Annotated in this window: 103 protein-coding genes, 1 tRNA gene and 1 pseudogene (2 of these 105 running past the window's edge); 38 read left to right on the top strand and 67 right to left on the bottom strand. The window is 64.6% G+C overall.

The features are described 5' to 3' along the window. The 3 genes from U5A67_RS03105 to U5A67_RS03095 form a co-directional block, all read left to right on the top strand. Positions 1 to 556, top strand: the 3' portion of a protein-coding gene (locus U5A67_RS03105) for a histidine phosphatase family protein (RefSeq protein ID WP_321814425.1). Its footprint begins 164 nt before the window's first position; the window shows 556 of its 720 coding nt (coding positions 165-720); its start codon lies off the left edge, out of view; it ends in the stop codon at positions 554 to 556. 33 nt (positions 557 to 589) lie between these two features. Further along, positions 590 to 1,747 carry a phosphotransferase gene (locus U5A67_RS03100; protein WP_321814424.1) on the top strand — a complete coding sequence of 386 codons (1,158 nt, stop codon included), beginning with the start codon at positions 590 to 592 and terminating at the stop codon, positions 1,745 to 1,747. Positions 1,748 to 1,828: 81 nt separating this feature from the next. Further along, positions 1,829 to 3,088: an acyl-CoA dehydrogenase family protein gene (locus tag U5A67_RS03095; RefSeq protein ID WP_205986229.1), complete on the top strand. Its 1,260-nt coding sequence runs from the start codon at positions 1,829 to 1,831 to the stop codon at positions 3,086 to 3,088. A 6-nt stretch (positions 3,089 to 3,094) separates the two neighbouring features. On the opposite strand, the gene U5A67_RS03090 is transcribed toward U5A67_RS03095, so the two are convergent. After that, on the bottom strand, positions 3,095 to 3,676 hold the full coding sequence (locus tag U5A67_RS03090; RefSeq protein WP_321814450.1) for a hypothetical protein: 582 nt from the start codon (positions 3,674 to 3,676) through the stop codon (positions 3,095 to 3,097). A 201-nt stretch (positions 3,677 to 3,877) separates the two neighbouring features. On the opposite strand from U5A67_RS03090, the gene U5A67_RS03085 reads away from it, so the two are divergent. Further along, entirely contained in the window at positions 3,878 to 4,594 is a 717-nt protein-coding gene (locus U5A67_RS03085; RefSeq protein ID WP_321814423.1) for a glutathione binding-like protein, read from the top strand. A gap of 74 nt (positions 4,595 to 4,668) precedes the next feature. Here the strand turns inward: U5A67_RS03085 and U5A67_RS03080 are convergent, their stop codons facing one another. The 28 genes from U5A67_RS03080 to U5A67_RS02945 form a co-directional block, all read right to left on the bottom strand. Further along, positions 4,669 to 5,142: a MaoC family dehydratase gene (locus tag U5A67_RS03080; protein WP_321814422.1), complete on the bottom strand. Its 474-nt coding sequence runs from the start codon at positions 5,140 to 5,142 to the stop codon at positions 4,669 to 4,671. A gap of 31 nt (positions 5,143 to 5,173) precedes the next feature. Beyond that, the gene (locus U5A67_RS03075) at positions 5,174 to 5,626 is read right to left on the bottom strand and encodes a MaoC family dehydratase (RefSeq protein WP_321814421.1); all 453 of its coding nucleotides are present in this window, start codon (positions 5,624 to 5,626) and stop codon (positions 5,174 to 5,176) included. Positions 5,627 to 5,669: 43 nt separating this feature from the next. After that, entirely contained in the window at positions 5,670 to 6,791 is a 1,122-nt protein-coding gene (locus U5A67_RS03070; RefSeq protein ID WP_321814420.1) for an acyl-CoA dehydrogenase, read from the bottom strand. An 11-nt stretch (positions 6,792 to 6,802) separates the two neighbouring features. Next, a complete protein-coding gene (locus tag U5A67_RS03065; RefSeq protein WP_205986224.1) occupies positions 6,803 to 7,999 on the bottom strand; it encodes an acyl-CoA dehydrogenase family protein in 1,197 nt (398 codons plus the stop codon). Between the two features lie 64 nt (positions 8,000 to 8,063). Next, positions 8,064 to 8,531, bottom strand: a complete 468-nt coding sequence (locus U5A67_RS03060; protein WP_321814419.1) for a DUF1178 family protein — start codon at positions 8,529 to 8,531, stop codon at positions 8,064 to 8,066. Positions 8,532 to 8,807: 276 nt separating this feature from the next. Further along, positions 8,808 to 9,395 (bottom strand): NUDIX domain-containing protein, encoded by a 588-nt coding sequence (locus U5A67_RS03055; protein WP_205986222.1) that lies wholly within the window; start codon positions 9,393 to 9,395, stop codon positions 8,808 to 8,810. Between the two features lie 113 nt (positions 9,396 to 9,508). After that, entirely contained in the window at positions 9,509 to 9,811 is a 303-nt protein-coding gene (locus tag U5A67_RS03050; protein ID WP_205986221.1) for a DUF2818 family protein, read from the bottom strand. A 1-nt stretch (position 9,812) separates the two neighbouring features. Beyond that, positions 9,813 to 11,288 (bottom strand): NADH-quinone oxidoreductase subunit NuoN, encoded by a 1,476-nt coding sequence (nuoN, locus tag U5A67_RS03045; RefSeq protein ID WP_241024356.1) that lies wholly within the window; start codon positions 11,286 to 11,288, stop codon positions 9,813 to 9,815. A 24-nt stretch (positions 11,289 to 11,312) separates the two neighbouring features. Beyond that, positions 11,313 to 12,812, bottom strand: a complete 1,500-nt coding sequence (locus U5A67_RS03040; RefSeq protein ID WP_205986220.1) for an NADH-quinone oxidoreductase subunit M — start codon at positions 12,810 to 12,812, stop codon at positions 11,313 to 11,315. Positions 12,813 to 12,825: 13 nt separating this feature from the next. Continuing rightward, entirely contained in the window at positions 12,826 to 14,874 is a 2,049-nt protein-coding gene (gene nuoL / locus U5A67_RS03035) for an NADH-quinone oxidoreductase subunit L (RefSeq protein ID WP_321814418.1), read from the bottom strand. A gap of 11 nt (positions 14,875 to 14,885) precedes the next feature. After that, a complete protein-coding gene (gene nuoK, locus U5A67_RS03030; protein WP_006052894.1) occupies positions 14,886 to 15,191 on the bottom strand; it encodes an NADH-quinone oxidoreductase subunit NuoK in 306 nt (101 codons plus the stop codon). Positions 15,192 to 15,211: 20 nt separating this feature from the next. Then, complete coding sequence (locus U5A67_RS03025; protein ID WP_205986218.1) at positions 15,212 to 15,919, bottom strand: NADH-quinone oxidoreductase subunit J; 708 nt, start codon at positions 15,917 to 15,919, stop codon at positions 15,212 to 15,214. 174 nt (positions 15,920 to 16,093) lie between these two features. Further along, the gene (gene nuoI / locus U5A67_RS03020) at positions 16,094 to 16,582 is read right to left on the bottom strand and encodes an NADH-quinone oxidoreductase subunit NuoI (RefSeq protein WP_144271534.1); all 489 of its coding nucleotides are present in this window, start codon (positions 16,580 to 16,582) and stop codon (positions 16,094 to 16,096) included. A 12-nt stretch (positions 16,583 to 16,594) separates the two neighbouring features. Next, the gene (gene nuoH / locus U5A67_RS03015; RefSeq protein WP_205986217.1) at positions 16,595 to 17,659 is read right to left on the bottom strand and encodes an NADH-quinone oxidoreductase subunit NuoH; all 1,065 of its coding nucleotides are present in this window, start codon (positions 17,657 to 17,659) and stop codon (positions 16,595 to 16,597) included. Then, on the bottom strand, positions 17,660 to 19,993 hold the full coding sequence (gene nuoG / locus U5A67_RS03010) for an NADH-quinone oxidoreductase subunit NuoG (RefSeq protein ID WP_321814417.1): 2,334 nt from the start codon (positions 19,991 to 19,993) through the stop codon (positions 17,660 to 17,662). Positions 19,994 to 20,085: 92 nt separating this feature from the next. Then, complete coding sequence (gene nuoF, locus U5A67_RS03005; RefSeq protein WP_321814416.1) at positions 20,086 to 21,414, bottom strand: NADH-quinone oxidoreductase subunit NuoF; 1,329 nt, start codon at positions 21,412 to 21,414, stop codon at positions 20,086 to 20,088. Then, entirely contained in the window at positions 21,411 to 21,896 is a 486-nt protein-coding gene (gene nuoE / locus U5A67_RS03000) for an NADH-quinone oxidoreductase subunit NuoE (protein ID WP_205986214.1), read from the bottom strand. Before nuoE ends, nuoF begins: the two co-directional genes overlap by 4 nt. A gap of 154 nt (positions 21,897 to 22,050) precedes the next feature. Beyond that, on the bottom strand, positions 22,051 to 23,304 hold the full coding sequence (locus U5A67_RS02995) for an NADH-quinone oxidoreductase subunit D (RefSeq protein WP_205986213.1): 1,254 nt from the start codon (positions 23,302 to 23,304) through the stop codon (positions 22,051 to 22,053). Positions 23,305 to 23,313: 9 nt separating this feature from the next. Further along, positions 23,314 to 23,919, bottom strand: a complete 606-nt coding sequence (locus U5A67_RS02990) for an NADH-quinone oxidoreductase subunit C (protein ID WP_205986212.1) — start codon at positions 23,917 to 23,919, stop codon at positions 23,314 to 23,316. A 22-nt stretch (positions 23,920 to 23,941) separates the two neighbouring features. Further along, complete coding sequence (locus U5A67_RS02985) at positions 23,942 to 24,421, bottom strand: NuoB/complex I 20 kDa subunit family protein (protein WP_027819582.1); 480 nt, start codon at positions 24,419 to 24,421, stop codon at positions 23,942 to 23,944. A gap of 72 nt (positions 24,422 to 24,493) precedes the next feature. Then, complete coding sequence (locus U5A67_RS02980) at positions 24,494 to 24,853, bottom strand: NADH-quinone oxidoreductase subunit A (RefSeq protein WP_205986210.1); 360 nt, start codon at positions 24,851 to 24,853, stop codon at positions 24,494 to 24,496. A 166-nt stretch (positions 24,854 to 25,019) separates the two neighbouring features. Beyond that, positions 25,020 to 25,104 (bottom strand) — tRNA-Leu (locus tag U5A67_RS02975). A 111-nt stretch (positions 25,105 to 25,215) separates the two neighbouring features. Beyond that, a complete protein-coding gene (gene secG, locus U5A67_RS02970) occupies positions 25,216 to 25,617 on the bottom strand; it encodes a preprotein translocase subunit SecG (protein WP_205986246.1) in 402 nt (133 codons plus the stop codon). Positions 25,618 to 25,711: 94 nt separating this feature from the next. Continuing rightward, the gene (gene tpiA, locus U5A67_RS02965) at positions 25,712 to 26,494 is read right to left on the bottom strand and encodes a triose-phosphate isomerase (protein WP_321814415.1); all 783 of its coding nucleotides are present in this window, start codon (positions 26,492 to 26,494) and stop codon (positions 25,712 to 25,714) included. A gap of 147 nt (positions 26,495 to 26,641) precedes the next feature. Next, positions 26,642 to 27,658, bottom strand: coding sequence for an NAD(P)H-quinone oxidoreductase (locus U5A67_RS02960; protein WP_205986208.1), 1,017 nt, complete (start codon positions 27,656 to 27,658; stop codon positions 26,642 to 26,644). Between the two features lie 128 nt (positions 27,659 to 27,786). After that, positions 27,787 to 29,925, bottom strand: a complete 2,139-nt coding sequence (gene pnp / locus U5A67_RS02955) for a polyribonucleotide nucleotidyltransferase (protein WP_205986207.1) — start codon at positions 29,923 to 29,925, stop codon at positions 27,787 to 27,789. Between the two features lie 349 nt (positions 29,926 to 30,274). Beyond that, positions 30,275 to 30,544: a 30S ribosomal protein S15 gene (gene rpsO / locus U5A67_RS02950; protein WP_027795476.1), complete on the bottom strand. Its 270-nt coding sequence runs from the start codon at positions 30,542 to 30,544 to the stop codon at positions 30,275 to 30,277. A 173-nt stretch (positions 30,545 to 30,717) separates the two neighbouring features. After that, a complete protein-coding gene (locus tag U5A67_RS02945; RefSeq protein WP_321814414.1) occupies positions 30,718 to 32,013 on the bottom strand; it encodes a branched-chain amino acid ABC transporter substrate-binding protein in 1,296 nt (431 codons plus the stop codon). A 217-nt stretch (positions 32,014 to 32,230) separates the two neighbouring features. Between U5A67_RS02945 and U5A67_RS02940 the strand changes: the two genes are divergently transcribed. Further along, positions 32,231 to 32,785 (top strand): hypothetical protein, encoded by a 555-nt coding sequence (locus U5A67_RS02940; RefSeq protein ID WP_415767661.1) that lies wholly within the window; start codon positions 32,231 to 32,233, stop codon positions 32,783 to 32,785. A gap of 112 nt (positions 32,786 to 32,897) precedes the next feature. Here U5A67_RS02940 and U5A67_RS02935 read toward each other — a convergent pair whose 3' ends face one another. The 6 genes from U5A67_RS02935 to U5A67_RS02910 form a co-directional block, all read right to left on the bottom strand. After that, the gene (locus U5A67_RS02935) at positions 32,898 to 34,445 is read right to left on the bottom strand and encodes a 2-isopropylmalate synthase (RefSeq protein ID WP_205986205.1); all 1,548 of its coding nucleotides are present in this window, start codon (positions 34,443 to 34,445) and stop codon (positions 32,898 to 32,900) included. Between the two features lie 311 nt (positions 34,446 to 34,756). Next, positions 34,757 to 35,632 (bottom strand): CDP-diacylglycerol--serine O-phosphatidyltransferase, encoded by an 876-nt coding sequence (gene pssA / locus U5A67_RS02930; RefSeq protein WP_205986204.1) that lies wholly within the window; start codon positions 35,630 to 35,632, stop codon positions 34,757 to 34,759. Between the two features lie 11 nt (positions 35,633 to 35,643). Next, positions 35,644 to 36,297: a phosphatidylserine decarboxylase gene (locus U5A67_RS02925; RefSeq protein ID WP_167069875.1), complete on the bottom strand. Its 654-nt coding sequence runs from the start codon at positions 36,295 to 36,297 to the stop codon at positions 35,644 to 35,646. Between the two features lie 146 nt (positions 36,298 to 36,443). Further along, a complete protein-coding gene (gene ilvC, locus U5A67_RS02920) occupies positions 36,444 to 37,460 on the bottom strand; it encodes a ketol-acid reductoisomerase (RefSeq protein WP_167069873.1) in 1,017 nt (338 codons plus the stop codon). Positions 37,461 to 37,578: 118 nt separating this feature from the next. Continuing rightward, entirely contained in the window at positions 37,579 to 38,070 is a 492-nt protein-coding gene (ilvN, locus tag U5A67_RS02915) for an acetolactate synthase small subunit (RefSeq protein ID WP_027795483.1), read from the bottom strand. Between the two features lie 115 nt (positions 38,071 to 38,185). After that, positions 38,186 to 39,961 carry an acetolactate synthase 3 catalytic subunit gene (locus tag U5A67_RS02910; protein WP_321814449.1) on the bottom strand — a complete coding sequence of 592 codons (1,776 nt, stop codon included), beginning with the start codon at positions 39,959 to 39,961 and terminating at the stop codon, positions 38,186 to 38,188. 556 nt (positions 39,962 to 40,517) lie between these two features. Here U5A67_RS02910 and U5A67_RS02905 point away from each other — a divergent pair. From U5A67_RS02905 to U5A67_RS02860, 10 genes are all read left to right on the top strand, one after another. After that, positions 40,518 to 41,081: an RNA polymerase sigma factor gene (locus U5A67_RS02905; protein ID WP_205986203.1), complete on the top strand. Its 564-nt coding sequence runs from the start codon at positions 40,518 to 40,520 to the stop codon at positions 41,079 to 41,081. Next, entirely contained in the window at positions 41,078 to 41,506 is a 429-nt protein-coding gene (locus U5A67_RS02900; RefSeq protein WP_205986202.1) for a DUF3619 family protein, read from the top strand. The genes U5A67_RS02905 and U5A67_RS02900 overlap by 4 nt, the downstream gene beginning before the upstream one ends. Positions 41,507 to 41,522: 16 nt before the next feature. Then, entirely contained in the window at positions 41,523 to 42,338 is an 816-nt protein-coding gene (locus U5A67_RS02895) for a DUF3106 domain-containing protein (RefSeq protein WP_321814413.1), read from the top strand. A 227-nt stretch (positions 42,339 to 42,565) separates the two neighbouring features. Continuing rightward, positions 42,566 to 43,039, top strand: coding sequence for an RDD family protein (locus U5A67_RS02890; RefSeq protein WP_321814448.1), 474 nt, complete (start codon positions 42,566 to 42,568; stop codon positions 43,037 to 43,039). A 235-nt stretch (positions 43,040 to 43,274) separates the two neighbouring features. Continuing rightward, the gene (locus tag U5A67_RS02885; protein ID WP_321814412.1) at positions 43,275 to 44,225 is read left to right on the top strand and encodes a UDP-2,3-diacylglucosamine diphosphatase; all 951 of its coding nucleotides are present in this window, start codon (positions 43,275 to 43,277) and stop codon (positions 44,223 to 44,225) included. 84 nt (positions 44,226 to 44,309) lie between these two features. Further along, positions 44,310 to 45,341: a glycosyltransferase family 1 protein gene (locus U5A67_RS02880; protein ID WP_321814411.1), complete on the top strand. Its 1,032-nt coding sequence runs from the start codon at positions 44,310 to 44,312 to the stop codon at positions 45,339 to 45,341. A gap of 34 nt (positions 45,342 to 45,375) precedes the next feature. Next, positions 45,376 to 46,212: a diacylglycerol kinase gene (locus tag U5A67_RS02875; protein ID WP_321814410.1), complete on the top strand. Its 837-nt coding sequence runs from the start codon at positions 45,376 to 45,378 to the stop codon at positions 46,210 to 46,212. Positions 46,213 to 46,459: 247 nt separating this feature from the next. Beyond that, positions 46,460 to 47,179 carry a TetR/AcrR family transcriptional regulator gene (locus tag U5A67_RS02870; protein WP_205986198.1) on the top strand — a complete coding sequence of 240 codons (720 nt, stop codon included), beginning with the start codon at positions 46,460 to 46,462 and terminating at the stop codon, positions 47,177 to 47,179. Positions 47,180 to 47,181: 2 nt separating this feature from the next. Continuing rightward, positions 47,182 to 47,766, top strand: coding sequence for a TIGR00730 family Rossman fold protein (locus U5A67_RS02865; protein WP_205986197.1), 585 nt, complete (start codon positions 47,182 to 47,184; stop codon positions 47,764 to 47,766). Between the two features lie 31 nt (positions 47,767 to 47,797). Next, positions 47,798 to 48,544: an SDR family oxidoreductase gene (locus tag U5A67_RS02860; protein ID WP_205986196.1), complete on the top strand. Its 747-nt coding sequence runs from the start codon at positions 47,798 to 47,800 to the stop codon at positions 48,542 to 48,544. A gap of 11 nt (positions 48,545 to 48,555) precedes the next feature. On the opposite strand, the gene U5A67_RS02855 is transcribed toward U5A67_RS02860, so the two are convergent. The 16 genes from U5A67_RS02855 to U5A67_RS02780 all read right to left on the bottom strand — a co-directional run bounded on the left by U5A67_RS02855 (position 48,556) and on the right by U5A67_RS02780 (position 65,608). Then, a complete protein-coding gene (locus U5A67_RS02855) occupies positions 48,556 to 49,149 on the bottom strand; it encodes a DUF924 family protein (protein ID WP_321814409.1) in 594 nt (197 codons plus the stop codon). After that, entirely contained in the window at positions 49,146 to 49,907 is a 762-nt protein-coding gene (locus U5A67_RS02850; protein ID WP_205986194.1) for an alanyl-tRNA editing protein, read from the bottom strand. The genes U5A67_RS02855 and U5A67_RS02850 overlap by 4 nt, the downstream gene beginning before the upstream one ends. A 159-nt stretch (positions 49,908 to 50,066) precedes the next feature. Next, positions 50,067 to 50,477, bottom strand: coding sequence for a group II truncated hemoglobin (locus tag U5A67_RS02845; protein ID WP_321814408.1), 411 nt, complete (start codon positions 50,475 to 50,477; stop codon positions 50,067 to 50,069). A 120-nt stretch (positions 50,478 to 50,597) separates the two neighbouring features. Continuing rightward, on the bottom strand, positions 50,598 to 53,135 hold the full coding sequence (locus tag U5A67_RS02840) for an ABC transporter permease (protein WP_321814447.1): 2,538 nt from the start codon (positions 53,133 to 53,135) through the stop codon (positions 50,598 to 50,600). A 104-nt stretch (positions 53,136 to 53,239) separates the two neighbouring features. After that, positions 53,240 to 53,854: a DUF4126 domain-containing protein gene (locus U5A67_RS02835; RefSeq protein WP_205986191.1), complete on the bottom strand. Its 615-nt coding sequence runs from the start codon at positions 53,852 to 53,854 to the stop codon at positions 53,240 to 53,242. A gap of 342 nt (positions 53,855 to 54,196) precedes the next feature. Beyond that, complete coding sequence (gene sugE, locus U5A67_RS02830; protein ID WP_205986190.1) at positions 54,197 to 54,517, bottom strand: quaternary ammonium compound efflux SMR transporter SugE; 321 nt, start codon at positions 54,515 to 54,517, stop codon at positions 54,197 to 54,199. Positions 54,518 to 54,638: 121 nt separating this feature from the next. After that, on the bottom strand, positions 54,639 to 55,337 hold the full coding sequence (gene kdpE, locus U5A67_RS02825; protein ID WP_205986189.1) for a two-component system response regulator KdpE: 699 nt from the start codon (positions 55,335 to 55,337) through the stop codon (positions 54,639 to 54,641). Then, positions 55,330 to 58,239 (bottom strand): sensor histidine kinase KdpD, encoded by a 2,910-nt coding sequence (locus U5A67_RS02820; RefSeq protein WP_321814407.1) that lies wholly within the window; start codon positions 58,237 to 58,239, stop codon positions 55,330 to 55,332. Before U5A67_RS02820 ends, kdpE begins: the two co-directional genes overlap by 8 nt. A gap of 141 nt (positions 58,240 to 58,380) precedes the next feature. After that, the gene (kdpC, locus tag U5A67_RS02815) at positions 58,381 to 58,959 is read right to left on the bottom strand and encodes a potassium-transporting ATPase subunit KdpC (protein ID WP_321814406.1); all 579 of its coding nucleotides are present in this window, start codon (positions 58,957 to 58,959) and stop codon (positions 58,381 to 58,383) included. Positions 58,960 to 58,990: 31 nt separating this feature from the next. Beyond that, positions 58,991 to 61,087, bottom strand: coding sequence for a potassium-transporting ATPase subunit KdpB (kdpB, locus tag U5A67_RS02810; protein ID WP_205986186.1), 2,097 nt, complete (start codon positions 61,085 to 61,087; stop codon positions 58,991 to 58,993). 16 nt (positions 61,088 to 61,103) lie between these two features. After that, a complete protein-coding gene (gene kdpA / locus U5A67_RS02805) occupies positions 61,104 to 62,909 on the bottom strand; it encodes a potassium-transporting ATPase subunit KdpA (protein ID WP_321814405.1) in 1,806 nt (601 codons plus the stop codon). Beyond that, a complete protein-coding gene (gene kdpF, locus U5A67_RS02800) occupies positions 62,906 to 62,998 on the bottom strand; it encodes a K(+)-transporting ATPase subunit F (protein WP_027819619.1) in 93 nt (30 codons plus the stop codon). The genes kdpA and kdpF overlap by 4 nt, the downstream gene beginning before the upstream one ends. Beyond that, positions 62,995 to 63,120: a potassium ABC transporter ATPase gene (locus tag U5A67_RS02795; protein WP_321814404.1), complete on the bottom strand. Its 126-nt coding sequence runs from the start codon at positions 63,118 to 63,120 to the stop codon at positions 62,995 to 62,997. The genes kdpF and U5A67_RS02795 overlap by 4 nt, the downstream gene beginning before the upstream one ends. A gap of 172 nt (positions 63,121 to 63,292) precedes the next feature. Continuing rightward, a complete protein-coding gene (locus U5A67_RS02790) occupies positions 63,293 to 64,267 on the bottom strand; it encodes a quinone oxidoreductase (RefSeq protein WP_321814403.1) in 975 nt (324 codons plus the stop codon). A gap of 50 nt (positions 64,268 to 64,317) precedes the next feature. Beyond that, a complete protein-coding gene (locus tag U5A67_RS02785; protein ID WP_205986182.1) occupies positions 64,318 to 64,707 on the bottom strand; it encodes a methylglyoxal synthase in 390 nt (129 codons plus the stop codon). 121 nt (positions 64,708 to 64,828) lie between these two features. Continuing rightward, entirely contained in the window at positions 64,829 to 65,608 is a 780-nt protein-coding gene (locus tag U5A67_RS02780) for an SDR family oxidoreductase (protein WP_321814402.1), read from the bottom strand. A 301-nt stretch (positions 65,609 to 65,909) separates the two neighbouring features. On the opposite strand from U5A67_RS02780, the gene upp reads away from it, so the two are divergent. The 9 genes from upp (at position 65,910) to rng (ending at position 74,474) form a co-directional block, all read left to right on the top strand. Further along, positions 65,910 to 66,560 carry a uracil phosphoribosyltransferase gene (upp, locus tag U5A67_RS02775; protein WP_205986180.1) on the top strand — a complete coding sequence of 217 codons (651 nt, stop codon included), beginning with the start codon at positions 65,910 to 65,912 and terminating at the stop codon, positions 66,558 to 66,560. 477 nt (positions 66,561 to 67,037) lie between these two features. Continuing rightward, a complete protein-coding gene (locus U5A67_RS02770; protein ID WP_205986179.1) occupies positions 67,038 to 67,763 on the top strand; it encodes a YebC/PmpR family DNA-binding transcriptional regulator in 726 nt (241 codons plus the stop codon). Between the two features lie 118 nt (positions 67,764 to 67,881). After that, a complete protein-coding gene (purD, locus tag U5A67_RS02765) occupies positions 67,882 to 69,156 on the top strand; it encodes a phosphoribosylamine--glycine ligase (RefSeq protein ID WP_205986178.1) in 1,275 nt (424 codons plus the stop codon). Between the two features lie 376 nt (positions 69,157 to 69,532). Next, the gene (hemF, locus tag U5A67_RS02760; protein WP_321814401.1) at positions 69,533 to 70,486 is read left to right on the top strand and encodes an oxygen-dependent coproporphyrinogen oxidase; all 954 of its coding nucleotides are present in this window, start codon (positions 69,533 to 69,535) and stop codon (positions 70,484 to 70,486) included. Positions 70,487 to 70,490: 4 nt separating this feature from the next. Then, entirely contained in the window at positions 70,491 to 71,225 is a 735-nt protein-coding gene (locus tag U5A67_RS02755) for a nicotinate-nucleotide adenylyltransferase (protein ID WP_321814400.1), read from the top strand. A gap of 2 nt (positions 71,226 to 71,227) precedes the next feature. Next, positions 71,228 to 71,695: a ribosome silencing factor gene (rsfS, locus tag U5A67_RS02750; RefSeq protein ID WP_205986175.1), complete on the top strand. Its 468-nt coding sequence runs from the start codon at positions 71,228 to 71,230 to the stop codon at positions 71,693 to 71,695. 30 nt (positions 71,696 to 71,725) lie between these two features. Next, complete coding sequence (gene rlmH, locus U5A67_RS02745) at positions 71,726 to 72,196, top strand: 23S rRNA (pseudouridine(1915)-N(3))-methyltransferase RlmH (protein WP_103701478.1); 471 nt, start codon at positions 71,726 to 71,728, stop codon at positions 72,194 to 72,196. 176 nt (positions 72,197 to 72,372) lie between these two features. Then, positions 72,373 to 72,996, top strand: a complete 624-nt coding sequence (locus U5A67_RS02740; protein ID WP_205986174.1) for a Maf family protein — start codon at positions 72,373 to 72,375, stop codon at positions 72,994 to 72,996. 8 nt (positions 72,997 to 73,004) lie between these two features. Further along, a complete protein-coding gene (gene rng / locus U5A67_RS02735; RefSeq protein ID WP_205986173.1) occupies positions 73,005 to 74,474 on the top strand; it encodes a ribonuclease G in 1,470 nt (489 codons plus the stop codon). 103 nt (positions 74,475 to 74,577) lie between these two features. On the opposite strand, the gene U5A67_RS02730 is transcribed toward rng, so the two are convergent. Next, positions 74,578 to 75,009: a hypothetical protein gene (locus tag U5A67_RS02730; protein WP_321814399.1), complete on the bottom strand. Its 432-nt coding sequence runs from the start codon at positions 75,007 to 75,009 to the stop codon at positions 74,578 to 74,580. Between the two features lie 17 nt (positions 75,010 to 75,026). Next, positions 75,027 to 76,004 (bottom strand): hypothetical protein, encoded by a 978-nt coding sequence (locus U5A67_RS02725; RefSeq protein WP_321814398.1) that lies wholly within the window; start codon positions 76,002 to 76,004, stop codon positions 75,027 to 75,029. 469 nt (positions 76,005 to 76,473) lie between these two features. On the opposite strand from U5A67_RS02725, the gene mnmH reads away from it, so the two are divergent. Beyond that, positions 76,474 to 77,550 (top strand): tRNA 2-selenouridine(34) synthase MnmH, encoded by a 1,077-nt coding sequence (gene mnmH / locus U5A67_RS02720; RefSeq protein WP_321814397.1) that lies wholly within the window; start codon positions 76,474 to 76,476, stop codon positions 77,548 to 77,550. Positions 77,551 to 77,801: 251 nt separating this feature from the next. Here the strand turns inward: mnmH and U5A67_RS02715 are convergent, their stop codons facing one another. Together U5A67_RS02715 and U5A67_RS02710 are read right to left on the bottom strand one after the other, a co-directional pair. Further along, positions 77,802 to 78,107, bottom strand: coding sequence for a DUF4148 domain-containing protein (locus U5A67_RS02715; RefSeq protein WP_205986171.1), 306 nt, complete (start codon positions 78,105 to 78,107; stop codon positions 77,802 to 77,804). A gap of 215 nt (positions 78,108 to 78,322) precedes the next feature. Then, positions 78,323 to 79,423 (bottom strand): glycosyltransferase family 4 protein, encoded by a 1,101-nt coding sequence (locus U5A67_RS02710; RefSeq protein WP_321814396.1) that lies wholly within the window; start codon positions 79,421 to 79,423, stop codon positions 78,323 to 78,325. Positions 79,424 to 79,688: 265 nt separating this feature from the next. Between U5A67_RS02710 and U5A67_RS02705 the strand changes: the two genes are divergently transcribed. Then, on the top strand, positions 79,689 to 80,954 hold the full coding sequence (locus U5A67_RS02705; protein WP_321814395.1) for an O-antigen ligase family protein: 1,266 nt from the start codon (positions 79,689 to 79,691) through the stop codon (positions 80,952 to 80,954). Positions 80,955 to 81,063: 109 nt separating this feature from the next. Here U5A67_RS02705 and msbA read toward each other — a convergent pair whose 3' ends face one another. Next, entirely contained in the window at positions 81,064 to 82,857 is a 1,794-nt protein-coding gene (msbA, locus tag U5A67_RS02700; RefSeq protein ID WP_321814394.1) for a lipid A export permease/ATP-binding protein MsbA, read from the bottom strand. A 380-nt stretch (positions 82,858 to 83,237) separates the two neighbouring features. Here msbA and U5A67_RS02695 point away from each other — a divergent pair, with 380 nt between their 5' ends. After that, positions 83,238 to 84,062 carry a glycosyltransferase family 2 protein gene (locus U5A67_RS02695; RefSeq protein ID WP_321814393.1) on the top strand — a complete coding sequence of 275 codons (825 nt, stop codon included), beginning with the start codon at positions 83,238 to 83,240 and terminating at the stop codon, positions 84,060 to 84,062. 74 nt (positions 84,063 to 84,136) lie between these two features. On the opposite strand, the gene dnaE is transcribed toward U5A67_RS02695, so the two are convergent. Then, positions 84,137 to 87,718, bottom strand: coding sequence for a DNA polymerase III subunit alpha (gene dnaE, locus U5A67_RS02690; RefSeq protein WP_205986166.1), 3,582 nt, complete (start codon positions 87,716 to 87,718; stop codon positions 84,137 to 84,139). Between the two features lie 252 nt (positions 87,719 to 87,970). On the opposite strand from dnaE, the gene U5A67_RS02685 reads away from it, so the two are divergent. Both U5A67_RS02685 and gluQRS read left to right on the top strand, forming a co-directional pair. Continuing rightward, positions 87,971 to 88,855 carry a sulfurtransferase gene (locus U5A67_RS02685; RefSeq protein WP_321814392.1) on the top strand — a complete coding sequence of 295 codons (885 nt, stop codon included), beginning with the start codon at positions 87,971 to 87,973 and terminating at the stop codon, positions 88,853 to 88,855. Between the two features lie 7 nt (positions 88,856 to 88,862). After that, positions 88,863 to 89,795, top strand: coding sequence for a tRNA glutamyl-Q(34) synthetase GluQRS (gene gluQRS, locus U5A67_RS02680; protein WP_321814391.1), 933 nt, complete (start codon positions 88,863 to 88,865; stop codon positions 89,793 to 89,795). Between the two features lie 69 nt (positions 89,796 to 89,864). Here the strand turns inward: gluQRS and U5A67_RS02675 are convergent, their stop codons facing one another. The 6 genes and pseudogenes from U5A67_RS02675 to purT form a co-directional block, all read right to left on the bottom strand. Beyond that, on the bottom strand, positions 89,865 to 91,376 hold the full coding sequence (locus U5A67_RS02675; protein ID WP_205986163.1) for a DEAD/DEAH box helicase: 1,512 nt from the start codon (positions 91,374 to 91,376) through the stop codon (positions 89,865 to 89,867). 537 nt (positions 91,377 to 91,913) lie between these two features. Further along, the gene (locus U5A67_RS02670; protein ID WP_205986162.1) at positions 91,914 to 93,350 is read right to left on the bottom strand and encodes an aldehyde dehydrogenase family protein; all 1,437 of its coding nucleotides are present in this window, start codon (positions 93,348 to 93,350) and stop codon (positions 91,914 to 91,916) included. A gap of 133 nt (positions 93,351 to 93,483) precedes the next feature. Next, a pseudogene (locus U5A67_RS02665) lies at positions 93,484 to 95,130 on the bottom strand (acetolactate synthase large subunit). Positions 95,131 to 95,263: 133 nt separating this feature from the next. Next, a complete protein-coding gene (locus U5A67_RS02660; protein ID WP_321814390.1) occupies positions 95,264 to 95,692 on the bottom strand; it encodes an MliC family protein in 429 nt (142 codons plus the stop codon). Between the two features lie 79 nt (positions 95,693 to 95,771). Then, complete coding sequence (locus U5A67_RS02655) at positions 95,772 to 95,945, bottom strand: DUF6726 family protein (RefSeq protein WP_321814446.1); 174 nt, start codon at positions 95,943 to 95,945, stop codon at positions 95,772 to 95,774. A 125-nt stretch (positions 95,946 to 96,070) separates the two neighbouring features. Beyond that, complete coding sequence (gene purT / locus U5A67_RS02650; protein WP_205986159.1) at positions 96,071 to 97,294, bottom strand: formate-dependent phosphoribosylglycinamide formyltransferase; 1,224 nt, start codon at positions 97,292 to 97,294, stop codon at positions 96,071 to 96,073. A 314-nt stretch (positions 97,295 to 97,608) separates the two neighbouring features. Between purT and U5A67_RS02645 the strand changes: the two genes are divergently transcribed. Together U5A67_RS02645 and U5A67_RS02640 are read left to right on the top strand one after the other, a co-directional pair. After that, entirely contained in the window at positions 97,609 to 98,223 is a 615-nt protein-coding gene (locus tag U5A67_RS02645) for an META domain-containing protein (protein ID WP_415767645.1), read from the top strand. 159 nt (positions 98,224 to 98,382) lie between these two features. Beyond that, on the top strand, positions 98,383 to 103,386 hold the full coding sequence (locus U5A67_RS02640; protein ID WP_321814389.1) for a DNA translocase FtsK: 5,004 nt from the start codon (positions 98,383 to 98,385) through the stop codon (positions 103,384 to 103,386). Between the two features lie 110 nt (positions 103,387 to 103,496). On the opposite strand, the gene U5A67_RS02635 is transcribed toward U5A67_RS02640, so the two are convergent. Continuing rightward, positions 103,497 to 104,666 (bottom strand): lactonase family protein, encoded by a 1,170-nt coding sequence (locus U5A67_RS02635; protein ID WP_321814444.1) that lies wholly within the window; start codon positions 104,664 to 104,666, stop codon positions 103,497 to 103,499. Positions 104,667 to 104,973: 307 nt separating this feature from the next. Between U5A67_RS02635 and U5A67_RS02630 the strand changes: the two genes are divergently transcribed. The 3 genes from U5A67_RS02630 (at position 104,974) to U5A67_RS02620 (ending at position 108,852) form a co-directional block, all read left to right on the top strand. After that, positions 104,974 to 105,123: a DUF3096 domain-containing protein gene (locus U5A67_RS02630; protein WP_103701522.1), complete on the top strand. Its 150-nt coding sequence runs from the start codon at positions 104,974 to 104,976 to the stop codon at positions 105,121 to 105,123. 241 nt (positions 105,124 to 105,364) lie between these two features. Further along, a complete protein-coding gene (locus U5A67_RS02625; RefSeq protein ID WP_321814388.1) occupies positions 105,365 to 107,227 on the top strand; it encodes a glycoside hydrolase family 15 protein in 1,863 nt (620 codons plus the stop codon). Between the two features lie 344 nt (positions 107,228 to 107,571). Further along, entirely contained in the window at positions 107,572 to 108,852 is a 1,281-nt protein-coding gene (locus U5A67_RS02620) for a polyhydroxyalkanoate depolymerase (protein WP_205987874.1), read from the top strand. Between the two features lie 146 nt (positions 108,853 to 108,998). Here the strand turns inward: U5A67_RS02620 and U5A67_RS02615 are convergent, their stop codons facing one another. Beyond that, on the bottom strand, positions 108,999 to 109,631 hold the full coding sequence (locus U5A67_RS02615) for a TetR family transcriptional regulator (RefSeq protein WP_205987873.1): 633 nt from the start codon (positions 109,629 to 109,631) through the stop codon (positions 108,999 to 109,001). A gap of 516 nt (positions 109,632 to 110,147) precedes the next feature. On the opposite strand from U5A67_RS02615, the gene rsxB reads away from it, so the two are divergent. The 3 genes from rsxB (at position 110,148) to U5A67_RS02600 (ending at position 112,235) form a co-directional block, all read left to right on the top strand. Further along, the gene (gene rsxB / locus U5A67_RS02610; protein ID WP_415767641.1) at positions 110,148 to 111,014 is read left to right on the top strand and encodes an electron transport complex subunit RsxB; all 867 of its coding nucleotides are present in this window, start codon (positions 110,148 to 110,150) and stop codon (positions 111,012 to 111,014) included. Positions 111,015 to 111,036: 22 nt separating this feature from the next. Next, positions 111,037 to 111,681, top strand: a complete 645-nt coding sequence (gene nth / locus U5A67_RS02605; RefSeq protein ID WP_205981086.1) for an endonuclease III — start codon at positions 111,037 to 111,039, stop codon at positions 111,679 to 111,681. A gap of 119 nt (positions 111,682 to 111,800) precedes the next feature. Beyond that, positions 111,801 to 112,235 (top strand): DUF1841 family protein, encoded by a 435-nt coding sequence (locus U5A67_RS02600; RefSeq protein ID WP_321814387.1) that lies wholly within the window; start codon positions 111,801 to 111,803, stop codon positions 112,233 to 112,235. A gap of 121 nt (positions 112,236 to 112,356) precedes the next feature. Here the strand turns inward: U5A67_RS02600 and U5A67_RS02595 are convergent, their stop codons facing one another. Both U5A67_RS02595 and U5A67_RS02590 read right to left on the bottom strand, forming a co-directional pair. Continuing rightward, the gene (locus tag U5A67_RS02595; RefSeq protein WP_205981087.1) at positions 112,357 to 112,779 is read right to left on the bottom strand and encodes a c-type cytochrome; all 423 of its coding nucleotides are present in this window, start codon (positions 112,777 to 112,779) and stop codon (positions 112,357 to 112,359) included. 22 nt (positions 112,780 to 112,801) lie between these two features. Continuing rightward, positions 112,802 to 113,167 (bottom strand): c-type cytochrome, encoded by a 366-nt coding sequence (locus U5A67_RS02590; protein ID WP_205981088.1) that lies wholly within the window; start codon positions 113,165 to 113,167, stop codon positions 112,802 to 112,804. Positions 113,168 to 113,624: 457 nt separating this feature from the next. Here U5A67_RS02590 and U5A67_RS02585 point away from each other — a divergent pair, with 457 nt between their 5' ends. Beyond that, a protein-coding gene (locus U5A67_RS02585; protein ID WP_205981089.1) for an AAA family ATPase crosses the window boundary here: on the top strand, positions 113,625 to 113,630 show its 5' portion. 846 nt of this gene lie beyond the right edge of the window; the window shows 6 of its 852 coding nt (coding positions 1-6); it begins with the start codon at positions 113,625 to 113,627; the stop codon falls past the right edge of the window.

Here is a 113,630-nt window from a genome sequence, read left to right as displayed (position 1 = left end):
AGGCGTGCGCTTCGACCGCGTGATCGTGAGTGGTCTGCGCCGCACGGTCGAAACCGCGCAGCGCGTGCTCGCCGCCACCGGTCAGGCCATCGCGCTGGAAGAACAGGCCGCGTGGCAGGAGATTCGCGGCGGCCGTCTGGCCGATCTCCCGCCCGCCGATGTCGAGAACGCATTTCTGCGCGCCTTCGACGGCGTGGTGCCTGAAGACACGCGCTTTCTCGGCGGCGAGAGTATCGGCGAACTGCTCGACCGCGTGCTGCCGGCCATCACCACGCTGCGCGCCGATACCGCGTGGGACACGGCCCTGCTGGTGCTGCACGGCGGCGTGAACCGCGCGATCCTCTCGCACGCGATTACGGCGGGCGGGCGCCAGTTCTTCGGCCATCTCGCGCAAACGACCGGCTGTATCAACGCGCTCGATGTCGGCAGCGCGCCGCAGGACTGGGTTGTGCGCACGCTCAACTACGCGCCGCCCACACCGCTGCATCGCGACACCCGCAACACGACGATGGAGATGCTGTACGCGCAATATCTGCGCTATCGCCCGCAGCGCTAGCACGGACCACCCATACTGGAGAGGGAGACAAAAATGGTGCAAGCCACCCCGGATGGAGACAAGCACGGCGAGAACAACGGCAATCAGCGCGACGCCGATCGATCGACGGATTTTTCCGCCTTCGAAGGCACGCGTCCGGTTGCCGAGCGTCAACGCTTCGACACCCAGGCGCTCGCAACGTGGCTTGCCGCGCATGTTGCGGGATTCGAAGGCCCGCTCACGGTCGAGCAGTTCGCAGGCGGTCAGTCGAATCCCACCTTCAAGCTGGTCACTCCCACGCGCAGCTATGTGATGCGCGCCAAGCCCGGCCCGAAGGCGAAGCTGCTGCCCTCGGCACACGCGATCGAGCGCGAATACCGCGTGATGGACGCGCTCGGCGCCACCGACGTGCCGGTCGCGAAGATGCTCGCGCTTTGCGAAGACGAAGCCGTGATCGGCCGCGCGTTCTACGTGATGGAGTTCGTCGAGGGCCGCGTGCTCTGGGATCAGTCGCTGCCGGGCATGACGCGCGAAGCGCGCAGCGCGATCTACGACGAAATGAACCGCGTGATTGCCGCGCTCCATAACGTCGATCCGAGCGCCATCGGCCTCGCCGATTACGGCAAGCCGGGCAATTACTTCGCACGCCAGATCGATCGCTGGAGCCGCCAGTATCAGGCATCGGAGACGGAATCGATTGAGGCGATGAACCGTCTGATCGAATGGCTGCCGCAGCATGTGCCGGACGAAAGCGGTGAAGGTCACACAGGCCAGGCACGCGTCTCGATCGTGCACGGCGACTTCCGTCTCGACAATCTGATCTTCCACCCCACCGAGCCGCGCGTGCTTGCCGTGCTCGACTGGGAACTGTCGACGCTCGGCAATCCGCTCGCGGATTTTTCGTATCACTGCATGGCGTGGCATGTGGAGCCGGGGCAGTTTCGCGGCATCGGCGGGCTGGACTGGGCGGCGCTCGGCATTCCCGGCGAGCAGGACTATGTGCGCCGCTATTGCGAACGCACGGGCCTGACAATACGCGGCGACTGGAACTTCTATCTCGCCTACAACATGTTCCGCATCGCGGCCATTCTGCAGGGAATCATGAAGCGCGTCGTCGATGGCACGGCCGCCAGCGCCCAGGCAGCCGACGCCGGCCGCCGCGCCAAACCGATGGCCGAACTCGCCTGGCAATACGCGCAGCGAGTCCGCTAAGCCTACGTCACCCGATACGTCTTCAATCCGCACTCGATAACGGCTCGGTGCTTTTTCAGTGCTCTATTTGCGAGGTCCTGGATGAATTTCGATTACACCCCGAAAGTGCAGGCGCTGCGCGAGAAGCTGCTCGCGTTCTTCGACGAACACATCTACCCGAACGAAGCCGTTTATCACGCGGAAATCGAGCGCAATCGCGCCAACGGCAATCCGTGGGTGGCCACTGAAATCGTCGAGCAATTGAAGGTGAAGGCGCGCGAAGCGGGCTTGTGGAATCTGTTCCTGCCGGAATCGCATCGCGGCGCGGGCCTCACCAATCTCGAGTACGCGCCGCTGTGCGAAATCATGGGCCGCGTGATCTGGGCGCCGGAAGTGTTCAACTGCAGCGCGCCCGACACCGGCAACATGGAAACCATCGAGCGCTACGGCAACGAGGAACACAAGCGCCAGTGGCTCGAACCGCTGCTGCAAGGCCAGATCCGCTCCGCTTTCCTGATGACGGAACCGGAAGTGGCATCGTCGGATGCGACCAATATCCAGACGCGCATCGTGCGTGACGGCGACGATTATGTGATCAACGGCACGAAGTGGTGGTCGTCGGGTGCGGGCGATCCGCGCTGTGCGATCTATATCGTGATGGGCAAGACCGACCCCGACGCGCCGCGCCACGCGCAACAGTCGATGATTCTCGTGCCCGCCGATGCCGCCGGCATCACGGTCAAGCGCCCGCTCACGGTGTTCGGCTACGACGACGCGCCGCATGGCCATATGGAGATCAAGCTCGAAAATGTGCGCGTGCCGGCGTCGAATATTCTGCTCGGCGAAGGGCGCGGCTTCGAAATCGCGCAAGGTCGTCTCGGACCGGGCCGCATTCACCACTGCATGCGCCTGATCGGCCTGGCTGAGCGTGCGCTCGAATTCATGTCGAAGCGCGCCCTTTCGCGCGTCGCTTTCGGCAAAACGATTGCGCAGCAGACCGTCACGCAGGAGCGTATCGCCGAAGCGCGCTGCATGATCGAGCAGGCGCGCCTGCTCACGCTCAAGACCGCCTACATGATGGATACCGTCGGCAACAAGGGCGCGCGCGGCGAGATCGCCATGATCAAGGTGGTTGCGCCGGGCATGGCCTGCCAGGTGCTGGACTGGGCGATCCAGGTCCACGGCGGCGGCGGCGTGAGCGGCGATTTCCCGCTTGCATACGCTTACGCGCAGGCGCGCACGCTGCGTTTCGCCGACGGCCCGGACGAAGTGCACCGCAACGCCATCGCCAAGCTCGAACTGTCGCGCTATATGGATGCAGGCGCCGCGTCGCGCGTGGAAATGCCGGTCACGCGCTCCTAAGCGTCATCATCGTTGCGCGGCCAGCGTGCGCGCGACGGCCGCGAGCGTGCGTCGGCGAATCCATCCGCTCGACGCACGAATGGCGAACCAGTACGGCGTCATCAGCGCGCGGGTGCCGAACGACGGGCAATCGACGAACGTTTCGGTGACCAGGCGCGCGTCTTCCTGCCCTTCGTCCGGCACGCGAAAGCGCAGCACCAGTTTCGCGATATCGGTGCGCGCCAGCGCGATGAAGGCAGCCGCATCGGCGACTTGCTCCAGCCCGAAATCGGGACGCCAGAACCGGCCCGCGAGTCCGAACGTCAGCTCGCGCTCGTCGCGATGCAAAGGCGTGAACGCCGACAAACCGAACGGCTCGCAGTGCTTGCCGCCCAGCCGCTGAACCAGTCGTTCCGGCCACTCGCGCACGCGCAGCAGCGCGTCGATCACGGGATCGTCGCGCATATCGAACGATGCGACCGCATCGATAATGCGCGGCGGCGGCGCGGTTCCCACCGCCGCTTCGTGGCGCTCGTAGAACGTATAAGCGGCAAGAAACGGTAACGGCGGCACGGGTGACGCGGTTGGAGCGGTCATCGCATCGGGCATCGCATCGGGCGGCGAAATCGCCTTCCGTGAATATTGCCCGACATGATGCCATCGCTCGCCGTGCAGCGATTTCCACGCTGGCATTGAGGTCACTCGCGCGGCTTCGGCGGTCCGCATCGAACTATGCTAACGTCCGCGAGATCCGGCGCGCGGCAACGAAGCGCCTCCCTGGTGCTGAGCAAAACACGATGAGGAGTCACGATGATCGACGTCTATAGCTGGGCCACGCCCAACGGCCACAAAGTCCACATCATGCTGGAGGAAACCGGTCTCGAGTACCGCGTGCATCCGGTCGATATCGGTGCGGGCGATCAGTTCACGCCCGAATTTCTCGCCATCAGCCCGAACAACAAGATCCCGGCGATCACCGATTCCGAAGGTCCGGTGCGCGCCGACGGCCAGCCTTTCTCGCTGTTCGAGTCGGGCGCGATCCTGATTTATCTGGCGGCGAAAACCGGCAAGTTCATGCCCGACGATCTGGCCGCGCGCTACGACGTGCTGCAATGGGTGATGTTCCAGATGGGCGGTCTGGGCCCGATGCTCGGTCAGGCGCACCACTTCCGCATCTACGCGCCGGAGAAGATCGAATACGCGGTGAACCGCTACACGAACGAAGCGAAGCGCCTCTACAACGTGATGGAAACGCAGCTCAGCAAGACCGAATATCTGGCGGGCAACGAGTACACCATCGCCGATATCGCTGCGTTCCCGTGGACCCGTTCGTGGCAGAACCAGGGTATCGATCTCGACTCGCTGCCCAACGTGAAGCGCTGGCACGAGACGATCGCGGCGCGTCCGGCTGTGAAACGCGGCGTCGAAGTGCTCGCCGATGCCCGCAAACCGCTGATGGACGACAAGGCAAAGGAAATGCTGTTCGGCGCGACGCAATACGCGAAGCACGATTCGAAAGCGGCGTAAGTTTTTAGCGTCGATAAAAAAGGGCGTCGGGTGAAAAACCCGACGCCCTTTTTGCTTTCAGCGCGTGTGCTCGATCAGAAGTAATGCCGCGAAATAAACTCGGCGATACACGCGGGCCGCTCGCTGCCCTCGCATTCGAGGCTCACGTTCCAGACCACCTGGGCGCCGCCGCCTTCGACATCGCTCACTTCCTTCACGCCAAAACGCCCGCGCAGCTTCGCGCCCACCGGCACCGGCGACGTGAAACGCACGCGATTGAGCCCGTAGTTCACGCCCATGCGCTGACGGATCGTGACGGTCGACGCCAGCAACACCGGCACGAGCGCAAGCGTGAGAAAGCCGTGCGCGATCGGCCCGCCGAACGGCGACTCGCGGCGCGCACGTTCCGCGTCGAGATGAATCCACTGATGATCGCCGGTGGCGTCGGCGAAACCTTGCACGGCCGGCTCGCTGACTTCGCGCCACGGACTCACGAACGACTCGCCGCCCGCCAGCGCATGCAGCGCGGCCAGATCGGCGATTTCCACTGTTGCAGCGACTGCGCTCATGCAGTGTCTCCCGTTATGTAGACGCCCGGATTCAGGCAGCCGGATGGCGCAGCCCGAACAGCCCCTTCGAGCTGACCGTCACGACCAGTTCGCCGTGCTGGTTGCGCCCTTCCCAACGCGTTTCGACGATGCCGCGATCGGGCTTGCTCTGCGACACGCGCTTGCTGACCACGATGTTGGTCATCGACAGCGTATCGCCCACGCGCACCGGCTTGATCCAGCGAATCTCGTCGATACCCGGCGAGCCCATCGAGGTCGAGTCCTTGAAGAAGTTGCGCACCAGCATGCCCATCATCGTCGAGCAGGTATGCCAGCCGCTCGCCACGAGCGCGCCGAACATCGACGCCTCGCCGCCCGCCTCGCTCAGGTGGAACGGCTGCGGATCGTACTTCTGCGCGAACTCCACGATCTCCTCGCGCCCGAACGTGTGCGAGCCGACTTCATAGGCCCGGCCCACTTCGAGATCTTCGTAACTCAAACCCATCGATGGTTCTCCGAATCGACCCGAATCAACTATGACGCCGCGCTTACGCCGCGGCCTGCGCGAAACCCGGCAGCGAGGCGAAACGTTCGAGGTGGTGATCGACGTCGCCCAGCGTGGTTTCGATGATCGCGAGGCGCTTGAACAGATGCGCCGCCGCGACTTCGTCGGTCACGCCCATGCCGCCGTGCAGCTGCACCGCCTGCTGGCCGACATAGCGCGCCGCCTGCCCCACGCGCACCTTCGCCGCCGAAATGGCGCGGCGACGCTCGTCGGGCGATGCGCTACTGTAGCGCGCCGCCGCGAGATACGTGAGCGAGCGGGCCTGTTCGCCGTGAATCAGCATTTCGGCCATACGGTGCTGCAGCGCCTGGAAACGCGCGATCGGCACGCCGAACTGCTGGCGCGTTTTGGTGTATTCGACGGTCGCGTGATTGAGCGCATCGATTGCGCCGACGGCTTCCGCGCACAGCAGGAAGGTGGCGTAATCGGCGATCTGTTCCCACATCTGCGCGCCCGCTTTGGCAAGACGGCGAGCCTGCGCGCCGTCGAACGTGATCGTGGCAGCGCGCTGGCCGTCGATGGTGCGATACTCGCTGACCGTTGCGCCCTTTGCATCGCGCGCGACGACGAACAGCGCGACTTCGCCCGCCAGACGCGCCGGCACGATCCAGTAATCGGCCTGCGCACCGTGCTGAACCACCGATTTCGCGCCGCTGAGCGCGAAGCCATCGCCGGTTTCCTTCGCGGTCGTTTCGAGCGAGAACAGGTCGTAGCGCGCACCGGCTTCGTGGAAGGCGGGGGCGAGCTTGATTTCGCCGGTAGCGACGCGTTCGAGCAGCGCGGCGTTTTCCGCGTTATCGGCGCCGGCAAGCTTGAGCGCTTCCACGCCCACGGCGCTCGCCCAGTACGGCTCGACCACCAGTGCGCGGCCCAGTTCCTGCATGACCACCAGCATGTCGAAGGTCGAACCGTCGAAGCCGCCCTGCTCCGCGGGCACCGGCAACGCCGTCAGGCCCAGTTCGACGAACGCGTTCCAGTGCGCCGCCGACACGCCCTCGGGCGTCTTGACGATCGCCCGGCGCGCTTCGAAGCCGTAGTTCTTGTCGAGATAGCGACGCAGCGCGTCGGCGAGTTGTTGCTGCTCTTCGGTGAAATTGAAGTCCATTGCGCCGCTCCTCAAATCCCCAGAATCATCTGCGCGATGATGTTCTTCTGGATTTCGTTCGATCCGCCGTAAATCGACGTCTTGCGGTAGTTGAAGTAGTAGGCCGCGAGCGGGGCCGCGTCGTCGTCGCCGGCCGCCGAATGCGCGTGCTCGCCTTCGAGGAACTCAGGATCGAACGGCGCGGCAAGCGGTCCGACCGCATCGACCATCAGTTCGGTCAGCGCCTGCTGGATCTCGGTGCCCTTGATCTTGAGCATCGACGCTTCAGGACCGGGGCCGCGACCGTTGCTGCTGCTCGCGATCACCCGCTCGGCGGTCACTTCGAGCGCCATCAGTTCGATTTCGACGGCAGCCACGCGCGACGCGAACACCGGGTCGTGCAGCAGCGGCTTGCCATTCTTCTTCTGGTTGAGCGCGACGTGCTTGAGAAAAGCGAGTTCGCGATTCGATGCGCCCACGCGCGCGATGCCGGTACGCTCGTGGCCGAGCAGATACTTCGCGTAAGTCCAGCCGCGATTCTCTTCGCCGACGAGATTCTCGAGCGGCACCTTCACGTCCTCGAAGAACACTTCGTTGACCTCATGGTCTTCGTCGAGCGTGATGATCGGGCGCACGGTGATGCCCGGCGTCTTCATGTCGATCAGCAGGAAGGAGATGCCCTCCTGCTTCTTCGCGGCGGGGTCGGTGCGCACGAGGCAGAACATCATGTCGGCGTGCTGGCCGAGCGTGGTCCAGGTTTTCTGGCCGTTGACGACGTAGTGGTCACCTTCGCGAACCGCCTTCGTGCGCAGCGAAGCGAGATCGGAACCCGAACCCGGCTCCGAATACCCCTGACACCACCAGTCTTCGCCCGAGAGAATACGCGGCAGATATTGGCGCTTTTGCGCCTCGTTGCCGTATTTCATGATCACGGGCGCGACCATCGACACGCCGAACGGCAGGACCGGCGGCGCGCCGATGCGGCCGCACTCGGCGTCCCAGATGTGGCGCTGGGCTTCGGTCCAGCCCGGGCCGCCCCATTCGGCAGGCCATGCGGGCGCCGACCAGCCTTTGGTGCCGAGCAGCTTGTGCCAGTTCGCGATGTCTTCGCGGCTCAGGCGTTGGTGATTGAGAACTTTGGCGCGCGCGTCCTGGGGCACATTGGCTTCAAGCCAGCTGCGGACTTCGGCGCGGAACGCGTCGTCGGTAGGGGTGTAGTCGAGATCCATGCGGTTTGTCTCCTGGCCGCGGCTGGTTGGGAGCGAACCCGAACCGCGGCGAAGACCCGCATGGCTATTGCAGCGGACCCTTCAGCGCGGCCGGCACCGGCAGCGGCATCACATCGATGCCTTCTTCGACGAGCGCTCGCGCATCCTCCGCGGAAGCGACGCCGCGAATATTGCGCGCGGGCGCTTCGTTGTAGTGCATGCGCCGGGCTTCCTCGGCGAAGCGGTCACCTACGTTCTCCGTTTTCTCCAGCACCTCGCGAATCGCGCGTAGCGCCTGAGCCGGCCACTGCGCAGCCTGCCCGGCGTTACCAGGCTGACCCGCCGCAGCGGAAGGTGCGGGCGCGGCGGAACGTTCCGCGCTCGCACCCGACAGATTCAGCCGGGGCGCGGACGGCACGCGGGCCACGTTGGTGGCGCCGCACATCGGGCATCCGACCAGCTTGCGCGAAAGCTGCGATTCGAAATCGTCAGCGGAAGCGAACCAGCCTTCAAACCGATGGCCTTCAGGGCACTGTAAATCGAGGACCTTCATGGGGAATCGAGGCTTGCGTTGGAGTGTATCGCAAAATGAAAATTTGTGAACGATCGTTCGTAAAATTTCCGGACGGGGAAAACACCGATGCCGTGCGGCGTTCAGGGCGGGCTCAGAAGCGGCTCGTCGATCGGTGGTCGATTGTAGCGCTGCGCGGAACGCCCCGCTTGGCCTTTGCTTAACGCCGATTTATGACGCTCATGTGAAGACGGCGGCCTTGCGGGCCGCCGTCTGTAAAACATTTGCACCGCTTCGAACGGCGCCTGCTGACGCAGCTTAAGCAGGCTGCCCGAGCGGCCAGCTACCCGAGAGCGCCTTTTCAAGCCAGAACGTGCCGATGATGGTTTTCACGTCCGTGATCTTGCCTTCGCGCACCCATTCGAGCAGTTCCGGCAGCGTCGCCGTAAAGGTCTCCAGGAATTCGCCTTCATCGAGCTTCGATTCGCCCGACGTGAGACCGCGCGCGAGATAGATATCGATGAACTCGGTCGAGTACGAAATCACCGGATGGATCTTGGTGAGATAGATGTACTCGCGCGCCGTATAGCCGGTCTCTTCCTTGAGTTCGCGCTTCGCGCAGGCGAGCGCGCCTTCCTGCGGATCGAGCTTGCCCGCCGGGAATTCGGTCATCACGCGCGCGAGCGGGTAACGGTACTGACGCTCCATCAGCACGCGGCCGTCGTCGAACAGCGGGATCACCATCACCGCGCCCGGATGCTGGACGTATTCGCGCGTGGCGTGCTTGCCGTCGGGCAAGGCCACGGTGTCGCACTTGAGCGTCAGGAATTTGCCCGCGTGGAGCGTCGTGCTTTCCACACACGTCTCGGCGAGCGCCGGGTCGTGTTTCTGATCTTCAGCAGCCATGGTTCAACCTCGGGAGGATCGGAAATAGGAACAGGTATCGAACGGCAAGGCGCGGAAAAACCGCGCTGCAATCGACAATGCGCGCGCCCCGCTCGTCGAGCGAGGCGCCTGCATCACGCCGGACGGCGTTTGACGAGATATTGCCAGGCGAAGCCGGGGAACGCGAACACGACAAAAAGACTGAACGTGATGGCGTAGAACTGCCAGCCCTGGTCGAAGCGGTTACCGGCGCGCGCTTCCAGCAGGAAGCCGAACGCACCGACCACGAAATACAGCACGATCAGCTCGGCGATGCGGACCCATGCGCTCTTCCTGGGCGCGCGCATCGGCACAAGGCCGAACAGACGCTGATTGAGAAACGGCAGGTTGGCGCCCGCGAGCGCCAACAATACGATAAACCACCCTGCTGCCGACATATTACAGAGGCAACGAGTGCGTAACGGCTTGCAGGCACAGCGACATCAGCGGGCCCGGAATGATGCCGAGCACGAGCACGGCGACGCCGTTGATCGTCAGCATGGCGCGGTTGCTGGCATGGCTCTGGATCGGCGAGCTGTCCTGCGGTGCATCGAAGTACATCAGCTTGACGATACGCAGGTAGTAGAACGCGCCGAACAGCGACGTCACCACGGCAAGGATCGCGAGCCACGTGAGGCCGGCGTTCATCGTCGCTTCGAGCACGGCGAGCTTCGCGTAGAAGCCGACCGTCGGCGGAATGCCGGCGAGCGAGAACATCACGAGCATCATGACGAAGGCGAGCATCGGGCTGCGATGGTTCAGGCCCTTGAAGTCGTCGAGCGTTTCCGCTTCGAAGTCGCGGCGCGCGAGCATCATCACCACACCGAATGCGCCGAGCGTCGTGATCAGGTAGACGATGCTGTAGAACATCGCCGAGCTATAGGCGCTGGCTGCGCCCGTTGCCTTGTTGTCGACGATGCCGGCGAGCAGACCGAGCAGCACGAAGCCCATGTTCGAGATCGCCGAGTACGCCAGCATGCGCTTGACGTTACGCTGGACGATACCCGTGATGTTGCCGACGATCATCGACAGCGCCGCGAGAATGATCAGCATTTCCTGCCAGTCCACCGCCAGCGGCAGCAGACCCATGACGAGGAAGCGCACGGCCCACGCGAATGCGGCCACCTTCGGGCCGCCGCCGGTGAGCAGCGTCATGGCCGTGGGAGCGCCTTGATAGACGTCCGGCACCCACATGTGGAACGGCACCGCGCCCATCTTGAACGCCACGCCGGCAACCACGAAGACCACGCCGAACAGCAGCACGATGTCGTTGATATGGCCCGAGGCGACCGCCTTGAACACGTCGCCCAGATCGAGCGAGCCGGTCGCGCCGTACAGCATCGAAATACCGTAGAGCAGGAAGCCCGATGCGAGCGCGCCCAGCACGTAGTACTTCATGGCCGCTTCGTTCGACTGCGAGGCGTCGCGGCGCAGCGCAATCAGCGCGTACAGCGACAGCGACATCAGTTCGAGACCGAGGTACAGCGTGAGGAAGTTGTTGCCCGAGATCATGACGATCTGGCCGAGCAGCGAGAACATGCCAAGCAGGAAAAACTCGCCCCGGAACAGGTCACGGTCTTCGAGATATTTGCGCGAGTACACGATCGACACGGCGTAGCCGAGCGTCACGACGGCCTTCATCGCGCTGGCGAACGCATCCACCACGTACATGCGCGAGAAGAAATAGCTCGGCTGTTGCGTGTCGAGGGCGTTCACCGCGAACCAGGCACCGGCGACGATCGTCGTCAGCAAGGCGATGAGATAAGTCGTGCGCCGGCCTGAAGGACCGGAGAACGTGTCGTTGAGCCACGCGACGATGATGCCGGCGAGTACCAGCGCATCGGGTAGCAGAGCGTACATAGGGGCGTTTGGCATGATCTTTTGTTCCTCCGCTCGGTATTACTGTGACAGCGGCAGTTTCGACACTGCGACGTGGGAGAGGAGGTTTTCCACGGAAACGTGCATCACATCGGTAAAGGGCTTCGGGTAGATGCCCATGAAAAGCGTGAACAGCGCGAGCACGACAAGAATCCCGTATTCGCGGCAGTTGATGTCCTTCAGCTCGCGAACGTGATCGTTCGAGATGGCGCCGAAGTACACCCGCTTGTACATCCACAACGTGTAGGCCGCGCCCAGGATCAGCGTGAACGCCGCCCCGAATGCGATCCAGAAGTTGAACTTCACTGCGGCCAGAATCACCATGAATTCGCCGACGAATCCCGAGGTGCCCGGCAGGCCGCAGTTAGCCATTGCAAACAGCATGGCCAGCGCCGCGAACTTCGGCATCGTGTTGACGACGCCGCCGTAGTCGGCAATCTGGCGCGTATGCATGCGGTCGTACAGCACCCCGATGCACAGGAACATGGCGCCCGAGACGAAACCGTGCGAGATCATCTGGATGATCCCGCCTTCGACAGCGAGCTGGCTCGACGGGCCGAACATAAAGAAGCCGAGCGTGACGAAGCCCATGTGGGCGATCGACGAATACGCGACCAGCTTCTTCATGTCCGCCTGCACCATCGCCACGAGGCCGATATAGATCACAGCGATCAGCGACAACGTGATGATGACCGGCGCCAGGTAATGACTCGCGTCCGGGGTCACCGGCAGCGAGAAACGCAGGAAACCGTACGCACCGAGTTTCAGCATGATGGCGGCCAGCACGACCGAACCGCCCGTAGGCGCTTCGACGTGTGCGTCCGGCAACCACGTATGAACCGGGAACATCGGCACCTTGACGGCGAACGCGAAGAAGAACGCGACGAACAGCAGGATCTGCGGTGTCATCGCCAGCTTTGCGTCTTGCCAGGCGGCCAGTTCGAACGTGTGCGTCACACGGTACAGATACAACAACGCGACCAGCATCAGCAACGAACCGGCCAGCGTGTACAGAAAAAACTTGAAGGCTGCGTACACGCGATTCGGGCCGCCCCAGACACCGATGATGATGTACATCGGGATCAGCGTGGCTTCGAAGAACACGTAGAACAGCAGACCGTCAGCGGCGCAAAACACGCCGATCATGAGACCCGACAGCACCAGGAAGGCCGCGAAATACTGCGCGACATCTTCCTTGATTACCTGCCAGCCCGCGATCACCACGATCACCGTAATGAGCGCCGTGAGCACCACGAACCACATGGCGATGCCGTCGACGCCCAGGTGATAGGCGATGTTGAAACGGTCGATCCAGACCGACTTTTCCTCGAACTGCAGCGCAGCCGTGGTGGTGTCGAAGCCCGAAACGAGCGGAAGCGTAACGAGGAAACTAAGCACTGAACCGATGAGCGCGAGCCAGCGGGCTCGGCCCGGGTTCCGGTCGGAACCCACTACTAAAACGATGACGCCGAAAATGATCGGCATCCAGATCGCAATACTCAGAATCGGGGTTGCGTGCATGCGTTTCCTCGCCTTATTTGCCGCTGAGCGTTACAAACAGGGTAAGGAGGCCAAGCATGCCAATAATCATGGCAAATGCGTAGTGATAGATATAGCCGGATTGCAGGAAACGAATGACAGTTGCAAACCAGCCGATAAACTTGGCGCTCCCGTTCACGACGCCGTCGATCACGACGACATCGCCCTCCTTCCACAGACCGCGACCGATAGCGACTGCTCCGCGTGCGAAGACGATTTCGTTGATCTTGTCGAGGTAATACGCATTTGCCAGCAGCTTGTAGACCGGTGCGAACGTGCGCTGCACGACGGCCGGCAGATCCGGGCGCTTCATATAGAAGAACCACGCCACCACCACGCCTGCCAGCGCAAGCCAGACCGGCACGCCCGAGAACGCATGTGCGCCCATCGCGGCCCAGCCGTGGAACTCTTCTGCCATCTCGCTCAGACCCGGATGGTTCTGGCCGATGAAGATAACCTTGTCGAAAGCCACGCCGTTCTGGAAGAACGAACCGAACAGCAGCGGGTCGATCGCGTACGCACCGGCGATGATCGACGGAATCGCGAGCAGCACGAGCGGCACCCAGACCACCCACGGCGACTCGTGCGGAACATGCACGTGATGATCGTCGTGACCGTGCTCACCATGGGCACCATGAGCCGCTTCGATCCCCATCGGCGATTCCGGATGCTTCGGACCGCGGAAGCGCTCTTCACCGTGGAACACGAGGAAGTACATACGGAACGAGTACAGCGCCGTCACGAACACGCTGGCGACCACCGCGAAGTACGCGAAGCCCGAACCCGGCAGGTGCGAAAGCTTCACGGCGTCGATGATCGAATCCTTCGAGTAGAAGCCCGAGAAGAACGGCGTGCCGATCAGCGCAAGCGAACCGACCAGCGACGTGATCCACGTGATGGGCATGTACTTGCGCAGGCCACCCATGTTGCGCATGTCCTGATCGTGGTGCATGCCCATGATGACCGAACCCGCGCCGAGGAACAGCAGTGCCTTGAAGAACGCGTGCGTCATCAGGTGGAAGATCGCGACCGGGTAAGCCGACACGCCGAGCGCGACCGTCATGTAGCCGAGCTGCGAGAGCGTGGAGTAAGCCACCACGCGCTTGATGTCGTTCTGCACGACGCCCAGGAAACCCATGAAGAGCGCGGTAATGGCGCCGATCACGACGATGAACGACAGCGCTGCGTCCGACAGTTCGAACAGCGGCGACATGCGCGCGACCATGAAGATACCGGCCGTCACCATGGTTGCCGCGTGAATCAGTGCGGAGATCGGCGTCGGGCCTTCCATCGAATCGGGCAGCCAGACGTGCAGCGGGAACTGCGCCGACTTACCCATCGCGCCGATGAACAGGCAGATGCACGAAACGGTGAGCAGGTTCCACGAAGTACCCGGGAACGTCAGCGCGGCGAGCTCGTTGCCTTTCGCGAACACGTCGTTGTAGTTCAGCGAACCACCGTACGCGAGCAGCAAACCGATGCCCAGCAGGAAGCCGAAGTCGCCCACGCGGTTCACGAGGAACGCCTTCATGTTCGCGTAGATGGCGCTTTCACGCTTGAAGTAGAAGCCGATCAGCAGGTACGAGACCAGACCCACCGCTTCCCAGCCGAAGAACAGCTGCAGGAAGTTGTTGGCCATCACGAGCATCAGCATCGAGAACGTGAACAGCGCGATGTACGAGAAGAAGCGCTGGTAGCCCTCTTCTTCGGCCATGTAGCCGATCGTGTAGATGTGCACCATCAGCGACACGAAGGTCACGACGATCATCATGAGCGCCGTGAGCGAGTCGATCAGGAAGCCCACTTCGAACTTCATCCCGCCTACCGACATCCATTCGTAGACGGTCGCGTTGAAGCTCGCGCCGCCCAGCACGTCGAAGAACGTCATGCATGAAAGCACGAACGCAATCGCCACGCCGAGAATGGTGACCGTATGCGCGCCAGCGCGCCCCACTGTCTTGCCGAACAGACCCGCGATGAGCGAGCCGGCGAGTGGAGCCAGCGGAATCGCCAGCAGCAAGTTTTCGTTGAGTGTCGTAGCCATAACCGCCTGCCTTAGCCTTTGAGCTGATCGAGATCCTCGACATTGATCGTGTCGAGGCTGCGGAACAGAGTCACAAGAATAGCCAGACCAATTGCTGCTTCCGCCGCCGCAACTGTAAGCACGAAGAACACGAAAATCTGTCCGTGAACGTCACCGAGATAATGCGAGAACGCAACGAAGTTCGTGTTCACCGCCAACAACATAAGCTCAATCGCCATCAGGATGATGATGACGTTGCGCCGATTCAGAAAGATGCCGACGATCGAGATCGCAAACAGGATCGCGCCGAGGACAAGGTAATGGGCCAGAGTCAACATAGTGGTTCGCTCCTTCGCGCTTAGCTCTTCGTTGCCGGCGCGGCCGGGGCGGCACCAGGCGCTGCAGCCGGTGCCGCTGCGGCGTCGGCCGGCGCGGCCTCTTCCACTTCCGGCACTTCGACCACCGCCTGCATCTTCACGAGACGCACACGGTCCTTGGCACGCACGGCGACCTGCTTCGACACGTCCTGGCGCTTGCTGTCCTTCGGCTCGCGCACGGTCAGGCCGATAGCCGCGACGATGGCGACCAGCAGCACGAGGCCGGCGACTTCGAAGGCGAAGATGTAATCGGTGTAGATGATCTTGCCGATCAGATGCGTGTTCGACATCGCACCCGAGGACACCGCAGCGAGCGAGCCATCGGCCACCGGCGTGGTGGTCGCGCCGTAGCCGTGCCAGAGGATCAGCGCGGTTTCGACCACCATGATCGCGCCGACGATGGTCGCGACCGGGATGAAGCGCTTGAAGTCGCGGCTCAGCACGTCGATGTTGATGTCCAGCATCATCACCACGAACAGGAACAGCACCATCACCGCGCCCACGTAGACGAGCACCAGCAGGATCGCGAGGAACTCGGCCTCGAGCAGCATCCACACCGCAGCTGCGTTGAAGAACGCGAGCACGAGGAAGAGCGCCGACGAGACGGGATTGCGCGAGGTGATCACCTTCAGCCCTGATAGCGTGAGCAACAGCGCGAAGATGTAGAACAGGACGGTCGTGAATTCCATGATTACTGGTTCATCGTTGAGGCCATCATAAGGCGGATTGCGCAGCGCAGACTGGCGGCCAGACCAGGGAGCGTCGCGCCGCGGCGGTCGGCATGCAGGAACGCGGCATTTTCAGGCGCAGGCGTGCCCCGCAGCCGGCCCGAACCGCGGGCCGATGCAGCGTCAAACTGAAGATCAACGGTACGGTGCATCTGCTGCCTTGTTTGCCGCGATCTGCGCTTCGTAGCGATCGCCCACGGCCAGCAGCATTTCCTTCGTGAAGTACAGATCGCCGCGCTTCTCGCCGTGGTACTCGAGAATGTGCGTTTCGACGATCGAATCGACCGGGCAGCTTTCTTCGCAGAAACCGCAGAAGATGCACTTGGTCAGGTCGATGTCGTAGCGCGTCGTGCGGCGCGTGTTGTCGGCACGCACATCCGATTCGATGGTGATAGCCATCGCCGGGCACACGGCTTCGCACAGCTTGCACGCGATGCAGCGCTCTTCGCCATTTTCATAGCGGCGCAGCGCATGCAAACCGCGAAAACGCGGCGACATCGGGGTCTTCTCTTCCGGGAACTGCACCGTGAACTTGCGCTTGAAGGTGTAACGACCCGTCAGCGCGAGGCCCTTGAGCAGCTCGGTCAGGAAGAACGTCTTGAAGAACTGTTGAATAGCGGTCATTTCGTTCGCCCCTTATTTCCAGATGCTCAGCGGCGACATATACCAGAAGCCCACCACAATCAGCCAGACCACGCACACCGGAATGAACACTTTCCAGCCAAGACGCATGATCTGGTCATAGCGGAAGCGCGGGAACGTCGCGCGAGCCCAGATGAACACGGACAGGAAGAAGAAAGTCTTCAGGACCAGCCAGAACACGCCCGGGATGAAGTCGAGGAACGCGAACGGCGCGCTCCAGCCACCGAGGAACAGCACCGAGGTGAGCGCCGAGATCACGATCATGTTGATGTACTCGGCGAGGAAGAAGAGCGCGAAGCCCATCCCCGAGTAATCGACCATGTGACCCGCGACGATTTCCGACTCCCCTTCCACCACGTCGAACGGGTGGCGGTTCGTTTCGGCGAGACCTGAGATGAAGTACACGACGAACATCGGCAGCAGCGGCAGCCAGTTCCACGAGAGGAACGTGATGCCGTGGCTCGCGAACATGCCTTGCATCTGCTGACGCACGATGTCCGACAGGTTCAGGCTGCCCGACACCATCAGCACCACGACGAGCGCAAAGCCCATCGCGATTTCGTACGAAACCATCTGCGCCGCGGCGCGCATGGCGCCGAGGAACGCGTACTTCGAGTTCGAAGCCCAGCCCGCGAGAATCACGCCGTAGACGCCGAACGACGAGATCGCCATCACGTAGAGCAGACCCGCGTTGATGTCGCCGAGCACCGCGCCTGCCTGGAACGGAATCACCGCCCAGACTGCGAAGGCCGGCACCACCACCATGATCGGCGCGACCATGTAGACCCAGCGGCTCGCCTGGGCGGGCTGAATCACTTCCTTGAGCAGCAGCTTCAGCACGTCGGCGATCGGCTGCAACAGCCCTGCGGGGCCGACGCGGTTCGGGCCCAGACGCACGTGCATCCAGCCGATCAGCTTGCGCTCCCAGAGGATCAGGTACGCCACGCACAGCAGGATCACCACCGCGACGACGAGAATGCGCACCAGCGCCCACACCGTGGGCCAGGCCATACCGAGCAGCTGGCTGCCGCCTGCATTGATCGTATCGAACAAGCTCATTTACGCCTTCTCCACCAGCAGTTCACCGAACAGGCTGCCGAGCTGCGCGCCGGCCGGCGTTGCCGCCGACACGCGCACCGCCGTCGGCGCAAGATTCGCATCGCGCGTTGCGGGTGCCGTCACCGACAGCTCGCCCTGACGCACGCGCACCGCGTCGCCTTCCTTCAGGCCGAGCTGGTCGAACAACGCAGCCGGCAGGCCGACCGTGTTCGCCACGCGCGCGGCCGTCGTGAGGTGCAGCGCTTCGGCGCGGCGCACGATCGGATCGGCGTGATAGATGGGCACATCGGCGATACGCTCGAAGCGGCCTTCCGCTGCCTTCGCAGCTTGACCGCGAGCGACCGTTGCGCTGGCCTTGTTCGACAGACGCGCTTCGAAGCTGCCGTCGCCGATCGCCTTGCGGCGCACTTCTTCCGCGGCGTCGTATTCGAAGCCCGGCAGGCCGAGCAGCGTGCCCAGCACGCGCAGGACCTTCCAGGCCGGACGCGTATCGCCGAGCGGGCGCACGACGCCGTTGAAAGTCTGCACGGTGCCTTCGGCGTTGACGAAGGTGCCCGACGTTTCCGTGTACGGTGCGATCGGCAGTAGCACGTCCGCGTAGTCCAGACCGGTCTTGAACGGCGAGAACACGGCGACCATTTCGGCCTGTGCGAGCGCAGCGCGCGCAGCAGCCGGGTTGGCCGTGTCGAACTCCGGTTCGACGTTGAACAGCAGATAACCCTTGCGCGGCTGCTCGAACACTTCGCGTGCGTTCAGACCGTCGCGGCCCGGCAATGCGCCCACGAGGTGCGCACCGACCGTGTTCGAAGCTTCCGTGAGGAAGCCGAGCGTGGCGCCCGTCGTCTCAGCGATGAACTGGGCGGCGGCGTGCAGACGCGAGAATTCCGGATGCTGGACCGCAGCGTTGCCGAGCAGCACGAAGCGGCGCTCGCCGCTTGCGAGCGAGGCCGCAACCTGCTTCGCGGTTTCGGTGGCTTGCGCGCCTGCGAAGCCTTCCGGCAGCGCGACGCCCTTCGCTTCAGCGGCGGCAGCGGCAATCGCAGCGAGTTCGTCGAGCCATGCCGACGGCGCGGCCACGATACGCTGTGCGTTCGGAATCAGCGAACCGTCGCCGGTTGCGTTGAGGAACGACACCTGCGCGCCGCCCTTGGCAGCCTGACGCAGACGCGCGGCAAACAGCGCGTGGTCGCGACGCAGGAACGAACCGACGATGAATGCGGAATCGGCATACGACAGATCGGCGATCTTCGTGCCGAGCCACGGCGCGCCTTCCAGCGGCGCGGCGAAATCGCTCTGGCGCAGGCGGAAGTCGACGTTCGGCGTGCCGATCGCGTCCGCGAGCTGCTTCACGAGATGCAGTTCTTCGATGGTGCTATGCGGGCTGACCAGCGCGGCGAGCATGTTCTCGCCATGATCGTCGCTGATGCCGCGAATGCCCTTGACCGCGTACTCCAGCGCGGTCTGCCAGTCGGTCTCGACCCACTCGCCGCCCTGCTTGATCATCGGGCGCGTGAGGCGGTCTTCGGCGTTCAGGCCTTCGTACGAGAAGCGATCCTTGTCCGAGATCCAGCACTCGTTGACGGCTTCGTTCTCGAACGGCAGCACGCGCATCACGCGGTTGTTCTTGACCTGCACGACGAGGTTCGCACCGGTCGAATCGTGCGGGCTCACCGACTTGCGGCGCGACAGTTCCCACGTACGCGCCGAGAAGCGGAACGGCTTGCTCGTCAGCGCGCCCACCGGGCACAGGTCGATCATGTTGCCCGACAGCTCCGAATCCACGGTCTTGCCGAGGAAGGTGCTGATTTCCGAGTGCATGCCGCGGCCGAGCATGCCGAACTCCATCACGCCGGCGATTTCGTCGCCGAAGCGCACGCAGCGCGTGCAGTGGATGCAGCGCGACATCTCTTCCATCGAGATCAGCGGGCCGACGTTCTTGTGGAACACCACGCGCTTTTCTTCGCTGAAGCGCGACGCCGACTTGCCGTAACCCACGGCCAGATCCTGCAGCTGGCACTCGCCGCCCTGATCGCAGATCGGGCAATCGAGCGGGTGGTTGATCAGCAGGAATTCCATCACGGCTTGCTGGCCCTGCACGGCCTTGTCCGACGTCGTGCGCACGACCATGCCCTGCGACACCGGCGTCGCGCATGCGGGCACGGCCTTCGGCATCTTCTCGACATCGACGAGACACATCCGGCAGTTGGCCGCGATGGACAGCTTCTTGTGATAGCAGAAGTGCGGAATGTACGTGTCCACGCGCTGCGCAGCCTGGATCACCATGCTGCCCTCGGGCACCTGCACCTTCTTGCCGTCTATTTCAAGTTCAACCATGATGGTTAATCGTCCCTAACCTGTTACCGCTCAATTTCACAGCGGCATTCCCCGCTACGCGGTTCGTGCGCGCGCTGTCCTTACTCGCCCATTCAGGCAGCCACGGTTTCCGGGGCTGCGTGCGAGCCGGCATGACCGCCGACGAGACAACGCTTGTTGTGCACGTGATATTCGAATTCGTCCCAGTAATGCTTGAGCATGCCGCGCACCGGCATGGCCGCCGCGTCACCGAGCGCGCAGATCGTACGGCCCATGATGTTGCCCGCCACCGAGTTCAGAAGATCCAGGTCTTCCTGACGGCCCTGGCCGTGCTCGATACGGTTCACCACGCGATAGAGCCAGCCCGTGCCTTCGCGGCAAGGCGTGCACTGGCCACACGACTCTTCGTAGTAGAAGTACGACAGACGCAGCAGCGAGCGCACCATGCAGCGCGTTTCGTCCATGACGATGACCGCACCCGAGCCGAGCATCGAGCCCTGCTTGGCGATGGAGTCATAGTCCATGTCCGTCTGCATCATCAGCTCGCCCGGAATGACCGGCGCCGACGAACCGCCCGGAATCACGGCCTTGAGCTTCTTGCCGCCGCGCACGCCGCCGGCGAGTTCCATCAGCGCCGCGAACGGCGTGCCGAGCGGAATCTCGTAGTTGCCCGGACGCTCCACGTCACCCGAGATCGAGAAGATCTTGGTGCCGCCGTTGTTCGGCTTGCCGAGTTCCATGTACGCCTGCGGACCGACGGTCAGCAGGAAAGGAACGGCCGCGAAGGTCTCGGTGTTGTTGATCGTGGTGGGCTTGCCGTACACGCCGAAGCTCGCCGGGAAAGGCGGCTTGAAACGCGGCTGGCCCTTCTTGCCTTCGAGCGATTCGAGCAGCGCGGTTTCCTCGCCGCACACATACGCGCCATAGCCATGGTGCGCGTGCAGCTGGAACGTGAAGTCCGTGCCGAGAATGTTGTCGCCGAGAAAGCCTGCTGCGCGCGCTTCGTCGAGCGCGGCTTCGAAGCGGCGATACACCTCGAAGATCTCGCCGTGGATGTAGTTGTAGCCCACGGTGATGCCCATCGCGTACGCGCCGATGGCCATGCCTTCGATCACCGCATGCGGGTTCAGGCGCAGGATGTCGCGATCCTTGAACGTGCCCGGCTCGCCCTCGTCCGAATTGCAGACGAGATACTTCTGGCCCGGGAACTGACGCGGCATGAAGCTCCACTTCAGACCGGTCGGGAAGCCCGCGCCGCCACGGCCGCGCAGACCGCCGGCCTTGACGTCCGCAATCACCTGCTCGGGCGGAATCTTTTCTTCGAGGATACGGCGCAGCTGGGCGTAACCGCCGCGCGCAACGTAGTCCTGCAGATGCCAGTTCTCGCCGTTGAGGCCCGCGAGAATCAGGGGTTTGATGTGTCGATCGTGCAATGCAGTCATTTCGCAAGCTCCTCGAGCAGCTGGTCGATCTTCTCGCGGCTCATGAAGCTGCACATGCGGTGATTGTTCACGAGCATCACCGGTGCGTCGCCGCACGCGCCCATGCACTCACCCTCTTTCAAGGTGAACTTGCCGTCGGGCGTGGTTTCGCCGAAGTCGATACCGAGCTTCTGCTTCAGATATTCCGCAGCGCTTTCCGCGCCGCCGTCCGGGCCAAGCTGACAAGGCAGGTTCGTGCAGAGCGTGATCTTGTGCTTGCCGACCGGCCGGGTCTCGAACATCGTATAGAAGGTGGCGACTTCCTGGACTGCCACCGGCGGCATGCCGATGTAGTCGGCCACGAACTGCATCAGTTCGGGGGACAGCCAGCCATGCTCTTCTTGAGCCACGGCCAAAGCCGCCATCACGGCGGACTGTCGTTGATCGGCGGGGTACTTCGACAGCGCGCGATCGATTTCTTTCAGGCCTTCAGCTGAGATCATTTTCAGACACGACTCTTTCAATTCCTACCGTTTCAATTCCCGCCAGACAAACACCTGCCGCGCGTTGTGCATTCCTGCTCGCTGCGACAGTCGTGGCGTTCCCGGTATTTCGCCGCGCGCACCGCACCTGCGGGCGCGCCGGCAGTTTGCAGCCTTAGCGGTCGATTTCGCCGAACACAATGTCCTGCGTGCCAATAATCGTTACCGCGTCGGCAATCATGTGACCGCGCGCCATTTCGTCCAGCGCGGACAGGTGGGCATACCCCGGCGCGCGGATCTTCAGACGATACGGCTTGTTCGCGCCATCCGACACCAGGTAGATGCCGAATTCACCCTTCGGATGTTCGACGGCTGCGTACGCTTCGCCTTCGGGTACATGGAAGCCTTCCGTGAAGAGCTTGAAGTGGTGAATCAGCTCTTCCATGTTCGACTTCATGTTCACGCGCGACGGCGGCGCAACCTTGTGATTGTCGACCATCACCGGACCCGGATTCTTGCGCAGCCACTCAATGCACTGTTTCGCAATCCGGGTGGACTGGCGCATCTCTTCGATACGCACGAGGTAGCGGTCGTAACAATCGCCGTTCACGCCGACGGGGATGTCGAAGTCGAGCTGGTCATAGACTTCGTACGGCTGCTTCTTGCGCAGATCCCACTCGATGCCCGAACCGCGCAGCATCGCGCCCGTGAGACCGAGCTGCATGGCGCGTTCAGGAGTGACCACGCCGATACCCACGAGACGCTGCTTCCAGATGCGGTTGTCGGTGAGCAGCGTTTCGTACTCGTCGACACAACCCGGGAAGCGCGTGAAGAAGTCGTCGATGAAGTCCAGCACCGAGCCCTGGCGCGCTTCGTTCATCTTCGCCAGTGCTTTCTCGTTGTGGATTTTCGACGCCTTGTATTGCGGCATGGCGTCCGGCAGATCGCGATAGACGCCGCCCGGACGGTAGTAAGCCGCGTGCATACGCGCACCCGACACCGCCTCGTAGACGTCCATCAGATCTTCGCGCTCGCGGAACGCGTACAGGAACACGGCCATGGCGCCGACGTCGAGACCGTGCGAGCCGATCCACATCAGGTGGTTCAGCACGCGGGTGATTTCGTCGAACAGGACGCGGATGTACTTCGCGCGGATCGGCACGTCGATGCCGAGCAGCTTTTCGATCGCGAGCACATAGCCGTGCTCGTTGACCATCATCGACACGTAGTCGAGACGGTCCATGTACGGCACCGACTGAATGAAGGTCTTGCTTTCGGCGAGCTTTTCGGTCGCGCGATGCAGCAGGCCGATATGCGGATCGGCGCGCTGGATCACTTCGCCGTCGAGCTCGAGCACGAGGCGCAGCACACCGTGCGCTGCCGGGTGCTGCGGGCCGAAGTTGAGCGTGTAGTTCTTGATCTCTGACATGCGACCCTCTTAGTGTTTCCTCAGACCACCGTAGCGATCCTCGCGGATCACACGCGGCGTGATCTCGCGCGGCTCGATCGTAACCGGTTGATAGACTACCCGCTTCTGCTCCGGGTCATATCGCATCTCGACATAACCGGAAACCGGGAAGTCCTTGCGGAACGGATGGCCGATGAAACCGTAGTCGGTCAGAATGCGGCGCAGGTCGGGGTGGCCTTCGAAGACGATGCCGAACAGGTCGAACGCTTCACGCTCGTACCAGTTGGCCGAATTCCAGATATCCACGACAGAAGCGACGATAGGCACTTCGTCGTCCGGCGCGAACACGCGCAGACGCAAGCGCCAGTTATTCGTGATGGAGAGCAGCTGCGAAACGGCCGCAAAACGCGGGCCGTCCCAGGCGCCGTCGCCATAGGTTTGATAGTCGACGCCGCAGAGGTCGATCAACTGTTCGAAGCGGAGCGACGGATTGTCGCGCAATTCTGTCGCGACATTCAGGTAATCTACCGCTTTTATGACCAAGGTCAACTCACCGAGCTTTTCAGTGAGACTGACGACGCGCGCACCAAGGGCCGCTTCGAGGTTCGCTTTCAGGGTCTCGAGTTTGCTTGCCATATTGTGGGGGAGGCGTTGGCCTTTATTGACGGGCGATGGTGCTAGTGCGGCGAATCTTCGCCTGCAACTGGATCACCCCGTAGACCAGGGCTTCCGCGGTGGGCGGACAACCTGGCACATAGACGTCGACCGGCACGATACGGTCACAACCGCGCACGACCGAATACGAGTAATGGTAGTAACCGCCGCCGTTGGCGCAGGACCCCATCGAGATGACCCAGCGCGGCTCGGCCATCTGGTCGTAGACCTTGCGCAGTGCGGGCGCCATCTTGTTACAGAGGGTGCCGGCGACGATCATCACGTCGGACTGACGCGGACTCGGGCGAAACACCACGCCGAAGCGGTCGAGGTCGTAACGGGCCGCGCCCGCGTGCATCATTTCGACCGCGCAACACGCCAGGCCGAACGTCATTGGCCACAGCGAGCCAGTGCGCGTCCAGTTGATCAGCTTGTCAGCCGTAGTGGTGACAAACCCTTCCTTCAAGACCCCTTCGATACTCATGTGCTTTCCACTCCAGCGGACGGCCTGCAGTGTCCCCACAGTGCCGCCCATGCTATCCGGCGATTTAACCCGTCATTCCCAGTCCAGACCGCCTTTCTTCCAGATGTAGGCAAAGCCCAGCAGGAATTCGAGCAGAAACAGCATCATCGACAGAAAACCCGGCCAGCCGATATCGCGCAGGGCTACGCCCCACGGAAACAGGAATGCCGTTTCGAGATCGAAGATGATGAAGAGAATGGCCACGAGGTAATACCGTACATCGAACTTCATGCGCGCGTCTTCGAACGCTTCGAAGCCGCACTCGTACGGTGAATTCTTTTCGCTGTTTGGCCGATTGGGACCGAGGATCTTGCCGATGCTGACCAGCGCCACGCCCAGACCAATACCTACGAGAAGGAACAACAGGACGGGGTAATAGGTAGCGAGGTTCAAGGCTATCCTCTATCGGTTGGTTCTGAGGTTCCGCAGGACAACTTCTGGTCGTACCGCGGGAATCGCTTTACGTACTTCGCGCTGCGAACGAAACAAACACGACGTATAAAGCAAAAATGCCAGCCGAAGCTGATGAAGCAAGCGGCTGGCATTTTATCGAATACATTGGTGCCGACGGCGAGACTCGAACTCGCACAGCTTTCGCCACTACCCCCTCAAGATAGCGTGTCTACCAATTTCACCACGTCGGCACTACATGCAATCCGGGACAACAATTTATTGAAACCCGCGAATCGCTTCAAGACTTAAATTCTAACCTGTTCTCGCCGTTTGTTCAATGCACAAAAACAGATTTTTGAAACTTATTTCGGAACATCGTTGCCGGGAACCGAGGCTGCAGCAGCCGAAGCTGCAACTGCCGGAACGCTTGCACTAGACGCTGCGGAAACACTCGCTGCGATCGGTGCAGAAGCAACGACCGGGGCTGGAGCCGAAGCGCCAAGCACGCCCGCCGAAGGCTTCGCATGATACGACCCCAGGTACGTTAATGCAAGCGTCGACACGAAAAATACCGTTGCGAGAATTGCAGTGGTACGCGACAGGAAGTTGGCCGAACCGCTTGCGCCGAACAGGCTGCCCGACGCGCCGCTGCCAAAAGCCGCGCCCATGTCGGCACCTTTGCCGTGCTGCAGCAATACGAGGCCGATCACCCCGAGCGCCGACAGAAGCTGAACGACGATAATCAACGTTTTCAAATACAGCATCACACTCACCTGAGTCCTGGTTGAACGCACCCTCTTCGCGAGGATGCACATGGTGGACGGCACGACCCTCGCAAGAGGCGTCGTGCGCGAACCTTTAGCTCGCGACGCTCGCGCCTGCCGTAGCAGCCGCGCAGATCGCGAGGAAATCTTGTGCCTTGAGCGCCGCGCCGCCGATCAGGCCGCCATCGATATCGGCTTGACGGAACAGTTCGGCCGCATTTTCCGGCTTCACGCTGCCGCCGTACAGCAGGGCGACATCGGCGACATTCGCGCCCTTCGCCGCGAGGCGCGCGCGCAGGAATGCGTGCACCTGCTGCGCCTGCTCCGACGTCGCGCTCTTGCCCGTGCCGATGGCCCACACCGGCTCGTAAGCGACGACGATGCGCGCCGCTTCCTCAACCGACAACACGGCCAGCACGGCGTCGAGTTGCGCACCGACCACCTGCTCGGTCGCGCCGCTTTCGCGCTGCTCCAGCGTTTCGCCCACGCAGACGATCGGCGTGAGGCCGGCCGCCAGCGCACGCTGCGTCTTCACCGCGACGAGCTCCGAGCTTTCGCCGTGATACGCGCGACGCTCCGAGTGACCCACGATCGCGAAACCTGCCTCGAAATCGGCAACCATGCCTGCTGCGACTTCGCCCGTGTAGGCGCCCTGCTCGTGCGCGGAGATATCCTGCGCGCCCCACACCACCCGGCTGCCGCCGAGCAGCGCCTGCGCCTGCGCGAGATAGGGAAACGGCACGCACACGCCGACACGCACGTCGGCAGCCAGCGCCTGAGCGCCTTGTGCCACGCCTTCGAGCAATGCCGCATTGGCCGCCAAGCGGCCATGCATCTTCCAGTTACCGACTACGAGCTTCGATCGTTGTTTCGTCATTGTTTCGGTTGCTGTTAAAAGCGGACGCAAAACACATCATTTTACTGTGTGTAATCGAAGCGGGTCAAACCGCCCGCTACGTCACGCACGAAAAATTTGCGTCGAAAAAACCAGGAAAATCAAGCGTGAATGGCCCGGCGGCAGCGATTACGCCACCTTGCTCCAGTCGAGCATGATCTTGCCGACGTGCTCGCTGCTTTCCATCAGCGCATGGGCCTCGGCGGCCTGCGAAGCCGGGAACACCTTGTAGACCACCGGTTTGATCCGCCCCTCTTCGAGCAGCGGCCAGACCTGCGCCTTGAGATCGGCGGCAATCTGCGCCTTGAACTCCACGGAGCGCGCGCGCAGGGTCGAACCCGTGATCGTCAGACGGCGGCGCAGGATTTCACCCATGTTGATCTCGCCCTTCGAACCGCCGAGCGTGGCGATCAGCACGATGCGCCCGCCCGTGGCCAGCGCCGACAGTTCGCGCGCCACATAGCCGCCCGCCACCATGTCGAGAATCACGTCCACGCCGCGGTCGTGGGTGAGCGCCTTCACGACTTCGACGAAATCTTCGCTGCGATAGTTGATCGCACGCTCCGCGCCGAGCGCTTCGCAGGCGCGGCACTTGTCGTCCGAACCCGCCGTTGCGAACACGCGAAACCCCAGCGCATGCGCAATCTGGATCGCCGTCACGCCGATACCGCTCGATCCGCCCTGCACCAGCAGCGTTTCGTTCTCGCCGCCCTCGCCCTTGCCCAGTTGAGCGCGCTGGAACACGTTGCTCCAGACCGTGAAGAAGGTTTCCGGCAACGACGCCGCTTCGAGATCGGTCAAGCCCTTCGGCACCGGCAGACACTGGCCGAGCGGCGCAACCGCGTATTCGGCATAGCCGCCGCCCGCGATCAGCGCACACACGCGATCGCCCACCTTCAGGCCAAACGGATTGTTCTTTTCGTCGATGCTGCCGCCGACGATCTCGCCTGCGACCTCGAGGCCCGGCAGATCGGAAATGCCCGGCGGCGGCGCATACGAACCCTTGCGCTGGAACACGTCCGGACGATTCACGCCCGATGCGCTCACCTTGATCAGCACTTCACCGGCTTTCGGCTCGGGCGTCGGGCGCTCGGTCAGCTTGAGCACGTCCGGCGCACCGAATTCGGTTATCTCGACTGCCAACATTTTCGCGTCTCCCAGGGTATGGATGGCGCTGCGCCCGCGACGCGGCACGCACGGCAATCCCACCTGACATTGTCATAAAAAAACGGCCGGCGCGCTTATCGCGCTGCCGGCCGTTTCAGCTAGCCGCCTTACTGCTGCGGTTCGCCTTGCGGCGCGTTGCCGTCGTTCAGCAGAGCCTTGGCCGACAGGCGCACACGACCCTTCTCGTCCGTCTGGATGACCTTGACCTTAACGATCTGGCCTTCCTTCAGGTAGTCGTTGATGTCCTTGATGCGCTCGTTGGCGATCTCGGAAATGTGCAGCAGACCATCCTTGCCCGGCAGCAGGTTCACGATCGCGCCGAAGTCCAGCAGCTTCAGGACCGCGCCTTCGTAGATCTGACCGACTTCGACTTCAGCCGTGATGTTCTCGATGCGCTTCTTCGCTTCGGCCATGCCTTCGCTCGACGTCGAAGCGATGGTCACCACGCCGTCGTCCGAGATGTCGATGGTCGTGCCGGTTTCTTCCGTCAGGGCACGGATCACCGAACCGCCCTTGCCGATCACGTCGCGGATCTTTTCCGGGTTGATCTTGATGGTGATCATGCGCGGAGCGTAAGCCGACAGCTCCGTGTTCACGCCCGACACCGCCGAAGTCATCTTGCCGAGGATGTGCAGACGTGCTTCGTGCGCTTGCGCGAGCGCGACCTGCATGATTTCCTTGGTGATGCCCTGGATCTTGATGTCCATCTGCAGCGCGGTCACGCCAGCTTCCGTACCTGCAACCTTGAAGTCCATGTCGCCGAGGTGATCTTCGTCGCCCAGGATGTCGGTCAGCACGGCAAACTTGTTGCCTTCGAGGATCAGGCCCATCGCGATACCCGCGACGTGCGCCTTCATCGGCACGCCGGCGTCCATCAGTGCGAGGCAGCCGCCGCAGACCGAAGCCATCGACGACGAACCGTTCGACTCGGTGATTTCCGAGACGACGCGGATCGAGTAGCCGAATTCTTCAGCGCTCGGCAGGCACGCGACCAGCGCGCGCTTGGCCAGACGGCCGTGGCCGACTTCGCGGCGCTTGGGCGAACCAACACGGCCCGTTTCGCCGGTCGCGAACGGAGGCATGTTGTAGTGGAGCATGAAGCGGTCGCGGTACTCGCCTTCGAGCGCGTCGATGATCTGCTCATCGCCCTTGGTGCCGAGCGTGGCGACAACCAGCGCCTGCGTTTCGCCACGCGTGAACAGTGCCGAACCGTGCGTACGCGGCAGGACGCCCGTGCGGATTTCGATCGGGCGCACCGTGCGCGTGTCGCGGCCGTCGATACGCGGCTCGCCGTTCAGGATCTGCGAACGGACGATCTTCGCTTCGAGGTCGAACATCACGTTGCCGACGGTTGCCTTGTCGGCTGCCGTCGTGCCGGCCGCAGCCGCTTCCTCTTCGAGCTTCGCCGACGTTGCTGCGTAGACTTCCTTCAGCTTGGCCGAACGCTGCTGCTTGTCGCGCAGTTGGTACGCGGCGAGCAGGTTGTCGTAGGCGATGTCGGTGATACGGGCGATCAGCGCTTCGTCCTTCGGCGCCGGCTGCCAGTCCCACTCGGGCTTGCCGCCTTCGCGAACCAGTTCATGGATCGCGTCGATTGCCGTTTGCATCTGCTCGTGACCGAACACGACTGCGCCGAGCATCACGTCTTCCGGCAGTTGGTCGGCTTCCGATTCGACCATCAGCACGGCACGTTCCGTACCGGCGACCACGAGGTCGAGGCTCGACTGCTTGCTTTGCGAACGCGTCGGGTTCAGGACGAATTCGTTGTTGATGTAGGCGACGCGTGCGGCGCCGACCGGGCCGTTGAACGGCAGACCCGAGATCGCCAGCGCAGCCGACGCGCCGATCAGCGCGGGGATGTCAGCCGGGACTTCCGGGTTGATCGACAGGACGTGGATCACGACCTGGACTTCGTTGTAGAAGCCTTCCGGGAACAGCGGGCGCAGCGGACGGTCGATCAGGCGCGAAATCAGCGTTTCGCCTTCCGACGGACGGCCTTCGCGACGGAAGAAGCCACCCGGGATCTTGCCGGCCGAATAGGTCTTTTCGAGGTAATCGACGGTGAGCGGGAAGAAGTCCTGGCCCGGCTTGGCGGTCTTGGCGCCGACGACGGTCGCGAGCACGACGGTGTCTTCGACGTCGACGATGACGGCACCGCTCGCCTGACGGGCGATTTCACCGGTTTCGAGGCGCACATTGTGCTGGCCCCATTTGAATTCCTTCACGACTTTATTGAACATGGTCATGGTCACTCACTCCTTACTCATTTGTTATGCGACGCCCGCACACGCGGACGACGCGGCAAGACAGATTCCGGCACCGCGCAGGTCAGAGGAGTGTTATGCCATTCCAGCGCATCGCGCTGCGACACAAACGCTGCGGCGCACTGTCGCGCCGCACGATGCGATGGAATGACACAAAACTCTGCCCCGTGGCCCGGTCCTGCTGCTGTTGTGCTGCCAGCTACGACGGTGTACTGCCCTGTACTACATGTCCTGCCCTACCCGGCACGCATCGCGAGAAGCGTACCGTTCAAAAACAAAATGCCTGTATCAGTGGAACTGACACAGGCATCTTTCTGGAAGACCCTTCCGGTTACTTGCGCAGACCCAGCTTTTCGATCAGTGCGCGGTAACGGTCAGCGTCCTTGCCCTTCAGGTAGTCGAGCAGCTTACGGCGGCGGCTCACCATGCGCAGCAGACCGCGGCGGCTGTGGTGGTCCTTCGCGTGCGACTTGAAGTGGCCGGTCAGTTCGTTGATACGCGACGTCAGGAGTGCAACCTGAACTTCGGGGGAACCCGTGTCACCGGTGCCGCGCGCGAATTGCGCGACGATGTCGGACTTCTTGATATCTGCTACGGACATTTTGCTTTTCCTTTAAAACAAACGAGCGGTCACGGAAGAAAGGCCGTGCCGTGCTTGATTCTCGATCGATTCTTGATCAGTTCACCCGCCACGAAATATGGCGAGTCCGGCATTGTAGCACAGCCACATCGGGCCGCGAGGCGCCTGGCTTTGGCGGCAAACTACGGCACACCTTATGGACGCGTCATCCTGCAGGTCGTGGCAGGCACGGTGCGCCCGGCAGGCAGCGCCAGCACCGTGCGGAAGCCGTAGCCCGAGCCCTCGTTGTCGTAACGCACGCCGGACGTGCCCTGTCTGTCCATCTGCATGACGTAAAGGGGCTGGATCATCTGATGATCGTCGGCGCGCATCCACATCGGGTGGAAGCCGTTGTCGAAACGCATGCCTTCCAGCGCCTTCGCCACCGCCTCGGGTTGAGCCGAACCGGCCTTGCGCATGGCCTGCGCGAGCATTTCGACCAGCATCTCCATGCGCAGCACCGGATAGTCGTCCTGCGCCGCCGGATAGCGCGCGCGGAACGCCTGATACCACGCGTCGGAGGCCGCGCCGCCCGCATTCGGGTGCCAGTCGGCCACGGCGATCACGCGCTTGACGCCCGCGTCGCCAAGCGCAGCAGGCGCGCCCAGGCTGTTGCCATAGAACGTATAGAAGCGCGTATCGAGCCCCTGTTCGCGCGCCGCTTTCACGAGCAGCGTCAGGTCGTTGCCCCAGTTGCCGGTGATGACGGCATCGGCGCCCGACGCGCGAATCTTGGCGATATACGGCGCGAAATCCTTCACGCGGCCGATCGGATGAAACTCGTCGCCCACCACGGCGATGTCCGGGCGCTGCTTGCCCAGCGCGGCGCGCGCAAGCGTGCTGACGTCGTGGCCGAAGCTGTAGTCCTGGTTGAGCAGATAGACCTTCTTCACCGATTTATCGGCGGCGATCACATCGGCGAGCGCGTCCATGCGCATGCCCGCGTGGGCGTCGAAGCGGAAGTGCCAGAAGCTGCAGTTGGCGTTGGTGAGCGCGGGATCGTCGGCGGAATAGTTGAGGAACAGTTCGCGGTTATCGGGCTCGCGCGCGTTCTGACGGTCGATCGCCGAGAGCAGCGCCGCTGCCACCGCCGAGCTATTGCCCTGCATGACAAAGCCAATATGCCGATCCTGCGCCGCGCGTAGCTGCATCAGCGCGGCTTCGGTGCTGCCCTTGCTATCGAGCACGACCAGTTCGAGCGGATGACGCCCGTCGGCCAGCGCCACGCCGCCCGCCGCGTTCACGCGCTCCACGCCAAAGCGCAGATTGCGCTCGACGGCGGCGCCCGCATCGGCGAAAGGCCCCGACATGCCTTCGATCAGCGCGAGCTGGATCGGCTTGCCCGTGGGCGCGTCGGCTGCCTGCGCCGCCGAAGCGGCCAGCGCAAGCACGCCCGCCGCTGCGAGCGTGGCCGCGGCACGCGTAAATTGGGCCAGAATCGGTGCCTTCATGCGCTCATTCCTCGTTTGCTGTGTCTGCCTCAGACGAAGCGCGGATCATAGGACGTCCGTACGCGCCGCCGCAAGCCCGAAAGCGCCCATCGGCCCTCCCTGCGAAATCGCGGCGTGTCAGAATAACGGTTCCATAACTGGTTTCGACTGCGGGTTTCAACCCGCTCGAAATCGCGCCGCGTCCGATCATGCGTGACGCGCGCGCCCGGGAGACTTCATGCTCAACCGCCTTTCCTTTGCGCTGGCCGCTGGCCTCGCCCATCTGCCGCTGGCGAATTCGCGCCGCGCGCTCGTCGCCGGACTTGGCGCACTGATGCTTGCCGGCTGCGCGCAGCCCTGGCAACAGTTCCACGCCGGCGACGACGCCCAGGCCGTGGTCGCGCGCTTCGGCCAGCCGCAAGAGGTCTACGATCTGCCCGACGGCGGCAAGCGCCTGATGTGGCCAACCCAGCCGATGGGCGAAACCACGGTGGCCGCCGACATCGACGGCAGCGGCAAGGTCGTCAACGTGCGCCAGGTGCTGCAGCCCAACGAGTTCTACAAGGCCGAAATCGGCAAGTGGACGCGCACCGACGTGCTCACCAACTTCGGCCGCCCCGAGGAAACCGCCTACTTCCCGCTGATGAAAAAGGAAGCGTGGACCTATCGCTATCTGGAAGACAACGTCTGGTACATGCTCTACAGCTTCTACTTCGACGATCAGGGCATCCTGCGTCTCACGCAGAAAACGCCCGACCCGCTGCACGACCCGGATGTGCGCAGCCGCTTCTAAGCGCCGCGACACCAGGCGGACAGCAGGCCGCCCCCAGCCCGCCTGAAAGACAAAACCCCCGCACTCTCGCGAGTACGGGGGTTTTTTATCGGCAGCGCGAATGCCGCAGCGCTTACGAACGCTGCGGATTGAGCTTGTCGTTATCCGAATGCAGCTTGTTGAGCGCCGAGATATACGCCTTCGCCGAAGCCGCGACGATATCCGGATCGGTGCCCACGCCGTTGACGATACGGCCGGCCTTCGACAGACGCACCGTCACTTCGCCCTGCGCCTGCGTACCGGTCGTGATCGCGTTCACCGAGTACAGCAGCAGTTCCGAACCGCTGCCCACTTCGGTTTCGATCGCGTTGAAGGTCGCGTCGACCGGACCGTTGCCGGCCGCTTCGCCCGTAACTTCCGAACCGTCGGCCGAGAACACGATGCGTGCGTGCGGACGCTCGCCGGTTTCCGAGCGCTGCGAGAGCGACACGAACTTGTAGTGTTCCTTCTCGTGCGCTTCAGCGGATTCTTCGGTGACGATCGCGATGATGTCTTCGTCGAAGATTTCGGACTTGCGATCGGCCAGTTCCTTGAAGCGTGCGAACGCGCTGTTGAGTTCGGCTTCGCTGTCGAGCGCGATGCCGAGTTCCTGCAGACGCTGCTTGAACGCATTGCGGCCCGAAAGCTTGCCGAGCACGATCTTGTTCGCGGTCCAGCCCACATCTTCCGCGCGCATGATTTCGTAGGTGTCGCGCGCCTTGAGCACGCCGTCCTGGTGGATGCCCGAAGCGTGCGCGAACGCGTTTGCGCCCACGACTGCCTTGTTCGGCTGCACCACGAAACCGGTGATCTGCGAGACGAGCTTCGAAGCCGGCACGATCTGCGACGTATCGATGCCGAGATCGAGGCCGAAGTAGTCCTTGCGGGTCTTCACCGCCATGACGATTTCTTCGAGCGAGGTATTGCCCGCGCGCTCGCCCAGACCGTTGATCGTGCACTCGACCTGACGCGCACCGCCGATCTGCACACCGGCCAGCGAGTTCGCCACGGCCATGCCGAGGTCGTTATGGCAGTGCACCGAGAACACGGCCTTGTCGGAATTCGGAATGCGCTCGCGCAGCGTCTTCACGAGGTTGCCGTAGAGTTCCGGCACGCCGTAGCCGACCGTATCGGCGATATTGATCGTGGTCGCCCCTTCTGCGATGACCGCTTCGAGCACGCGGCACAGGAAGTCCATGTCCGAGCGGCTGCCGTCTTCCGGCGAGAATTCCACGTCGTTGGTGAACTTGCGCGCGAAACGCACGGCGAGCTTCGCCTGCTCCAGCACCTGCTCCGGCGACATGCGCAGCTTCTTCTCCATGTGCAGCGGCGACGTGGCGATGAAGGTGTGAATGCGGAAGTGGTCGGCGGGCTTGAGCGCGTCGGCGGCGCGCTGGATGTCCTTGTCGTTGGCGCGGGCGAGCGAACAGATCGTGCTGTCCTTCACCAGGCCTGCGATCGTGTGGATCGCGTCAAAGTCGCCGTTCGAGCTGGCCGCGAAGCCGGCTTCGATGATGTCGACCTTCATCCGCTCGAGCTGCTTCGCGATGCGGATCTTCTCTTCCTTCGTCATCGACGCACCAGGCGACTGCTCGCCGTCACGCAACGTCGTATCGAAAATGATGAGCTTGTCTGCTGCCATTTTGGGTCTCCGGGGGGACTTGTTCAGTGTCTAAAAACGGATTTTGGGTGTTCGCGCCACCGATGGCGACGCTGACAATGAACGAGGCTTACGGAGGGCGAGCGAGATCAGCGCGGCAGGCGCGCTAGCGCTAGCGTGCGTAGGGGCGCGCCGGCTTGAAGGGAGAAGAAGGGGAACTGGATGCTGTCCATCAGCCGACTATAGCCGGATTCGGGCGATAGCGCAATCCGGGCGCGACCGTGATGTGTGCCGCCAAAACAAAAAGGGCCGCGCGAGTGCGCAGCCCTTTGGATGACATCAATCGATGCGCCCTAGCGCTCCCGAGGCGACGAGCGCGCCGGGTTATGACGCCCGCGCAGCGACTGCCAGCCCCAGAACACATAGCCCGACAGGCCGTACAGCACAAACAGGCCGAACAGCATCAGCGGCGGATCGGACGACACCAGCACGAACGCCACCACCACCAGCAGCGTGGCCGCGAACGGCACGCGATGCCGCACGTCGAGCGCCTTGCCGCTGTAGAACGGCGCGTTCGACACCATCGTCACGCCCGCGTAGATCGTCAGCACGAAGGCGACCCACGGCAGCCAGGACAGCTTCACCGGCACGCGGTTGTCGGTGGCGAGCCACACGAAACCGGCGATCAGCGCGGCCGCAGCCGGGCTGGGCAGGCCCTGGAAGAAACGCTTGTCCACCGAACCGATGTTGGTATTGAAGCGCGCAAGACGCAGCGCCGCGCCCGAGCAGTAGACGAAGGCCGCAAGCCAGCCCCAGCGCCCGAGATCCTTGAGCACCCACTCGTACATCACGAGCGCCGGCGCCACGCCGAACGAGACCATGTCCGACAGACTGTCGAACTGCTCGCCGAATGCGCTCTGCGAATGCGTCATGCGCGCCACACGCCCGTCCATGCCGTCGAGCACCATGGCCACGAAGATGGCGATGGCCGCCACTTCGAAGCGCACATTCATGGCCTGCACGACCGCAAAGAAGCCGCAGAACAGCGCGGCCGTCGTGAACGCATTGGGCAGCAGATAGATGCCGCGCTTCTTCAGGAATTCCTGGCGCGCGGCGCGGCGACCCGCCGCCGGCCCCACGGATTCCTGCACCGCCTTGTTGCGGCGGAACGGGCGCGGCAGCGGTGCGCCGCCGGGATTACGGGGTCGACGCGGTTTGAGTCCGGCCATCGCTACCCTCCTTATGCCGATTGGGTCGGCAGTTCAGCGAGGATCGTCGACGAGGCAGACACCTTCTCGCCGATCGACACGCGCGGACGGCTGCCCACCGGCAGATACACGTCGACGCGCGAGCCGAAGCGGATAAAGCCGTAGCGCTGGCCGCGCGAGAGCGGCTCGCCTGCGCGCACGTAGCAGAGAATGCGGCGCGCGATCAGACCGGCGATCTGGACCGAGGTGACGGTCGTGCCGTCCGCCATCGTCAGCACGACGGCGTTGCGTTCGTTCTCGGTCGACGCCTTGTCGATGGCGGCGTTCAGGTACGCGCCCGGGAAGTACTCGACCTTGGCGACGGCGCCGTCCACCGGCGAGCGCTGCGAGTGCACGTTGAAAACGTTCATGAACACGCTGATCTTCAGCGCTTCACGGTTGGCATACGGATCGTGCGCGGTTTCGACCGCAACGATGCGACCGTCGGCCGGGCACAGCACGGCATTGGCCTGGGTGGGGATCGGGCGCGGCGGATCGCGGAAGAACTGAACGACGAAGATCGTGATGAGCCAGAACGGCCAGGCGTATCCGAAGCCTGCGACCGCATGGATCAAGAGCGTCACGACGGCCGCAATGGCGATGAACGGCCAGCCTTCGCGCGCGATGATCGGATGAGGGTAATTCATAGTGGCTTCGCTATTATTTTGAAAACCGTAGCATAGCAAAAGCCGCCCAGGCTTCATCCCACCTGGGCGGCTTTTGTTGAATCCGATCGGGTATGAGGGCTGCGCAGCGGTTAAACCGCACAGCCACTCAGAGCAAAACCGTCAGATTAGTTCTTCGACTGGTCGACCAGCTTGTTTGCAGCGATCCACGGCATCATCGCGCGCAGCTTTGCACCAACCGTTTCGATCTGGTGCTCGGCGCCCAGGCGGCGGCGCGATTGCAGCGTCGGTGCGCCGGCCTTGTTTTCCAGGATGAAGCTCTTGGCGTATTCGCCGGTCTGGATGTCCTTCAGGACTTCCTTCATGACCTTCTTCGTCTCCGACGTGACGACGCGCGGGCCGGTCACGTACTCGCCGTATTCGGCGTTGTTCGAGATCGAGTAGTTCATGTTGGCGATGCCGCCTTCATAGATCAGGTCGACGATCAGCTTCAGTTCGTGCAGGCACTCGAAGTACGCCATTTCCGGCGCGTAGCCCGCTTCCACCAGCGTTTCGAAGCCAGCCTTGATCAGCTCGACCGTACCGCCGCACAGAACTGCCTGTTCGCCGAACAGGTCGGTTTCCGTTTCTTCGCGGAAGTTCGTTTCGATGATGCCGGCACGGCCGCCGCCGTTCGCTGCTGCGTACGACAGGGCGATGTCACGTGCTGCGCCCGACTTGTCCTGGTGGACAGCGATCAGGTGGGGCACGCCGCCGCCTTGCGAGTACGTACCGCGAACCGTGTGGCCCGGAGCCTTCGGCGCGATCATGATGACGTCCAGATCAGCGCGCGGGATCACAGCGCCGTAGTGAACGTTGAAGCCGTGCGCGAATGCGAGGGCTGCGCCGTTCTTGATGTTCGCGTGGACTTCCTTCGCGTAGACATCGGCGATCTGCTCGTCCGGCAGGAGCATCATGACGACGTCAGCGCTCTTCACCGCTTCGGCCACTTCCTTGACCTGCAGGCCGGCGTTCTCAGCCTTGCTCCACGATGCGCCGTTCTTGCGCAGACCGACCGTGACGTTCACGCCGCTGTCTTTCAGGTTCAGCGCGTGTGCGTGGCCTTGCGAGCCGTAACCGATGATCGTGACCTGCTTGCCCTTGATGAGGGAGAGATCGGCGTCCTTGTCGTAGAAAACTTTCATGTTGGTTCCTTGGCGAGAGTCTGGTGAATTTCGGTACTGCTATTAGCTTGTGCTGCGCTGGATGCGTCTTGCAGAGCGCATCCAGTCAAGTTTCGGTGCAAGATCGACTGTGGTCGGGTTACACCTTCAGAATGCGCTCTCCGCGCCCGATGCCCGAGCCGCCCGTGCGGACGGTTTCGAGAATCGCGGTGGCGTCGATCGCCTCGATGAACGCGTCGAGCTTGTCGCTCGCACCCGTCAGTTCGATCGTGTAGGTCTTTTCCGTGACGTCGATGATGCGACCGCGGAAAATGTCCGCCATCCGTTTCATCTCCTCACGTTCCTTCCCAACCGCCCTTACCTTGATCAGCATCAGCTCGCGTTCGATGTGGGCGCCCTCGGTAAGGTCGACCACTTTCACCACCTCGATCAGGCGGTTCAGATGCTTCGTGATCTGTTCGATCACGTCGTCCGAGCCAATGGAAACGATGGTCATGCGCGACAGCGAACGGTCTTCGGTCGGCGCCACCGTCAAGGTTTCAATGTTGTAGCCGCGTGCGGAGAACAGACCGACCACGCGCGACAGCGCGCCCGGCTCGTTTTCCAGCAGAACGGAAATAATGTGTCTCATGATGTGATCCGCGATTTATCCAGTTGAGCGTGACTGCCGCCCTTCCCCGCGAGCCCGCGCGCCCTTTGTGTGAGCGCGCGCCGCGCGAGGTCGAAACGGCGCCGTGCAAATACCGTTACAGGTCTTCCGAACCGAGCAGCATCTCGGTGATGCCCTTGCCGGCCTGAACCATCGGCCAGACGTTTTCGGAAGGGTCGGTCTGGAAATCGAGGAACACCGTGCGGTCCTTCAAACGCAGCGCTTCCTTGAGCGCCGGTTCGACGTCCGCGGTCTTTTCGATCCGCATGCCGACGTGGCCGTACGCTTCGGCGAGCTTCACGAAGTCGGGCAGCGCATCCATGTACGAATGCGAATAGCGCTTGCTGTATTCGATCTGCTGCCACTGGCGGACCATGCCGAGGTAGCGGTTATTCAGCGAAATGATCTTCACGGGCGTGTCGTACTGCTTGCAGGTCGACAGCTCCTGAATGCACATCTGGATCGAGCCTTCGCCCGTGATGCACAGCACGTCGTCGTCCGGGTGCGCCATCTTCACGCCCATCGCCGCCGGCAGGCCGAAGCCCATCGTGCCCAGACCGCCGGAGTTGATCCAGCGGCGCGGCTGGTTGAAGCGGTAGAACTGCGCAGCCCACATCTGGTGCTGGCCGACGTCCGAACACACGAACGCGTTGCCGCCCGTGAGTTCCCACGCCTTTTCCACCACGTACTGCGGCTTGATGATGTCGCTCGAACGGTCGAACTTCAGGCAGTTCTTCTCGCGCCAGCCTTCGATGTCCTTCCACCAGTCGGCGAGCGCCGCCGTATCGGGGCCGTGTTCGGCGTGCTGAAGCTGCTCGATGAGCTCCTTGAGCACTTCCTTGACGTCGCCGACGATGGGGATATCGACCTTCACGCGCTTCGAGATCGACGACGGGTCGATGTCGATGTGAATGATCTTGCGCGGACGCGAGGCGAAGTGCGCCGGATCGCCGATCACACGGTCGTCGAAGCGCGCACCGATGGCGATCAGCACGTCGCAGTGCTGCATGGCCATGTTGGCTTCGTAGGTGCCGTGCATGCCGAGCATGCCGAGGAACTTGCGGTCGCTTGCGCGATAGCCGCCCAGACCCATCAGCGTGTTCGTAACCGGGTAGCCGAGCAGATCGGCGAACTGGTTCAGTTCGCGCGACGCATCCGCGAGGATGATACCGCCGCCGGTGTAGATATACGGACGCTTGGCCGAGAGAAGCAGCGAAACCGCCTTGCGGATCTGCCCCGAGTGGCCCTTGGTGACCGGGTTGTACGAGCGCAGAGCGACGTTCTTCACCGGTTCATACGCGCACGGCGTCTTCGACACGTCCTTCGGAATGTCGATCAGCACGGGGCCGGGACGGCCGGTGCGCGCAATGTAGAAAGCTTTTTTGACGGTAGCGGCGAGATCGCGCACGTCCTTCACGAGGAAGTTGTGCTTCACGCAGGGACGCGTGATGCCGACCGTGTCGCACTCCTGGAAGGCGTCCTGACCAATCGCGGCGGTAGGCACCTGGCCGCTGATGATCACCATCGGGATCGAGTCCATATAGGCCGTCGCGATGCCCGTCACCGCATTGGTGACGCCAGGTCCCGAGGTCACGAGACACACGCCGACATTACCGGTCGAACGCGCGTAGGCGTCGGCCGCATGCACGGCTGCCTGTTCGTGGCGCACGAGAACGTGCTGGATCTTGTCCTGCTTGTACAGCTCGTCGTAGATGTAGAGTACCGAGCCGCCGGGATAACCCCAAATGAATTCGACCTGCTCGTCGGCGAGCGCCTTCATCAGCACGGTTCCGCCGATGGAGTTTTGAGCTTGAGGGTCAGATTCTTGCGAAGAGGAGACCGACGTGGAGAATTCCGCGCTGGGCATATTCATCATTCACCTTTCGAATTTTCGGCAAAAAATTGATCGGGTGCTCTCTGCCGGGCTTGTGGCTCGGGTTCAAGCGGCGCGTCCAGTTGACAGATGAGCCTCATGGGCCACACCTGAATTGAGACAAGTCACTTATGTTGCGAACCGTCGAAGATAGCGGCTCGAAAGCATTCGGTCAAGCGCTTATTTTGTATTCCGCTCGCATCGGGAATAAACGTTGCGGGCGCGACGAATTTGCCCCGAATTCGCGATGGGTCCACAATCGGACCACTTGCGAACCGGTGGCATCTGTCATCAACCCGCCCTTAAGATACGCACCCCATACACGCCCGCCAGTCGCTCAAGGCAAGATAAACGCAAGCCATCCGCAAGGATGATGCAAAATCCTCCAAAGCCCGCTGAAAGCGGCGTTTATGCGTTATGCAAGCCTGAAAGCAAAGGGCAAGCAAACGTCTGGCCGGACTGCTCCCCCGCTTGCACGAAAATTTGCTAGCATCCGCGGGTTTTACGACATTTTTCGAACGATTACGCGTACGCTGGTGGCGGCGCCCTGCAACGGATGGCATCAGACAAGGAACTCGCCGATTTCCTGGCGGGCGTCGAAAGACGCGCGTTCAAGCAGACGGTCTACGCCGTGCGCGACGACGATGCGTCGCTCGATATCGTGCAGGACGCGATGATCAAGCTCGCGGAAAAATACGGAGACCGCCCGCCTGCCGAACTCCCCCTGCTCTTCCAGCGTATTTTGCAAAATACGATGCACGACTATTTTCGTCGGCAGAAAGTACGCAATACGTGGGTGAGCCTTTTCTCGTCCCTCGGCGGCGCCGACGACGAGGAGTTCGACATTCTCGAAACCTTCGAGTCGCAATCGGGCTCGCCCGGCGTCGAGAGCAGCGAACAGCAATTCGAGCGCGAACAGGTCCTCAAGCTGATCGAAGAAGAAATCCAGAAATTACCGGCACGTCAACGGGAGGCGTTTCTGATGCGTTACTGGGAAGATATGGATGTCGCCGAAACCGCCGCCGCCATGGGTTGCTCCGAAGGTAGCGTGAAAACGCACTGCTCGCGGGCGACCCACACGCTGGCTCAGGCGCTCAAGGCCAAAGGAATCACGCTATGAGCTCCGCTCTCGAACACAAAGAACTTGAGTTCGTGCAGGGGATGCGTCGCGCGCTCGACGAAAGCGCGGCCAACCTGCCGTCCTCCACCACTGTCCGCCTTACCGCTGCCCGCAAGGCCGCGCTCGCCCGCAAGAAGGCCGAGCCGGTGCTCGTGCGCGTGCCGTCGCTGGCCGCAGCGGGTGTCGGTAACATCGGCGCGCTGCCGGGTGGCTTGCCGCCGCGCCGCCGCTCGGCGCTGGCGCGCTTCGCACTGGCCTGGCCGCTGGCTGCACTGGTCGCCGGCCTGTTCGCGATTGCCTATTTCGAAGACCAACAACGCACCGCAGAACTCGCCGATATCGATGCGGCCATGCTGAGCGACGATCTGCCGCTCACGGCCTATCTCGATCATGGGTTCAATGCGTACCTGACGCGCGCGCACTAAGCGGGGGATTGACGGGGTGAGTTACAAGCGCGGCCTGGCCGTAGTCATCGGATGCGTGGTCACGGCCCTGGTGTCGTATGCGGCAACGTATCCGCGCTTTCATCCCGAGCTGTCGGCGCCGGAATCGGCCGCCACTGCCGCGCCCGCACAGGGTCAGGCAACGGCCTCGGACGTCACTGTCGCCGCCGCAGCGCCTGCAGCGCCCGGCAACGAGAATTCGGATAACCCGCTGTCCTGGTCGCGCCTGACCGACGCGCAGCGCACCGCGCTCGCACCGTTTGCCAGCGAATGGGACAAATTCAGCGATGCGCGCAAGCGCAAATGGCTGCGAATCGCTGCGCGTTATCCGAAGATGACGCCCGATGTCCAAAAACGCTTGCAGGAGCGCATGACCGAATGGGTCCGCATGACGCCCGAGCAGCGTCGCGTCGCACGCGAAAACTATCAAGTTTCGAAGGAACTACCGCCGCAGGCCCGCCAGCGCGCGTGGAAGGCGTACCAGGAACTGTCCGAAGAGCAGAAAGCGAAGCTGGCTGCGACGGAGCGCCGTCGCCGTACCGTGGTGAGCGCGCCGCCTAGCGGCAACAAGAGCGAAATCCGCGATATCGAGCGGCTCGTGAACGAACGCGAGCGTCGCGCCCGCGCACGCACGGCAGCGGGGGCTTCCGCGCCTGCGCCCGCTGCGCCGGGACTGCCCGGCACGTCGGGGCAGCTCGCCGAGCCGCCCGCCACCGCCATGGCCGCCAGCATTCCCGCCGCCGGCAGCTTCGAACCGGCGATCCCCGTGCCGGTCTCGCCTGCCGAAGCGCCCGCAGCGTTCAAGGGTTCCTGAGCGGCCGCTTCGGCGTTTCCGGTCGATCAATTCCGCACGTTTTCCCGCGTTACTCGCGGCCGCCGTTCGCGGTTATGCTGACGGCGTCCCGTCCCTTTTGCGCTGCCCGGCGCTGCCCGGCGCTGCCCGGCGCTGCCCGGACGTCCTCGCGCCATCACGCCACCGTGACCGAACACGCCACCGCCGCGCCCGCTGTCACCTCGCTCCCGCCGCAAGCCCGGCCTGAAATTGTGCCGACGGTGCGCCGCCGCCTCGCCGCCCTGCTCTACGAAAGCGTCCTGCTGTTCGGTGTGATCTTTCTCGCCGGACTCGCCTTCAGCCTCGTTCTGCAACAGCGCAACGGCTACACGTATCACCGCCTGATGGCCGTGTGGATCGCTTTGGTGGCGGGCGCCTACTTCGTCGGCTTCTGGCGAAGCGGCGGCCAGACCTTGCCGATGAAAACCTGGCGTTTGCGCGTCGTCGGTCCAGATGGCGCACCGCCTTCGACCGGCCGCGCCGCGCTGCGCTACCTTGCCGCCTGGCTCTGGTTTCTGCCGCCGCTCGCCCTGCATCCGCTGCTGAATCTGAGCGTGCCGCACACGCTCGTGCTGACCGCGCTCTGGTGCATGCTCTGGGCCGCCAGCGCGCGCCTGAACGATCGCCGCCAGTTCCCGCACGACCGCATCGCCGGTACGCGCATCGTCTGCGTTCCGCGCTGAAATCCCGCGCTGAAATCCGATCCGTAGCCCGCGCGCCACGTCATCAAAGCGTCACGACGCTGAGCGCACGCATCACGCCGACAGCCGGCTGCGGCCCGAGCGCCCCGCTCAGCGCGGCCGCACGCCCCGCCACCCTGCGCTAGCAAGGACTGCGTAACAAGACCTTCTTGTGAATGTCACGGCACCGTCACGGCCTCATGGCGCAATGCGCGTATTGCAACCTGCCGCGTGAGCCATGGCCCAGAAGACGTCCGCGACCCCACTTTTCCGGCAGACCACCGGTGCGGGTTCCGATCCCGCCGACTTCCACTCCGGTCCGAACACCGCTGCGTTCCCGACGCCGCCCCTGCCGCTGAAAGACACCGACTCCTCCGACTCGCACGACGACGATCACCCCGCCCCGCATCGCTACCGCACGATCTGGCTATCGGATATTCACCTCGGCACCAACGGCTGCCAGGCGAACTATCTGCTCGATTTCCTGCGCCATAACGAATCGGATTATCTGTACCTGGTGGGCGACATCATCGACGGATGGCAGCTGCGCAAAGGCTGGTTCTGGCCGCAGGCGCACAACGATGTCGTGCAGAAAGTGCTGCGCAAGGCGCGCAAGGGCACCCAGGTGGTGTACATCCCCGGCAACCACGACGAAGGCGCGCGCCAGTTCTGCAATCTCGCGTTCGGCGATATCCACGTGCGCGAGGAAGCGTTCCACACGACGCTCGCCGGCAAGCGGCTGTGGGTCGTGCACGGCGATCTGTTCGACGGCGTGATCCAGCACGCCAAGTGGCTCGCGTATCTGGGCGACTCGGCCTACACCGTGATTCTCGTGCTCAACCGCTGGTTCAACCGCATCCGCGCGAAGATGGGCTTCCAGTACTGGTCGCTCTCGCAGTACCTCAAGCACCAGGTCAAGAACGCGGTGAACTTCATCTCCTCGTTCGAGCGCGTGATGACCGACGAAGCGCGTCGCCGCGGCTGCGACGGCGTGGTCTGCGGCCACATCCACAAGGCCGAGATCCGCGAGATCGACGGCGTGCTCTATTGCAACGACGGCGACTGGGTCGAAAGCCTTTCGGCGCTCGTCGAAACCTTCGAGGGCGAACTGCGCATCGTCTACTGGACGGTCATGAAGTCGCCGGAAGCCCTGGGCGCCTCGCGCAAGGCGCGCGTGAGCGCAGCCTGAATTGCCTGATTCGCCCGACGCACGCCAATCGCACGCCATCCGCACAACCCAACGCAACACCCGAACCCCGAGGGCCGACGACCGATGAAAGTAATGATCGTGACCGATGCATGGGAGCCGCAGGTCAACGGCGTGGTACGGACCCTGAAGAACACGACGCGCGAGCTGCTCGCGCTCGGCCATCAGGTCGATCTGCTCACGCCGCTGGAATTCCGCACGATTCCGTGCCCGACCTATCCCGAGATCAAGCTCTCGCTGTTTCCCCGCCGCCATCTGCGCGAGCGCATCGACGCCTTCGGCCCGGACGCGATCCACGTCGCCACCGAAGGCCCGCTCGGCCTCGCCGCGCGTCGCTATGCGATGGAGCACAACCTGCCGTTCACGACCGCCTATCACACGCGCTTTCCCGAGTACGTGCAGGCGCGCTTCGGCATTCCGCTGTCGGCGACTTACCGCTTCCTGCGCTGGTTCCACAAGCCCTCGCTCGCGGTCATGGCGCCCACGCCGGTCGTGAAAACCGACCTCGAAAAATTCGGCTTCACCAATGTCGTGCTGTGGACGCGCGGCGTCGATCTCGAAATCTTCGAGCCGATGGAATCGAAGGTGCTCAACACCGCGCGCCCGATCTTCCTCTACGTGGGCCGCGTGGCCGTCGAGAAGAACGTCGAAGCCTTCCTCAAGCTCGATCTGCCGGGTTCGAAGTGGGTCTGCGGCGAAGGCCCGGCGCTGGCCGAACTGAAGTCGCGCTATCCGCAGGCGAACTATCTGGGCGTGCTGAGCCAGCCGGAACTCGCCAAGGTCTACGCCGCCGCCGATGTCTTCGTGTTCCCGAGCCGCACCGACACCTTCGGCCTCGTGCTGCTCGAAGCGCTGGCCTGCGGCACGCCGGTGGCCGCCTACCCCGTGACCGGCCCGATCGACGTGCTGGGCACGGGCAGCGCGGGCGCGATGAACGAGGATCTGCGCGAAGCCTGCCTCGAAGCGCTCAAGATCGAGCGCACCACGGCGCGGGCGTGGGCCGAGCGCTTCTCGTGGCACGCGGCGTCGGAGCAGTTCGCCTCGCACCTGAAGCCGCGCTCGCGCGCCACGGTGCAGGAAAGCAGCGCGGCGGCCTGAGCCTTAACCCGAACGACGGACCGGAGCGATCACGATGAACCGGCCCCTAGCCTCCCCCACGTCTTTCGACGACGCCGACGACAGCGAAGACACGCTGGCCGAAGCAGCTGCGCCCGCCGATCAGGAGCAGGATCAAGATCGGAATCAAGCGGGCGCGGCATCATCAGACGTTTCCGGCGCAACGGCTCACAACGCGTGCGATACTGCGGCATCAACCCGCACCGTTATGGCCCCACGTCCTTCGACACCATCGCACGCCTCTGCCGCGCCTCGCGATTCCGAGACGCCGCAAGCCACTACGCCGCTCACGCGCGGCGGCTCTACGCCCGTGCATGCGGGCGGTGCGGCCGCAGTGACCCACCCCGCGCCGTCGAGCACGCCCCAAACTTCCGCCCAGGCCGATCCGCCCGAGCCGCCGCATCTGCACGAACCGCTCGGCCCCGACGATCCGCTCGCGCCGCTGCCGTTCAACCCGTACAAGGGCAATCGCGGCGTCACGCGCGCATGGAAGGCGCTGCAGTACTCGATCAAGGGCTTTCGCACCGCGATCCGCGAAGAAAGCGCGTTCCGCCAGGAACTCACGCTCGCGGCCATCATGGTGCCGATCGGCGTATTCGTGCCGGTCGAACCGGTCGAGCGCGTGTTGCTGCTCGGCTCGGTGATGCTGGTGCTGATCGTCGAATTGCTGAATTCGAGTATCGAAAACGCCGTCGATCGAATCGGTCTCGAACGCAACGAGTTGTCGGGCCGCGCGAAGGATCTCGGCAGCGCCGCCGTGACGGTTGCGCTGATCACCTGCGTGATGACCTGGGGCTTGATCCTCGTGCCGCACTTCGGCCCGACGCTGCTGCACTGGATCGGCGCGCGCTGATATCGGCGTGCATGCGGCGCATATGCATTGCGCATGCGGCGCGGTTGCCCGCTCGCCTCGAACCCGCTCGCGTCGCGCGCGGGTTTTCCTCATTTTCATCAGGTCGTGAAGGGTCGTTTTGCGCCCTGGCGTCGGTTTATAATCGAACGACAGTCTTAAAAAACGACCAACCGCGTCCGGGCAGCTACGCAGCAACCCAAGGCAGCAGCGCTGCTCGCCCGACGCCGTACTTTCAGGGCCGGACGACATGGATGCGAAACCTCCCCGCCGCACACGCGAACGGATACTCGAACTTTCGTTGAAGCTGTTCAACGAGATCGGCGAGCCCAACGTCACCACGACGACCATCGCCGAGGAAATGGAGATCAGTCCAGGCAACCTGTACTACCACTTCCGCAACAAAGACGACATCATCAACAGCATCTTCAGCCAGTTCGAGCAGGAGATCGACAAGCGTCTGCGTTTCCCCGACGACCATCGCGCCACCATCGACGAGATGTGGGCGTATCTGCAATACATGGTCGATTTCACCTGGCGCTACCGCTTTCTGTATCGCGACCTGAACGACCTGCTGGCGCGCAACCGCACGCTGGAGATGCACTTCAAGCAGATCATCAGCCACAAGGTCGCGTTCGCGAAACAGTTCTGCGATCAGCTCGTGGAAGACGGCGAGATGGTGGCGACGGCCGCTGAAATCGCGGTGATTTCGACCAATATCGGCGTGATCGCCACTTACTGGCTCTCGTACCAGTTCGTGATGAATCCGCGCAAATACAACGATCAGGAAGCGATCCGCGCCGAGCTGCATCAGGTGAGCGTGCAGATCGTCTCGCTGATGGCGCCGTATCTGCGCGGCCGCGCGAAGCAACTGTTCGACGATCTCGTTTCGGGCAAGCATCCGCAGCGCGAGTTCTACGACTATCTGCCGCCGCGCGACGGCGCACCGAAGGAAAGCAAGGAAACCTGAGCATGAAAGCCGTTTGCGTGTATTGCGGCTCCTCGTTTGGAGCCAAACCCATTTATAACGAAGCGGCGCAGGCGTTCGGCCGCGCGCTGGTGGCGTCGAATCTCGGGCTCGTTTATGGCGGCGGCAAGGTCGGCCTGATGGGCGTGATCGCCGATACCGTGATGGCCGAAGGCGGCCGCGCGATCGGCGTGATTCCCGAACTGCTGGTGGACAAGGAAGTGGGCCACAGCGGCCTGACCGAACTGCACGTCGTCCCCGACATGCACCACCGCAAGAAGATGATGGCCGATCTCTCGGACGGCTTTGTGGCGCTGCCCGGCGGCGCGGGCACGCTCGAAGAACTGTTCGAGGTCTATACCTGGGCGCAGCTTGGCTATCACCGCAAGCCGGTCGGCATTCTCAATATCGACGGGTTTTACGATCCGCTCATGACGATGCTCGAACACACCGTCAGCGAAGGCTTCATGCGCCAGATCTATCTCGATCAACTGCAGATCGACAGCGATCCGGCCGCGCTGATCGGCAAGCTGCAAAGCTATCACGCGCCCGAGAAGGACAAGTGGGCCGATCTGCGCGAGAACGTCTGAGGCGCTTCTCACCCACGGAGGTCATGATTCGATGGGCAAAGTCGTTCTGATCACCGGCGCGAGCCGCGGCATCGGCCGCGCGTGTGCGCGTCTGCTGGGCGCGCGCGGCTGGACCGTGGGCGTCAACTATCTGCATAACGCGCCGGCCGCCGAGGAAACCGCGGCGGAAGTCGGCCGCGCTGGCGGTCATGCGCGCGTGCTGCACGGCGATGTGGCGAACGAAGCCGATGTCGTCGCCATGTTCGATACGCTCGAATCCGCCTACGGGCGCATCGATGCGCTGGTCAACAACGCGGGCATCGTCGCGCCCGGTTCGCCCGTCGCCGATATGGACGCCGAGCGTCTGAAGCGCATGTTCGACGTGAACGTCTACGGCGCGTTTCTGTGCGTGCGGGAAGCGGCGCGGCGCATGTCGAAGGATCGCGGCGGCGATGGCGGCGCGATCGTCAACGTGTCCTCGGCGGCGTCGCGGCTGGGGTCGCCAAACGAATACGTCGACTACGCAGCGTCGAAAGGCGCCATCGATACGATGACGATCGGCCTCGCCAAGGAACTCGGCCCGCAAGGCGTGCGCGTGAATGCGGTGCGTCCCGGCCTTATCGACACCGAGATTCATGCAAGCGGCGGGCGTCCCGATCGCGCCGCCGTGCTCGGCGCGCAAACGCCGCTGGGCCGTCCTGGCGGCGCCGATGAAGTCGCGGAAACCATCGTCTGGCTGTTGAGCGATGCCGCGTCCTACGTGACGGGCGCGTTGCTCGATGTGAGCGGCGGCCGCTAAGCCCGACAACGCTAGAAGCGCGAGCCCGGTTGGCGCAGAAAGGCCAGCTCGGCTTCGCTGCTCTCGCGGCCCAGCTGCGCATTGCGATGAGGAAAACGGCCGAAGCGCTCGATGACGTCGGCGTGGCGCAGCGCGTAATCGTAGTAACTCTTCGCTTGCGGGTCCTTCGCAAGCTCGCCGAATAGCCGCAGCGACTCGCGCTGCGCCTCGGCGGATTCCGCATGTTCGAACGGCAGATACGCGAAAACGCGATGCTGGTGGGTCGGCAAACGCCGATCATCGCCATTGGCGATCAACGCGCGGGCGATCGTCAGCGCCTTGTCGTCGGCGGAAAAGGCGTGCGGCGTGCCGCGATGGCAGTTGCGCGAAAACTGGTCGAGCACGATCACGAGCGCCAGCGCGCCTTCGGGCGTGGCGCGCCACGCGTCGAGTTCGCCCGCGCAGGCCAGAGCGAGCAGCGCGCCAAAGCGCTCGCGCAGCATCGCATCGAAAGCCGCGTCCTTCTTGAACCACATCTTGCGTTCGCGGCCAAATTCCGCCGACTCCGGCGCGCCGAACCAGAAGTCCAGCACGTCGCGGGCACGCGCGTCCAACGCCTCGCTCATTCCACCAGCTCCAGCACGAGCCGGCGCGTGCGCGCACTCTTCTTCTCCAGCTTCGCCACGCGCAACCCGCCGATCTCGCGCGTGTTCTGCACATGCGTGCCGCCGCACGGCTGCAGATCGACACCGTCGATGCGCAGCAGACGCACGCGTCCAAGACCCATCGGCGGCTTCACGCTCATGGTGCGCACGAGTTCGGGACGCTGCGCCATGTCGTCATCGGTGATCCATTCGGTGGCGACCGCGTGCGCGCCCGCGACCAGTTCCGCCAGCCGCGCTTCCACATGCTCGCGCTCGATCGGCTCGACGGTGGCGAAGTCCAGCCGCGCGTAGTCGGCGGTGATGCTGCAACCGTCCACCGCGTATGGCAGCACGGCGCACATCAGATGGCTCGCCGTGTGCAGGCGCATATGCCGATGGCGGCGCGTCCAGTCGATTTCGGCACGCACGCGCTCGCCTGCCGCGAGGCGCGCAAGCAGCGCTTCCTGGCCGGGCGCGGGGAGATGCAGCGCGTCGTCGGGCGTCGCGCCTTCGAATTTCGCTTTGCGGGTATCGGCGATTGCAATGCGCGTGCCGTCCGCGAGCACGAGCGCGCCCGTGTCGCCCGCCTGACCGCCGCCGAGCGGATAGAACACGGTCTGGTCGAGCCGCACGCCGTCTTCGCCCACTTCGAGCACAGTGGCGTCGCAGTGGGTCAGATAGGCGTCTTCGCGGAACAGCGCGCGGGTGCGGGTGGACGTGGCAGGGCTGGCGATCGTCATGGGCTGTCTCCGGGTTCTCGTTGCGTGATGCACGAGCGTTCATTATCCCGATGCGCGCGCAGTCGCAAAATACAGCCCGATCGGCCCACTGCCGGACTGTACCGGCGCATGCACCGGGCCAGTCGGCGCTAACGGGAATGGGAGCCGGATCTGGCGCAATCAGCCCGGACGGTTGCGCATCCAGTCGGCGGTTTCGAAGAACGAATGCAGCAGGCGCTCGCGCAGCGGTTCGGCGAGACCGATGTCCTGCATCGCCCAGGCCATGCAGCGCAGCCACTGATCGCGCTCCGACGACGCAATCGCGAACGGCAGATGCCGCGCACGCAGACGCGGATGGCCAAAGCGCGAGATGTAGTGGTCGGGGCCGCCCATCCAGCCGCACAGGAACCAGAAAGTCTTGTCGCGCGAGCCGTCGAGCGTTTGCGGATGCAGCGCGCGAATGCCCGCGAACTCCGGTTCGAGGTCCATCAGGTCATAGAAACGGTCGACGAGTTCGCGCACGCGCGCCTCGCCGCCGACAAGTTCAAAGGCCGTGGGTTGCTGCGGCGCTTCGTCGGCTGGATCGGTCATACAGGGAATTCGATACGGAAATAGGGGCGGCAACGCTCGCGCCGAAGCACCTGCGCGGCCGGTCAAACGAATATTTTCGCATAGCGGCGCGCCGGGCGAACCCGGCTCACGCCGCCGGCTTCACGCATCGCGCAGCGATTGCAGCGCGGGCCGCGCCAGCACATGCCGCAGGCTCATCCAGCCGCCCACGCCCGCACAGGCCACGCCCGCTGCGATGCCCGCGGGCACGAGCCACGGATCGAACGCCAGATAGAAGTCGAACACCCGCGTCGCCAGCACATAGCCGACGATCTGCGCGCCCACCGCCGCCATCAAACCCGCGAGCGCCCCCACCGCGACGAACTCCGCGATCTGCACCGAGCGCACCTGGGCATGCGACGCGCCCAGCGCGCGCAGCAGCGCCGATTCGCGCATGCGCTCGTCGCGCGTGCCCGCGAGCGCCGCGTAAAGCACCAGCACGCCGGCCGCGAGCGTGAAGATAAACAGGAACTGCACGGCGCCGATCACCTGCTCCAGCATGCGCTGGATCTGCGCGAGAATCGGCCCGACGTCGATGGCGGTCACGTTCGGATACTGCGCGACCAGCCCGTCGATCACGGCGCGCTGCGACTCGGGCAGATGGAAACTCGTGATGTAGGTGGCCGGGAAATCGTGCAGCAGCGCGGGCGGCATCAGCACGAAGAAGTTGACCTTGAACGAACCCCAGTCGAGCTTGCGCAGGCTCGTCACGGGCGCGGTGACTTCGAGACCCGCGACATCGAAGGTCAGTACATCGCCGGGCTTGACGTTGATGAGTTTGGCCAGGCCCTGCTCGATCGAAAGCTGCGGCGTGGTCGCATCGCCGTACCAGGCGCCCGCTTCGATGCGGTTATCGCTGGGCAACTGCGTGGTGTACGAGAGATTGAATTCGCGATCGACCAGACGCCGCGCATCCTCGCTCTTGTACTGCTCGGGATTGACGGGCTTGCCGTTGATCGTCGTGAGACGGCCGCGCACCATCGGCTCCAGATCGGGATCGGCGATGCCGTGCGCGACCAGCCACGCGGCCACGGCGTCGTGCTGGGCGGGCTGGATGTCGATGAGGAATTCGTTCGGCGCATCGGGCGGCGTGGATTTGCGCCAGCCATCGATCAGGTCGTTGCGCGTCATCGCGATCAGCAGCAGGCACATCAGACCGATGGCGAGCGATGTGATCTGCAAGGCGCTCGCGCCGGGCCGCCGCTCCAGCGACGCCAGCGCATAACGCCAGCCCACGCCCGCGCGCGAATCCAGACCGTTGCGCTGGCTGCGCGCCACGCGCGCCGCGCCCCAGAGCGCGAAACGCGCAATCGCCGCGAACACCAGCAGGCCAAGCGCGAAACCGCCCGCGACGATACCGCCGAGCTTGAGTTCGCCCGCCGCCAGCACCAGCAGCCCCGCGAACAGCGCGATGCCGATCGCGTACGCGGCCCACGCGGTACGGCTTTCGTCGCCCCACTCGCGGCGCAGCACGCGCACCGGCGGCACGCGCGTGAGCGGCAACAGCGGCGGCAAGGCAAAACCGAGCAGCAGCACGAGCCCCGCCGCCACGCCTTCGAGCGCCGGCACCGGGCCCGGATATGGCAGCGCCACTTCGATCAGCGTGCCCAGCCAGGCCAGCAGCGCGAGATGGCCCGCGTAGCCGAGCGCCACGCCAACCGCGCCGCCGATCAGACCGAGCCCCGCGAATTCGAGCACGAAAATCGAGCGCAGCGTGCGCTGGCTGGCGCCGAGGCAGCGCATCGCCGCGCAGGCATCCAGATGGCGGCGCGTGTAGCGGTGCGCGGCCATGGCGATGGCGACCGCCGCGAGCAGCGCGGTCAGCAGCGAAACGAGCGTGAGGAAATGGCGCGCGCGGTCGAGCGTCTGGCGCACCTGCGGCTGGCCGTCGCTGAGCGATTCGAGGCCGACGCCGCGCATCTTGCCGCGGGTTGCGTCGCCGTCGACGCGCGCATGGGCCCACGCGGCGAATTGCGCGACGGCGGGATCGGCGCCCGCCACCAGCAGGCGATAGGTCACGCGGCTGCCGTAACCGGTCAGGCCCGTCGAGGGCAGATCGGCCGCGTTGAGCATCAGGCGCGGCGAGAAGTTGACGAAGGAAAAACCGCGATCGAGTTCGCGCGTAATGATCGCGCCGACGCTCAGGCTGCGCGTGCCGATCCGCACCGTATCGCCGACGTGAAGCTTGAGCGCATCGAGCAGTTCGTCGTCGACCCAGACCGTGCCGGGCGGCGGAATGCCCTTCGCCTCGTGATCGGGCGCGCCGGGCGCCGACGCGATGCGCAGCGCGCCGCGCAACGGGTAGCCGACGGAAACCGATTTGACGGCGGCAAGGCGTGACGGGGGCTGCGGGGCCTGAGCGCTCGCGCCCGCAACCGGCGGCACCGTGACCATGCTCGGGAAAATCGCCGTCGTTGCCGTTTGCAGATTGAGCGACTGCGCCTCGCGCGCGAACATCGGATCGACGGGATGATCGGCGCGCACGATGAAATCGGCGGCGATCATGCGTTTGGCGTCGCGCTCCAGCCCGCGCTGCAGACGATCAGCGAGAAAACCGACGCTCGACAGCGCCGCCACCGCCAGCACGAGCGCCAGCAGCAGCATGGTCAATTCGCCCGCGCGCCAGTCGCGCGCACTCATGCGCGCAGCAAGGCGCACGAGATCGGACCAGCTCAGGGCAGCACGCGCGGGTGCGTTCGCGTTAGAAGAAGACGGGGAAACCGATGGAGAAGAATGAGCACCGTTCAATCGTGACGGCTCCGCAAGGAAAAACGCGTGACCATATGCGTGGCCATGCCGCGAAAGCCGCCCTGCACGCCGCGCCACAGACGCGGCAGCGCCCAGGTCGCGACCAGCAGGAAGGCCACCAGCATCACCAGAAACAGCAACGGCACGAAGAACGCCAGCAGCACGCCCACGAAGGTCATGCCGTCTTCGGCGCTGGATGTGACGACGTTCGAGACCGGCTCGGGCGACAGATTGATGAGCGCGCGCGTGCCGGCCTTGGCCAGATGCGCAGTGCCGGCGAGCGTGCCGCCAGCGAGCGCGGCAATCGTCAGCACGGCGGGATCGGCGTGACCGAGCGCACCGGCCGCCAGCACGGCGCCGGCCGGAATGCGGATAAAGGTGTGCACGGCATCCCAGAGCGAATCGAGCGCGGGGATTTTATCGGCGAGAAATTCGAGGACCGTGAGCGCGGCGGCGACGCCGATCACCCAGGGCGAAGAGAGAATCGCGAGCGTGTCGGGCAGGTGGATGACGCCCAGGCGCTGCATCACGCCGGCCATCAGGACCGTCAGGTAGAGGCGCAGGCCACTGCCCCAGGACAGGCCCGCTGCGAGAGATAAGGGTTCCAGCATGACTGCCTCCTCGCGCGAGGCTCGCGCGGCGCCGTTCCCCACGAAACGGGCGTAGCGCGGCGTCGGGATGTTCGCGGCGGTTTCAGGGCTTCAAGGCAGCAAGCTGAAACACGGCGAACAAACAGACGGCGGCGCTCGCGGCGTCCGCGGCGCTTGAGTGTTATCGGGTGGTGACCGTCTCATTATAGCCACGCTCGTTGCGCCGCCGCAGCGCGGTTTTATCGTTCTGCGGCGCGCGCGCCACGCATTTTGCGCCTGAAATCCCACGAAAATGCGTACTGGATCACATAACGGCGCGTCATTTCCGCGCGATGTCGCCCGACCGGCGTCCGGGCTTCCCAATCAGCCCGCCGACGACAGCTTCAGGCCAATCAGACCGGCCACGATCAGCAGCGCGCTCAGCACGCGCGCCACGGTCACCGCTTCGCCCATCATGACGATGCCGAGCACGAACGCGCCCACCGCGCCGATACCCGTCCAGACCGCATACGCAGTGCCCAGCGGCAACTGGCGCATGGCAAGCGCGAGCAGCCAGAAACTGCCGAGCGCCGTGACGACGGTGAAGACCGACGGCCAGAGCCGGGTGAAACCTTCGGAAGATTTGAGACCGGTGGCCCACGCGACTTCGAGCAGGCCCGCGATGAAGAGATAAAGCCAGGGCATGAGAACGCTCCATGAAAAATGGGGCCGTCCCCGAAAAAGAAAAAGCGCAAGGTCGTCCTTACGCTTTTGTAAGTATAGCAAAGTTGGCTAGACGTGGCCCGGGGATGGTCCGGTCGCTGCCCTACTGCACGCCCACGAGCCGATAACCCACACCCGTCTCGGTGATGATGTGTTCGGGCTGGGCGGGATCGCGCTCCAGCTTCTGCCGCAGATGCGCCATATAAATGCGCAGATAGTGGCTGCTCTCCACATGCGACGGCCCCCAGACCTCGCGCAGCAGTTGCCGGTGCGTGAGCACGCGGCCCGAATCGCGCACCAGCGTCGCCAGCAAGCGGTATTCGATCGGCGTGAGGTGCACGGGCGCGCCTTCGCGCGTGACCTGGCGCAAGCCCAGATCGACGATCACCGCGCCGAAGCTCACCTGCGGCGCCTCGTTCGCGCCGCCCCGGTTGCGCCGGCGCAAATGGGCACGAATGCGCGCCAGCAACTCGGATACGCCGAACGGCTTGGTCAGGTAATCGTCGGCGCCGGCGTCGAGCGCGGCCACTTTCTCGCTTTCCTGCGTGCGCGCGGACAGCACGATCACCGGCAAATCGCTCCAGCCGCGCAGTTCGCGGATCACGTCGAGGCCATCGGTGTCGGGCAGGCCCAGATCGACGATCACGAGGTCGGGCTTGCGCGTGGCCGCTTCCACCAGCCCCTGCTTGCCGGTTTCGGCGTCGTAGACGGCAATGCCCTCGCCTTCGAGCGAGGCGCGCACAAAGCGGCGGATCTGCTTTTCGTCTTCGATCAGGACAACGGCGAGACTCGGGTCACTCATGGGCGGGATTCGAATCGAGGGGTTTAGCGGGTGCTTCGCGATGATCGTGGGCGTGATTCATGTGATCGACGTGATAGGCATGTGCGGCATGTTCGGCGGCTTCCGGCACATCGGCGGGCAGCGGCGGCGGCTCTTCCACCGGCAGCGCGAACCAGAACGACGCGCCTTCGACCCGGCCGTTGGCATCGACCCGATTGGACGCGCCGATTGTACCGCCGTGCGCTTCCACGATCGCCCGGCAGATCGCCAGTCCGAGGCCGATGCCGGGCTTGGCCGATTCCTTCTCGCCGCGCGTGAACTTCTCGAACACGCGCTCGCCCATGCCAGGCGGCAAGCCCGGCCCGTGATCGTCGATACTCACGCGCACGAAGGGCTGGCCGCCCTCCTCCACACGCCGCGCGACGATCGCCAGCGGCGTATCGGCCGGCGTGTACTTCGCGGCATTTTCCAGCAGATTCGAAAAGAGCCGCTCCATCAACACGGCGTCGAGTTGCAGCAGCGGTAAATCCTCCTGCAACTTCACCTGCACCGGATGGCGCGCGAGCACGCGGCGGCACGCGGCCAGCGCCGCGCCCACGGTTTCCTCCAGCAGCGTCCATTGCCGGTTGAGCTTGAGACTGCCCGCCTGCAGGCGCGCCATATCGAGCAGATTCGTGACGATGCCGGTCATGCGCAGCGCCTCGTCGTGAATCGCCTCGATCAGCTCGCCTTCGCGCGCGTTCTGCGGATCGGGCGTGCCGGTGCTCGGCTCGTGCGTCTGCGCGAGCATCGACGAAAAGCCGACGATGGCGGTGAGCGGCGTGCGCAGATCGTGCGAAATCGCCGAAAGCAGCGAGTTGCGCAATCGTTCGGATTCCATGTTGACGAGCGCGTCGCGCGCGATCTCGACGTAATGCACGCGTTCGAGCGCCAGCGCAATCTGCGCGGCGAAGGCGTCGAGCATGCGTTGCTGCTCGGGCACCTGCAATTCGCGCGGCTCGCGCGTGACCACGGCGAGCACGCCGCGCGTGCGCATCGGCGCCTTGAGCGGCAGGTAGCGCGCAGCGGCGGCGGGCAAGGTATCGGTGCCATGACCGGCGGGCTTTTGCTGGTCGTAGACCCACTGCCCCACGTCGATATCGAGACTCGACGCGTCGAGCATGATCTGCGGATCGGGGTCCTCGATCTTCTGCTGGACCTTGTCGGCGCTATCGGGCAACAGGATCGCCACGCGCGCGCCGAACACCTCGCTCACATGGCGGCTGCCAATCGCGATGATCTGCTCGGTTGCCAGCGCCGCCGCCAGTTCGCGCGCCATCGCGTACATCGCGCCGGTGCGCTGTTCGCGCCGCTGCGCGACGCTCGCTTCACGGCGCAGGCTCGACGTCAGATGGCTGATGACCAGCGAGGTCAGCAGCATGCCGACGAAGGTCAGCAGATACTGCGTATCGCTGACCGAAAACGACATGCGCGGCGGCACGAAGAAAAAATCGTAGGCGGCCACGCTCGCGAACGACAGCAGCACGCCGGGGCCGCGCCCGAGCCTCGTCGCCGTAAAGATCACGCCGAGCAGATAAAGCATCACCAGATTCGCCAGCGCGATGCGCTCGTTCAACTGGTTGGCGAGCAAGGTGATGCAGGCGCAGATCACCAGCGCCGCTGCATACGCGCGCGGCGGCGAACGGTTCGCGCCGCCCTGGCCGATGGCGGCGCGCCAGGCGTTGGCGGCGCGCGCGGCCGCCGATGCGGTATCGAAAGCGGCGCGGCCGGTCAGGCGATCGACTTCGTTGCCGCTCGCGCGCACCAGCGTGAGATCGGCGTCGCCGGCTTTCTCGGCCAGACGCTCGCCAAACGGGCGTTGCAGCCAGCGCGAGAAACCCGAGCGCATCGACGCGCCCGCCACCAGCTTCGAGACATTGCGCAGGCGCGCATAGCCCGCCAGCGTGACCGCGGCGTCTTCGCCCGCGAGCGAGGCGGTTTCCGCGCCCAGTTCGGCGGCGAGTTTGAGCGCGCCCAGTGTGCGTTCGCGCACGGCGTCGGGCAGGCGCTGCAGCCGCGGCGTTTCCACATAGACGGCGATCCAGTCGGCCTTCAGGCTCGCAGCGAGGCGCGCGGCCGCGCGCACCAGCACGGGCGCTTCCGGGCCTGGACCGACGCACACCAGCAAGCGCTCGCGCGCCTGCCAGACATGCTGGATCGAGCGATCGGCGCGATATTCGTGCATCTGCGCATCGACGCGGTCGGCGGTCCGGCGCAGCGCCAGTTCGCGCAGCGCGATCAGATTGCCCTTGCGGAAGAAGTTGCGCACCGCACGCTCGGCCTGCGCGGGCAGATAAACCTTGCCGTCGCGCATGCGGTCGAGCAGTTCCTCGGCGGGAAGATCGACCAGCGTGACTTCGTCGGCGCCATCGAACACGCGGTCGGGCACCGTCTCCCAGACGCGGATGCCGGTGATCTGCCCCACCACGTCGTTGAGGCTTTCGAGGTGCTGGACATTGACCGTCGTATAGACGTCGATGCCCGCGTCGAGCAGTTCGTAGACGTCCTGCCAGCGCTTCAGGTGGCGCGCGCCGGGCACGTTCGAATGCGCGAGTTCGTCGACCAGCACGAGTTGCGGCTTGCGCGCGAGCGTGGCGTCCAGGTCGAATTCGTCGAGCACGCGCCCGCGATACGCAAGGCGCTGGCGCGGCAGCACGTCGAGCCCGCTGGTGAGCGCGGCGGTTTCGCTGCGCCCGTGGGTTTCGACGATGCCGACCACCACGTCCACGCCTTCTTCGGCGCGGCGGCGCGCGGCCTGCAACATCGCATAAGTCTTGCCGACGCCCGCCGAGGCGCCGAAGAAAACCTTCAGCTTGCCGCGGCGGCGTTTTTCTTCCTCGCGTTGCAGACGGTCGAGGAGTTCGTCGGGATCGGGGCGGTTCATGCGGCTTGGGCGACTATGTTCGTGTTCGGTTCGGGCGGCGCGGCACAGACGACGATGGTCTCACCGCGGCCCTGGATTGGCAAACGAGAAACCGCACGCCGCGTGGACGGCGTGCGGCGTCTTGAAAGCCGGCCGGCGCGCTCAACTCACCTCTTTTCCATCGAGCGCGAGATTCAACTCCAGCACATTCACGCGCGGCTCGCCGAACAGACCAAACTGGCGGCCCTTCGTGTAGCGGTCCACGAGCGCCTGCACGTCGTTCGCGCTGAGATTGCGCGCCTTCGCCACGCGCACGATCTGATACTGCGCGGCCGCGGGCGAAATCTCCGGATCGAGACCGCTTGCCGACGAAGTCACGAGATCGGCGGGAATCGGCTGCGAGACATCGGTGCCGGCGGCCTTGAGCGCGTCGATGCGGCCTTTGACTTCATCGGCGAGCGCCGGGTTGGTCGGGCCGAGGTTCGAGCCGCCCGAACCTTGCGCGTTGTATGGCATCGGCGCGGTGGCCGAAAGGCGGCCCCAGAAATACTGGGGCGCGTCGAACTGCTGGCCGATCAGCTCGCTGCCCACCACCTTGCCGTTCACCTGCACGAGACTGCCGTTGACCTGACGATGGAACACGGCCTGGCCGAACGCCGTCATCACGGCGGGATAGACGAGCCCGGTGATCGCCGCGAGCAGCGCGAAGATCACGATCAGAGGACGAAACTGCGCTTTCATATGCATTCCTGTCTAAAAAGAGACGCGCGCATCAAACCCAGCCGAACGCGGCCAGCACCATATCGATCAGCTTGATGCACGGGAACGGCAGCAGAATGCCGCCGAGGCCGTAGACCAGCAGATTGCGCCGCAGCAGCGTGGCTGCGCCCAGCGGCCGGTACTTCACGCCCTTGAGCGCGAGCGGAATCAGCATCACGATGATCAGCGCGTTGAAGATCACCGCCGACAGAATCGCCGACGCCGGCGAGGTCAGATGCATCACGTCGAGCACGCGCAGTTGCGGATAGGTCGAGGCAAACGCCGCCGGAATGATCGCGAAGTATTTGGCGACGTCGTTGGCGATCGAGAAGGTGGTGAGCGAGCCGCGCGTCATCAGCATCTGCTTGCCGATCTCGACGATCTCGATCAGCTTGGTCGGATTCGAATCGAGGTCGACCATGTTGCCCGCTTCCTTCGCGGCCTGCGTGCCGGTGTTCATCGCCACCGCGACGTCGGCCTGCGCGAGCGCCGGGGCGTCGTTGGTGCCGTCGCCGGTCATCGCCACGAGCTTGCCTTGCGCCTGATGTTCGCGGATGGTCGCGAGCTTGGTTTCGGGCGTGGCCTGCGCGAGGAAATCGTCCACGCCGGCTTCGGCAGCGATCGCGGCGGCGGTCAGGCGGTTGTCGCCCGTCACCATCACGGTCTTGATGCCCATCTTGCGCAGTTCGGCGAAACGCTCCTTGATGCCGCCCTTCACCACGTCCTTCAGCTCGATCACGCCGAGCACGCGCGCCCTCGCGTCATCGCCTTCGCCATGACGCTCGGCCACCACCAGCGGCGTGCTGCCGCGCCGCGCCACTTCGTCGACAGCCGCGCTCACTTCGGCCGGGAAGCGGCCGCCATGCTGCTCGACGTAGTGCTTCACCGCATCGGCGGCGCCCTTGCGGATTTCGCGGCCCGGCATGTCCACGCCGCTCATGCGCGTCTGCGCGCTGAAGGCGAGGAACACGGCATGCAGCGCCGCCATGTCGCGCTGACGGATATTGAAGCGCTGCTTGGCGAGCACGACGATGCTGCGGCCTTCCGGCGTTTCGTCGGCGAGCGAGGCGAGTTGCGCGGCGTCCGCCAGCGCTTCTTCGTTGACGCCGGGCGCGGCCACGAATGCCGATGCCTGGCGATTACCCAGCGTGATCGTGCCGGTCTTGTCGAGCAGCAGCACATCGACGTCGCCCGCCGCTTCCACGGCGCGGCCGGAGGTGGCGATCACGTTGGCCTGCATCATGCGGCTCATGCCCGCCACGCCAATCGCCGACAACAGCCCGCCGATGGTGGTCGGAATCAGGCACACGAGCAGCGCCGTGAGCGCGGTGATCGTGACCACGTGGCCCATCTTCGCGGCTTCGACCGAGAACATCGAGAACGGCAGCAGCGTGGCCGTGGCCATCAGCAGCACGATGGAGAGCGCCACCAGCAGGATCGTCAGCGCGATTTCGTTCGGCGTTTTCTGGCGTTTGGCGCCTTCGACCATCGCGATCATGCGGTCGAGGAACGCTTCGCCCGGATTGGCCGTGACGCGCACCACGATCCAGTCGGACAGCACGCGCGTGCCGCCCGTGACCGACGAAAAATCGCCGCCCGACTCGCGGATCACCGGCGCGGATTCGCCCGTGATCGCCGATTCGTCGACCGAAGCGACACCGTCGACCACCTCGCCATCGGCGGGAATCACGTCGCCGGTTTCGACCAGCACCACGTCGCCCTTGCGCAGATCGGTGGCGGTCGTGATGCGGATCGGCGACTTCGGATGCGGCTCGTTGAGCTTCTTGGCCATGACGTCGCGCTTGGCCTGGCGCAGCGACGCGGCCTGCGCCTTCGAGCGGCCTTCGGCGAGCGCTTCGGCGAAGTTGGCGAACAGCACCGTGAACCACAGCCACAGCGCGACCGCGAGAATGAAGCCCGCGGGCGCTTCGGCCTGGCCCAGCAGCGCCGCGATCCAGAGGATCGTCGTGAGCACGCTGCCCACGTAGACGCAGAACATCACCGGATTGCGCAACTGGGTGCGCGGCTTGAGTTTCCTGAACGAATCCACGATGGCCGGACGCACGAGCGCCGGATCGAACATGGACCGTGTTGCACTATGTTGTGTCATGTCGAAAAGTCCCCGTTCAATGCACGCCGAGCATGATCAGATGCTCGACACCCGGACCGAGCGCAAGCGCCGGCACATAGGTGAGCGCACCCACCAGCAGCACGCAGCCGAGCAGCAGCACGACGAACAGCGGGCCGTGCGTGGGCAGCGTGCCGCCCGTGACGGCAATGCGCTTCTTGCTCGCGAGCGAACCCGCGATGGCGAGCACCGGCACGATGGTGCCGAAGCGGCCGAACCACATCGCTATGCCCAGCAGCCCGTTGTAGAACGGCGTGCTGACGGTCAAACCCGCGAACGCGCTGCCGTTGTTATTGGCGGCGGAGCTAAACGCGTAGAGGATTTCGGAGAAGCCATGCGCGCCCGGATTGGCGATCCCGGCCTTGCCCGCATCGGAAAGCACCGCGATCGACGTGCCGAGCAGCACCAGCAGCGGCGTGAGCAGGATCACGATCGACACCATCTTCATCTCGAACGCTTCGATCTTCTTGCCCACGTATTCCGGCGTGCGCCCGATCATCAGACCGGCCACGAACACCGCGAGCAGCGCGAACACCAGCATGCCGTACAGGCCCGAGCCCACGCCGCCGAAGATCACTTCGCCCAGCTGGATAAAGAGCATCGGCACGAGCCCGCCGATCGGCGTGAGCGAATCGTGCATGCCGTTGACCGCGCCGCACGAAGCCGCCGTGGTCGCCACGACGAAGATGCCCGTCTGCGCGATGCCAAAGCGCGTTTCCTTGCCTTCCATGTTGCCGCCCGCCTGCAGCGCGCTGGCGTGCTGATCGACGTTGAGCGTGGTAAGCATCGGATTGCCGGCCTGTTCGGCGGCAAGCTCCACGCCTACGGCGAGCGCGAACGCAATCGTCATCACCGCGAGCACCGCTATGCCCTGCCGCCGGTCGGCCACCATATTGCCGAATACCAGACACAGCGCCGCCGGAATAATCAGGATCGCCAACATTTCGACGAAATTGGAGAACGGCGTCGGGTTTTCGAACGGATGCGCCGAGTTCGCGTTGAAGAAGCCGCCGCCATTGGTGCCGAGCATCTTGATCGCTTCCTGCGAGGCGACCGGACCCATGGCGAGCGTCTGCGTCGTCACCTGGGTATCGACGGTGACGGCGTTGCCCTTGGCGTCCTTGATCGCGTTGCCTTGCGCATCGAGCTTCGGCGCCGCGTAGGTCGTGGTCTGCAGCGTCAGCACGTCCTGATAGGACTTGAAGTTCTGGATCATGCCCTGACTCATCAGCAACGCCGCGATGAGCGCCGACATCGGCACCAGCACGTAAAGCGTGGTGCGCGTGAGATCGACCCAGAAGTTGCCGATGGTCTGCGCCGAATGGCGCGCGAAGCCGCGAATCAGCGCGACCACCACCACGATGCCCGTCGCCGCCGACAGGAAGTTCTGCACCGTGAGGCCCAGCATCTGCGTGAGATAGCTCACGGTCTGCTCGGGCGAGTAGTCCTGCCAGTTGGTATTGGTGACAAAACTCACGGCGGTGTTGAACGCGCCGTCCGGCGTCATCGCGCTAAAGGCCTGCGGGTTGCCGGGCAGCCAGCCTTGCACGCGCAGCAGCACATAGAGAAAGCCCACGCCCAGCACGTTGAACGAGAGCGTGGCGAACGCGTAGCGCTTCCAGTTCATCTCGGCGCTCGGATCGACGCCTGCGATGCGATACAGCAGATTTTCGAGCGGTGCGAACAGGCGCACGACGCGCGAGCGGCCATCGAGCACGCGCGTGATATAGCCCGCGACCGGCACCGCGAGCGCCAGCAGCACGACGATGAAAAGACCCGTTTGCAGCACAGTGTTGGCGTTCATTCGATGTCCTCCGCGCGCAGCAGCGCATGGACGAGATAGACGAACAGCAACAGCGTCGCCGCCCCCGACAGCCAGAAGATCCAGGTCATGAGCGCGCTCCCGTGGCGTCCTGGCCGGCGCGGCGGTACTGCATCAGCTTCCCGCAGCCGGCGATCAACGCGTATGTGAGCGCAGCGAAGACCGCCAGCCCCCCGATATACAGCACATCCATTGTCGTGTTCTCCATTGATGGATGGCGGTAAGGTACGGTTTATCGCGTTAAATCCGGATCAAAGCTTGAGGCGGGCGTATAAAAATCGCGTAAACGCGGGAAAAAAAGCCCATAAAAAAAGCGCGCATGACTGGCATGCGCGCCTTTACGTGTCGGGTACGGCGGTACGGCTTTACGGCATCAGGATCGTCGATCCCGTGGTCTTGCGCGCTTCCAGATCGGCGTGCGCCTGGCCTACGTCCTTGAGCGCGTAACGCTGGTTGATCGACGTCTTCACCTTGCCCGAAGCGATCACGTCGAACAGTTCGGCGGACATCGCCTCGTAGTCGCTGCGTTTGGCGATGTACGAAAACAGCGTCGGGCGCGTAAAGAACAGCGAGCCGCGCGACGAGAACGCCGACGAATCGATCGGCGGCAGCGGCCCCGACGCATTGCCGAAGCTCACGAACATGCCGAGCGGCGCAAGACAGTCGAGCGACTTCACATACGTATCCTTGCCGATCGAGTCGTACACCACGGGCACGCCCGCGCCGTGGGTGATCTCGCGCACGCGCGCCGTGAAATCCTCGCGCGTATAGACGATCGGATGATCGCAGCCGTGCGCCTTCGCGATCTCGGCCTTTTCATCGGAACTGACCGTGCCGATCACCGTTGCGCCCAGCGCCTTGGCCCACTGGCAGACAAGCAGACCCACGCCGCCCGCTGCGGCCTGGATCAGGATCGTGTCGCCGGCCTGCACGCGGTAAGTGCGGCGCAGCAGATATTGCGCCGTGAGGCCCTGCAGCATGACGGACGCGGCCTGTTCGTCGCTGATCGCATCGGGCAGGCGGATCACCTGGTCCGCGCGCAGCACGCGCTCCTGCGCATAGGCGCCCGGCGGGCGTCCGACATAAGCCACGCGCTCGCCCACTTTCACGCTGCTCACGCCCGCGCCGACGGCCACCACCTCGCCCGCCGCCTCCATGCCCAAACCCGCAGGCAGTGGCTGCGGATACAGCCCGGTGCGGAAATACACGTCGATATAGTTCAGGCCGCACGCGCTCTGCTTCACGCGGATCTCGCCCTCGCCCGGCTCGCCCACTTCGACATCGACCCACTTCATTACTTCGGGGCCGCCGGTCTGCTCGTATCGGATTGCCTTGGTCATCTTGTCTCTTCCAGTCTGGGATGGATCTGCCGCGCCCGCGGGCGCAGCGCTTAAATCACGTCCTTCATGCGCAGCGTGAGCACGTCGAGAATCATGCGCGCCGTCGAGATATTGGTCGCGCACGGCACGTCATGCACGTCGCAGGCGCGCACCAGCGCGTTGATATCGGGTTCGTGCGGCTGCGGCGTCATGGGGTCGCGCAGAAAGATCACCACATCGACATTGCCTTCGGCCAGTTGCGCGCCGATCTGCAGATCGCCGCCGTGCGGGCCCGACAGCATGCGCTCGACGCTCAGGCCGTGCGCATCGGCGATACGTCCGCCGGTCGTGCCGGTCGCGAGCAGGTCGCAACGGCGCAGCGTATCGACGTATTCGCCGGCGAGCCGGACGATGTCGTCCTTCTTGTGATCGTGCGCGATCAGTGCGACGCGGGTAGACATGGATTGGGCTCCTGGCGTGAGATTAAGGTTGCTGCTTTGCAGTTGAACCGCGGATTGAACTGTGGATTGAGCCGCAGATCGACCCGCGGTCGATCAGATGAATCGTGCGCATCCTCGCACGTCAGAAGGTGCCCGGATAGGCGCCGCCGTCGATGAGCCAGTTCTGTCCGGTGATATAGCCCGCGTGCACGCTGCACAGGAACGCGCAGGCGCGGCCGAACTCATCCGGCGTGCCGAAGCGCCCGGCCGGGATCGACTTCATGCGGCGCTCGCGCACTTCGTCGAGCGACAACTTGCCCTTTTCGGCCTGGGCGGCGATGGTGGTCTTGATGCGATCGGTGTCGAACACGCCCGGCAGCAGGCTGTTGATCGTCACGCCCGTGCTCGCGACCTGGCGCGCCACGCCCGCGATAAAACCCGTGAGTCCCGAGCGCGCGCCGTTGGACAGCCCCAGCACGTCGATCGGCGCCTTCACCGACGAACTCGTGATATTGACGATGCGCCCGAAGCCGCGCGCGATCATGCCGTCGATGGTGGCCTGCACCAGCGCGATCGGCGTGAGCATGTTGGCGTCGAGCGCGGCCAGCCACTGCTCGCGCGTGAAGCTGCGGAAATCGCCCGGCGGCGGGCCGCCCGCGTTGTTGACGAGAATGTCCGGCGACGGGCAGGCGGCCAGCGCCGCGGCGCGGCCCGCTTCCGTCGTGATGTCGCAGGCCACGGCCTTGACCTCGACGCCCGTGCTGGCGCGGATCTGCGCGGCGGTCTCTTCCAGCGTGCTCAACGTGCGCGCGACGATGGTGACGTTCACGCCTTCGGCGGCCAGCGCCTCGGCGCAGCCGCGCCCCAGTCCCTTGCTTGCCGCGCACACCAGCGCGGTGCGTCCTGCGATGCCCATGTCCATGGTGTTCTTCCTTGTCCGGTTTTGCGTGCCCTGTCGCGTGCCTGCGGGCGCGGCCGGCCATGCCGAGCGATGGCCAGAAACGGCGCCCGATCCGTGCGGGTTTTGCGATTCTAGAAGAATCGGGCGAAGCGCGTGGCTGCCCGCACGCAGGCGAGCCGCGACGACGCCAGGGTGCGCGAACAGATCCCGGATCGGTTGGCACGCGCATCCCGTATACTTGCGCCTGTATGGACGGTATGGGCGGCGCGACGCCAGCCCGGCCGCTCCCCCCGATATCTCTTGCAGCCTTGTGCGCCCCGCCATGAAACAGGACAGCCGTTTTCCGAATCTTTTCATCCTCGATCACCCGCTGATCCAGCACAAGCTCACCCATATGCGCGACAAGGACACGTCCACGCGCACGTTCCGCGAGCTGCTGCGCGAAATCACGCTGCTGATGGGTTACGAAATCACGCGCGATCTGCCGGTTGCGACGCGCCGCGTGCAGACGCCGCTGGTCGAAATCGACGCGCCGGTGATCGCCGGCAAGAAACTGGCCATCGTGCCGGTGCTGCGCGCGGGCATCGGCATGTCCGATGGTCTGGTGGAACTGGTGCCGTCGGCGCGCGTGGGTCATATCGGCGTGTATCGCGACGACGACCATCGCCCGGTCGAATACCTCGTGCGTCTGCCCGATCTGGAAGACCGCACCTTCATCCTGTGCGATCCGATGGTCGCCACGGGCTACTCGGCCGCGCACGCGATCGACGTGCTCAAGCGCCGCGGCGTGCCGGGCGAGCGCATCCTGTTCCTCGCGCTGGTGGCCGCGCCCGAAGGCGTCGAGGTGTTCCAGAAGGCGCACCCGGACGTCAAGCTCTACGTGGCATCGCTCGATTCGCACCTGGACGGCCACGCCTACATCATCCCGGGTCTGGGTGACGCGGGCGACCGCCTGTTCGGCACCAAGAACTAAAGCCTGACCGGGCTACACGGGGCGGCCTCGCGCCGTCCCCTTCCGGTTCACTCCCTTTTTCCCCGCCGACGCGCGCGCGTAATCTCTCGGAGAGCCGGAGCCAGCCGGTTGCGCCGTGATAAAATTCAGGTCCACCTGAAGGTCGCGGGAAGATTCACGACAGTCCGAAGGCGGCCTGGCCTTCGCGGCGCGGCGCTCCAGCCGGGCCGATGTCGTGTCCTCGAGCCTGCCCTTACGCGTTCCCCGCCGCCCGTGCCGGCCGCTGGCCTGGTCCAGTCGGCACGCGTTGAGCAACGTAGCCGCAAGGCACCCGCAACGCGACCCCAGGCGGACAGACACTCGACGTTTCCAGTGGCCGCATGACGCGCGAACGCGCGCCGTGCCGCGCCCGGTCAGCGTCACCTGAACACTGCGGCTTCGACACTGCAGCAACGACAATTGCACCATGCACGCCACGCGCGTGCGACGGAGAAAGGTATGGCGGGTCATTCGAAATGGGCCAACATCAAGCACAAGAAAGCGGCTGCTGACGCGAAGCGCGGCAAGATCTGGACCCGGCTGATCAAGGAAATCCAGGTTGCGGCGCGCATGGGCGGGGGCGATATCGACTCCAACCCGCGTCTGCGTCTGGCCGTCGACAAGGCCTATGACGCCAACATGCCCAAGGACAACATCAACCGCGCGATCCAGCGCGGCGTGGGCGGCGTCGATGGCGCGAACTACGAAGAAATCCGCTACGAAGGCTACGGCATCGGCGGCGCGGCCGTGATCGTCGACACCATGACGGACAACCGCACCCGCACGGTCGCGGAAGTGCGCCACGCGTTCTCGAAGTTCGGCGGCAACATGGGCACGGACGGTTCGGTCGCGTTCATGTTCGATCACGTCGGCCAGTTCGTGTTCGCGCCGGGCACCCCGGAAGACGAACTCATGAACGCCGCGCTGGAAGCCGGCGCCGACGACGTCGTGACCAACGAAGACGGCTCGATCGAAGTGGTCTGCCCGCCGTTCGAATTCCAGAAGGTCAAGGACGCGCTCGAAGCCGCCGGCTTCAAGGCGGAAATGGCCGAAGTCACGATGAAGCCGCAGACCGAAGTCGAATTCACCGGCGACGACGCCGTGAAGATGCAGAAGCTGCTGGACGCGCTCGAAAACCTGGACGACGTACAGGAGGTCTACACCAACGCATCGATCGCCGAATAACGGCATCGGCGCGGCGCGCGCGGCAGGTTTCACGCAGCGGCGCGCCCCCTCGCTTTTCACGGCTGGCGCACGTGCGCCAGCCGCAACTGTTTCTGGTTCTGGTCTTTCGGGGATTCTCATGAAGTTACTCGTCGTCGGTTCTGGCGGCCGCGAACATGCACTGGCGTGGAAACTCGCCCAGGCGCAACGCGTGCAGCTCGTCTACGTCGCACCGGGCAACGGCGGCACCGCGCAGGACGAGCGGCTCGCCAACGTCGACATCACGGACATCAACGAGCTCGCCGATTTCGCCGAGCGCGAACAGGTGGCCTTCACCGTGGTCGGCCCGGAAGCGCCGCTCGCAGCGGGCATCGTCAACGTGTTCCGTTCGCGCGGCCTGAAGGTGTTCGGCCCCACGAAGGAAGCCGCGCAGCTCGAAAGCTCGAAGGATTTCGCCAAGGCGTTCATGAAGCGCCACAACATCCCGACCGCCGCCTACGAGACCTTCTCGGACGCGACGGCCGCGCACGCCTACGTCGACACGCACGGCGCGCCGATCGTCATCAAGGCCGACGGCCTGGCGGCGGGCAAGGGCGTGGTCGTGGCGATGTCGCTGGAAGAAGCGCATCAGGCGATCGATTCGATGCTGGCCGACAACAAGCTCGGCGATGCCGGCGCGCGTGTCGTGATCGAGGAATTCCTCGCGGGCGAAGAAGCCAGCTTCATCGTCATGGTGGACGGCAAGCACGTGCTGGCGCTGGCGTCGAGCCAGGACCACAAGCGTCTGCAGGACGGCGATCAGGGCCCGAACACGGGCGGCATGGGCGCCTACTCGCCCGCGCCGATCGTCACGCCGCAACTGCACGCTCGCGTGATGCGCGAAATCATCCTGCCGACCGTGGCGGGCATGGAGAAGGAAGGCATCCGCTTCACGGGCTTCCTGTACGCCGGTCTGATGATCGACGCGCAAGGCAACCCGAAGACGCTCGAATTCAACTGCCGCATGGGCGACCCGGAAACGCAGCCGATCATGGCGCGCCTGAAGGGCGACTTCTCGAAGGTGTTCGAGCACGCCATCGCCGGCACGCTCGATCAGGTCGAGCTGGAATGGGACCGCCGCACGGCGCTGGGCGTGGTGCTGGCCGCGCACAACTACCCGGAAACGCCGCGCAAGGGCGATCGCATCAGCGACATCCCGGCGGAAACGGCCGATTCGGTCACGTTCCACGCAGGCACGCAATTCGTCGACGGCAAGCTCGTGACCTCGGGCGGCCGTGTGCTGTGCGTGGTCGGCCTGGCCGATTCGGTGCGCAGCGCGCAGAACGTCGCCTATGAAACGGTGAACCGCATCTCGTTCGATGGCATGCAGTATCGCCACGATATCGGCTACCGCGCCGCGGGACGCAAGCAGTAAGGCAGTGACGGGCGCCCGCTCGCGGCTTCGGTCGCAAGCAGGCGCCCGGCTCGCGGTGTGCCCATGCGGCTTGACGCTGCTCCGGTGTAGCAGGAGCGCAGCAGGACGCATGGGCACGCCGCGCGGTTGGGCCGCTCTCCGTGATCGGCCACCCCCGCGAACTCTCGAACGCCATCCGGCCCCAACAGGCGGCCGGAACGCCGCTCAAGGGGCCGCGCAAAGGGCTTAACCCGCGCAGATCGGCGTAAACTTGGGCAGAACGGATACTTTTACAGCATCCGAACGCCGACTGAACCGCTCCGCGCGCGGTCTGCATTCCGAATCCGAAGTAATCCTGGCGCCGCGCCGGCTATCAGCCGCGAACGCCCTTTCATCGATGACCGAAACGATTCAAACCGCCGTGGCGCCCGCCGGTGCCACGCCTGACAGCGCCGCCGTGCGCGCCTGGCTGGCCGACCTGCAGACGCAGATCGCCGATGCGCTCGGCGCCTTCGACGGCACGCCCTTCGCCACCGACGCGTGGCAGCGCGCGCCCGGCGAAAAGCTGCGCGGCGGCGGCTGCACGCGCATCCTCGAAAACGGCCAGTTTTTCGAGCGCGCGGGCATCGGCTTTTCGGATGTGCAGGGCGACGCCCTGCCGCCTTCGGCCACGGCTGCGCGGCCCGAACTGAACGGCCGCGGTTTCGAGGCGATGGGCGTGTCGCTCGTGCTGCATCCGCGCAATCCGTACTGCCCGACCGTGCACATGAACGTGCGCATGCTGATGGCGACCAAAGCCGGCGAAGCGCCGGTGTTCTGGTTCGGCGGCGGCATGGATCTGACGCCTTATTACGGCTTCGAGGAAGACGCGCAGCACTTTCACCGCGTCTGCCGCGATGCGCTCGCGCCTTATGGCGACGATCTCTACCCGCGCTTCAAGCGCTGGTGCGACGACTACTTCTTCCTCAAGCACCGCAACGAAGCACGCGGCGTGGGCGGCATTTTCTTCGACGATTACGCCGAAGGCGGTTTCGAGCAGGCGTTCGCGATGCTGCGCAGCGTCGGCGATGGCTTTCTGAAGGCCTATCTGCCGATCATCGAGCAGCGCCGCACGCTGCCGTACGGCGAAGCCGAGCGCGAATTCCAGGCATACCGGCGCGGCCGCTATGTCGAGTTCAATCTCGTCTGGGACCGTGGCACGCATTTCGGCCTGCAAAGCGGCGGACGCACCGAATCGATCCTCATGTCGATGCCGCCGGGCGCAAGCTGGCGCTACGACTGGCAGCCCGAAGCGGGCACGCCGGAAGCGCGTCTGTACAGCGACTTCCTGCCGGTTCGCGACTGGATCTGACCCTGTGACGATCTCCTCCGCTCCCCTCGCGCGCCGTGTCGGCCTGCTCGGCGGCACCTTCGATCCGATCCACGAAGGCCATCTGGCGCTCGCGCGCCATTTCGCCCGCGTGCTCGATCTGACCGAAGTGATCCTGCTGCCCGCCGGCCAGCCCTGGCAAAAGCCCGGGGTGAGCGCGGCCGGGCATCGGCTCGCCATGACGCGTCTGGCGGCCGCCACGCTGGCCCTGCCGGGCGTGACGGTCACCGTCGACGCCGACGAGATCGAGCACGACGGCCCCACCTACACGGTGGAAACGCTGCGCCGCTGGCGCGCGAAGAATGACAGCAATGCCGCTGCCGCGCTCACGCTGCTGATGGGCGCGGATCAACTGCTGCATCTGGATTCGTGGCACGAATGGCGCGAGCTGTTCGCGCTCGCGCATCTGGGCGTGGCGAGCCGCCCCGGTTTCGATTTCGCAGCGCTGCCGCCCGCGGTGAGCGCCGCCGTGGCCACGCGCCGCGCCGACGCCGCCACGCTCGCGGCCACGCGCTGCGGCCATCTGCTGATCGACGAGACGCTGGCGCTCGACGTGTCGGCGACTGAAATCCGCCATGCGCTCGGCGCGCAGGACGCGCGGGCTGCAACGTCAGCATCAGCGACACCCACAACGACGCCTGGCGGCCTGGCCGCCGGCAAGGTCCCCGCAGCCGTGTGGGACTATATTCATCAACATCATCTGTACAGGCACCACGGGTAAATATGGACATCCGCAAACTTCAACGCACCATCGTCGACGCTCTGGAAGACGTCAAGGCGCAGGACATCCGCGTCTTCAACACGAGCCATCTGACCGAGCTGTTCGACCGCGTGATCGTCGCGAGCGGCACCTCGAACCGCCAGACCAAGGCGCTCGCTTCGAGCGTGCGCGAGGCGGTCAAGGAAGCCGGCGGCGACATCATCAGCACGGAAGGCGAAGACATCGGCGAATGGGTGCTGGTGGATTGCGGCGACGCGGTCGTCCACATCCTGCAACCGGCGCTGCGCCAGTACTACAACCTCGAAGAAATCTGGGGCGACAAGCCGGTGCGTCTGAAGCTCGCGGCCAACACGGGCTTCGCGGGCGCGCGTCCGAGCGAGCCGATGGACGAGGAAGACGAAGACGCAGAAGCGCCGGCCGAGGCGAAGAAACCCGCCCGCAAGACGGCTGCGCGCAAGAGCGCGAAGTAAGCCAGTCGCACGTTCGCACTCCCCTGCCACATGAAACTGCATATCGTCGCCGTCGGCCACAAGATGCCGGACTGGATCGCCGAAGGCTTCGAGGAGTACACGAAGCGCATGCCGCCCGAGCTGCGCATCGAGTTGCGCGAAGTGAAGCCCGAGCAGCGCTCGTCGGGCCGTTCCGCCGAAAGCGTGATGGCTGCCGAGCGCACGCGCATCGAAGCGGCCTTGCCGAAGAACGCGCGCATCGTCGCGCTCGATGAACGCGGTAAGGACTGGACCACGATGCAGCTCGCCCAGGCGCTGCCGGGCTGGCAGCAGGACGGGCGCGACGTGGCGTTCCTGATAGGCGGCGCGGACGGGCTCGATCCGCAGCTCAAGGCGCGTGCCGACACGCTGCTGCGCCTCTCCTCCCTGACCCTTCCGCATGCGATGGTGCGCGTGCTGCTCGCGGAGCAGCTTTACCGCGCCTGGACCATTACCCAGAATCACCCCTATCATCGCGTTTGAACCCGCGTCGAGTAGCGGCTGAAGCACGCATCGGGCCATGCATACCGCATCTGCGGCGTGCCGGTCCGATTCGTCGCAGCTGACGCTGCGCGCCCGCTTTCGATGCACGAGGGAGCGCCCGGGCATAAGCCGGGCGCTCATCCGAATTTCGCCTCATCAAGACGTAAAACGCCCCGATGACCCTCTCCGCGACCTATCCGTTCGTCTATCTCGCCTCGCAGAGCCCGCGCCGCCAGGAACTGCTGCAGCAGCTCGGCGTGCGTTTCGAGCTATTGCTGCCGCGTCCCGACGAAGACGCCGAAGCGCTCGAAACCGTGCTGCCCGGCGAAACCGCCGCCGTCTATGTCGAGCGCGTCTGCGCCGCCAAGGCCGATGCCGCGCGCGCGCGACTGGTGGCGGGCGCCCATGCGCACGCGCCGATCCTCACCGCCGATACCACGGTGAGCATCGACGGCCATATCCTCGGCAAGCCGCATGACGCCGCCGACGCCTTCGCCATGCTCGAACGCCTCGCCGGCCGCGAGCACGAAGTGCTCACCGCCGTGGCCGTCGTCAATGCCGAAGGCGTGTGCCTGCCCGTTGCGGTGTCGCGCTCGCACGTGCGCTTCGCGGCCGCGCTGCCCGCGGCGATCGCGCGCTACGTGGCGAGCAACGAACCGTTCGGCAAGGCCGGCGCATATGGCATCCAGGGCCGCGCTGCCGAATTCATCGAGCGAATCGACGGGTCCTATTCGGGTATCATGGGTTTGCCACTTTTTGAAACGGCCGCCCTCTTGCGCGCCGCGGGCATCGACTTCTAAAACCAATCATGAACGAAGAAATCCTGATCAACGTCACGCCTCAGGAGACGCGTGTTGCGTTGGTCCAGCAAGGCGCAGTACAGGAGCTTCACGTCGAGCGCACGCAGTCGCGCGGACGCGTCGGCAACGTGTATCTCGGCAAGGTCGTGCGCGTGCTGCCCGGCATGCAGTCGGCCTTTATCGACATCGGTCTCGAACGCGCCGCGTTCCTCCATGTGGCCGATATCTGGCATCCGCGTCTCGCGGGCGAGCCGCACACGGCGGCTCATCATCAGCCGATCGAAAAGACCGTCTTCGAAGGCCAGACGCTGATGGTGCAGGTCGTGAAAGACCCGATCGGCACCAAGGGCGCAAGGCTCTCCACGCAGGTGAGCATCGCGGGCCGCACGCTCGTGTATCTGCCGCAGGAGCCGCATATCGGCATCTCGCAGAAGATCGAGAGCGAGGCCGAGCGCGAAGCCGTGCGCGCGCGTCTGACCGCCGTGCTGCCCGCCGACGAGAAAGGCGGCTACATCGTGCGCACGATCGCCGAAGACGCCACGAGCGAAGAACTGGGCGCCGATGTCGCCTATCTGCGCAAGACGTGGGCGACGATACTCGCGCAGGCGCAGCGCCTGCCCGCGACCAGCCTGCTCTACCAGGATCTGAATCTGGGTCAGCGCGTGCTGCGCGATTTCGTCAACGACGAGACCACGCGCATCCAGATCGATTCGCGCGAAACGTTCCAGAAACTCACGGATTTCGCGCGCGAATTCACGCCTGCGGTGTCGCCCAAGCTGCATCACTACACGGGCGAGCGGCCGCTGTTCGACCTCTACAACATCGAGGCCGAAATCCAGCGCGCGCTGTCGCGCCGTGTCGATCTGAAATCGGGCGGCTATCTGGTGATCGACCAGACCGAGGCGATGACGACCATCGACGTGAACACGGGCGGTTACGTGGGCGCGCGCAATTTCGACGACACGATCTTCAAGACCAATCTCGAAGCGGCGCATACGATCGCGCGCCAGTTGCGGCTGCGCAACCTGGGCGGCGTGATCATCATCGACTTCATCGATATGGAGAACCTGGAGCATCGCGACCAGGTGCTCGGCGAGCTGAAGAAAGCGCTCTCGCGCGATCGCACGCGCGTGACCGTGAACGGTTTCTCGCAGCTCGGTCTGGTTGAGATGACGCGCAAGCGCACGCGCGAATCGCTCGCGCATGTGCTGTGCGAGCCGTGCCCGACGTGTCTGGGCAAGGGCCAGGTGAAGACCTCGCGGACCGTGTGCTACGACGTGTTGCGCGAAATCCTGCGCGAGTCGCGACAGTTCAATCCGCGCGAGTTCCGCGTGGTGGCGTCGCAGCAGGTGATCGATCTGTTCCTCGAAGAGGAATCGCAGCATCTGGCCATGTTGATCGACTTTATCGGCAAGCCGGTTTCGCTGCAGGTGGAGTCGAATTTGAGTCAGGAGCAGTACGACATTGTGCTGATGTAGGGATCGCGTGGGATCAGCACGAATCGGTTGAGTGGCCGGAAGCCCCGCTAGCCGGAGCGCCCGGCCACTCCGAAGGCCTCGACTCCCATGCATTCGCCCCGGTTTACACCTTCAGTGAAATCGACTCGCAGAGCACGGCCATTTCTGCGCCGCACGACGGCTCCAATACGAACAGAACGCGATGGCCCGCTGCCAGATCACGGACGCACTCCTCGCCATTCTGTTCGCTGATCGCTACGCCTGTTGCATCGTCGCGACTATTCATCCACTGAAGCCACGTGCGAACTTCGGTCAGCGAAAACGCATAGCGTGGCGATATCAGGAGCCTCGACGCGACATTCTGGCCAGCGAAATCAATCAGGCGTTGACGTAGCACACCAGAAAATTGAAATAGCGCCACGTCACCGCCGACCCGGCGGAAACGAAGTTCGAGGGAACGCGCACCAGGATCGTGTTCGATACCGCATAACTCTGCGTCGTGAAAGCTGGGAAATTCAGCAATGCCTTGAATATCGGCAAATGTGCCGGTGACCATACAAGCTCCAATAGCGCTTACGGTAATAGAGAAAAGGGAAGCCCGGAACCGCGCGCTCCATCGCTCCAGTTGTGCGCGTGAGGGTTTCCCTGCCCGTGGTCGTGGTCAAAATCGAAGTCAACAAGCGGCTGGCGGTCGCCTCCATACATTCGCATCTGGCCACTTCCGGGGTTCGTGTACCACGTCCCTGGTTCACCCTCGTTGGGTGTCTTTGCGATGTCGAAAGAATCGCCGCCCAGTGATTCGCCGCCACCATATTCGAACACTTCAGCAGCGTCGAAAGGCGTTGATGCGTCACCGCTATCATCGCTGATGAAGCCAAGCCCCGAATCGTCGATGCCGCGTGGAGCTGTCTCTGCCGCAGCCCTTACCGCAGCCTCCACCGCCCCCAGGCAGTCAAACGCTCCGCCCCCCGCGCTGGTGGCACTGCTCGCCTCTGCTGCAGCCCTTACCTTGATCGGCACGTATGGCGTGTGGTCGACAAAAGATCCGTCTGCATTGAGCGGGATGAGCTGACCATTGCGCACCCCGTAGACAATCGGCTTCGGGTCTGGCAGCCGCTTCGGCCAGCTTTGCGGCCCGTACGGACGGGAAACCCGCCGGGTACCCCGCCAGGCAAAGTTGATCGACGGAACGAGCCGACCGTCACGCACCGCATCACGGAGGATGCGCGTCACACCTTCGCCATCGACCGGGGCCGCCAGGCCCGAAATGCGCAAGTGCTCAGTGATAAATGCGGCATAGGCCCTGAAATCGCTACAAGAGCATGCAGCGTCACGGCTTGTGGAAACCCGGAACAGTTGGTCGAAGGTGCGCCGGTCCTGTTCGATCTGTTCCTCGCGTTCCTTGCGCTTTCTCTGGCGTTCATCGTAAGACAAGCTCCACCACGCGGTGGGCTCGTTTACCTCTTGAGCCGGTACGAGCGAGCATTGCCAGTCGCTCGTCAACGGTACGTGCAGGGCGTTGTACGACCGCCCCCATTCCGGAAACGACATGTCTCCTCCGGTTCAATCTTCCGTGCGTATATCTAGCACGCGTTCGCGTGTCGCAATTTGCGATCAACCCGGGTTCACACGATTCAATGCTAAACGCATGAGCGGTCGAGGTTTTGCGGGATGAGCGCACGCCGTGCCGCAGTCGTACGCGCGCAGGACGGGGATTGCCGCCGCGTTCGTCAGGGATGAATACTCAAGTACGGGGAGAATTTGAAGTGGAGCGGCTCGCCCGCTTGTGTAGCGGTTCACCTTTGGCTTATCAGCCTGTGCGTTCAGTCAGTGTGTATCATCCCGTATTCACGCCATCGGCCCTCGAATGAGTAGCCAGGCGGCGGCTTGTGGCGAGATTTTTAACCCGAGCAATTCCAGCAGCTTGATTTTTAAGCGCTTCTCAAGAGAAATCGGAGCAGTACGACATCGTGCTGATGTAAATCACGCACCCCGTCCCTGCCCCACCGGAGTACCGCAGTTGAATCACCAGCGCGTCACCCTGTCCCAGCTCGGCGAATTCGACGAAGTCGTCGACGTGCGCACGCCGCTCGAATTTGCCGAAGATCACATCCCCGGCGCCATCAACGCGCCGGTCCTCAGCAACGAGGAGCGTGTGATCGTCGGGACGCTTTACAAGCAGTCGCCGTTCGACGCCACGCGCGTGGGCGCGGCCCTCGCCGCGCGCAATATCGCGAGACATCTCGACACCACCTTCGCCGACCGGCCGCGCAACTGGCGCCCGCTCATCTATTGCTGGCGCGGCGGCAAGCGCTCCGGTTCGATGACGGCGATGTTCAACATGATCGGCTGGCGCGCGCGGCAGCTCGAAGGCGGCTACAAGGCGTATCGCGGCAGTGTGCTCGAAGCGCTCGATGCCTTGCCGAAGCAGTATCGCTATATCGTGCTGACCGGCCCCACGGGCAGCGGCAAGACGCGTCTGCTGCACGCGCTCGGCCAGGCTGGCGCGCAGACGCTCGATCTGGAAGCGCTCGCCGCGCATCGCGGTTCGCTGCTCGGGGCGCTGCCCTCGCGCGCGCAGCCGCCGCAAAAAGCCTTCGATACCTCGCTCGTGCAGCAGTTTCACGCGTTCGACGCGGCGCGGCCGGTGTTCGTCGAGGCGGAAAGCCGGCGCATCGGCGCGATCACCTTGCCGATCACGCTGGTCGAAGGTCTGCACGGCGCGCCTTGCGTGGTCGTGCAGGTGGCGCAGGAGGAGCGCGTGGCGCTGCTGCTGGAGGAATACGGTCATCTGCTCGCCGAGCGCGAGTACTTCCGCGAGCAGTTGCTCAAGCTCACGCCGCTGCATGGGCGCGAGCGCATCGCGTCGTGGTGCCAGTTGCTCGACGAAGACCGGCGCGCGGAGCTGTCCGAAGCGCTGGTGACGCAGCACTACGATCCCGCCTACACGCGCAGCACGCGCAAGCATTTCGCCGCGCTCGAACGCTCGCCGCGCTTCACCTTCCATCCGATGTCGGCCGATCCGCTCGACGAGGCGCGTGCCCTGCTCGCACAACTCGAAGGCGTCGATCTGACGGCAACCACCGCGCAGCCGTAAGCCGCCGCGCAAAATGCACGAAGGCCGCCAGCAAACTGCCAGGCGGCCTTCAGGAAAAAGCGCCCGGACACCCATTCCGTGCCCGGGCGAAACCATCGGCGAACCGACGGTGGAGGTATCTTTCGATGCGGCCGGCGCTCTGAGCTTTCAGGCACTCGCCTGACGCCGCCAGCCGCTCTCCAGTTCACTACGCGTTGCGCTGCCCTCCCGCGGCGCGACGCGTTACTTCTTGCGCTTGAACGCTCAGGCGCTTAGCGCGTGTACATCGCGTTCCAGTCTTGCTGCGACACCGTAGCGCCGCGCACACCCGATTCCGACGCATTCGCGACACCGCCGTAGGCGCTGTTGCCGTTACGCGCGGCAACCTTGGCTTCGGCGGCCTGAATCGCTTCCGGGTAGTGCACCTGGTCGCCGTCACCGACGTGGTAACCGACCTGTTCGAGCTGGACCAGCTCGGCGCGCACCTGGGCGCGGGTGACGGGGGCTTGCTGTGCGAACGAAGCGACGGGAACGACGAGGGCAGCGGCAACGGCAACGGCTTGAATCAGGGACTTCATGGTAACGACCTCCAGTTTGGACTAGACGGCCGACGTGCGACGGTATGTGCATGCGACCGATGTACGCATCGTAGGCTTATCGATCACTAGGGTTAACCCCTAAGACTGGACTAGACTCTTCCAGACTTCGGAAAGATCGCTGAAACCTTTACTGGATGGGCGTTACAGAAGGGGCAGATGACGAGCGCGCCCGGATAACCCGGGCGCAACCGCGGTTATCGTGACGAAGCGATGTCCGCCGCGACGACCGCTTTGACCTCATCCGCGAGGTCGAGCAGCGCATCGACGTGGGCGGCCACGCTCGCGTCGTAGCGCACGGCCGGATGCGCGCCGCCGGCCACCGCCGGGCCAGCGATACGACGCCCGCGCGCGGCCACTGCCGTTTCGAGCGTGCGGCGCAGATCGGCCGCGTCATCGGGACGGAACACGTATTTGGCGTGATCGTCGATGGCATCGCAGCAACCGATATTCGACGAAAAGATCACCGGCGTGCCGCACATCACCGACTCGATGCCGACCAGGCCAAACGGCTCGTATTTAGAAGCGAGGATCGTGTAATCGGCGGCGCGATAGGCGTTTTCGAGATCCTTCACATAGCCGATGTAGCGCACGTGTTCGCTGGTGCGCTCGGGCGGACGCCCGGCCACCGCCACGACCACCGGCAGATCGAGCGCTTCCACCACGGTCTGGATCAGCGGCAAGCCCTTGCGCGCATGGCTGCTCGACGGAAACAGCAGCACCGTTTCATGCTCGCCAAAGCCGTATTGCTTGCGCAGCGCCGCGCGCGCGTTGGCGTCTACGGGCGAAAAACGCGCGCCGTCGACCGGCGGACACAGCACGCGGATCTTCGCGTCGTCCACGCCGTAGAGTTCGAGGAGTTCTTCGCGCATGAGCGCAGAATGCGCGACGATCACGCGCGATTGCGCATATTGGCGGCTTTCGAGTTCGATCTGGCGCTGATCAGACCCGCGCAGCGCACGCTGCGTCGCGCGCAAGAAACCCCGATGCGTGCCGCCGCAAATCGCCACCTCCGACGAATCGACCCGGTTGCAGCCGATCAGCACGTCCACGCCCGCGCGGCGGCGCAGCGCGGCGAGGCGCCACGAGAACCAGCGGTCGCGCAACTTGCCGGGCAGCAGCGAAACATTGATGCGATGGGGCTCGATCAACGCGTATTCGGCAAGCGACGGATCGAATTTGCGGGCGAAGAACGCCGGGCGCATCTGGCGAGCGGCCAGGCCCTGAACGAGGTCCATCGCATAGCGTTCCAGGCCGCCGCTATGTTTGAGCGCGTTTGCAGAAATACCAACCTTCATGAACCGTCCGACATGTCATTTTTTGTGCAGGAATCGCGTGGGGCCGATTATATCGTCCGCGATTCGCGCGATACCGTTGGAAAGTTCGCGTAATGCCCGCGGGGCGGGGCTTTCCCGGAGCGTCCTGCCGGGCCGGAAGGGCCTCCGGTATAATCGGCCGACCTTGGGCATGAGAGCGTTCATCCCTGCCCGCACGGCGCCAATGGCGCCCGCCGGCTACATCGACACAACAAACTGACTGCCCGTCCGTTTCGCGCCGGCCGACATGAATCAAGATACAACGACTTCCCTGCGCCGCCTGGCTCCCTTTGTTTCCCTACTGCTGATTCTCGGTCCCGCCACCAACCTGGTCTGGCGCGGCGGCACGGGTTACGCCTTTTTCCTGCTGCTCGCGCTTGCGCTCTGGGGCCTCTACGCGTTCCGGCGCACACCCGGCTACTTCGCGCCGTGGCGCGAATACGGCTGGTACACCGCCGCCATGCTCGTGCCGATCGCCGTGATCGTGCTGCAGCAGGCCCTGATGCGCTACTGGGCGCCGCACCAGTTCGACGCGCTGTCGCGCTTCACGCTCGCGCTGCCGATCTTCCTGCTGCTCAGCCGCGTGCCGTCGCGCTATCTCACGGCAATCGGCTGGGGCTGCGCGTTCGGCGCGCTGGCCGCGAGCGCCTGGGTGATCATCGACCGTCCGGTGGGCGGCTGGAGCGAGACCGAGCGCCTGACCAATTCCTACACGAACGCCATTCCGTTCGGCGATACGGCCCTGCTGCTGGCCTTCCTCGCAATTTTCACGTTCGGCTGGGACCGCAAGGCGCGCCCGCTCGCGCTCGCCGTCAAGCTGGTCGCGCTGGTCGCGGGCGGCTTCGTGTCCTATCTCTCGGGCACGCGCGGCGGCTGGATCGCGATTCCGGTCTTCATGCTGCTGCTGGGCGTCCAGTACGGCTGGTTCGCGCACTGGAAGCGCGTGGTGGTGGCCGTGGCGCTGCTGGCTGCGTTCATCGGTGCGCTGCTGTCGACGGATCGCATCCAGCACCGTATCGCTGATGCCGATGCCGACGTCGCGCTCATGCAGCGCGGCGACAAGAACACTTCGGTCGGTCTGCGCCTGCAGCTCTGGAGCGCGTCGATCCACCTGTTCGAGCGCCATCCGGTCTATGGCGTCGGCAAGGGTCATCTCGAAGCGGCGCTGGGCGACCTCGCGAATCGCGGCGAAGCGAGCCACGACATCGTCAACGAGCGCGCGCACAGCGACTTTTTCTCGGCCATCGCGGAAATGGGGACGATGGGTGCGCTGAGCCTGCTGACGATCTACTTCGGCACTTCGCTGCACTTCTGGCGCGCGCGCCGCGACAGCGACACCGTGATCCGCACGGCCGCGTGCAGCGGTCTCGCGGTCTCGTTCAGCACGATCCTGTTCGGCCTGACGATCGACGTGCTGGTGCCGATCCAGGTCGTCGTGCTGGTCTCGCTGCTCACCGTGACGTTCCTCGCGATCATCGTTTCGCGCCGTCGCGAGATTGCCGCCGGTATTTGATGCACCGCTGAGCCCCACCGCACACTCGTTGCACGCGCCATAAGAAAACGGCCCATCGCGTCAGACGCGATGGGCCGTTGTGCTTTGTAGCGCCGCAGCGCCGCTGCGATCAAGCCGCGCTTTGCTGGAACTGGATCTTATGCAGATGCGCGTAGAGGCCGCGCTGTTCGAGCAGTTGCTGGTGCGAGCCGCGCTCGGCGATGCGCCCGGCTTCCATCACGAGGATGCGGTCGGCACGCTCGATGGTGGACAGACGGTGCGCGATCACGAGCGTCGTGCGGCCCTTCATCAGCGTTTCGAGCGCTGCCTGCACATGGCGCTCCGATTCCGAATCCAGCGCCGAGGTCGCTTCGTCCAGGATCAGGATCGGCGCGTCCTTGTAGATCGCGCGCGCGATCGCCAGACGCTGGCGCTGACCGCCCGAGAGCTTCATGCCGTTATCGCCGACCATCGTGTTGAGGCCGTCGGGCAGCGCCGCGATCGTGTCCCACAGGTTGGCCGCGCGCAATGCGCGTTCGACGCGTTCGAGATCGGCCGTCTCGCCATAGGCGACGTTGTTCGCGACCGTGTCGTTGAAGAGCGTGACGTCCTGGCTGACCATCGCGATCTGGCTGCGCAGCGCATGGATGTCGTACTCGGACACCGGCACGCCGTCGACCAGAATCTGGCCGCCGCTCGGATCGAAAAAGCGCGGCAGCAGGTTCACGAGCGTGGTCTTGCCGCTACCGGACGGGCCCGCCAGCGCGATCATCTCGCCCGGCGCGGCCGTGAAATACACGCTCTCCAGAATCGGACGCCCTTCCGGCCCATAGGCGAACGAGACATCGCGGAACTCGATTTCACCGCGCGCGCGTTCGAGCGGCTTGCCGCCGCCGGCCGGTTCGGCCGGTTCGTCGATCAGGCCGAAGATCAGCTCGGCGGCCGTCATGCCGCGCTGCAGCGGCTGGTTCACGTCGATCAGGTGCTTGAGCGGCGAGATCACGAGCAGCATCGCCGTGACGAAGGACACGAAGCCGCCCACCGTGGTCTGATCGTGCGACGCCTGCACCACCGCGATCGTCACCACGATCGCCAGCGCGATCGAGGCGAGGAACTGCGTGATCGGCTGGGCCAGACCGCCGGACACCGTCATGCGCATCTGATAGCCGCGCAGGCGCTTGCTCAGTTCGGTGAAACGGTTGATCTCGTACTGCTCGCCGTTGTGCACCTTGACCACCTTGTAGCCGCCCACCGTCTCTTCGACGATGTACGACAGGTCGTTGGTCAGCAACTGGTAATCGCGGTTCAGGCGGCGCAGGCGGCGGTTGATCTTGCTGACGAGCCAGCCGATCGCCGGCAGCAGCACCGCCACGATCAGCGTGAGACGCCAGTTCAGGATGAACAGATAGCCGAGCAGGAAGATCACGGTGAGCGAGTCGCGCACCGAGGTCACCAGCACGGACATCAGCACGTTCAGGATCTGGTTGACCTCGAACACGATGGCGTTGATGACCGTGCTCGCCGTCTCGCGCTGGAAGAAGCCGACGCTCGCGTGAATCATGCGCTCGAACATCTTCAGGCGCAGTTCCAGCAGGATCTTGTTCGAGACGTACTGCAGCAGATAGCCGGAGGCGTACTGCGCCAGGCCGCGCACCAGCGAAAGGCCGATCACGGCGACCGGCACGATCCAGGTCGCGTTCGTGCTGCCCTTGGTGCCGAAACCGTGGTCGAGCAGCGGCTTGAGCAGCGCGGGAATGCCGGCTTCGGTGGCGGCCACGATGGCCAGCGTGCCGATAGCAGCGATCGAGACCCAGATAAGCGGCTTGAGATACGGCCACAGCCTGCGGCCGACCGAGCCCGGGTTCGAGGCCTGGCCATCGCCGATCGGCTTGCTGAGGGTGGATTGTCGGGGCTTCTCGCTCAAGGAATCCTCTGGAAAGCGTGTTCTGAAATCGGCCGCAGCAACGTCAGGAGAACGCTGCGGCAGCGCGGTACGCATTGTATACGGTCGGCGCGGCGGCCCGCTCGATCCATCAGACAGGCTGCGGGCACGCTGCTTTCTACTGCTTGCCGCTGCTTTCCGTCCCTTGCAGCGCCTTCCGGTCTGTTACCCGTCGTGCATGGTCTAGAATACGCACCTCTGCGCGCCTGGCCTGCCAGGTTGAGCAATACACCGTCAGAATAAGCAATCAATACACGAAGAATCCGCGCGATGGGTCGGTAAAAACCGACAATCGGTCAGCCGTCGATCGACGCTCGAACCGCTCGCGCCGGCTCTTCGGCATCAGAACAGGCGCACATTTCATGTCCGACGGACTTTCTCCGACACGCCCGGGCCCCGACGCCCACGGCACGCCGCCCGCCACGCTTTCCGTGATCGTGGTCGCGATGAACGAGGCGCACGACATTCGCGATTGCCTCGAATCGGTACGCGGACTGGCGCTGGAAGCCATCGTATTCGACTCCGGCAGCACCGACGGCACGCCCGATCTGTGCCGCGAACTCGGTGCGCGCGTTTTCGAAACCGACTGGCCGGGCGACGGCCCGCAAAAGAATCGCGCGCTCGCCGAAGCACGCGGCGACTGGGTCATCTGCCTCGACGCCGACGAACGCCTGAGCCCGGAACTGCGCAAGGAAATTGCCGCGATTCTGGCCAAAGGCACGCCGCACAACGCCTTCAGCACGCCGCGCCGTTCGAGCTTTTGCGGGCGCTTCATGAACCATTCGGGCTGGTGGCCCGACCGTATCGAGCGTCTGTTCCGGCGCGGCAGCGCGCGTTTCACCGATGTGCGCACGCATACGCATCTGGAAATCGACGGCACGATCGGCCGCCTCGACGGCCCGATCATCCATATCTCGATGCCCGATCTGCACGAAGCGCTGGAAAAGACCAACGCCTATTCGAGCGCCGGCGCGCTGACGATGGCCGAAGCCGGCAAGCGCTCGTCGCTGGCGAAGGCGCTGGGCAAAGGCTTCTGGGCGTTTTTCCGCACGTGGGTGATACGCGCGGGTTTCCTCGATGGCGCCGAAGGGCTGATGCTCGCGATCAACAACGCCGAAACGACCTACTACCGCTATGCCAAGCTCGCGCTGCTCACGCGCGACGGCAAAGTGGCGAAGAAGCGATAAAGCTCGCCTCACGATAAAAAACGGGCGACCTCAGCGAGGCCGCCCGTTTTGCTTTGCTGCTCGCGCAATAACGATCAGTAGACGATTTCGATCGCGCTGCCGGCAAACTCGCCGCGCAATGCGGCCAGCAGATCGTCGGTGGGCTTGACGCGCCAGGCGTCGCCCAGACGCACTTCGCCTTCCGCGCGCTCGTTGCGATAAACGATCTGCACGGCGAGGCCATTCGGAATCACGACCTGTTCGCGCTCGCGGCCACGGCCACCGCCGAATCCACCACCACCGCCATCGCGGCCGCCGCGCCCACGCGTTTCCATCACCGGCGCGGGCAGCGAATCGTCAGGTTTGGCGCGATGCGCTTCGAGCACCGTGCGCAGCGCGCCGGCATCGGCGTTACCGTTCATCTGCACTTTCACGGCCTGCGCGTAGCGGCTGCGCGCGCGCTCCAGATCCATCACGGTATCGACGGTAAAGCGGATGCCGCCCGTGAACGCGTCGTTGCGCGCGCCACCTTGCACGACCAGCAGCTCGTCTTCCTTGAAGAGCGCCTTGTGCGCCTCGAACTGCTCGTTGAACACCGTCACTTCGCACTGGCCGGTGCCGTCGTCGAGCAGCGCGATCAGCATCTTGCCGCGCTGGGTCATCTGCGTGCGCAGCGAAGCGATCACGCCCGCTACCAGCTTGTCGCGCCCTTCCTTGAGTTCGCCGATCTTCTGGCGCACGAAGCGGCGCACTTCGCCCTTGTAGGCATCGAACAGGTGGCCGGACAGATAAAAGCCCAGCGCGCCCTTCTCTTCCTGCAGCTTGCGCTTTTCTTCCCACGCCGGTTCGTCGACGAGTTCGTGCGCGGCCAGCGGCGCATCGCCCATGTCGAACAGACCCGCCTGCATGGCGTTGGCGCTCGCCTGATCGGCGGCTTCCATCGCCATCGGCACGGACGCGATCAACTGCGCGCGATTCGCGTGGATCGTGTCGAACGCGCCCGCGCGGATCATCGCTTCGACCGTGCGGCGGTTCACCAGACGACGGTCGATGCGCTCGCAGAAGTCGAACAGGTCCTTGAACAGACCGCCTTCCTTGCGTGCGCGCAGAATTTCTTCGATGGCGTTCTGGCCGCTGCCCTTGATCGCGCCCAGACCGTAGCGGATCGTGCGCGAGCGCTTGCCTTCGGCCACGTGGGAATCGGCAACCGGCTCGAAGCGATACGCCGACGCGTTGACGTCCGGCGGCAGCACCTTGAGGTTGTTGGTCGCGCAGTCTTCGAACAGGATCTTGACCTTGTCGGTGTCGTCCATGGCGAGCGACATATTCGCCGCCATGAATTCGGCCGGATGGTGCGCCTTGAGCCATGCCGTGTGATACGCGAGCAAGGCGTACGCGGCCGCGTGCGACTTGTTGAAGCCGTAGCCCGCGAACTTTTCCATCAAGTCGAAGGTTTCGTCGGCTTTCTCGCGCGTGAGGCCGTTCTTCGCCGCGCCTTCCGCGAAAATTTCGCGGTGCTTGGCCATTTCCTCGGGCTTTTTCTTACCCATCGCGCGACGCAGCAAGTCGGCGCCGCCCAGCGAGTAGCCGCCGATGATCTGCGCCATCTGCATCACCTGCTCCTGATAGACCATGATGCCGTAGGTCTCTTTCAGAACAGGTTCGACGCGCGGGTCCGGGTACTCCACCACTTCGCGGCCGTGCTTACGCGCGCAGAAGCTCGGAATCAGATCCATCGGGCCCGGACGATACAAGGCCACCAGCGCGATGATGTCCTCGAAGCGGTCAGGCTGCGCGTCCTTGAGCATGCCCTGCATGCCGCGGCTTTCCAGCTGGAACACGGCGACCGTATTCGCTTTCTTGAGGATCTGGAACGACGGCGCGTCGTCGAGCGGCACCTGGGCGAGCGACCAGTCCTGCTTCGACGGATCGAGCATGCGGATATAGCGCTCGGCCCAGTCGAGAATCGTCAGCGTGGTCAGACCCAGAAAGTCGAACTTGACGAGGCCGACGGCTTCCACGTCGTCCTTGTCGTACTGGCTCACGACGCCGCTTTCGTCGCCCTGCGTATAGAGCGGGCAGAAATCGGTGAGCTTGCCCGGCGCGATCAGCACGCCGCCCGCGTGCATGCCCACGTTACGCGTGAGACCTTCCACGAGCTGCGCGAGATCGAGCAGCTGGTGCACTTCGTCTTCGTTGTCGTAACGCTCCTGCAGCAGCGGCTCTTCCTTCATCGCGTCGGCGATGGTGACGTGCTTGCCCGGCTTGAACGGAATCAGCTTGGCCACGCCATCGGTGAACATGTAGCCGAGATCGAGCACGCGGCCGATGTCGCGCACCGCCGCCTTCGCGGCCATGGTGCCGAAGGTCGCGATCTGCGAGACGGCGTCGGCGCCGTACTTGTCCTTCACGTACTGAATGACGCGGTCGCGCCCGTGCTGGCAGAAGTCGATGTCGAAGTCGGGCATCGAGACGCGTTCCGGATTCAGGAAACGCTCGAACAGCAGGTTATAGCGCAGCGGGTCCAGATCGGTAATGCCCAGCGCGTACGCGACCAGCGAGCCCGCGCCCGAACCCCGGCCAGGGCCCACCGGCACGCCGTTGTTCTTCGCCCAGTTGATGAAGTCCGCAACGATCAGGAAGTAGCCCGGGAAGCCCATCTTGATGATGGTGCCGCACTCGAATTCCAGACGTTCGTTGTAGCGCGCGCGTTCGTTCTCGCGTTCGGCTTCGTTCGGATAAAGCTGAACGAGGCGGCTTTCCAGCCCTTCCTTCGACAGTTGCACGAGGTAGTCGTCGAGCGACATGCCGTCGGGCGTCGGGAAGAGCGGCAGCTTGGGCTTGCCGAGTTCGAGCGTGAGATTGCAGCGCTTGGCGATTTCGATGGTGTTCGCGATCGCCGAGGGAATGTCCGCGAACAGCGCGGCCATTTCTTCCTGGGTGTGAAAACGCTGCTCGGTCGTGAAGCGCTTCTGGCGGCGCGGATTGGCGAGCATGTCGCCTTCCGAAATACAGACGCGCGCTTCGTGCGCGGTGTATTCCTCGTGCGTCATGAACTGCATCGGGTGCGTGGCGACCACCGGCAGCTTCAGTTCCGCCGCGATCGCGACCGCCTGCTCGATGTACTGCTCGCCGCCCGGCTGGCCGCAGCGTTGCAGTTCGATGTAGTAAGCGTTCGGGAACAGCTTCGCCCAGCGCTGCGCGTGGCGCTTCGCGCTTTCGACGTTGCCCGCCGCGAGCGCGAGGCCCACGTCGCCCTGCTGCGCGCCCGAGAGCGCGAGCAGACCTTCGCCGAGGCTGCCTTCGAGCCAGGCGGTGTCGATTTCCGCGCGGCCGCGATATTGATTCGTGAGCCACGCCTTGGACAGCAGCTCGCACAGATTCAGGTAGCCGACCTTGTCCTTCACGAGCAGCAGCAGGCGCGAAGGTTTGTCGCGGTCGTCCGGATTCATGATCCAGACGTCGCAGCCGGCAATGGGTTTGACCCCTTTGCCACGGGCTTCTGAATAAAAACGGACGAGGCCGAATGCGTTGCTCAGGTCGGTGAGCGCGAGCGCGCCCTGACCGTCTTTGGCCGCGGCCTTGACGAGGTCGTCGAGGCGCACGATGCCATCGGCAATCGAGAATTCGGAGTGGACGCGGAGATGGACGAAGCGAGGATCTGACATGGGCGACATTGTACCTCTACGGTCCGGCGTTTTTCGCCGCTGCGGGCAGTCGCAAAATGGGGCTTCGACGCCGCTTTCCTGCGTGCTTTCGCCTGGATGCGGCTGGCGCGCGAGCTTGCGCGCCGTCAGCACCACGCGACACTTCGGCCGGCGAGACAACGTGCTCCAGACGCCTCGCCGCCAGGTTGAGGGATAATAGCGGATTGCGCCCGCCTCACTGACTGCGGGCCCGTCCGAATCAGCTTTGAGTGTTTGTTGGCCATGCGTATCCTCAACCTTTCCTCCTACCAGTTCGCGACGCTGGAGAAGACCGCCGAATGGCGTCCGCTCGTGCTCGCGCGCTGCAATGAACTCGATCTGCGGGGCACGATCCTGCTCGCGCCCGAGGGCATCAACCTGTTTGTCGCGGGCGACGAGCCCAACGTGCGCGCCTTCATGGACTTCGTGCGTACCGACCCGCTTTTCGAAGGCAAGTTCGCCACGCTGCAGTTCAAGGAAAGCTTCTCGGAAGATCGCCCGTTCAATCGCATGCTCGTGCGTCTGAAGCGCGAAATCATCACCATGAAGAAGCCGGCGATCCGTCCCGAAGAAGGCCGCGCGCCGTCGGTCGCGCCGGTCGTGCTCAAGGAATGGCTCGATCGCGGTTTCGACGACCAGGGCCGTCCGGTCGTCATGCTCGACACGCGTAACGACTTCGAAATCGACCTCGGCACCTTCGACCAGGCGCTCGATTACCGTCTGACGAAATTCAGCGAATTCCCGGGCGTGATCGAAGCCAATCGCGCCGATCTCGAAGGCAAGACCGTGGTGTCGTTCTGCACCGGCGGCATTCGCTGCGAAAAGGCCGCGATCCACATGAAGGAAGTGGGGATCGAGCATGTTTATCAGCTCGAAGGCGGCATTCTCAAGTACTTCGAAGAAGTGGGCGGCGCGCATTACAACGGCGACTGCTTCGTGTTCGACCAGCGCACCGCGCTGAATCCGCAACTCGAACCCACCGGCACGGTGCAGTGCTTCGCCTGCCGCGCCGTCGTCACGGAGGCTGAACAGGCCTCGCCGCTTTACGAAGTGGGCAAGAGCTGCCCGGCGTGCCATCCGGCGCGCGCGCAGGCAACGGACACGGCCGCAGCGGCGCACGCCGCGTAACACGCGCGTGAGCGCCACCGCTTCCGGCTACCGCGGGCGCTTCGCGCCCTCGCCTACCGGCCCTTTGCATTTCGGCTCGCTGGTTTCGGCGCTGGCCAGCTGGCTCGACGCGCGCGCGCATGACGGCGCGTGGCTCGTGCGTATCGAGGATATCGACGGTCCGCGCACGGTGCCCGGCGCGGCCGAAGACATTCTCGCCACGCTGGAGCGCTTCGGCTTTCACGCCGATGAACCGCCCGTCTGGCAAAGCCAGCGCACCGGTCTGTATCGCGAGGCGCTCGACGCCTTGATCGCTTCGGGTCACGTCTATCCGTGCGGCTGCACGCGCAAGGAAATCGCCGATTCGCAACTGCACGCGCACCGGCGCCACGCCACGCTGATCTATCCCGGCACCTGCCGCAGCGGCCTGCACGGCAAAACCGCGCGCGCCTGGCGCTTGCGCGTGCCAGACGACACACTGGCGGATGCGCCCGCGAGCGCAGAAAACCCCGCGCTGATCCATTTCGCCGATCGCTGGCAAGGCCCGCAGCAACAGGATCTTTCCACCGAAGTCGGCGATTTCGTGCTGCTGCGCGCCGATGGCCAGTGGGCGTATCAACTGGCCGTGGTCGTGGACGATGCCGCGCAAGACATCACCCACGTGGTACGCGGCGCCGATCTGCTCGACTCCACCGCGCGCCAGATCTGGCTGCAACAGTGCCTGAAGGCGCCCGCCTTGACGTATCTGCACGTGCCGGTCGTCACCGCCGCCGATGGCGAAAAACTCTCGAAGCAAAACGGTGCGCAGGCGCTGGATGCGGCACACCCGCTCGACGCGCTGCTCGCGGCCGCAAAACATCTGGGGCTCGATCTGGCCGATCCCGCGCCGGCAACGCTCGAAGCGTTTCAGGCCGGGGCGATCGACGCCTGGAAGCGGCGTCTCGCCCAGCTACCCGCATAAAGATCGCGGGCATAAAAAAACGGCCTGCCGGGTTTTCACCCCGCACGCCGTTTTTACGTCGCGATCGTCTTATTCCGACGACGAAGACGAATTCGGCTTGTTACGCCACGACGAACCCAGACCGCCCAGCAGCGCGGCCAGCGGCTGCTTCGACTTCTGCGGCGCGGCGGCCGGCTCGGCATGGTTATCGGCCTTGCTGCGCGCGTTCGGCGACGGCTCGTAGGGCTTCAGGAAGAAGTCGTCGACGGGCTGCGAACGATGGTGATGCGGACGCTCGAAGCTACCGGTGCGACGATGGCCGCGCTCGGCACGCTCGCTGCGTTCACCGCGCGCTTCGCGCTCGCCACGGCCTTCGCGGCCTTCGTGCGCATCGCGCTCGCGGCGGCGGCTGCCGCCTTCGTGATGCGTCACCGGCGTATCGACGACCAGATGCTCGATCGTCAGCGGGCGCTTGATCAGCTTTTCGATATCGGCGAGCTGCTTCTTTTCGTTCGGGCTGCACAGCGACAGCGCGTCGCCGGTGGCGCCCGCGCGGCCCGTACGGCCGATGCGGTGCACGTAGTCTTCGGCGTTGAACGGCAGGTCGAAGTTGATGACGGCCGGCAGTTCGGCGATGTCGAGACCGCGCGCGGCCACGTCGGTGGCGACCAGCGCTTCGATCTCGCCGCGCTTGAACGCGTCCAGCGCCTGCATACGCTCGTTCTGCGAACGGTCGCCGTGAATCGCGGCGGCGACGATGCCCGACTTCTCGATCTGGCGCGCGAGACGGCTCGCGCCGATCTTGCTGTTACAGAACACGATCACCTGCTTCAGACCGCGCGAGCGAATCAGTTGCACGACCGCGCCGGTCTTGTCGCCTTCCGCGACTTCATAAACGATCTGCGTGACGTTCGCGTTCGTCGAGTTGCTGCGCGCGACTTCGATGGTCTGCGGCGTGCGCAGATACGTGGCGGCGAGCTTCTTGATTTCCGGCGAGAACGTGGCCGAGAACAGCAGCGTCTGACGCTCCTTCGGCAGCAGGTTCAGGATGCGCTGCAGGTCCGGCAGGAAGCCCATGTCCAGCATGCGGTCGGCTTCGTCGAGCACGAGCATCTGCACCTGGCCGAGGTTCGTGGTCTTCTGCTGGACGTGGTCGAGCAGACGGCCCGGCGTCGCGATCAGGATTTCCACGCCGCGGCGCAGTTCTTCCGATTGCGGATTCATGTCGACGCCGCCGAACACCACGGCGCTGCGCAGCGCGGTGTGCTGCGCGTAGGTGCGCACGTTGTTGGCGACCTGGTCGGCCAGTTCGCGCGTCGGCGTGAGGATCAGCGCGCGCACCGGATGGCGGGCGGGCGATGCGCTCGTGCTCGCCATCGGCAGCAGGCGTTGCAGGATCGGCAGCGAGAAGCTCGCCGTCTTGCCGGTGCCGGTCTGGGCGGCGCCCATCACGTCACGGCCCGTGAGGACCACGGGAATGGCCTGCGCCTGGATGGGCGTGGGCGTCGTGTAGCCCTGCTCCTGGATCGCCTTGAGGATGTCGGGCGCGAGGCCGAACTGATCGAAGGTCACAGTGCTGGGCTTGACGTCGGTGTCGGACATGGTGGGTTTCGCTATAAAGGCGCTAGGCGCACGAGGCGCCATGCGCCTCAAATAATCACTGCGGGACTGCGGTTGTGCTGGCAGAGGCTGCGTGGGCGCAGCTTCCTTCTGCCCGGCATTGCCCGGCGCGCCCGGTTTGACCGGTCACGGCGGACAGCTTGTGGAACGGTCCGCTTACGCGGACTGGCGCCGTATGGCACCGACTGGTGGCGTCTGGTGCGGGGTGCGCTGGCGGTACGCCGCGCTCGACCCGTCCTGGCTCACCAAGGCTCGTTCCCTTATTTACGCGCGGGCACGCGTTTCGAAAGGCGCGCGCCTGGCTGCGTGGCGGCCCGTGCTCGCTGGCCCGGCCGCTGGATTCGATGCTCGTTGCTGACTGCTTTCCGCTCGGGTTTTGCGCAGGCGCAATCCGGCGAAAGGCCAGTATTGTAGCACCTCGGCATAAATCCCTATGGCCGCACGGACGCGCTTCTGCAACAGCGCGCGGCGTTCGCGGTCTGGACCTTTGATCGCAGACCCGCGCGCCGGCCACCGCTTTCACCAGGTTTCGCGCATCACCATCAGCCGAAGCTCGGTCATATCTTCGATCGCATAGCGCACGCCCTCGCGACCGAGCCCCGAATCCTTCACGCCGCCATACGGCATGTTATCGACGCGAAATGACGGAATATCGTTGATGACCACGCCGCCCACGTCGAGCCCGTCCCACGCGCGGTGCGCATTGGCGAGCGAATCGGTGAACACGCCCGCCTGCAGGCCGAAGTCGCTGTTGTTGACGATATCCAGCGCCTGACCGAAATCGTCGAAACGCTCGAGAATCGCCACCGGGCCAAACGCCTCGCGCCGGTAGAGATCGGTGCCGCGCCCCACGTCTTCCAGCAGCGTGGCTTCGAACATCGCGCCGTCCACCTGCCCGCCCGCGAGAATTTTCGCGCCCGCCAGCACCGCGCTTTCCATCCAGCCGCTCAGACGCTGCGCTTCAGATTCCGAGATCATCGGCCCGACGAAGGTTTTCTCGTCCTTCGGGTCGCCCATCTTCAGCGTCTTGACCTTGGCGATCAGTTTGTCGCGCAGCGCATCGTAGAGCGACGCATGCACCAGAATGCGCTGCACGCCGATACAACTCTGCCCCGACTGGTAATACGCGCCGAATGCCAGCCGCTCCACCACGTAATCGAGCTTCGCGCCCTGATCGGCATCGACGACGGCCGCCGCATTGCCGCCCAGTTCCAGCACCACTTTCTTCTTGCCGGCCTTTTTCTTCAGATCCCAGCCCACCGCGGGCGAGCCCGTGAACGAAAGCAGCTTGAAACGCTCGTCGGTGGTGAAGAGATCGGCGCCGTCGCGATGCGCGGGCAGGATCGAAAACGCGCCCTTCGGCAAATCCGTTTCCGCCAGAATCTCGCCGATGATCAGCGCGCCCACCGGCGTGCGGCTCGCCGGCTTCAGCACGAACGGCACGCCCGCCGCGAGCGCCGGCGCGACCTTGTGCGCGGCCAGATTGAGCGGGAAATTGAACGGCGAAATAAACGAGCACGGCCCGATCGGCACGCGTTTGACGTAGCCGCGATAGCCCTTCGCGCGCGCCGAAATCTCCAGATTCACGATCTCGCCGTTGATGCGCACGCTTTCCTCGGCGGCCACGCGAAACGTGTCGATCAGGCGCGTGACTTCGCCGCGCGAATCGTTGATCGGCTTGCCCGCCTCGATGCACAGCGCCATCGCCAGTTCGTCGAAACGCTCGCGAAAGCGCGCCACGCAATGATCGATCACGGCCTGGCGCTTGAACGGCGGAAACGCGCGCAGCGCGGGCATGGCGGCTTCGGCGGCGGCGATGGCCTGGTCGATCGCCTTCGCATCGGCGAGCGCGACGCGCGTGGCGACTTCGCCGCTGTATTTGTCGGTGACTTCGAGATCGGTGTTGGCGGCGACGGCTTCGTTCGCCAGATAGTACGGATAAGTCGGTTTGAGCATGACGCGTTCTCCGCAGATGACGCGGCGCGCCACGTCGCTTCCGTTCCTGCCGCGCCAGCGTGAGTGCAATCCAGTGATGCAACGCACGGCGATGCGCGCAAACCGCGCGCCCGCGCGAACGATGGTGTTGCGTTCAAAGCTGCGCGCTGAGCCGCTTGATCTCGCGATTGAGCACGCGCTCGTTATCCGAATAATCGATGGGCACGTCGATCACATGCACGCCCGGCTGCGCAAAACACCGCTCGATCAGCGGCCCGAGTTCGCTCGCCGCACCCACGCGATGACCATGCGCGCCATAACTGCGCGCGTAATCGACGAAATCGGGGTTCTGCAGCGTCATGCCGTAATCGGGGAAATTCATGTTTTCCTGCTTCCAGCGGATCATGCCGAAGGCGTCGTCGCGCAGCAGCAGCACGACGATGTCGAGCTTCAGACGCACCGCCGTCTCCAGTTCCTGCGAATTCATCATGAAGCCGCCGTCGCCGCAGACGGCCACGACCTTGCGTTCGGGATGCACGATCTTCGTGGCGATCGCCGAGGGCAGGCCCGCGCCCATCGAGGCGAGCGCATTGTCGAGCAGCACCGAATTCGGCTCGCGCGCCCGGTAGTAGCGCGCGAACCAGATCTTGTACATGCCGTTATCGAGACACAGAATGCCGTCCTCGGGCATCGCGTGATAGACGTCGTGCACGAGGCGCACCGGATAGACCGGAAAACGCTCGTCGTGCTGGCCTTTGGCGAGATGCGCGTCGAAGTGGCGCTTGATCTCCTCGAAGCGCGCGAAATCCCAGGCGTGCTCGCGCGGCTTGAGCGCTTCCTTGATCTGCCAGACCGCATTGGCGATATCGCCCACCACCTCGATCTGCGGGAAATAGACCGGATCGACTTCCGCGCCCAGGAAATTCACGTGGATCACGGTCTTGCCTTCGGCGCTGCGCATGAAAAACGGCGGCTTTTCGATCACGTCATGGCCGACGTTGATGATGCAGTCGGCATGCTCGATCGCGCGGTGCACGAAATCGCCATCGGATAACGTCGCATTGCCCAGCCACAGCGGATGCGATTCGTCGATCACGCCCTTGCCCATCTGCGTGGTGAAAAACGGAATGCCGGTTTAATCGACGAATTCGCGCAGCACGTTGCGCGTGGTCTTGCGATTGCCGCCCGCGCCGATCATCAGCAGCGGATGCTGCGCTTCGCAGATCGCCGCCACCGCATGCGCGACGGCTTTTTCCTCCGCGACCGGGCGGCGGCTGAAACTCTTGGGAATGGGCTTGCCGTCGCCCTCTTCGTCGGCCACGTCTTCGGGCAATTCCAGATGCACGGCGCCCGGACGCTCCTGTTCGGCCTGGCGAAACGCTTCGCGCACCAGCGCCGGAATATTGCCGATCGACACAATCTGGCGCGCGTACTTCGTGAGCGGCTCCATCATGCGCACCACATCGACGATCTGGAAATGGCCCTGCTTGCTGGACTTGATGGGCTTCTGGCCGGTGACCATCAGCATCGGCATGCCGCCGAGCTGTGCGTAGGCGGCCGCGGTCACGAAATTGGTCGCGCCGGGACCAAGCGTGGCGAGACACACGCCGGTGCGCCCCGTCAGCCGTCCGTAGGTGGCGGCCATGAAACCGGCGGCCTGTTCGTGACGTGTGACGATCAGGCGGATCTTCGAGCGCCGCAGCGATTCGAGCAGATCGAGATTTTCCTCGCCGGGAATCCCGAACACGTACTCCACGCCCTCGGCTTCGAGCGCCTTCACGAACAGATCCGATGCTTTCATCGACCACCTCGCGCAGTGTGCGCGAACGGCACCGACGGGTTGCAGCGTCTCTGCCGCATGCCAGCCGCCCTTCGCATGGCCGACAGATTACTCCGGCAGAACGGAACGCGTCGCGAAGCGCGCAGGCGCCGGTTTAGCGCATGATCGTGGCGCAGCCCGCGAGGATGGGCTTCGAGTTGGGATCGGCCATGGTGTCGTAGAGATCGGCGCCCGGGCCCTTGGTCCACCACGCGTATTTCGCGCCGACATAGCGCACGCCCGACGCGGCCACCACGCCGACCAGCAGGAACTTGCGGCCGTCCACCGGCACGAGCGCGAAGCTCTGTCCGTTGGCCGCGTTGAGATAGCTGACCTTGAAGGTCTTGCCGTCCGCGCAGGTGTAGCTGAAGGTATGACGCGACTGCACGTGGATGTCGCGCAGTTCGAGCGGACCGCCTGCACCGCTGTTTCCCGATGCGGCCTGCGCGGCGGGAATCGCACAGACTGCCAGCGCGAGCGCCGTGCACACGCGGGCGATGCGATGGCGCAACGAGCGCACGGGCGAAGTCGATACGTCGATCAAGGCGTTCTCCTGGCGTGGCATGACATCGTGAGAGTCAACGTGAGACGTCATGATGTAAAGCGGCAATCGATCCGCAGGATCACGGATCGATCACGTCGGCGCAGGCATCGGTGGGCGCGGCGGCCACGTGGCCTACGATCGGCACGATCTTCAGGCCCGCTGACGCCACGCGGCACGGCGCAGCCGCCAGCCCGCAACCGCTCAGCGCGGTAACGCACAAGCCGGCGCACACCGCAGCGCCGGTCCAGCGCATGAGACGAACCACGAGCGCTTTGCCCATCTCCACCTCCCGGCCTGAGCCGCGACGATAACCCGCAAGGCGCGGGTTACGTTTTGCGGGTGCGCGAGCTTGCGCACCCTGCCCGCCTTCCTTCAGCGTTATTCCGAAGCTTCGCCGGCCACCGGACGCACCGCCGCCGCCGCAGCGCGCGCACGCGCACGTGCTTCTTCGAGATCCACGCCCGTTGCCAGCGCGACACCCATACGGCGCTTCGTGAAGCTTTCCGGCTTGCCGAACAGACGCAGATCCGCGCCCGGCACGGCCAGCGCATCGGCGACGCCTTCGAAGGCGATACCGCGTGCGTCCATGCCGCCATAGATCACCGCCGACGCGCCCGGACCGCGTGCCGTCGTATCGACGGGCAGACCGAGAATCGCGCGCGCATGCAGTTCGAACTCCGAGAAACGCTGCGAAGCGAGCGTGACCAGCCCCGTATCGTGCGGACGCGGGCTCACTTCCGAGAACCAGACTTCGTCGCCGCGCACGAACAGCTCGACGCCGAAGAGACCACGGCCGCCCAGCGCCTCGGTGACCTTGTGGGCGATTTCGCGCGAACGCTCGAGCGCCTTCGGGCTCATCGGCTGCGGCTGCCACGATTCGACATAGTCGCCGTCCACCTGCTTGTGGCCGATCGGGTCGCAGTAATAGGTCTGCACCGTGCCGCTCGACGGGTCCGTCGCGCGCACGGTCAGTTGCGTGATTTCGTATTCGAAGTCGATAAAGCCTTCGACGATCACGCGGCCATGATTCACCCGGCCGCCCGCCAGCGCGTATTCCCATGCGCGTTCGACATCGGCGTCGCTGCGCAGCACCGACTGGCCCTTGCCCGACGACGACATCACCGGCTTCACCACGCACGGATACCCGACCTTGGCGATACCGGCCTTGAGTTCGTCGAGCGAGTCGGCGAATGCGTACGGCGAAGTCGGCAGGCCCAGTTCTTCAGCCGCGAGACGGCGGATGCCTTCGCGGTTCATGGTGAGCTGCGCGGCGCGCGCGGTGGGAATGACTTCGGCGACGCCTTCGGATTCGACGGCGGCCAGCGCGTCGGTGGCGATGGCTTCGATTTCCGGCACGATGAGATGCGGACGTTCGGCATCGATCAGCGCGCGCAGCGCCTTGGGATCGGCCATGTCGATCACGTGGGCGCGATGCGCGACCTGATGACCGGGCGCGTTCTCGTAGCGATCGACGGCGATCACTTCAACGCCGAGGCGCTGCAGCGCGATGATCACTTCCTTGCCGAGCTCGCCAGCGCCGAGCAGCATGACACGGGTGGCGGAAGCGGAAAGCGGCGTGCCGATGCGGGGGCCGGTCTGCATGATGTCTCCAGAAATCACGGTGAAGATTGACGATGAAGCGCGCGCGCCTCTTGGATGACGCACGAATGCGAAGAAGCGTCGATGTTAACACGCGCACCCATGCGTTTTACCTGGCCGGATGGCCAACGCGAGTCCGGTGCGGCCCGCCGCCGCGGTTTGCAGATCGTTTGCGGACGGTTTCCGCGCTGTTTCCAACTAACTGTTACAGGTGAAGCGCTTTCGCGCGAAGAAGTCACCATTTAGCGAACGTTTGCGCTCGCATGGCGTCTCCTGGTGCGTTACCCTTACGCCTTCGCCAGTTACGAGGAAATGCGATGCCCCACCGCTCGAGCACACGCCCCGCCGGGCACATGATGGCGCGCCTGCTCGCGTCGCGCGCGGCGCCGCTCGCAGCAGCCACCTGCGCTGCACTGATGCTTGCCGCGTGCAAGCTGCCGGTTCACCAGGACTCGTCCGCACCGGCACCCGATCCGTTCAATCCCGCCGCCGCGCAGTTGCTCGACAACACGCACTGGCAGCTCGTCGAATGGAAACGCGCCGACGGCTCGCTGCGCGCGATTCCGGGTGCAGCCGCTGCATCGGGTCCGGCAGCGCCGGGCGCGCGTCCGGTCACGCTCGATCTGTCCACGGCGAACGGCCAGCGCCGCGCCAGCGGCTTCTCGGGCTGCAACCGTTACATGGGACGCTACACGCTCAAGAGCGGCCTGCTCTCGTTCGACCAGCTTGCGGGCACGCGTATGGCGTGCATCGGCGCGGGCGGCGAGATCGAAGGCCCCTATCTGGACGCGCTCGCGCACATTGCCCGCACCGGCGTGCAGATGCGCCCGCCGCAAGCGCTGCAACTGATCCTGGAAAACGGCGATCGGCTGAGCTTCGCACAGGCGGACGCAGGCGCTCCGGCAGGCGCATCCGCGACACCGGGACAGTGACGCCGCGCACTGCCTCACAGCCGCGCGCTCACCCCGCGCGGCGTTTTTTTTGCTGAGTCCCGCTGCGACTGCGGCGCCGCGGCAACGCGCGTAGCGGCGCACCAGGTCCGAACGGTTACACTCGGCAGATTGCCCATTCTTTCATCGTAGATCTCTGGCATGCACACGGTAGTTCCTGGCTGGTTCGGCTTATCGGCCGTCTGGTTCATCCCTCTGGTCTGGCGTCTCGTGAAGTCGGTGCTGCCCGGCGGCGCGGGCCTGCGCGGTCCCGGCACGATCCGGCTGTGGCTCGGCTTTTTCTGCGTGCTGCTGTCGAGCTGCGCGCTCGAAGCGTCGATCCTGCACATCGAAGGTTTCGATGCGCTCGGTCACGCGCTCGCTGACGGCCTCGGCAAACTGATCGGCCATGCGGCCGCGCCGCTCGCGATGGCGGTGCTGTTCTTCGTGAGCCTGCCGTGGCTGATCGAATTCCGCTGGCGCGACTTCTTCGTCTGGGCCGACGTGTCGCTCGGCCTCGGCCTGAACATCCGCCCCTCCAGCGACGACGACGAAGACGTCGAGCGCCCGTCGCACCGCAGCCGCCGCGCGTCGCAGGACGGCGGATCGACGAGTTCGTCGAGCTCGGGCCTCGCGGGTCTGGGCAGTCTGGGCAGCGCGTTGGGACTGGGCGGCGGACTCGCCTCGGGCGAAGGTCCGAATATCGGCTCCGGCGCGGGCACGACCGTGCCGCACGACGACACGCGCCGCAAGCGGCCGACGGTCTGGCGTCCGCAGATGCCGGGCAAGCGCACGGCGGCGGGTGCCGCTGCAACGGGTGCCGTGGGTTCGGCCGCTGCCAGCGCGGCGCCGGGCGCCGCGGGCACGCAAGGCGCGAATCCCTCGGCCATGAATCCTTCCCCGTGGCGCGTCGAGCCGGACTTCGCTTCGCCGCCGCCCAGCGCCGCCGCCGCGTGGGCGCGCAACGAGCCGACCGTGCCAGCCGGATGGCTGCGCGAAGGCCAGGCCGCTGCGCGTGCGCCGATGGCGTCTGCGCCTTCTGCCCAAGCGGGCGACATGCGCCGCGCCGCCGCGCCGGGCGGTCTGCCGGGCAATGCGCGCGCAGGCGCACCGAACGGCATGCCGATGTCGTCGCAGGCCGCTTCGGCGTCGTCGTTGCCGCCCTTGCCTTCCGGCGTCGACGTGCATCGCCAGGCGATGACCGGTCTCGGCGGCGTGGCCGTTGCCGCCGCCGGCGCGCCAGGCCTGCCGTCCGGCGGCGTCGCGACCAATGCCACGCAATGGCGCGTCGCGCCGCCGCGTTCCGCGCAGGCAGCTACGCCAGGCGCGGCGGCTGGCCTCGCTCCGATCCATGCGCAAGGCGCCACGCCGGTGCGCCCGCCCTCGATGCGACCTCCCGCGCCGGTCGCGGCGCAGGCCGCACCGCTGGCCTCGACGGCATCCGTTCCGGTTGCGCCGCGTGGCGCGCCCATCCCCACCGATCCGCTGATCTCGCCTTACGCGAGCCCGGCTCCCGCGCGCCGCAATGTGCCGCCGCCCGTTGCGGGCAGCACGGCCGCACGCGCCGCCGCAGCCGCCGCGCCGCAGCCGCGTCAGACCCGCGCGCCGCGTCCGTTCGTGTGGCCGACGAAAACCACGCCGACCACCGCGCTGCGTGCGCCGTCCACGCTCAGCCCGCAGATTGGCGTGCCCGTGAGCGCGCCGGTTGCGGAAGTGGTCGCTGCTACGCCCGCCGCTACGTCCGCCTCCACGCCCGCCTATTCGCGCCCGACGCCGCCCGCGCCCGCCGCCGAGCCCGCGCCGCTGTCGTCGAGCGTGCTCGAAACGCTGCGTTCGATCGAAGAGAACGCCGCGCGCTGGACCTCGCTGGCCGGCGCGAGCCTCGCTCGCCGCAATGCGCCGGATGAGATGGCTACGACCGCCGAAGCGCCGTTGGCTAGCGACGTCAGCACGCCTGACGTAGATGCCGAAGTGGCGACGCCCGCCGCCCACGCGCACTTCCCGATGAGCGCGCCGCAGATCGCGGTGCCGGTTGAAACGGCAGCGGCAGCGCACGTCGAAACGTCTGCTGAGCCGCTCGCGCAGGCCGCATCGGACCTGCACGAAAACGCCGCGTCGTTGTCTGAAGCGGTCGAGGCGGAGCCGGTGGTTGCGCCGACGCTGGCTGAAGAAGCAGAACCCGCGACCACGCACGCGCAGCACGAAGCCGGCAACGCCCTGCCCGCGTTCCTGATCGGCGCCGAGGAAAACGCGCCCGAGCCGAGCGAAGCCGCAGAGACGCAAGAACACGCACAGGCACACGCTGATACATCCGCTCCGGCACAAGTCAACTGGCCGAACTTCGACAACGGCATGCCGTGGGTCATGCTCGACGACGAACCCGCCGAGGAAGTTGCCGAGGAAGTCGAAGCCAGCAAGCCCGAGCATGAAGATACGGTGGCTGCAGAGCCGGAATCGCACGCCGAAGTCGCAGAACAGGAACCCGCTCCGGCGATCGACGCGACGCAGGACGAAGAGCCCGTCGCGAGCGTCAGCAATATCGTCCGTTTCCCGCGCCTCGTGACGCAAACTGCGCAACCCGCGCGCGTCGAGCACGTCGAGCCTGTCGCGCAGCCGGAAACCGTCGAAGAAGCCAGCGAGCCGGAAGTGGCGTCCGAAGAACCGGTCACGAGCGTCGAAACGCCGGAACCCGCAACAGACGAGCCGCTGGCTGCGCCGGTCGACATTTTCACAGCTGCGTTCAATGCGGCGCTGCCGTCGTTTATCGCCAAGGCAGCCGAAGAAGAAGCGAACGCCGCCGAGATCGAAGCCCCGGTTCAGGAAGTTGCTGCCGTTGCCGAACCGGTAGCAGAGGAAGCAAAGGAAGCAGCGCCGACGATCGAACCCGCTCCCGTCGAAACGGCCGCGGTTGAAACGGCACCGGTATCGGCTGAACCCGCACACGTCGAACCGCAGATGCCGGTGGTCGAAGAAGCTCGCCCGGCTCCTGCTCCGATTGAAGTCGAGCAACCTGTCGCAGCAGTTTTGAGCACGGTGGCACCGCTTGCGGCCGCTGCCGCTTCGGTCGTTCCGACGGCCGCCAGCGCGGCGGTAAGCGCAATCGCACCGGCCGTCGGCGCAGTACAGACCATTGCGGCCGCAACGAGCGCGGTCACGCCAACGCCAACGCCCACGCCTGCCGAACCGGCCCCGGCGCAAACACAAGCGCCGACGCAAACTACCGCCAGCGCTTTCGAAACGCCCGAGGCAGAACCGGCCCAAACGCAGCCGCAAACCGAACCGGCCGCGCCCGCATGGCACCTCCCGGAAGTTCAAACGCCTGAGCCGTTCGCTCCGGTTGCGCCACCGTGGGAGCAAATCGAACCTACGCCGTTGCCCGAACCGGTCATCCGCGAGTGGCACCTGCCTGAAGTGCCGTCGTTCATTCCGGTTCCGCCCGCGCCTGTCACGCCGCCGTGGGAACATGCAGCCACGCCGGTGCCCGCCGCATCGGCACCGCTCGCACCGCCGGCGTTCACGCCGGTTGCCGCGCCTGCAGCACCCGCACCGACGCCCGCAGTCGCGGCACCGCAAGCAGCACCCCAGCCTGCACCCCAGCCAGCCCCGCAACCCGCCCCCGAAGCAGCCCGCGCGCCCGTGCGCGGCCACGCGCCGACCTCGTTCGAATTCCAGCCGCTCAGCGCCTCGTCGGTCGAACTGCCGGGCTTCGAGCTACTGGATCGCGCCTCGACCGAAATCGAATACGTCTCCGAAGAAAAGCTCGCCGAAACCAGCCAGTTGATCGAGCAGCGCCTGCAGGAGTTCAAGGTGCCGGTCACGGTGGTCGGTGCATCGGCGGGTCCGGTGATTACGCGCTTCGAAGTCGAACCGGCGCTCGGCGTGCGCGGCAGCCAGATCGTCGGCCTGATGAAGGATCTGTCGCGCGGCCTCGGCCTCACGTCGATCCGCGTGGTCGAAACGATTCCGGGCAAGACCTGCATGGGTCTCGAATTGCCGAACGCCAAACGGCAGATGATCCGCCTCTCGGAAATCCTCGAATCGACGCCTTATCAGCGTTCGCAATCGAAGCTGACGATCGCGATGGGCAAGGACATCGTCGGTCATCCGATCGTGACCGATCTCGCGAAAGCGCCGCACATGCTGGTGGCCGGCACGACCGGCTCGGGCAAGTCGGTGGCGATCAACGCGATGATCCTCTCGCTGCTCTACAAGGCGAAGCCCGAGGACGTGCGCCTCATCATGATCGACCCGAAGATGCTGGAACTGTCGGTCTACGAAGGCATTCCGCATCTGCTCGCGCCGGTCGTCACGGACATGAAGCTCGCGGCCAATGCGCTGAACTGGTGTGTCGGCGAAATGGAGAAGCGCTACCGGCTGATGTCGGCCGTGGGCGTGCGCAATCTCGCGGGCTTCAACCAGAAGATCCGCGACGCCGAAGCCAACGAGCGCAAGATCGGCAACCCGTTCTCGCTCACGCCGGAAGCGCCCGAACCGCTCTCGCCGCTGCCGATGATCGTCGTGGTGATCGACGAACTCGCCGACCTGATGATGGTCGCGGGCAAGAAGATCGAAGAGCTGATCGCGCGTCTCGCGCAGAAGGCGCGCGCGGCAGGCATCCACCTGATCCTTGCCACGCAGCGTCCGTCGGTCGACGTCATCACCGGTCTGATCAAGGCGAACATTCCGACGCGCGTGGCCTTCCAGGTGTCGTCGAAGATCGATTCGCGCACGATTCTCGACCAGATGGGCGCGGAATCGCTGCTCGGTCAGGGCGACATGCTGTTCCTGCCGCCGGGCACGGGCTATCCGCAGCGCGTGCACGGCGCGTTCGTCGCCGACGAGGAAGTGCATGCGGTGGTCGAGTATCTGAAGCAGTTCGGCGAGCCGGAATATGTCGAAGGCATTCTCGACGGTCCGGCTTCGGAAGGCGCGCCGCAGGATCTGTTCGGCGAGTCGCCCGAGGCGGAAGCCGACCCGCTCTACGACGAAGCCGTGGCCTTCGTGGTACGTACGCGCCGCGCGTCGATTTCGTCCGTGCAGCGGCAATTGCGCATCGGCTACAACCGCGCTGCGCGTCTGGTCGAACAGATGGAAGCGGCCGGTCTCGTCTCGCCGATGGGCATCAACGGCAGCCGCGAAGTGCTCGTGCCGGGTCAGGCCGAATAAGCACGGTGTAGGCGCCACGGCGTCGCCGTCGTCAAACAAAAACGCCGCGTGGAGTTGCTCCACGCGGCGTTTTTTTCATCGCAAGCCGGTTCGCACCGGCATCGACAATCTCAAGGCGTCACGAACTTGAAATCGACCGGCGAGCCGATCTCGATCTTCTTCGGGTTCGCCGCCAGCAGACCGGTTTCCTGATCGCGGCGGAACACGTAGACCGTGTCGCTGTTCTGGTTGCCGACGATCAGCCACTGGCCGCTCGGGTCGATCGCGAATTCGCGCGGCGACTTGCCGAGGCTCGCCTGACGGCCCACGCGCTTGAGCTTGCCGCTCGTTGCGTCGACCGCGAAGATCGAGATGTCGTTGGCGTCGCCGCGATTCGACACGTAGAGGAACTTGCCATCCGGCGAGAGATGCAGCGCCGCTGCGCCCACCGCGCCCTTGAAGCCCGGTTCCGCCAGCTTCTCGACCTGCTCCAGCTTCAGATGGCCGTCGTTGTAGTCGAACACGCTGACGGTGCCCGCCAGTTCGCTCGTGAGGTAAGCGTGGCGGCCATCGTTGCCGAATACCAGGTGACGCGGGCCGGTGCCGGCCTTCACGTCGGTGTAGCGCCATTCGGCCGGGCTCACCAGACCGCGCGTGCCGTCCGGCGTGTAGCGGTAGGTCCAGAGCTTGTCGGTGCCCAGATCCTGCGTGAACAGGTAGCGGCCATCGGGCGAGAATACCGTCGAGTGCACGTGCGCGTTGTCCTGACGCCCCTTCACCGGGCCGCCGCCTTCGTGATGCACGGTCAGCACCGACTGGCCGAGCTTGCCGTCCTGCTCGACCGGCAGCACCGCGAAGCTGCCGCCCGGATCGGCCGCCACCGAGTAGTTGGCGACCAGCAGATATTTGCCGTCCGGCGACAGGCTCAGATAGCACGGGTCGTTGCCTTGCGCCGAGACCTTGTCGAGGAAGGTGAGTTGGCCGCTCGCGGCGTCGAAGCCGAAGGCGCTCACATCGCCGCGCGTGGTGGCCGGGCCGTTATCGCCGGGCAGTTCGTTCACCGCGTAGACGAAGCGCTTGTCCTTGCTGACCACCAGATACGACGGGTTCACCGTCTTCGCGACGCTGACCTGCTGCGCGTCGCCGGTCTTCGAATCGAAGCGATAGACGTACAGGCCTTCGCTCTTGCCGCCCGTATAGGTGCCGACGATCAGGTCGTACACGCCGTTGCCGGCCACATCGGCGGACGCACCTTGCGCGAATGCCTGCGGCGCAGCGACGGAGGCGGCGACTGTGGCCATGATGGCGATCCCTTTGATGATCTGATGAATAATGCCGCGCTTCGGGGTGCGCGGTGCACCGGATTTACGCGATTGCACGGGCATGGCGATTGCGACTGCATGGCCTTGAAACATGTCGACCTCCTTTCTTCTTGTCGAACTGGCGAATCTGCTGCTGATCGTTTCCGCGCGGCATGAGCAAAACACATCTGCCCGATGCCTGCGCGAGCACGGATCTTATGAGGGTTGGAAGCGAAGTATACGAGAGGTTGCACGCCATCGCGCTGCCAGCGCGCAGCACGCGGCCTCGCTCACTACGGAGTGAACTATGAACATCCATGTCGCCATCGGCCCGCTCGTCGCGCTCATCGCCGGCATTCTGATTCTGGTCGTGCCGCGCCTGCTCAACTACATCGTTGCGCTCTATCTGATCATCATCGGGATCATCGGCCTGTTCGGCACGGGTGGACATTTCTGAACGCGCCGGATTGCTCCGCTCAAGCTCTCGCGCGCGCCCGTGAACGGCGCGCCGCGACCATTCCCGCAGCCCTGTTTTGCGTGCGCTGGCGTGCCGTGCGCCGCAAAACGCGTTGCGCTTTCGCCCCCGCTGCCACTACTCTTGTGCGTGCATGCGCCGGGAAGCCTCTGAGCGCGCAGCCATGCCGTAGCGCCGTAAAAATCACACGAATCGCACCACGCACGCTGTCAATCTGCTTACCATGCCCGCACTTATCGAAGACTATGCATTGATCGGCGACGGCCACACCGCCGCGCTCGTGTCCCGCGAAGGTTCCATCGACTGGCTCTGCTGGCCGCGTTTCGACTCCGGCGCCTGCTTCGCGGCGCTGCTCGGCACCGAAAAGAACGGCCGCTGGCAGATCGCCCCCGCGCCCGCCGCCGACGGCACGCCCGCCAAAGTCACCACCACGCGCCGCTATCGCGGCGACACGCTGATCCTCGAAACCGATTTCGAAACCGCCGAAGGCGCGGTCACGCTAATCGACTTCATGCCGCCGGGCAACGGCTGGACCGAACTCGTGCGCATCGTCGTGGGCCGGCGCGGCACCGTGCGCATGCAATGCGAACTGGTGTTGCGCTTCGACTACGGCTTTTCCGTGCCGTGGGTGAGCCGCCTCGCCTACGAGAGCGGCATCAAGGCCACGGTCGGCCCGGACACCATCGTGTTGCGCACGCCCGTCGATCTCGAAGGCGAAAACATGCGCACGGTCGCCGAATTCGACGTCAAGGAAGGCGAGCGCGTGCCGTTCTCGATGGCCTACGCCGCGTCGCATCTGCGCCTGCCGCCCCCGCGCGATCCGTTCACGGCGCTCGCGCGCACCGAAAACTTCTGGGAGGAATGGGCCGCGCGCGGCACCGTCGAAGGCCGCTGGGCCGCGCCGATCCGCCGCTCGCTGATCACCCTCAAGGCGCTCGCCTACGAGCCGACCGGCGGCATCGTGGCCGCGCCCACCACCTCGCTGCCCGAGCAACTGGGCGGCACGCGCAACTGGGACTACCGCTATTGCTGGCTGCGCGACGCCACCATCACCCTGCTCGCCATGATGCGCGGCGGCTATTACGACGAAGCGCGCGCCTGGCGCGCGTGGCTCGGCCGCGTGATGGCCGGTTCGCCCTCGCAGTTGCAGATCATGTACGGCATCGCCGGCGAGCGCCGTCTGCCCGAAATCGAACTCGACTGGCTGCCCGGCTACGAAGGCGCGAAGCCCGTGCGGGTGGGCAATAACGCGGTTGGGCAATTGCAGCTGGACGTGTACGGCGAAGTCATGAACGCGCTGCACCTCGCGCGCGTGGGCGGCCTGCAAGCCGACGACACCGCCTGGTCGATCCAGTGCGCGATGCTCGAACACCTCGAAACGATCTGGACCGAGCCCGACGAAGGTATCTGGGAAACGCGCGGCGGCCGCCAGCATTTCACCTTCTCGAAGGTGATGGCGTGGGTGGCGTTCGACCGCTGCGTGCGCTCGGCGGAAAAATTCGATCTGCCCGGCCCGCTCGACCATTGGCGCGAGATGCGCGAAACCATCCACGCACAGATCTGCGAGCGCGCCTTCAACGCGGAGCTGAACTCCTTCACGCAGATCTACGGCGGCACCGACCTCGACGCCAGCCTGCTGCTGATGCCGCTGGTCGGCTTCCTGCCCGCCGACGACCCGCGCATCGCGGGCACCGTCGCGGCGATCGAGCGCGACCTGATGTGCGAAGGCTTCGTGATGCGCTACCGCACCACCGAATTCAACGACGGTTTGCCGCCCGGCGAAGGCACTTTCCTCGCCTGCAGCTTCTGGATGGTCGATAACCTCGCGCTCCAGGGCCGCATGGACGATGCGCGCAAGATGTACGAACGGCTGCTCGGGCTCGCCAACGATGTCGGCCTGCTGGCCGAGGAGTACGATCCGGTCGCGGGCCGACTTGTGGGAAATTTCCCACAGGCCTTCTCGCACGTGGCGCTGGTCCACACCGGTCTGAACCTGATGCGCCACGAACAGGAAATGGCAGCGGAAACCGGCCATCCAGAAGGCATCCCGCCGATGGAAGCCGATTTCGAGGCCACCGCGTCATAGTTCACCGCGAGCCCGCCGCGAGCCAAAGCGCATAGTCAGGATCGCGAAGAGGTCAACGTGGGAATGCACCGACGCGTTTGTAGGAGGTGCGCTAAACTTGACTTGCTGCGTTGCACAACGTTCTGGGGTCCGATACGATGGTTTCGGCTGGATCGCAGTGCGGCAGCGTGGCGCGCGGCTGGGGCGTAGCGGCTGGTTTTTGCGCTCAAGCGGCGCGATGCAAAGCCGATATATAGCCTGACTGAAAGAGTCACAAGCCCGACCGATCAACAAGCGGGTCCGCATCCTCGTCGCGTTTATCCGCGTAGCCAGGATGCGATCCGGCCCCTGATGCTGGAGCATCCATGCTCTACCAAATTCGCGAATACCAGCGCGCATTGCTTAGCCCCCTTACCGCGTGGGCCCAGGCTGCTTCCAAGTCGTTTTCGAATCCGTCGAGCCCGTTCTCGCTCGTGCCGGGCGCCACGCGTCTTGCCGCCGGCTACGAACTGCTCTACCGGCTCGGCAAGGACTACGAAAAGCCCGAGTTCAATATCAAGCAGATCGAAAAAGACGGTCATCACATCCCGATCGTCGAACAGACCATCGTCGAAAAGCCGTTCTGCCGCCTGCTGCGTTTCAAGCGTTACGCCGACGATCCCGCCGCCGTGACCGCGCTCAAGGACGAGCCTTCGGTGCTGGTGTGCGCGCCGCTGTCGGGTCACCACTCCACGCTGCTGCGCGACACCGTGCGCACGCTGCTGCAGGACCACAAGGTCTACATCACCGACTGGATCGACGCGCGCATGGTGCCGCTCGAAGCGGGTGCGTTCCATCTGGACGACTACGTGGCGTACATCCAGGAATTCATCCGCCATATCGGCGCGAAGAACGTGCATGTGCTGTCGGTTTGCCAGCCCACGGTGCCGGTGCTCGCGGCCATTTCGCTGATGGCGAGCCGCGGCGAACCCACCCCGCTCACGATGACGATGATGGGCGGCCCGATCGACGCGCGCCGCAGCCCCACCGCCGTCAACTCACTCGCCACCGAACACTCGCTCGAATGGTTTGCGAACAACGTGATCCATACGGTGCCGGCCAACTATCCGGGCGAGGGCCGCGAGGTCTATCCGGGCTTCCTGCAGCACACCGGTTTCGTCGCGATGAATCCGGGCCGCCACACCACGGCGCACTGGGACTTCTACAAGAGCCTGCTGCGCGGCGACGAAGAGGACGCCGAAGCACATCGTCAGTTCTATGACGAATACAACGCGGTGCTCGACATGGCCGCCGAGTATTACCTCGAGACCATCCGCACGGTGTTCCAGGAATTCAGTCTCGCCGAAGGCACGTGGGATGTTTCGGGCGAGCGCGTGCGGCCGCAGGATATCCGCGACACGGCGCTCTTCACGATCGAAGGCGAACTCGACGATATTTCGGGCTCCGGACAGACGCGCGCCGCGCACGACCTGTGCACGAGCATCCCGGAGCAGAACAAGCACCATCTGACCGCGGAAAAGTGCGGCCACTACGGCATTTTCTCGGGCCGCCGCTGGCGCACCATCATCTATCCACAACTGCGCGACTTTATCCGCCAGCATCAGCCGCACGCGAAGCAGCCGGTTAAGGAAACGGTCGTTGCTTGACGTCGCTTGACGTTGCTTAAGGGCAGACTGCGATCGACGCTCGACGGATGAGCGAACGCCGCGCCTCACAGGTCATGAGGTGCGGCGTTTTTTCTTTCATACTGCCGGCTTGCTGCGCCGCGCGCGCGATCGGCGTTTATGTGCGCTTATTTGCGCATCAGGAACGCCAGCAGCATGTCCGTATTGAGCTGGATGATCTCGGCGCGTTCCGCCGGCGCGCTGAAGTCGCGGCCGAGCGTGGCGTTGAGCGTATAGCGGTTGGACACGATGTAATAACCCATGCCCGAAAGCGTCACGTACAGGCGCAGCGGATCGATGTTCGCACGGAACAACCCCGCCGCTTCCCCGCGCGACAGAATGCTGCCCAGCGTAGCGACGATCGGCGAAACCATCTCGTGGATGCGCGTGGATTTGAGCATGTAGCGCGCTTCGTGCAGATTCTCGTTATTCACGAGGCGCAGCAGTTCGGGATGATCGCGGTAGTAATCCCAGACGAAATGCGCGAGGCGCGTGATCGCCTCGACGGGTGCGAGGCCCGCGAGATCGAGTGCGCGTTCGGCTTCGTTGAGCGCGCCGAAAGCGTGCTCCAGCACGGCAGTAAACAACTGCTCCTTGCTGCCGAAGTAGTAATACAACATGCGCTCGTTGGTCTCGGCGCGTCGCGCGATCTGGTCGACGCGGGCGCCGAACAGGCCCCCGCTCGCGAACTCTTCCGCCGCTGCGAGCAGGATGCGACGGCGCGTGCCTTCAGGATCTCTTTTGATTTTCGGCTGATTCATGGTGGCAGGATCGCTCGATAGGCGCGCGGATTCCCGCTTGGCACTGCCGGGCCTCTCCAAAGAACCCATGTAGCGGCAGCGATCCACGGGGCGCGCCAGGTTAATGGACTGACACCCTTCGTTTTTCGATCTTCGTTTTGTTTATTTGCAGCCCGTCCGGAGCCCTCGTCCGGTGCCGCGTTTTAATGCCGTCCTGCATGCCGGATTCGCGGGTTCGCGCGTCAGACGCGGCGCATGGTGCGCTGCGGCTGGGCCCGAACTTGCGAATTAAGCGCTTTGATTATGGCACATGCCCTGCCGATGGCAATGCGGGAAATCGGCGATAATGCGGGCTTTGGCGCCGCACGTGCGCATCCCGGCATGCGCTGACGCACCCGGGTCCGGCAGGCGCCGCCAGGCGCTGCGTCCGCGCGCGTGTCTGCCTGCCCCGCTTTGCCAGCTTGTGCCCGCCTGCCGCCGTCAGCCACGCTTCGTGAGCGCTGATGGCGCACCCCGGCCAGCGTAGAAATTGCGACCGTGAACGATTCCAAGACACTCGCAGATCGCATCGAAGATCTGCTGCCCCAGACCCAATGCACCAAGTGCGGCTACGACGGCTGCCGGCCCTATGCCGAAGCCGTCGCGGCCGGCACCGCCAGTTATAACCAGTGCCCGCCCGGCGGCGCCGAAGGCGTCGCGCGTCTCGCGCATCTGCTCGGCAAGCCCGTCATTCCGATCAATCCCGATAACGGCGTCGAGCGGCCACGCCCCGTCGCGTTGATCGACGAGCAGGTGTGCATCGGCTGTACGTTGTGCATGCAGGCTTGCCCGGTCGATGCGATCGTCGGCGGTCCCAAGCAGATGCACACCATCGTGCGCGATCTCTGCACGGGCTGCGACCTGTGCGTGCCGCCCTGCCCGGTGGACTGCATCGCGATGATCCCCGTGACTGGCGCAGCCACCGGCTGGGACGCCTGGACGCAACAGCAGGCCGACGACGCGCGTCTGCGCCACGACCGCCATCAGGCGCGTCTGGCCGCCGAGCGCGACGCCGCCGAAGCACGCGCCGCCGCGCGCCGTGCCGCCGCGCCCGCGGCAGCGGCCGCGCCCACCGCGACGCAAACGCCCGCAGCCGCGCACGCAACGGCAGGCGCCCCCGCCGCCGCACCCAGCGACGCCGAAGCCAAAAAGAAAGCCATCATCCAGGCCGCGATGGAGCGCGCCCGTCAGAAGAAGGCGGAACTGGCGGCCAGCGGCGAAGGACCGCGCAACACCGATCACGTGAGCGCCGATGTGCAGGCGCAGATCGACGCCGCCGAAGCGCGCCGCAAGCGTCTGGGAATGGAATCGGCGCCGGACGCGCCCGCCCCGGACGCCGCGAAAGACCACGACAAGCCCGCATAAAAACCAACGGCCCCCGCAAGCCATGAACGCCACCAAGCGCCGCGCGATCTACGAAACGCTGCAAAGCATCAACCCGAACCCCACGACCGAGCTGGAGTTTTCGACGCCGTTCGAACTCCTGATCGCCGTGCTGCTGTCCGCGCAGGCCACCGATGTCTCGGTGAACAAGGCCATGCGCAGGATGTTTCCGGTGGCGAACACGCCCGCGACGGTGCTCGCGCTGGGCGAGGAAGGCGTCGCCGATTACATCAAGACGATCGGCCTCTATCGCACCAAGGCGAAGAACGTGATCGCCACCTGCAAGATCCTGATCGAGCAGCATGGCGGCGAGGTGCCGCAGACGCGCGAGGCGCTCGAAGCGTTGCCGGGCGTGGGCCGCAAGACCGCGAACGTGGTGCTCAACACCGCGTTCGGCCATCCGACCATCGCCGTGGATACGCATATTTTCCGCGTCGCCAACCGCACGGGACTCGCGCCTGGCAAGGACGTGAAGGCGGTGGAAACCGCGCTGGAAAAGTTCACGCCGAAGGAGTTTCTGCAGGACGCGCATCACTGGCTGATCCTGCACGGGCGCTATGTCTGCAAGGCGCGCCGCCCGGAATGCTGGCATTGCGTGATCGAGCCGCTGTGCGAATTCAGGCCGAAAACGCCGCCGCCCGAGCTCTGACAGCGCGGCTGCGCGCCGCGACGTAGAATGAACTGCCCGGAGCGCAGCAAGCGCGCCAGAATCCTTCTGGCATGCTTCTGGCCCCGGGCGCCGTCCCCCACACCACCGCACGATTCACGATGTTCAATCCCAGCCGCGACGAAGTCCGCCGCTTTTTCACCGAGACCTGGCGCAAGCAGCGCGCAGGCGAAATCCTCACGCCTCTGGAAGCGATCGCCGCCGACTGGATCGTCGAGCATCCCGAATACCACGCGGAACTCGCCGACGCCGATCAGGCCGCCGTCCAGGACTATTCGCCCGAACGCGGCCAGACCAACCCTTTCCTGCATCTGTCGATGCATCTGGCGATCAGCGAGCAACTGTCGATCGACCAGCCGCCGGGCATCCGCGCGGCGCACGACCGGCTCGCGGCGCGCATGGGATCGACCCACGACGCGCAGCACGCCATCATGGAGTGCCTGGGCGAGACGATCTGGGAAGCGCAGCGCACCGGCACGCCGCCCGACACCGACGCCTATCTCCAGCGCATCGAGCGCCGCGCCACGCGCGACTAAGCGGCCCTGCAACGCATCGAGCCCAAAGAAGCGCAAAAAAACACCCTGCCTGCCGCGCTGGAATCGCACGGCAGGCAGGGTGTTTTCACATCGAGCGCGCCTCATGCAGCACGCATCAGATTCACTTCTTCTCGATCAGATCGCCCTTGAGCGATTCGATATACGCGGCGAGATCCTTCATATCGCTCTGCGACAGGCTCTGCACCTGCGCCTGCATGATCGGATTGTTGCGGCCGAGATGCGGATTGCCGTTGCCCATCTGGTACTGGCGCAGCGCCCAATAGATGTAATCGGCATGCTGGCCCGCGAGCTTCGGATATTCCGGGCTCACCGGCTTGTTCAGATTCACGCCATGGCAGGCCGCGCAGTTGTGGCTGTCGGACAGCACCTTGCCGTTGGCGGCATCAGCGGCATGCGCCGGATGCAGCGCGAGCGTGGCCGCCAGCGCGGCAGCCGCCGAAACCAGCACGGCAGCCTTCAAAAACGCGGCCTTGAATCGCGCTTCACGCGCACCGGCGCGCACGGCCGTATAGGGCTTGTTCATGGATTGTCGTCTCCCGTGCCGGTTACTTCTCGGGGTTGTTCTTGGAGGTGGCCGACTGCGACGAGTAATAAGCCGCGATATCGGCGATATCCTGGTCGGTGAGCGTTGCCGCGATCGCGTGCATCGTCTCGAAGTGGCGGTCGCCCTTCTTGTAGCCGTGCAGCGCGTTCTGGATGTACTGCGCGTTCTGGCCGCCCAGGATGGGCACGTGATAGACCTCGGGATAGGCGGTGCGGTAGTCGGGAATACCATGACAGCCGATACACATCGCAACCTTGCCTTGACCTGCCTTCGCGTCGCCCACGACATCCGCGTGTGCCGTGGCCGCGAAGCCCGCCAGCACGGTCACTGCTCCGAGCATGACGTGCTTGCCGACAATTTTTTTCATAGCATCCAACCTGGCTTGAGGGGATTCGAACGCCCGAACCGCAGGCCACGGCCTGCGCCGCATTACTGCTGTTTTACTTTTGGGTCGCCGTGCAGGCCGAAAAAAATCGGTCTGAGTATACCGCGACGCCGCGCAGCCCGTCCACGGGCTGCCGCCCGCCGCGCGCCCGCTGAGGCCCGCCAGACGGGGCTCGGGCGTTATGCGAGCGGCCTTTGCGGCGGGTCGTGCGGGTGATCCCTGATGCGGTGCGCTTTTGCAACTGGCGACCTGCGCGGGCCTGGAACGGACGATAAAACCCGGGCGATTCGTTCCCGTGACGGGACAAAAACGGCATAAAAACTGCGCCCCGCGATCCTGAATCAGTACCGCATCGGGCGGAGCCAACGATACGCGAGGCCCCTCTGAAGCAACACCCCATCTGACTTATACTGGGATTTTTTTCAGCGAGCGGTTCATCATGCGC

The sequence above is a fragment of the Paraburkholderia sp. J69-1 genome (assembly GCF_905220255.1).
In the GTDB taxonomy this organism is placed as follows: Bacteria; Pseudomonadota; Gammaproteobacteria; order Burkholderiales; family Burkholderiaceae; genus Paraburkholderia.
Note: the sequence above shows the minus strand (reverse complement) of the source record. Positions and strands in the feature narration are given on the sequence as shown.

Excerpts from the sequence above, each read along its gene's own strand:
- U5A67_RS03100 (WP_321814424.1), top strand. The coding sequence starts at position 590 with ATGGTGCAAGCCACCCCGGATGGAGACAAGCACGGCGAGAACAACGGC.
- U5A67_RS03095 (WP_205986229.1), top strand. The coding sequence starts at position 1,829 with ATGAATTTCGATTACACCCCGAAAGTGCAGGCGCTGCGCGAGAAGCTG.
- U5A67_RS03090 (WP_321814450.1), bottom strand. The coding sequence starts at position 3,676 with ATGCCCGATGCGATGACCGCTCCAACCGCGTCACCCGTGCCGCCGTTA.
- U5A67_RS03085 (WP_321814423.1), top strand. The coding sequence starts at position 3,878 with ATGATCGACGTCTATAGCTGGGCCACGCCCAACGGCCACAAAGTCCAC.
- U5A67_RS03080 (WP_321814422.1), bottom strand. The coding sequence starts at position 5,142 with ATGAGCGCAGTCGCTGCAACAGTGGAAATCGCCGATCTGGCCGCGCTG.
- U5A67_RS03075 (WP_321814421.1), bottom strand. The coding sequence starts at position 5,626 with ATGGGTTTGAGTTACGAAGATCTCGAAGTGGGCCGGGCCTATGAAGTC.
- U5A67_RS03070 (WP_321814420.1), bottom strand. The coding sequence starts at position 6,791 with ATGGACTTCAATTTCACCGAAGAGCAGCAACAACTCGCCGACGCGCTG.
- U5A67_RS03065 (WP_205986224.1), bottom strand. The coding sequence starts at position 7,999 with ATGGATCTCGACTACACCCCTACCGACGACGCGTTCCGCGCCGAAGTC.
- U5A67_RS03060 (WP_321814419.1), bottom strand. The coding sequence starts at position 8,531 with ATGAAGGTCCTCGATTTACAGTGCCCTGAAGGCCATCGGTTTGAAGGC.
- U5A67_RS03055 (WP_205986222.1), bottom strand. The coding sequence starts at position 9,395 with ATGGCTGCTGAAGATCAGAAACACGACCCGGCGCTCGCCGAGACGTGT.
- U5A67_RS03050 (WP_205986221.1), bottom strand. The coding sequence starts at position 9,811 with ATGTCGGCAGCAGGGTGGTTTATCGTATTGTTGGCGCTCGCGGGCGCC.
- nuoN (WP_241024356.1), bottom strand. The coding sequence starts at position 11,288 with ATGCCAAACGCCCCTATGTACGCTCTGCTACCCGATGCGCTGGTACTC.
- U5A67_RS03040 (WP_205986220.1), bottom strand. The coding sequence starts at position 12,812 with ATGCACGCAACCCCGATTCTGAGTATTGCGATCTGGATGCCGATCATT.
- nuoL (WP_321814418.1), bottom strand. The coding sequence starts at position 14,874 with ATGGCTACGACACTCAACGAAAACTTGCTGCTGGCGATTCCGCTGGCT.
- nuoK (WP_006052894.1), bottom strand. The coding sequence starts at position 15,191 with ATGTTGACTCTGGCCCATTACCTTGTCCTCGGCGCGATCCTGTTTGCG.
- U5A67_RS03025 (WP_205986218.1), bottom strand. The coding sequence starts at position 15,919 with ATGGAATTCACGACCGTCCTGTTCTACATCTTCGCGCTGTTGCTCACG.
- nuoI (WP_144271534.1), bottom strand. The coding sequence starts at position 16,582 with ATGACCGCTATTCAACAGTTCTTCAAGACGTTCTTCCTGACCGAGCTG.
- nuoH (WP_205986217.1), bottom strand. The coding sequence starts at position 17,659 with ATGAGCTTGTTCGATACGATCAATGCAGGCGGCAGCCAGCTGCTCGGT.
- nuoG (WP_321814417.1), bottom strand. The coding sequence starts at position 19,993 with ATGGTTGAACTTGAAATAGACGGCAAGAAGGTGCAGGTGCCCGAGGGC.
- nuoF (WP_321814416.1), bottom strand. The coding sequence starts at position 21,414 with ATGACTGCATTGCACGATCGACACATCAAACCCCTGATTCTCGCGGGC.
- nuoE (WP_205986214.1), bottom strand. The coding sequence starts at position 21,896 with ATGATCTCAGCTGAAGGCCTGAAAGAAATCGATCGCGCGCTGTCGAAG.
- U5A67_RS02995 (WP_205986213.1), bottom strand. The coding sequence starts at position 23,304 with ATGTCAGAGATCAAGAACTACACGCTCAACTTCGGCCCGCAGCACCCG.
- U5A67_RS02990 (WP_205986212.1), bottom strand. The coding sequence starts at position 23,919 with ATGGCAAGCAAACTCGAGACCCTGAAAGCGAACCTCGAAGCGGCCCTT.
- U5A67_RS02985 (WP_027819582.1), bottom strand. The coding sequence starts at position 24,421 with ATGAGTATCGAAGGGGTCTTGAAGGAAGGGTTTGTCACCACTACGGCT.
- secG (WP_205986246.1), bottom strand. The coding sequence starts at position 25,617 with ATGCTGTATTTGAAAACGTTGATTATCGTCGTTCAGCTTCTGTCGGCG.
- tpiA (WP_321814415.1), bottom strand. The coding sequence starts at position 26,494 with ATGACGAAACAACGATCGAAGCTCGTAGTCGGTAACTGGAAGATGCAT.
- U5A67_RS02960 (WP_205986208.1), bottom strand. The coding sequence starts at position 27,658 with ATGTTGGCAGTCGAGATAACCGAATTCGGTGCGCCGGACGTGCTCAAG.
- pnp (WP_205986207.1), bottom strand. The coding sequence starts at position 29,925 with ATGACCATGTTCAATAAAGTCGTGAAGGAATTCAAATGGGGCCAGCAC.
- rpsO (WP_027795476.1), bottom strand. The coding sequence starts at position 30,544 with ATGTCCGTAGCAGATATCAAGAAGTCCGACATCGTCGCGCAATTCGCG.
- U5A67_RS02945 (WP_321814414.1), bottom strand. The coding sequence starts at position 32,013 with ATGAAGGCACCGATTCTGGCCCAATTTACGCGTGCCGCGGCCACGCTC.
- U5A67_RS02940 (WP_415767661.1), top strand. The coding sequence starts at position 32,231 with ATGCTCAACCGCCTTTCCTTTGCGCTGGCCGCTGGCCTCGCCCATCTG.
- U5A67_RS02935 (WP_205986205.1), bottom strand. The coding sequence starts at position 34,445 with ATGGCAGCAGACAAGCTCATCATTTTCGATACGACGTTGCGTGACGGC.
- pssA (WP_205986204.1), bottom strand. The coding sequence starts at position 35,632 with ATGGCCGGACTCAAACCGCGTCGACCCCGTAATCCCGGCGGCGCACCG.
- U5A67_RS02925 (WP_167069875.1), bottom strand. The coding sequence starts at position 36,297 with ATGAATTACCCTCATCCGATCATCGCGCGCGAAGGCTGGCCGTTCATC.
- ilvC (WP_167069873.1), bottom strand. The coding sequence starts at position 37,460 with ATGAAAGTTTTCTACGACAAGGACGCCGATCTCTCCCTCATCAAGGGC.
- ilvN (WP_027795483.1), bottom strand. The coding sequence starts at position 38,070 with ATGAGACACATTATTTCCGTTCTGCTGGAAAACGAGCCGGGCGCGCTG.
- U5A67_RS02910 (WP_321814449.1), bottom strand. The coding sequence starts at position 39,961 with ATGAATATGCCCAGCGCGGAATTCTCCACGTCGGTCTCCTCTTCGCAA.
- U5A67_RS02905 (WP_205986203.1), top strand. The coding sequence starts at position 40,518 with ATGGCATCAGACAAGGAACTCGCCGATTTCCTGGCGGGCGTCGAAAGA.
- U5A67_RS02900 (WP_205986202.1), top strand. The coding sequence starts at position 41,078 with ATGAGCTCCGCTCTCGAACACAAAGAACTTGAGTTCGTGCAGGGGATG.
- U5A67_RS02885 (WP_321814412.1), top strand. The coding sequence starts at position 43,275 with ATGGCCCAGAAGACGTCCGCGACCCCACTTTTCCGGCAGACCACCGGT.
- U5A67_RS02880 (WP_321814411.1), top strand. The coding sequence starts at position 44,310 with ATGAAAGTAATGATCGTGACCGATGCATGGGAGCCGCAGGTCAACGGC.
- U5A67_RS02875 (WP_321814410.1), top strand. The coding sequence starts at position 45,376 with ATGAACCGGCCCCTAGCCTCCCCCACGTCTTTCGACGACGCCGACGAC.
- U5A67_RS02870 (WP_205986198.1), top strand. The coding sequence starts at position 46,460 with ATGGATGCGAAACCTCCCCGCCGCACACGCGAACGGATACTCGAACTT.
- U5A67_RS02865 (WP_205986197.1), top strand. The coding sequence starts at position 47,182 with ATGAAAGCCGTTTGCGTGTATTGCGGCTCCTCGTTTGGAGCCAAACCC.
- U5A67_RS02860 (WP_205986196.1), top strand. The coding sequence starts at position 47,798 with ATGGGCAAAGTCGTTCTGATCACCGGCGCGAGCCGCGGCATCGGCCGC.
- U5A67_RS02855 (WP_321814409.1), bottom strand. The coding sequence starts at position 49,149 with ATGAGCGAGGCGTTGGACGCGCGTGCCCGCGACGTGCTGGACTTCTGG.
- U5A67_RS02850 (WP_205986194.1), bottom strand. The coding sequence starts at position 49,907 with ATGACGATCGCCAGCCCTGCCACGTCCACCCGCACCCGCGCGCTGTTC.
- U5A67_RS02845 (WP_321814408.1), bottom strand. The coding sequence starts at position 50,477 with ATGACCGATCCAGCCGACGAAGCGCCGCAGCAACCCACGGCCTTTGAA.
- U5A67_RS02840 (WP_321814447.1), bottom strand. The coding sequence starts at position 53,135 with ATGAGTGCGCGCGACTGGCGCGCGGGCGAATTGACCATGCTGCTGCTG.
- U5A67_RS02835 (WP_205986191.1), bottom strand. The coding sequence starts at position 53,854 with ATGCTGGAACCCTTATCTCTCGCAGCGGGCCTGTCCTGGGGCAGTGGC.
- sugE (WP_205986190.1), bottom strand. The coding sequence starts at position 54,517 with ATGCCCTGGCTTTATCTCTTCATCGCGGGCCTGCTCGAAGTCGCGTGG.
- kdpE (WP_205986189.1), bottom strand. The coding sequence starts at position 55,337 with ATGAGTGACCCGAGTCTCGCCGTTGTCCTGATCGAAGACGAAAAGCAG.
- U5A67_RS02820 (WP_321814407.1), bottom strand. The coding sequence starts at position 58,239 with ATGAACCGCCCCGATCCCGACGAACTCCTCGACCGTCTGCAACGCGAG.
- kdpC (WP_321814406.1), bottom strand. The coding sequence starts at position 58,959 with ATGAAAGCGCAGTTTCGTCCTCTGATCGTGATCTTCGCGCTGCTCGCG.
- kdpB (WP_205986186.1), bottom strand. The coding sequence starts at position 61,087 with ATGACACAACATAGTGCAACACGGTCCATGTTCGATCCGGCGCTCGTG.
- kdpA (WP_321814405.1), bottom strand. The coding sequence starts at position 62,909 with ATGAACGCCAACACTGTGCTGCAAACGGGTCTTTTCATCGTCGTGCTG.
- kdpF (WP_027819619.1), bottom strand. The coding sequence starts at position 62,998 with ATGACCTGGATCTTCTGGCTGTCGGGGGCGGCGACGCTGTTGCTGTTC.
- U5A67_RS02795 (WP_321814404.1), bottom strand. The coding sequence starts at position 63,120 with ATGGATGTGCTGTATATCGGGGGGCTGGCGGTCTTCGCTGCGCTCACA.
- U5A67_RS02790 (WP_321814403.1), bottom strand. The coding sequence starts at position 64,267 with ATGACCAAGGCAATCCGATACGAGCAGACCGGCGGCCCCGAAGTAATG.
- U5A67_RS02785 (WP_205986182.1), bottom strand. The coding sequence starts at position 64,707 with ATGTCTACCCGCGTCGCACTGATCGCGCACGATCACAAGAAGGACGAC.
- U5A67_RS02780 (WP_321814402.1), bottom strand. The coding sequence starts at position 65,608 with ATGGACATGGGCATCGCAGGACGCACCGCGCTGGTGTGCGCGGCAAGC.
- upp (WP_205986180.1), top strand. The coding sequence starts at position 65,910 with ATGAAACAGGACAGCCGTTTTCCGAATCTTTTCATCCTCGATCACCCG.
- U5A67_RS02770 (WP_205986179.1), top strand. The coding sequence starts at position 67,038 with ATGGCGGGTCATTCGAAATGGGCCAACATCAAGCACAAGAAAGCGGCT.
- purD (WP_205986178.1), top strand. The coding sequence starts at position 67,882 with ATGAAGTTACTCGTCGTCGGTTCTGGCGGCCGCGAACATGCACTGGCG.
- hemF (WP_321814401.1), top strand. The coding sequence starts at position 69,533 with ATGACCGAAACGATTCAAACCGCCGTGGCGCCCGCCGGTGCCACGCCT.
- rsfS (WP_205986175.1), top strand. The coding sequence starts at position 71,228 with ATGGACATCCGCAAACTTCAACGCACCATCGTCGACGCTCTGGAAGAC.
- rlmH (WP_103701478.1), top strand. The coding sequence starts at position 71,726 with ATGAAACTGCATATCGTCGCCGTCGGCCACAAGATGCCGGACTGGATC.
- U5A67_RS02740 (WP_205986174.1), top strand. The coding sequence starts at position 72,373 with ATGACCCTCTCCGCGACCTATCCGTTCGTCTATCTCGCCTCGCAGAGC.
- rng (WP_205986173.1), top strand. The coding sequence starts at position 73,005 with ATGAACGAAGAAATCCTGATCAACGTCACGCCTCAGGAGACGCGTGTT.
- U5A67_RS02730 (WP_321814399.1), bottom strand. The coding sequence starts at position 75,009 with ATGGTCACCGGCACATTTGCCGATATTCAAGGCATTGCTGAATTTCCC.
- U5A67_RS02725 (WP_321814398.1), bottom strand. The coding sequence starts at position 76,004 with ATGTCGTTTCCGGAATGGGGGCGGTCGTACAACGCCCTGCACGTACCG.
- U5A67_RS02715 (WP_205986171.1), bottom strand. The coding sequence starts at position 78,107 with ATGAAGTCCCTGATTCAAGCCGTTGCCGTTGCCGCTGCCCTCGTCGTT.
- U5A67_RS02710 (WP_321814396.1), bottom strand. The coding sequence starts at position 79,423 with ATGAAGGTTGGTATTTCTGCAAACGCGCTCAAACATAGCGGCGGCCTG.
- U5A67_RS02705 (WP_321814395.1), top strand. The coding sequence starts at position 79,689 with ATGAATCAAGATACAACGACTTCCCTGCGCCGCCTGGCTCCCTTTGTT.
- U5A67_RS02695 (WP_321814393.1), top strand. The coding sequence starts at position 83,238 with ATGTCCGACGGACTTTCTCCGACACGCCCGGGCCCCGACGCCCACGGC.
- dnaE (WP_205986166.1), bottom strand. The coding sequence starts at position 87,718 with ATGTCGCCCATGTCAGATCCTCGCTTCGTCCATCTCCGCGTCCACTCC.
- U5A67_RS02685 (WP_321814392.1), top strand. The coding sequence starts at position 87,971 with ATGCGTATCCTCAACCTTTCCTCCTACCAGTTCGCGACGCTGGAGAAG.
- U5A67_RS02675 (WP_205986163.1), bottom strand. The coding sequence starts at position 91,376 with ATGTCCGACACCGACGTCAAGCCCAGCACTGTGACCTTCGATCAGTTC.
- U5A67_RS02670 (WP_205986162.1), bottom strand. The coding sequence starts at position 93,350 with ATGCTCAAACCGACTTATCCGTACTATCTGGCGAACGAAGCCGTCGCC.
- U5A67_RS02655 (WP_321814446.1), bottom strand. The coding sequence starts at position 95,945 with ATGCGCTGGACCGGCGCTGCGGTGTGCGCCGGCTTGTGCGTTACCGCG.
- purT (WP_205986159.1), bottom strand. The coding sequence starts at position 97,294 with ATGCAGACCGGCCCCCGCATCGGCACGCCGCTTTCCGCTTCCGCCACC.
- U5A67_RS02645 (WP_415767645.1), top strand. The coding sequence starts at position 97,609 with ATGCCCCACCGCTCGAGCACACGCCCCGCCGGGCACATGATGGCGCGC.
- U5A67_RS02640 (WP_321814389.1), top strand. The coding sequence starts at position 98,383 with ATGCACACGGTAGTTCCTGGCTGGTTCGGCTTATCGGCCGTCTGGTTC.
- U5A67_RS02635 (WP_321814444.1), bottom strand. The coding sequence starts at position 104,666 with ATGGCCACAGTCGCCGCCTCCGTCGCTGCGCCGCAGGCATTCGCGCAA.
- U5A67_RS02630 (WP_103701522.1), top strand. The coding sequence starts at position 104,974 with ATGAACATCCATGTCGCCATCGGCCCGCTCGTCGCGCTCATCGCCGGC.
- U5A67_RS02625 (WP_321814388.1), top strand. The coding sequence starts at position 105,365 with ATGCCCGCACTTATCGAAGACTATGCATTGATCGGCGACGGCCACACC.
- U5A67_RS02620 (WP_205987874.1), top strand. The coding sequence starts at position 107,572 with ATGCTCTACCAAATTCGCGAATACCAGCGCGCATTGCTTAGCCCCCTT.
- U5A67_RS02615 (WP_205987873.1), bottom strand. The coding sequence starts at position 109,631 with ATGAATCAGCCGAAAATCAAAAGAGATCCTGAAGGCACGCGCCGTCGC.
- nth (WP_205981086.1), top strand. The coding sequence starts at position 111,037 with ATGAACGCCACCAAGCGCCGCGCGATCTACGAAACGCTGCAAAGCATC.
- U5A67_RS02600 (WP_321814387.1), top strand. The coding sequence starts at position 111,801 with ATGTTCAATCCCAGCCGCGACGAAGTCCGCCGCTTTTTCACCGAGACC.
- U5A67_RS02595 (WP_205981087.1), bottom strand. The coding sequence starts at position 112,779 with ATGAACAAGCCCTATACGGCCGTGCGCGCCGGTGCGCGTGAAGCGCGA.
- U5A67_RS02590 (WP_205981088.1), bottom strand. The coding sequence starts at position 113,167 with ATGAAAAAAATTGTCGGCAAGCACGTCATGCTCGGAGCAGTGACCGTG.